At 66.5% G+C, this 110,693-nt stretch carries 113 protein-coding genes, 1 tRNA gene and 1 pseudogene (2 of these 115 running past the window's edge); 62 read left to right on the forward strand and 53 right to left on the reverse strand.

Translation table 11 applies throughout. The annotated features are described in order from the left end of the window. The 3 genes from glpB to NATOC_RS12710 form a co-directional block, all read left to right on the forward strand. Positions 1-1,180, forward strand: the 3' portion of a protein-coding gene (glpB, locus tag NATOC_RS12700; RefSeq protein WP_015321848.1) for a glycerol-3-phosphate dehydrogenase subunit GlpB. Its footprint begins 104 nt before the window's first position; the window shows 1,180 of its 1,284 coding nt (coding positions 105-1,284); its start codon lies off the left edge, out of view; it ends in the stop codon at positions 1,178-1,180. An 82-nt stretch (positions 1,181-1,262) separates the two neighbouring features. Further along, on the forward strand, positions 1,263-2,624 hold the full coding sequence (locus NATOC_RS12705; protein ID WP_015321849.1) for an anaerobic glycerol-3-phosphate dehydrogenase subunit C: 1,362 nt from the start codon (positions 1,263-1,265) through the stop codon (positions 2,622-2,624). Further along, positions 2,624-3,784 (forward strand): Cdc6/Cdc18 family protein, encoded by a 1,161-nt coding sequence (locus NATOC_RS12710; RefSeq protein ID WP_015321850.1) that lies wholly within the window; start codon positions 2,624-2,626, stop codon positions 3,782-3,784. Before NATOC_RS12705 ends, NATOC_RS12710 begins: the two co-directional genes overlap by 1 nt. A 59-nt stretch (positions 3,785-3,843) precedes the next feature. Here the strand turns inward: NATOC_RS12710 and NATOC_RS12715 are convergent, their stop codons facing one another. Next, positions 3,844-6,798, reverse strand: coding sequence for an oligosaccharyl transferase, archaeosortase A system-associated (locus tag NATOC_RS12715; RefSeq protein WP_015321851.1), 2,955 nt, complete (start codon positions 6,796-6,798; stop codon positions 3,844-3,846). Positions 6,799-6,943: 145 nt separating this feature from the next. Here NATOC_RS12715 and aglG point away from each other — a divergent pair, with 145 nt between their 5' ends. Next, positions 6,944-7,903 carry a glucosyl-dolichyl phosphate glucuronosyltransferase gene (gene aglG, locus NATOC_RS12720; protein ID WP_015321852.1) on the forward strand — a complete coding sequence of 320 codons (960 nt, stop codon included), beginning with the start codon at positions 6,944-6,946 and terminating at the stop codon, positions 7,901-7,903. Between the two features lie 862 nt (positions 7,904-8,765). Next, positions 8,766-9,590, forward strand: a complete 825-nt coding sequence (locus NATOC_RS12725; RefSeq protein WP_015321853.1) for an IS5/IS1182 family transposase — start codon at positions 8,766-8,768, stop codon at positions 9,588-9,590. A 38-nt stretch (positions 9,591-9,628) separates the two neighbouring features. On the opposite strand, the gene NATOC_RS12730 is transcribed toward NATOC_RS12725, so the two are convergent. After that, positions 9,629-10,906: an IS4 family transposase gene (locus NATOC_RS12730; protein WP_049888927.1), complete on the reverse strand. Its 1,278-nt coding sequence runs from the start codon at positions 10,904-10,906 to the stop codon at positions 9,629-9,631. A gap of 315 nt (positions 10,907-11,221) precedes the next feature. Here NATOC_RS12730 and NATOC_RS12735 point away from each other — a divergent pair, with 315 nt between their 5' ends. After that, positions 11,222-12,373 (forward strand): hypothetical protein, encoded by a 1,152-nt coding sequence (locus NATOC_RS12735; protein WP_015321855.1) that lies wholly within the window; start codon positions 11,222-11,224, stop codon positions 12,371-12,373. 336 nt (positions 12,374-12,709) lie between these two features. On the opposite strand, the gene NATOC_RS12740 is transcribed toward NATOC_RS12735, so the two are convergent. Beyond that, positions 12,710-13,312 (reverse strand): hypothetical protein, encoded by a 603-nt coding sequence (locus NATOC_RS12740; RefSeq protein WP_015321856.1) that lies wholly within the window; start codon positions 13,310-13,312, stop codon positions 12,710-12,712. A gap of 128 nt (positions 13,313-13,440) precedes the next feature. On the opposite strand from NATOC_RS12740, the gene NATOC_RS12745 reads away from it, so the two are divergent. Further along, the gene (locus tag NATOC_RS12745; protein ID WP_015321857.1) at positions 13,441-13,878 is read left to right on the forward strand and encodes a helix-turn-helix domain-containing protein; all 438 of its coding nucleotides are present in this window, start codon (positions 13,441-13,443) and stop codon (positions 13,876-13,878) included. Positions 13,879-13,960: 82 nt separating this feature from the next. Here NATOC_RS12745 and NATOC_RS12750 read toward each other — a convergent pair whose 3' ends face one another. Next, positions 13,961-14,266 (reverse strand): hypothetical protein, encoded by a 306-nt coding sequence (locus NATOC_RS12750; protein WP_015321858.1) that lies wholly within the window; start codon positions 14,264-14,266, stop codon positions 13,961-13,963. Between the two features lie 152 nt (positions 14,267-14,418). On the opposite strand from NATOC_RS12750, the gene NATOC_RS12755 reads away from it, so the two are divergent. Then, positions 14,419-15,576 (forward strand): MFS transporter, encoded by a 1,158-nt coding sequence (locus NATOC_RS12755; RefSeq protein ID WP_015321859.1) that lies wholly within the window; start codon positions 14,419-14,421, stop codon positions 15,574-15,576. A 73-nt stretch (positions 15,577-15,649) separates the two neighbouring features. Here NATOC_RS12755 and NATOC_RS12760 read toward each other — a convergent pair whose 3' ends face one another. Continuing rightward, the gene (locus tag NATOC_RS12760; RefSeq protein ID WP_015321860.1) at positions 15,650-16,138 is read right to left on the reverse strand and encodes a hypothetical protein; all 489 of its coding nucleotides are present in this window, start codon (positions 16,136-16,138) and stop codon (positions 15,650-15,652) included. A 99-nt stretch (positions 16,139-16,237) separates the two neighbouring features. Then, positions 16,238-17,131, reverse strand: a complete 894-nt coding sequence (locus tag NATOC_RS12765; protein WP_015321861.1) for a glycosyltransferase — start codon at positions 17,129-17,131, stop codon at positions 16,238-16,240. Between the two features lie 58 nt (positions 17,132-17,189). On the opposite strand from NATOC_RS12765, the gene NATOC_RS12770 reads away from it, so the two are divergent. Next, positions 17,190-18,179 (forward strand): glycosyltransferase family 2 protein, encoded by a 990-nt coding sequence (locus NATOC_RS12770; protein ID WP_245549642.1) that lies wholly within the window; start codon positions 17,190-17,192, stop codon positions 18,177-18,179. Here the strand turns inward: NATOC_RS12770 and NATOC_RS12775 are convergent. From NATOC_RS12775 to NATOC_RS12785, 3 genes are all read right to left on the reverse strand, one after another. Further along, positions 18,122-18,853, reverse strand: coding sequence for a hypothetical protein (locus NATOC_RS12775; RefSeq protein WP_015321863.1), 732 nt, complete (start codon positions 18,851-18,853; stop codon positions 18,122-18,124). The genes NATOC_RS12770 and NATOC_RS12775 overlap by 58 nt on opposite strands. A 24-nt stretch (positions 18,854-18,877) precedes the next feature. Next, positions 18,878-19,741, reverse strand: a complete 864-nt coding sequence (locus tag NATOC_RS12780) for a hypothetical protein (protein WP_015321864.1) — start codon at positions 19,739-19,741, stop codon at positions 18,878-18,880. A gap of 109 nt (positions 19,742-19,850) precedes the next feature. After that, positions 19,851-21,122: an RNA-guided endonuclease InsQ/TnpB family protein gene (locus tag NATOC_RS12785; protein ID WP_015321865.1), complete on the reverse strand. Its 1,272-nt coding sequence runs from the start codon at positions 21,120-21,122 to the stop codon at positions 19,851-19,853. Between the two features lie 333 nt (positions 21,123-21,455). On the opposite strand from NATOC_RS12785, the gene NATOC_RS12790 reads away from it, so the two are divergent. The 3 genes from NATOC_RS12790 (at position 21,456) to aglJ (ending at position 25,659) form a co-directional block, all read left to right on the forward strand. Continuing rightward, positions 21,456-22,280, forward strand: coding sequence for a hypothetical protein (locus tag NATOC_RS12790; RefSeq protein WP_174299199.1), 825 nt, complete (start codon positions 21,456-21,458; stop codon positions 22,278-22,280). Positions 22,281-23,205: 925 nt separating this feature from the next. Beyond that, complete coding sequence (locus tag NATOC_RS12795; RefSeq protein ID WP_015321867.1) at positions 23,206-24,591, forward strand: AAA family ATPase; 1,386 nt, start codon at positions 23,206-23,208, stop codon at positions 24,589-24,591. Positions 24,592-24,654: 63 nt separating this feature from the next. Beyond that, positions 24,655-25,659: an S-layer glycoprotein N-glycosyltransferase AglJ gene (gene aglJ, locus NATOC_RS12800; protein ID WP_015321868.1), complete on the forward strand. Its 1,005-nt coding sequence runs from the start codon at positions 24,655-24,657 to the stop codon at positions 25,657-25,659. Here aglJ and NATOC_RS12805 read toward each other — a convergent pair. Continuing rightward, positions 25,656-25,985, reverse strand: a complete 330-nt coding sequence (locus NATOC_RS12805; protein WP_015321869.1) for a DUF5789 family protein — start codon at positions 25,983-25,985, stop codon at positions 25,656-25,658. The two genes, aglJ and NATOC_RS12805, sit on opposite strands and share 4 nt — an antisense overlap. Positions 25,986-26,185: 200 nt before the next feature. Here NATOC_RS12805 and NATOC_RS12810 point away from each other — a divergent pair, with 200 nt between their 5' ends. Continuing rightward, positions 26,186-26,395 carry a ribbon-helix-helix domain-containing protein gene (locus NATOC_RS12810; protein ID WP_015321870.1) on the forward strand — a complete coding sequence of 70 codons (210 nt, stop codon included), beginning with the start codon at positions 26,186-26,188 and terminating at the stop codon, positions 26,393-26,395. A 2-nt stretch (positions 26,396-26,397) separates the two neighbouring features. Here the strand turns inward: NATOC_RS12810 and NATOC_RS12815 are convergent, their stop codons facing one another. After that, positions 26,398-26,826: a hypothetical protein gene (locus tag NATOC_RS12815; RefSeq protein WP_015321871.1), complete on the reverse strand. Its 429-nt coding sequence runs from the start codon at positions 26,824-26,826 to the stop codon at positions 26,398-26,400. A gap of 46 nt (positions 26,827-26,872) precedes the next feature. Next, entirely contained in the window at positions 26,873-27,556 is a 684-nt protein-coding gene (locus NATOC_RS12820; protein WP_015321872.1) for a hypothetical protein, read from the reverse strand. A gap of 169 nt (positions 27,557-27,725) precedes the next feature. Between NATOC_RS12820 and NATOC_RS12825 the strand changes: the two genes are divergently transcribed. From NATOC_RS12825 to NATOC_RS12835, 3 genes are all read left to right on the forward strand, one after another. Then, positions 27,726-28,430 (forward strand): VOC family protein, encoded by a 705-nt coding sequence (locus tag NATOC_RS12825; protein ID WP_015321873.1) that lies wholly within the window; start codon positions 27,726-27,728, stop codon positions 28,428-28,430. A gap of 34 nt (positions 28,431-28,464) precedes the next feature. Next, positions 28,465-28,755: a HalOD1 output domain-containing protein gene (locus NATOC_RS12830; RefSeq protein WP_015321874.1), complete on the forward strand. Its 291-nt coding sequence runs from the start codon at positions 28,465-28,467 to the stop codon at positions 28,753-28,755. A 76-nt stretch (positions 28,756-28,831) separates the two neighbouring features. After that, positions 28,832-30,025, forward strand: coding sequence for a threonine synthase (locus NATOC_RS12835; protein ID WP_015321875.1), 1,194 nt, complete (start codon positions 28,832-28,834; stop codon positions 30,023-30,025). 27 nt (positions 30,026-30,052) lie between these two features. Here the strand turns inward: NATOC_RS12835 and NATOC_RS12840 are convergent, their stop codons facing one another. After that, on the reverse strand, positions 30,053-32,674 hold the full coding sequence (locus NATOC_RS12840) for a PAS domain S-box protein (protein ID WP_015321876.1): 2,622 nt from the start codon (positions 32,672-32,674) through the stop codon (positions 30,053-30,055). Between the two features lie 147 nt (positions 32,675-32,821). Here NATOC_RS12840 and NATOC_RS12845 point away from each other — a divergent pair, with 147 nt between their 5' ends. Beyond that, on the forward strand, positions 32,822-33,520 hold the full coding sequence (locus NATOC_RS12845; RefSeq protein ID WP_015321877.1) for a phosphoglycerol geranylgeranyltransferase: 699 nt from the start codon (positions 32,822-32,824) through the stop codon (positions 33,518-33,520). A 7-nt stretch (positions 33,521-33,527) separates the two neighbouring features. On the opposite strand, the gene NATOC_RS12850 is transcribed toward NATOC_RS12845, so the two are convergent. Further along, complete coding sequence (locus NATOC_RS12850; RefSeq protein ID WP_015321878.1) at positions 33,528-34,208, reverse strand: DUF4336 domain-containing protein; 681 nt, start codon at positions 34,206-34,208, stop codon at positions 33,528-33,530. Positions 34,209-34,323: 115 nt separating this feature from the next. Here NATOC_RS12850 and NATOC_RS12855 point away from each other — a divergent pair, with 115 nt between their 5' ends. After that, positions 34,324-34,770 (forward strand): hypothetical protein, encoded by a 447-nt coding sequence (locus NATOC_RS12855; RefSeq protein ID WP_015321879.1) that lies wholly within the window; start codon positions 34,324-34,326, stop codon positions 34,768-34,770. Positions 34,771-34,819: 49 nt separating this feature from the next. On the opposite strand, the gene NATOC_RS12860 is transcribed toward NATOC_RS12855, so the two are convergent. After that, a complete protein-coding gene (locus NATOC_RS12860; protein WP_015321880.1) occupies positions 34,820-35,611 on the reverse strand; it encodes an SIR2 family NAD-dependent protein deacylase in 792 nt (263 codons plus the stop codon). A gap of 99 nt (positions 35,612-35,710) precedes the next feature. On the opposite strand from NATOC_RS12860, the gene NATOC_RS12865 reads away from it, so the two are divergent. Together NATOC_RS12865 and aspS are read left to right on the forward strand one after the other, a co-directional pair. Then, on the forward strand, positions 35,711-37,060 hold the full coding sequence (locus NATOC_RS12865) for a cytochrome P450 (RefSeq protein ID WP_015321881.1): 1,350 nt from the start codon (positions 35,711-35,713) through the stop codon (positions 37,058-37,060). A 144-nt stretch (positions 37,061-37,204) separates the two neighbouring features. Further along, on the forward strand, positions 37,205-38,509 hold the full coding sequence (gene aspS, locus NATOC_RS12870; protein WP_015321882.1) for an aspartate--tRNA(Asn) ligase: 1,305 nt from the start codon (positions 37,205-37,207) through the stop codon (positions 38,507-38,509). Between the two features lie 254 nt (positions 38,510-38,763). On the opposite strand, the gene NATOC_RS12875 is transcribed toward aspS, so the two are convergent. Next, a complete protein-coding gene (locus tag NATOC_RS12875) occupies positions 38,764-40,404 on the reverse strand; it encodes a potassium channel family protein (protein WP_015321883.1) in 1,641 nt (546 codons plus the stop codon). Positions 40,405-40,591: 187 nt separating this feature from the next. Here NATOC_RS12875 and NATOC_RS12880 point away from each other — a divergent pair, with 187 nt between their 5' ends. The 3 genes and pseudogenes from NATOC_RS12880 (at position 40,592) to NATOC_RS12890 (ending at position 42,515) form a co-directional block, all read left to right on the forward strand. Beyond that, on the forward strand, positions 40,592-41,335 hold the full coding sequence (locus NATOC_RS12880; RefSeq protein WP_015321884.1) for an Lrp/AsnC family transcriptional regulator: 744 nt from the start codon (positions 40,592-40,594) through the stop codon (positions 41,333-41,335). A gap of 3 nt (positions 41,336-41,338) precedes the next feature. Beyond that, a pseudogene (locus NATOC_RS12885) lies at positions 41,339-41,812 on the forward strand (potassium transporter TrkG); the annotation flags it as partial. Positions 41,813-42,083: 271 nt separating this feature from the next. Then, the gene (locus tag NATOC_RS12890) at positions 42,084-42,515 is read left to right on the forward strand and encodes a universal stress protein (RefSeq protein ID WP_015321886.1); all 432 of its coding nucleotides are present in this window, start codon (positions 42,084-42,086) and stop codon (positions 42,513-42,515) included. A 33-nt stretch (positions 42,516-42,548) separates the two neighbouring features. On the opposite strand, the gene NATOC_RS12895 is transcribed toward NATOC_RS12890, so the two are convergent. The 3 genes from NATOC_RS12895 to NATOC_RS12905 all read right to left on the reverse strand — a co-directional run bounded on the left by NATOC_RS12895 (position 42,549) and on the right by NATOC_RS12905 (position 47,668). Then, positions 42,549-44,228 carry a cation:proton antiporter domain-containing protein gene (locus NATOC_RS12895; protein WP_015321887.1) on the reverse strand — a complete coding sequence of 560 codons (1,680 nt, stop codon included), beginning with the start codon at positions 44,226-44,228 and terminating at the stop codon, positions 42,549-42,551. Then, on the reverse strand, positions 44,225-45,973 hold the full coding sequence (locus NATOC_RS12900; protein ID WP_015321888.1) for a cation:proton antiporter: 1,749 nt from the start codon (positions 45,971-45,973) through the stop codon (positions 44,225-44,227). The genes NATOC_RS12895 and NATOC_RS12900 overlap by 4 nt, the downstream gene beginning before the upstream one ends. 192 nt (positions 45,974-46,165) lie before the next feature. Then, positions 46,166-47,668, reverse strand: a complete 1,503-nt coding sequence (locus NATOC_RS12905) for a beta propeller repeat protein (protein ID WP_015321889.1) — start codon at positions 47,666-47,668, stop codon at positions 46,166-46,168. 195 nt (positions 47,669-47,863) lie between these two features. Between NATOC_RS12905 and NATOC_RS12910 the strand changes: the two genes are divergently transcribed. Together NATOC_RS12910 and NATOC_RS12915 are read left to right on the forward strand one after the other, a co-directional pair. After that, entirely contained in the window at positions 47,864-48,691 is an 828-nt protein-coding gene (locus NATOC_RS12910; RefSeq protein ID WP_015321890.1) for a pantoate kinase, read from the forward strand. A gap of 50 nt (positions 48,692-48,741) precedes the next feature. Further along, a complete protein-coding gene (locus NATOC_RS12915) occupies positions 48,742-49,521 on the forward strand; it encodes a 4-phosphopantoate--beta-alanine ligase (protein WP_015321891.1) in 780 nt (259 codons plus the stop codon). Here NATOC_RS12915 and NATOC_RS12920 read toward each other — a convergent pair. Then, positions 49,518-50,180: a hypothetical protein gene (locus tag NATOC_RS12920; RefSeq protein ID WP_015321892.1), complete on the reverse strand. Its 663-nt coding sequence runs from the start codon at positions 50,178-50,180 to the stop codon at positions 49,518-49,520. The two genes, NATOC_RS12915 and NATOC_RS12920, sit on opposite strands and share 4 nt — an antisense overlap. Before the next feature lie 139 nt (positions 50,181-50,319). Between NATOC_RS12920 and NATOC_RS12925 the strand changes: the two genes are divergently transcribed. Next, positions 50,320-50,598, forward strand: coding sequence for a HalOD1 output domain-containing protein (locus tag NATOC_RS12925; protein ID WP_015321893.1), 279 nt, complete (start codon positions 50,320-50,322; stop codon positions 50,596-50,598). Positions 50,599-50,662: 64 nt separating this feature from the next. Further along, a complete protein-coding gene (locus NATOC_RS12930; RefSeq protein ID WP_015321894.1) occupies positions 50,663-51,643 on the forward strand; it encodes a tyrosine--tRNA ligase in 981 nt (326 codons plus the stop codon). Positions 51,644-51,714: 71 nt separating this feature from the next. On the opposite strand, the gene NATOC_RS22380 is transcribed toward NATOC_RS12930, so the two are convergent. Further along, complete coding sequence (locus tag NATOC_RS22380) at positions 51,715-51,885, reverse strand: hypothetical protein (RefSeq protein ID WP_015321895.1); 171 nt, start codon at positions 51,883-51,885, stop codon at positions 51,715-51,717. 136 nt (positions 51,886-52,021) lie between these two features. On the opposite strand from NATOC_RS22380, the gene NATOC_RS12935 reads away from it, so the two are divergent. After that, positions 52,022-52,960, forward strand: coding sequence for a biotin--[acetyl-CoA-carboxylase] ligase (locus NATOC_RS12935; RefSeq protein ID WP_015321896.1), 939 nt, complete (start codon positions 52,022-52,024; stop codon positions 52,958-52,960). Here NATOC_RS12935 and NATOC_RS12940 read toward each other — a convergent pair. Together NATOC_RS12940 and NATOC_RS12945 are read right to left on the reverse strand one after the other, a co-directional pair. Next, positions 52,957-53,460, reverse strand: coding sequence for a universal stress protein (locus NATOC_RS12940; RefSeq protein WP_015321897.1), 504 nt, complete (start codon positions 53,458-53,460; stop codon positions 52,957-52,959). The two genes, NATOC_RS12935 and NATOC_RS12940, sit on opposite strands and share 4 nt — an antisense overlap. A 184-nt stretch (positions 53,461-53,644) precedes the next feature. Continuing rightward, positions 53,645-55,351 (reverse strand): tRNA uridine(34) 5-carboxymethylaminomethyl modification radical SAM/GNAT enzyme Elp3, encoded by a 1,707-nt coding sequence (locus tag NATOC_RS12945; protein WP_015321898.1) that lies wholly within the window; start codon positions 55,349-55,351, stop codon positions 53,645-53,647. 102 nt (positions 55,352-55,453) lie between these two features. Between NATOC_RS12945 and NATOC_RS12950 the strand changes: the two genes are divergently transcribed. Further along, positions 55,454-55,891 carry a hypothetical protein gene (locus NATOC_RS12950; RefSeq protein WP_015321899.1) on the forward strand — a complete coding sequence of 146 codons (438 nt, stop codon included), beginning with the start codon at positions 55,454-55,456 and terminating at the stop codon, positions 55,889-55,891. An 86-nt stretch (positions 55,892-55,977) separates the two neighbouring features. Here NATOC_RS12950 and NATOC_RS12955 read toward each other — a convergent pair whose 3' ends face one another. From NATOC_RS12955 to NATOC_RS12970, 4 genes are all read right to left on the reverse strand, one after another. Further along, the gene (locus tag NATOC_RS12955) at positions 55,978-56,490 is read right to left on the reverse strand and encodes a DUF411 domain-containing protein (protein ID WP_015321900.1); all 513 of its coding nucleotides are present in this window, start codon (positions 56,488-56,490) and stop codon (positions 55,978-55,980) included. Between the two features lie 38 nt (positions 56,491-56,528). Next, positions 56,529-56,960: an SHOCT domain-containing protein gene (locus tag NATOC_RS12960; RefSeq protein WP_015321901.1), complete on the reverse strand. Its 432-nt coding sequence runs from the start codon at positions 56,958-56,960 to the stop codon at positions 56,529-56,531. An 84-nt stretch (positions 56,961-57,044) separates the two neighbouring features. Further along, positions 57,045-59,168 carry a DHH family phosphoesterase gene (locus tag NATOC_RS12965; RefSeq protein ID WP_015321902.1) on the reverse strand — a complete coding sequence of 708 codons (2,124 nt, stop codon included), beginning with the start codon at positions 59,166-59,168 and terminating at the stop codon, positions 57,045-57,047. Positions 59,169-59,269: 101 nt separating this feature from the next. After that, entirely contained in the window at positions 59,270-59,533 is a 264-nt protein-coding gene (locus tag NATOC_RS12970; protein WP_015321903.1) for a hypothetical protein, read from the reverse strand. A gap of 187 nt (positions 59,534-59,720) precedes the next feature. On the opposite strand from NATOC_RS12970, the gene NATOC_RS12975 reads away from it, so the two are divergent. From NATOC_RS12975 to NATOC_RS12995, 5 genes are all read left to right on the forward strand, one after another. Beyond that, a complete protein-coding gene (locus tag NATOC_RS12975; protein ID WP_015321904.1) occupies positions 59,721-60,449 on the forward strand; it encodes a metal-dependent hydrolase in 729 nt (242 codons plus the stop codon). A gap of 124 nt (positions 60,450-60,573) precedes the next feature. After that, on the forward strand, positions 60,574-60,969 hold the full coding sequence (locus NATOC_RS12980) for an OsmC family protein (RefSeq protein WP_015321905.1): 396 nt from the start codon (positions 60,574-60,576) through the stop codon (positions 60,967-60,969). Positions 60,970-61,011: 42 nt separating this feature from the next. Continuing rightward, a complete protein-coding gene (locus NATOC_RS12985; RefSeq protein ID WP_015321906.1) occupies positions 61,012-62,061 on the forward strand; it encodes a ComEC/Rec2 family competence protein in 1,050 nt (349 codons plus the stop codon). A 378-nt stretch (positions 62,062-62,439) separates the two neighbouring features. Next, complete coding sequence (locus tag NATOC_RS12990) at positions 62,440-62,940, forward strand: gamma carbonic anhydrase family protein (RefSeq protein ID WP_015321907.1); 501 nt, start codon at positions 62,440-62,442, stop codon at positions 62,938-62,940. 69 nt (positions 62,941-63,009) lie between these two features. Beyond that, complete coding sequence (locus tag NATOC_RS12995; protein WP_015321908.1) at positions 63,010-63,471, forward strand: DUF5799 family protein; 462 nt, start codon at positions 63,010-63,012, stop codon at positions 63,469-63,471. A gap of 5 nt (positions 63,472-63,476) precedes the next feature. Here NATOC_RS12995 and NATOC_RS22385 read toward each other — a convergent pair whose 3' ends face one another. Further along, a complete protein-coding gene (locus tag NATOC_RS22385) occupies positions 63,477-63,617 on the reverse strand; it encodes a DUF7557 family protein (RefSeq protein WP_015321909.1) in 141 nt (46 codons plus the stop codon). A gap of 107 nt (positions 63,618-63,724) precedes the next feature. On the opposite strand from NATOC_RS22385, the gene NATOC_RS13000 reads away from it, so the two are divergent. The 5 genes from NATOC_RS13000 to NATOC_RS13020 all read left to right on the forward strand — a co-directional run bounded on the left by NATOC_RS13000 (position 63,725) and on the right by NATOC_RS13020 (position 66,565). Next, entirely contained in the window at positions 63,725-64,015 is a 291-nt protein-coding gene (locus NATOC_RS13000) for a DUF7545 family protein (protein WP_015321910.1), read from the forward strand. Between the two features lie 173 nt (positions 64,016-64,188). After that, a complete protein-coding gene (locus NATOC_RS13005; RefSeq protein ID WP_015321911.1) occupies positions 64,189-64,776 on the forward strand; it encodes a biotin transporter BioY in 588 nt (195 codons plus the stop codon). A gap of 4 nt (positions 64,777-64,780) precedes the next feature. Further along, positions 64,781-65,515 carry an energy-coupling factor ABC transporter ATP-binding protein gene (locus NATOC_RS13010; protein ID WP_015321912.1) on the forward strand — a complete coding sequence of 245 codons (735 nt, stop codon included), beginning with the start codon at positions 64,781-64,783 and terminating at the stop codon, positions 65,513-65,515. Then, on the forward strand, positions 65,509-66,213 hold the full coding sequence (locus NATOC_RS13015; RefSeq protein WP_015321913.1) for an energy-coupling factor transporter transmembrane component T family protein: 705 nt from the start codon (positions 65,509-65,511) through the stop codon (positions 66,211-66,213). Before NATOC_RS13010 ends, NATOC_RS13015 begins: the two co-directional genes overlap by 7 nt. A 76-nt stretch (positions 66,214-66,289) precedes the next feature. Further along, a complete protein-coding gene (locus NATOC_RS13020; protein ID WP_015321914.1) occupies positions 66,290-66,565 on the forward strand; it encodes a hypothetical protein in 276 nt (91 codons plus the stop codon). A 99-nt stretch (positions 66,566-66,664) separates the two neighbouring features. On the opposite strand, the gene NATOC_RS13025 is transcribed toward NATOC_RS13020, so the two are convergent. From NATOC_RS13025 to NATOC_RS13035, 3 genes are all read right to left on the reverse strand, one after another. Then, entirely contained in the window at positions 66,665-67,639 is a 975-nt protein-coding gene (locus NATOC_RS13025) for a polysaccharide deacetylase family protein (RefSeq protein ID WP_015321915.1), read from the reverse strand. A 222-nt stretch (positions 67,640-67,861) separates the two neighbouring features. Further along, positions 67,862-67,935, reverse strand: a tRNA-Thr gene (locus tag NATOC_RS13030). Positions 67,936-68,043: 108 nt separating this feature from the next. Beyond that, the gene (locus tag NATOC_RS13035) at positions 68,044-69,072 is read right to left on the reverse strand and encodes a class I SAM-dependent methyltransferase (protein ID WP_015321916.1); all 1,029 of its coding nucleotides are present in this window, start codon (positions 69,070-69,072) and stop codon (positions 68,044-68,046) included. 91 nt (positions 69,073-69,163) lie between these two features. Between NATOC_RS13035 and dph5 the strand changes: the two genes are divergently transcribed. Both dph5 and NATOC_RS13045 read left to right on the forward strand, forming a co-directional pair. Further along, the gene (gene dph5, locus NATOC_RS13040) at positions 69,164-69,937 is read left to right on the forward strand and encodes a diphthine synthase (protein ID WP_015321917.1); all 774 of its coding nucleotides are present in this window, start codon (positions 69,164-69,166) and stop codon (positions 69,935-69,937) included. Between the two features lie 125 nt (positions 69,938-70,062). Then, complete coding sequence (locus tag NATOC_RS13045; protein ID WP_015321918.1) at positions 70,063-71,952, forward strand: polysaccharide deacetylase family protein; 1,890 nt, start codon at positions 70,063-70,065, stop codon at positions 71,950-71,952. A gap of 51 nt (positions 71,953-72,003) precedes the next feature. Here the strand turns inward: NATOC_RS13045 and NATOC_RS13050 are convergent, their stop codons facing one another. The 10 genes from NATOC_RS13050 to NATOC_RS13095 all read right to left on the reverse strand — a co-directional run bounded on the left by NATOC_RS13050 (position 72,004) and on the right by NATOC_RS13095 (position 84,021). Next, positions 72,004-72,984, reverse strand: coding sequence for an isocitrate/isopropylmalate dehydrogenase family protein (locus NATOC_RS13050; RefSeq protein ID WP_015321919.1), 981 nt, complete (start codon positions 72,982-72,984; stop codon positions 72,004-72,006). Between the two features lie 82 nt (positions 72,985-73,066). Further along, positions 73,067-75,319 carry a S8 family serine peptidase gene (locus tag NATOC_RS13055; RefSeq protein ID WP_015321920.1) on the reverse strand — a complete coding sequence of 751 codons (2,253 nt, stop codon included), beginning with the start codon at positions 75,317-75,319 and terminating at the stop codon, positions 73,067-73,069. A 117-nt stretch (positions 75,320-75,436) separates the two neighbouring features. Next, positions 75,437-76,219 carry a 3-isopropylmalate dehydratase small subunit gene (gene leuD, locus NATOC_RS13060; protein WP_015321921.1) on the reverse strand — a complete coding sequence of 261 codons (783 nt, stop codon included), beginning with the start codon at positions 76,217-76,219 and terminating at the stop codon, positions 75,437-75,439. Further along, a complete protein-coding gene (gene leuC, locus NATOC_RS13065; RefSeq protein ID WP_015321922.1) occupies positions 76,216-77,643 on the reverse strand; it encodes a 3-isopropylmalate dehydratase large subunit in 1,428 nt (475 codons plus the stop codon). Before leuC ends, leuD begins: the two co-directional genes overlap by 4 nt. Next, positions 77,640-77,930 (reverse strand): hypothetical protein, encoded by a 291-nt coding sequence (locus NATOC_RS13070; RefSeq protein ID WP_015321923.1) that lies wholly within the window; start codon positions 77,928-77,930, stop codon positions 77,640-77,642. Before NATOC_RS13070 ends, leuC begins: the two co-directional genes overlap by 4 nt. Position 77,931: 1 nt before the next feature. Beyond that, positions 77,932-78,984: a ketol-acid reductoisomerase gene (gene ilvC / locus NATOC_RS13075; RefSeq protein ID WP_015321924.1), complete on the reverse strand. Its 1,053-nt coding sequence runs from the start codon at positions 78,982-78,984 to the stop codon at positions 77,932-77,934. Beyond that, entirely contained in the window at positions 78,977-79,645 is a 669-nt protein-coding gene (ilvN, locus tag NATOC_RS13080; protein WP_015321925.1) for an acetolactate synthase small subunit, read from the reverse strand. The genes ilvC and ilvN overlap by 8 nt, the downstream gene beginning before the upstream one ends. Beyond that, positions 79,642-81,465 (reverse strand): biosynthetic-type acetolactate synthase large subunit, encoded by a 1,824-nt coding sequence (gene ilvB, locus NATOC_RS13085; protein WP_015321926.1) that lies wholly within the window; start codon positions 81,463-81,465, stop codon positions 79,642-79,644. The genes ilvN and ilvB overlap by 4 nt, the downstream gene beginning before the upstream one ends. Before the next feature lie 326 nt (positions 81,466-81,791). Next, positions 81,792-83,030: a homocitrate synthase/isopropylmalate synthase family protein gene (locus NATOC_RS13090; protein ID WP_174299209.1), complete on the reverse strand. Its 1,239-nt coding sequence runs from the start codon at positions 83,028-83,030 to the stop codon at positions 81,792-81,794. Between the two features lie 397 nt (positions 83,031-83,427). After that, positions 83,428-84,021 (reverse strand): winged helix-turn-helix transcriptional regulator, encoded by a 594-nt coding sequence (locus NATOC_RS13095; protein ID WP_015321928.1) that lies wholly within the window; start codon positions 84,019-84,021, stop codon positions 83,428-83,430. A gap of 126 nt (positions 84,022-84,147) precedes the next feature. Here NATOC_RS13095 and NATOC_RS13100 point away from each other — a divergent pair, with 126 nt between their 5' ends. Then, entirely contained in the window at positions 84,148-84,603 is a 456-nt protein-coding gene (locus tag NATOC_RS13100; protein WP_015321929.1) for a ferritin-like domain-containing protein, read from the forward strand. 110 nt (positions 84,604-84,713) lie between these two features. Further along, the gene (locus NATOC_RS13105) at positions 84,714-85,004 is read left to right on the forward strand and encodes a DUF5779 family protein (RefSeq protein ID WP_015321930.1); all 291 of its coding nucleotides are present in this window, start codon (positions 84,714-84,716) and stop codon (positions 85,002-85,004) included. A gap of 150 nt (positions 85,005-85,154) precedes the next feature. Here NATOC_RS13105 and NATOC_RS13110 read toward each other — a convergent pair whose 3' ends face one another. After that, positions 85,155-85,331 (reverse strand): 50S ribosomal protein L37e, encoded by a 177-nt coding sequence (locus NATOC_RS13110; RefSeq protein ID WP_006108486.1) that lies wholly within the window; start codon positions 85,329-85,331, stop codon positions 85,155-85,157. Continuing rightward, positions 85,328-85,555 (reverse strand): LSM domain-containing protein, encoded by a 228-nt coding sequence (locus NATOC_RS13115; RefSeq protein ID WP_015321931.1) that lies wholly within the window; start codon positions 85,553-85,555, stop codon positions 85,328-85,330. The genes NATOC_RS13110 and NATOC_RS13115 overlap by 4 nt, the downstream gene beginning before the upstream one ends. Before the next feature lie 124 nt (positions 85,556-85,679). Between NATOC_RS13115 and NATOC_RS13120 the strand changes: the two genes are divergently transcribed. Continuing rightward, complete coding sequence (locus NATOC_RS13120; RefSeq protein ID WP_015321932.1) at positions 85,680-85,985, forward strand: hypothetical protein; 306 nt, start codon at positions 85,680-85,682, stop codon at positions 85,983-85,985. A 43-nt stretch (positions 85,986-86,028) separates the two neighbouring features. Then, positions 86,029-86,985, forward strand: a complete 957-nt coding sequence (locus NATOC_RS13125) for a zinc-dependent metalloprotease (RefSeq protein WP_015321933.1) — start codon at positions 86,029-86,031, stop codon at positions 86,983-86,985. A 50-nt stretch (positions 86,986-87,035) separates the two neighbouring features. Here NATOC_RS13125 and NATOC_RS13130 read toward each other — a convergent pair whose 3' ends face one another. From NATOC_RS13130 to NATOC_RS13140, 3 genes are all read right to left on the reverse strand, one after another. Next, positions 87,036-87,257, reverse strand: coding sequence for a hypothetical protein (locus tag NATOC_RS13130; RefSeq protein WP_015321934.1), 222 nt, complete (start codon positions 87,255-87,257; stop codon positions 87,036-87,038). Further along, a complete protein-coding gene (locus tag NATOC_RS13135; protein ID WP_015321935.1) occupies positions 87,254-87,679 on the reverse strand; it encodes a nuclear transport factor 2 family protein in 426 nt (141 codons plus the stop codon). Before NATOC_RS13135 ends, NATOC_RS13130 begins: the two co-directional genes overlap by 4 nt. A gap of 74 nt (positions 87,680-87,753) precedes the next feature. Then, positions 87,754-88,305, reverse strand: a complete 552-nt coding sequence (locus NATOC_RS13140; RefSeq protein ID WP_015321936.1) for a hypothetical protein — start codon at positions 88,303-88,305, stop codon at positions 87,754-87,756. Positions 88,306-88,417: 112 nt separating this feature from the next. Between NATOC_RS13140 and NATOC_RS13145 the strand changes: the two genes are divergently transcribed. Continuing rightward, positions 88,418-88,663 (forward strand): hypothetical protein, encoded by a 246-nt coding sequence (locus tag NATOC_RS13145; RefSeq protein ID WP_015321937.1) that lies wholly within the window; start codon positions 88,418-88,420, stop codon positions 88,661-88,663. A gap of 57 nt (positions 88,664-88,720) precedes the next feature. Next, the gene (locus NATOC_RS13150) at positions 88,721-89,026 is read left to right on the forward strand and encodes a hypothetical protein (protein ID WP_015321938.1); all 306 of its coding nucleotides are present in this window, start codon (positions 88,721-88,723) and stop codon (positions 89,024-89,026) included. A 47-nt stretch (positions 89,027-89,073) separates the two neighbouring features. Here the strand turns inward: NATOC_RS13150 and NATOC_RS13155 are convergent, their stop codons facing one another. Next, positions 89,074-89,580, reverse strand: coding sequence for an SPW repeat domain-containing protein (locus NATOC_RS13155; protein WP_015321939.1), 507 nt, complete (start codon positions 89,578-89,580; stop codon positions 89,074-89,076). A gap of 164 nt (positions 89,581-89,744) precedes the next feature. Between NATOC_RS13155 and NATOC_RS13160 the strand changes: the two genes are divergently transcribed. From NATOC_RS13160 to NATOC_RS13180, 5 genes are all read left to right on the forward strand, one after another. Continuing rightward, on the forward strand, positions 89,745-92,474 hold the full coding sequence (locus NATOC_RS13160; RefSeq protein WP_049888769.1) for an AAA domain-containing protein: 2,730 nt from the start codon (positions 89,745-89,747) through the stop codon (positions 92,472-92,474). 64 nt (positions 92,475-92,538) lie between these two features. Then, a complete protein-coding gene (locus tag NATOC_RS13165; protein ID WP_015321941.1) occupies positions 92,539-93,378 on the forward strand; it encodes a phosphatase PAP2 family protein in 840 nt (279 codons plus the stop codon). A gap of 48 nt (positions 93,379-93,426) precedes the next feature. Further along, positions 93,427-93,651 (forward strand): hypothetical protein, encoded by a 225-nt coding sequence (locus NATOC_RS13170; protein WP_015321942.1) that lies wholly within the window; start codon positions 93,427-93,429, stop codon positions 93,649-93,651. 69 nt (positions 93,652-93,720) lie between these two features. Further along, positions 93,721-94,992 carry a lactate racemase domain-containing protein gene (locus tag NATOC_RS13175; protein WP_015321943.1) on the forward strand — a complete coding sequence of 424 codons (1,272 nt, stop codon included), beginning with the start codon at positions 93,721-93,723 and terminating at the stop codon, positions 94,990-94,992. Positions 94,993-95,071: 79 nt separating this feature from the next. Further along, complete coding sequence (locus NATOC_RS13180; RefSeq protein ID WP_015321944.1) at positions 95,072-96,214, forward strand: ion channel; 1,143 nt, start codon at positions 95,072-95,074, stop codon at positions 96,212-96,214. On the opposite strand, the gene NATOC_RS13185 is transcribed toward NATOC_RS13180, so the two are convergent. Both NATOC_RS13185 and NATOC_RS13190 read right to left on the reverse strand, forming a co-directional pair. Beyond that, positions 96,181-97,179: an AIR synthase family protein gene (locus tag NATOC_RS13185; RefSeq protein ID WP_015321945.1), complete on the reverse strand. Its 999-nt coding sequence runs from the start codon at positions 97,177-97,179 to the stop codon at positions 96,181-96,183. The two genes, NATOC_RS13180 and NATOC_RS13185, sit on opposite strands and share 34 nt — an antisense overlap. 86 nt (positions 97,180-97,265) lie before the next feature. After that, positions 97,266-97,661 carry an arsenate-mycothiol transferase ArsC gene (locus tag NATOC_RS13190; RefSeq protein ID WP_015321946.1) on the reverse strand — a complete coding sequence of 132 codons (396 nt, stop codon included), beginning with the start codon at positions 97,659-97,661 and terminating at the stop codon, positions 97,266-97,268. A gap of 97 nt (positions 97,662-97,758) precedes the next feature. Here NATOC_RS13190 and NATOC_RS13195 point away from each other — a divergent pair, with 97 nt between their 5' ends. The 3 genes from NATOC_RS13195 to NATOC_RS13205 all read left to right on the forward strand — a co-directional run bounded on the left by NATOC_RS13195 (position 97,759) and on the right by NATOC_RS13205 (position 99,499). After that, on the forward strand, positions 97,759-98,754 hold the full coding sequence (locus NATOC_RS13195) for an arsenic resistance protein (protein ID WP_015321947.1): 996 nt from the start codon (positions 97,759-97,761) through the stop codon (positions 98,752-98,754). 75 nt (positions 98,755-98,829) lie between these two features. After that, complete coding sequence (locus NATOC_RS13200) at positions 98,830-99,111, forward strand: antitoxin VapB family protein (protein ID WP_015321948.1); 282 nt, start codon at positions 98,830-98,832, stop codon at positions 99,109-99,111. Continuing rightward, a complete protein-coding gene (locus NATOC_RS13205; RefSeq protein WP_015321949.1) occupies positions 99,098-99,499 on the forward strand; it encodes a type II toxin-antitoxin system VapC family toxin in 402 nt (133 codons plus the stop codon). The genes NATOC_RS13200 and NATOC_RS13205 overlap by 14 nt, the downstream gene beginning before the upstream one ends. A 51-nt stretch (positions 99,500-99,550) precedes the next feature. On the opposite strand, the gene NATOC_RS13210 is transcribed toward NATOC_RS13205, so the two are convergent. Then, positions 99,551-100,555, reverse strand: a complete 1,005-nt coding sequence (locus NATOC_RS13210) for a TIGR04024 family LLM class F420-dependent oxidoreductase (protein WP_015321950.1) — start codon at positions 100,553-100,555, stop codon at positions 99,551-99,553. Beyond that, positions 100,552-101,328 (reverse strand): SDR family NAD(P)-dependent oxidoreductase, encoded by a 777-nt coding sequence (locus NATOC_RS13215; protein ID WP_015321951.1) that lies wholly within the window; start codon positions 101,326-101,328, stop codon positions 100,552-100,554. Before NATOC_RS13215 ends, NATOC_RS13210 begins: the two co-directional genes overlap by 4 nt. A 162-nt stretch (positions 101,329-101,490) precedes the next feature. Between NATOC_RS13215 and NATOC_RS13220 the strand changes: the two genes are divergently transcribed. Continuing rightward, on the forward strand, positions 101,491-102,195 hold the full coding sequence (locus NATOC_RS13220; RefSeq protein ID WP_015321952.1) for an HAD family hydrolase: 705 nt from the start codon (positions 101,491-101,493) through the stop codon (positions 102,193-102,195). A gap of 192 nt (positions 102,196-102,387) precedes the next feature. Continuing rightward, a complete protein-coding gene (locus NATOC_RS13225) occupies positions 102,388-103,503 on the forward strand; it encodes a GNAT family N-acetyltransferase (protein ID WP_015321953.1) in 1,116 nt (371 codons plus the stop codon). 3 nt (positions 103,504-103,506) lie between these two features. Here NATOC_RS13225 and NATOC_RS13230 read toward each other — a convergent pair whose 3' ends face one another. Next, positions 103,507-104,721, reverse strand: a complete 1,215-nt coding sequence (locus tag NATOC_RS13230) for an acyl-CoA dehydrogenase family protein (protein ID WP_015321954.1) — start codon at positions 104,719-104,721, stop codon at positions 103,507-103,509. 160 nt (positions 104,722-104,881) lie between these two features. On the opposite strand from NATOC_RS13230, the gene NATOC_RS13235 reads away from it, so the two are divergent. The 4 genes from NATOC_RS13235 to NATOC_RS13250 all read left to right on the forward strand — a co-directional run bounded on the left by NATOC_RS13235 (position 104,882) and on the right by NATOC_RS13250 (position 108,979). Continuing rightward, on the forward strand, positions 104,882-105,994 hold the full coding sequence (locus NATOC_RS13235; protein ID WP_015321955.1) for a phosphotransferase family protein: 1,113 nt from the start codon (positions 104,882-104,884) through the stop codon (positions 105,992-105,994). Further along, positions 105,994-106,446: a MaoC family dehydratase gene (locus tag NATOC_RS13240; protein WP_015321956.1), complete on the forward strand. Its 453-nt coding sequence runs from the start codon at positions 105,994-105,996 to the stop codon at positions 106,444-106,446. Before NATOC_RS13235 ends, NATOC_RS13240 begins: the two co-directional genes overlap by 1 nt. 117 nt (positions 106,447-106,563) lie before the next feature. Continuing rightward, on the forward strand, positions 106,564-108,525 hold the full coding sequence (locus NATOC_RS13245) for a 3-hydroxyacyl-CoA dehydrogenase/enoyl-CoA hydratase family protein (RefSeq protein ID WP_015321957.1): 1,962 nt from the start codon (positions 106,564-106,566) through the stop codon (positions 108,523-108,525). Between the two features lies 1 nt (position 108,526). Then, on the forward strand, positions 108,527-108,979 hold the full coding sequence (locus NATOC_RS13250; protein WP_015321958.1) for a MaoC/PaaZ C-terminal domain-containing protein: 453 nt from the start codon (positions 108,527-108,529) through the stop codon (positions 108,977-108,979). Positions 108,980-109,028: 49 nt separating this feature from the next. Here the strand turns inward: NATOC_RS13250 and NATOC_RS13255 are convergent, their stop codons facing one another. Then, a complete protein-coding gene (locus NATOC_RS13255; RefSeq protein ID WP_015321959.1) occupies positions 109,029-109,460 on the reverse strand; it encodes a hypothetical protein in 432 nt (143 codons plus the stop codon). 178 nt (positions 109,461-109,638) lie between these two features. On the opposite strand from NATOC_RS13255, the gene NATOC_RS13260 reads away from it, so the two are divergent. Continuing rightward, positions 109,639-110,693: the 5' portion of a polysaccharide deacetylase family protein gene (locus NATOC_RS13260; protein ID WP_015321960.1), read on the forward strand. The gene runs 319 nt beyond the window's last position; the window shows 1,055 of its 1,374 coding nt (coding positions 1-1,055); its start codon is at positions 109,639-109,641; the stop codon falls past the right edge of the window.

Genomic DNA, 110,693 nt, shown 5'->3' on the forward strand with positions numbered 1-110,693 from the left:
CAAACAGAGCACGCTCCGGAACGCCAGCGGGCTGATCGACGTGCTTGGGTACACCCACGAGGGCGAGGGTCCGATCGTCGATCCCTTCGAGCGCCTCGCGGAGCTCCCGACGGGCCATCCCTACGAACGGGTCGGCACCGAGGCGGTCAGGGAAGCGCTTGCGTTCTTCGACGAGGTCGCCGGCGACGCCTATACCGGCGACCACACCGACGCGAACGCCCTGGTGCCGACCCACGGTGGCACCGTCAAACCCACGGCCCGATACCCGGTCTCGACGGCCGACGGACTCGCGAGCGACCCACGGGACACGCTGCTGGTCGGCTTCGAGACGCTGACCGACTTTGACGCGCCGCTGGCGGCCTCCCACCTCGAGGCGGCCGGCGCGCCGTTCTCGGCTCGCGGTATCACGCTGCAGTTCCCCGGCATCGTCCGGGACGACGCGAAACTCACGCGGTACGCCCACCTGCTCGACCACGAGGAGCGCGTCGAGACGGCCGCAGGCGAACAGTCCGCTCGCGAGGCGCTCGCTTTGGCCGTTGAGGCCCACCTCGAGGACGAGACCCGCGTCGGCTTCCCCGCACTGCTGGGCGACGAGTTCGCCGCGGAGGTCCGTGCGGATCTCGCGGACTCGCTGGGCGCCGACGTCTTCGAGGTGCCGATGGGGCCGCCCAGCCTCCCGGGGATGCGCCTCGAGGACGTGCTGTACGAGGCCCTCGAGGACGCCGGCGTGCGTGTCGCCTCCGGCGTCCCGGTGGTCGACTACGAGACCGATGGCGACGCCGTCGACCACGTGCTGGTCGACCGCCACGGTCAGGAGATCCCCCACGAGGCGAGCCAGTACGTCCTCGCGACGGGCGGGCTCGTCGGTAAGGGCGTCCGCAGCGAACGCGAGCGCGTGTTCGAGCCGATCTTTGACTGTTTCGTTCCCCACGCCGACGACCGCTACGACTGGTTCGTCGACGACGTCTTCGGCGAGCAGCCCTACGCCCGGTTCGGCGTCGTTCCCGACCGGGAGTTGCGGCCCCTCGACGCCGACGAGGAACCCGAGTTTTCGAATCTCCGGGCGGCTGGAGCGGTGCTTGGCGGGTACGACTACGCGGCCGAGAAATCCGGTGCTGGCGTCTCGCTGGCGACGGGGTACGTCGCTGGCGGTCGGGCCGGGACGGAGGCGAGCAGATGACTGTAAGGACGGTACCGACGAGAGCGACTGACACGGACTCGAGCGAACCGAACGAGCGAGCGCGATCTATTCAGGTGATTCGATGAGTGACGCAGAGCAGCCGATGGACGATCACGTACCGGGCGAGGAAGAGGGGTTCGAGCCGATCGAGGTGTTCCCCGAGGCCGAGGAGATGGACCTCCGGCCAGGGGCGGACAACTGTTACAAGTGCTCGACCTGCGACACGAGCTGTCCCGTCGCCGAGGTCGACGACGAGTTCCCCGGGCCGAAGTTCCAGGGCCCCGAGCAGTGGCGGCTCAAGCGCCAGGAGGACCACGACATCGACGACTCGGTGATGAAGTGTTCGAACTGTATGCGCTGTGACAGCGCCTGTCCCTCCGAGGTCCCCCTCTCCCAGATGCACAACACGGCTCGGGCCGAGTACGTCGAGCAAAACATGAGCAAGCTCTCCCGGGAGTACTGGCGCAACCGGATGCTCGCGAACTACCGGAAGCTGGCCCCGCTGGCGGCGACGTTCCCGCGGACCGCGAACTTCGTGACCGGACTGTCGGTGACGAAGTGGCTGGGCGAGAAGGTGATGGGGATCGCGGGCGAGCGCGACCTCCCCGAGTTCGCGACCCAGACGTTCCGGGAGTGGTGGACCGAACGCGGCGGCAACGAGACCTCACGGGAGCGAGCACGGGCGGCCCGGGCCGAGCGCGGCGAGGACGTCGAGAACCCTCACAAGCGCATCGCGTACTTCCACGGCTGTTACTCGAACTACAACACGCCGGAGGTCGCGAAGGCACTCGTCCGGGTGTACGAACACCTCGGCTACGAGATCATGGTTCCAGAGCAGGCCTGTTCGGGGACGCCGATGTTCGCCAACGGGATGCTCGAGGACGCCCGCCGGGACGCCGAGACGAACGTCCGCGAGCTGGCCGACGCGATCGAGAACGGCGCCGACATCGTCGCCTCCTGTAGCTCGTGTTCGATGTCGATCCGCCAGGAGTACCCCGAGCTGTTCGACTTCGAGGGGACCGAGGAGGTCGCCGCCAACACCTGGGACGCTGTCGAGTACCTGCGGGTCCACGAGGACCTGAAAACGGAGCTCGAGGGAACCTCGGTCGACGCGAGCTTCGCCTACCACGCGCCGTGTCACGCCCGCAACCAGGGGCTGGCCGGCCAGACCGTCGAGGTTCTGGGGGTGATCGACGGGATCGACGTCGAGGACGTCGGCGACTCCTGTTCGGGGATCTCGGGCACCTACGGCTGGAAGGAGGAGAACTACGACACCTCGATGAAGATCGGCGAGGAGATGTTCGAACACATGGAGTCGGCGGAGGCGACGACCGGGCTCACCGAGTGTCCGACCTGTTCGATGCAGATGGGCCACGGCACCGGGTACGAGATCACCCACACGCTGGAGGTGCTCGAGGCCGCGCTCGTCGGCACGGAACGATAATGAACCTCGCGGAGCGCATCGCACGGCGGCGATCCGCACACCGGACGAGCGGGATCGTCGTCAACCGCAACCACCTCAGCCCGGTCGTCCATCGCTCGGAGCCGGTCGGGCGGGGGCCCATCCTCGAGCAGCTGCTGGACGCGCTCGAGCCGGTGTTCGACGACGAACTCCCTGAGTCCGCGGCGGTTGTCGGCTCCGCCGGCTCCGGTACGTCGGCGATCGTGACGGCGCTGTTCGACGCGCTGAACGAACGCCTCGGCGAATCCACGCGGACGATCGGGACGACGACCAGAGCCGGCAGCTCCGGCACCGTGACCTGGTTCGTCTACGTCGACGCGCGCCGGGTCGGGAGCCCCTTTTCGTTCTACCGGACCGTCCTCTCGATGATCTCGTCGGAATCGGTTCCCGAGAGCGGCGTCGGCACCGACGACCTGCGGGAACGGCTCCAGTCCCGGCTCTCGCGGCCCGACCGACGGGCCGTCGTCGCGATCGACCACCACGACGAGCCCGAGACGCTCGGCTACGACCGCGTTCGGGAGCTGCTCGACCCGGTCGACGACGGCGTCGCGACGGTCGCCGTCGGCCAGACCGAACCCGCTGACTGGACGGGGACGACGGTGACGGTGCCGGCCTACCGTCACCACGAGCTCGCCGACGTCGTCACCGACCGCACCTCGACGGGGCTGACGGCGGGGACGCTCGATCACGATACCGTCCGGGAGATCGCGATCTGGGCGGACGGCAACGCTCACGACGCGCTCGCGGCGGTGTTTGCCGCAGCGGTGGCCGCCGTCGGGGACGACGCCGACCGGATCGAACGGACCCACCTCGAGACAGCGATGGACGACGTCCCCGACCGCGGCGTCCACGTCGATCGGGCGCTCTCGCTGTCGGAGACCCGCCAGCGGGTGCTGTGCAACCTGATTGACGTGGACGCCGCCGACCGCCCGATCCGGGAGGTCGCGACCGAGATCGCAGATCGATCGGAGCTAACCGCCGGAACGGTCAAGCGGTTCCTCTACGAGCTCGCCGAACGGGGCGTCATCGAACGGGTGCCGCTGGAGACCAACGGGAGCGGGCGCCGACCGAGTACGGTCGTCCCCCGGTTTCCGACGATCGCGTTCCGAGCGCTGGCCGCAACTGACGACGAGTCGTCGTAGACCGACTCGTCAGTCGGGAGCGGATTTTTCGGAACTCGAGTGAGAGAAAACCGTCGGATTCAGTCCGCGAGCCCGGCGGCCGGGGCGAGCGAGGACGCAGTATCGTCGGCGCCAGCGTCGTCTGCGCCTGCTTCGGCGTCCGCGTCGTTCGCTGCAGCGTCGTCAGCGTCCTCGTCGGCGGTTTCGGTGTCCGCTTCGGCAGCGTCCGCGTCGTCGCCGTCCGTTTCGTCCTCGGTCGCGCCGTCGTTCTCCGCGTCCTCGAGCTCCGTCTCCTCGAGCTCGACCTCGACGGTCTCGCCGTCGACGACCGCGCTCTCGGGAACCTCGAGGTCGCCCTCCTGGGGCGTCTCGCCCTCGACGGTTACGGTGTAGTCGTCGACGGCCTCGACGGCGCTTTCGGTGTAGCCGTCCTCGACGTCGAGCTCGTCGTCGGTCGCGTACGGCACCGTCAGCTCGAACTCCCCGTCAGCATCGACTTCGGTCTCTTGTTCGTACGTGAAGCTGCCGCGGTCGGTGCCGGAGTCGAGCTCCAGTTCGGCGGTCACGACGTCGCCCTCGTCGGCGTCGGCGTCGGCGGTGCCGACGATCGTCGCGCCTGCGACGCGCTCGTAGGTCTTGACTCCCGCCGTCTCGCGATCGTCGATGTACTCGACGTCGACGTCGGGGCTCTGCTCGAACTGCGAGAGCTGGACCTCCGCCTGCTGGAGTGGCTGGTTGAACGCGACCTGGTGCTGGCCGGTCTCGTCGGTGAGCACCTCGTCGGTCTCGGGATCGATCAGTGCGTAGCTGACGAACCCGGCGGTGCGCTCGTCGTTCTCGTGGACGAGCCGGTAGTGGTCCATCCCCGTTGCGTCGTCGAAGTAGAGGTCGGCGACCATCGTCTCCTCGTAGGGAACCTTGAGGCGGTCGTCGACGTCCTCGCGATCGATCGACTCGCCGGGCTCGACGTCTGGCGTGACGTAGTGGTCGTAGTCGGGCCCCGACCAGGCGGTCATCGCGCTGAACTTCCCGCCCGCCATCTGGTCGTCGATCATCACGTACCGCAGCTGTTCGTCGGCGTCGTCCTCGATCGCGGTCTCGAGTTCCTCGAGCGGACGCACGTTGTCGTCGTCGTCCAGCGGGTCCTCGCCGGCCGCGATCGCCTCGAGGATCAGCTCGGCCTCCCGCTCGGACTCGGCGGTGAGATACGCCGAGGCGGTCTCGGCGTTCTGCTGGAACGGGTTCGAGTGGGGAATCCGCTCGGCCTGGGTCGTGATCAGGTGGCCGTAGTCCCACCACGACATGACGCCATAGGCCCCCGCAGGGTAGTCGAAGTCCCCGTCCTCGGGGTAGTCGTAGCTGCCGTAGTACTCGAGCTCATCGGCGTAGTCGGCGCCACCGTAGTTACCGGGTTCGGGCGTGTTCGCCTCGAGCCAGTGGGTCGACTCCTCCCAGACCATCGCGTCGGGGTGTGGCCCAGTCGCCTCGCCGCGCTCGACCGCCGTATCGCCGTCGGCGGCGACGACGGGAAGCAGCGGCGCGAACAGGAGGACGACGACGACGAACAGAATGATGATCTGGTAGGTCTCGATCCCGCGGAGCGCTTGCGTGCCTCGCTGGAGGTCGAGGTCGAACAGCCGCAGCACGTCGGCGACGAAGGCGGCGTTGACGACCGCGACTGCGAGGACGAGATAGTACGAGAAGCGGATCTGGGTCGCGGACATGCTGAGCAGGAACAGCGACCAGACCAGGATCAGCGTGTACTCCGCACGGTGCTCGCGGCCGAGCAGCGGACGGGCGGCCAGCAGCACCAGTCCGGCGAGCATCGTGTAGAAGGCGGTACCGAACTCGTCGAAGACGTGTGCCGTGAAGTCCTCAGGAGGCTGGGCCTCCTGGATGGTCAGCGTCCCCGCGTCGGGATCGAGCGGGATGATCCGACCGGTGAGGTTGCCGACGAGCGTGTCGTAGAACTCGGGCAGCACCAGCCACATGACCGCGAACGTACCGACGATGAGCGCGGCGATCGCGCCCGGGTAGAGCCGGCGATCGATCCCGCGGGCGTTCCACTGGCGGGCGAACCAGGCCATGAACAGACAGCCGACGGCGACCAGCGCCGCGGTTCCCGGCTGGAGGTAGCCAAAGCTCGTGACGCTCGTGCCGGGCTCCTCGATCAGCAGGGCCGTTGCGACCGCAGTCACGCCCAGGGAGACGGCGCCGACGAACGCGACGTGGTCGGGGGAGATCCCGCGGACGTAGTCGAGACAGAGCTGGATCGCGAAGAAGACGCCGAAGATCCCGATCAGAACGACGCCGGGGGGCCAGACCCAGATGTACAGCGCGAGCGCGACGCCCGCAAGGACACTGTAGAGCGTTGGCTCCCGGAGCGGGGCCCAGTTACGGTCGGCGGCAAGTTCGTAGATCGGCTGCTCGCGCTCGGCGACCCGCAGCGCGACCGCCATCCCGAGGACGGCGAGCGCCATGAACAGCACCTCGGCGACGTGGTGTTGAAGCTGGCCCGCAGTGGTCCGAACGAGGAACTGGCCAGGCGCAAGCGCCAGCAACACGACGGCGACGAGTCCACCGACGGTTCCGCCCAGCCGCCGACCCAGGTAGAAGACGGGGATCGCGACCAGCGCCGCCATCGCCGGCACCGCGAACAAGGAGACGGTGTAGAGAGTGCTCGACGACGGATCGCCGAGGCCGACGATCATCGCGGCGGTGACGATCAGCTGGTCGAACAGGGTTCCGAACTGGCCGACGTAGTTCCCCGTCGGGAACCCAGTCCAGACCTCGTAGGGCATCGTCTGGGGGTAGTTCTCGGCGGTCCACTGGATCGTGCGCCAGTGGTACCAGGAGTCGATCCCCGCGAGCGCAGGGGTGCCGTCCTCGGTGAGGAACGCCTCGTAGGACTGGGTCCTGACCCAGAACATAAACAGCATCACGGCCCCGACGACGGGGACGTGGTACCACTCCGCCCACGAGCCGAGGACGGACGACTCCGTCCGCTCCTCGGCGCGCTCGGTCTCCGTACTCATTAGGTGCCACGAGAGTGATGTGCCGAATAAGCTTTCCCATACCGTTCGGATTATTTTACTGTCATTGTTGATGGATTGTTCTCTCGGAACGCGGAGGCCGATCGACGACAAAGTTTATTCCGTCCAGATCGAAACCGGGCGTCCGATGAAGGTCTCCGCCGTCGTCTGCACGTACGCGATGGAGCGCTACGACGTCTTTTCGGAGTGTGTCGACAGCGTCCTCGGCCAGACCTACAACCCGCTCGAGGTCGTCGTCGTCGTCGACGGTAACGAGGCCGTCTTCGAGCGCGTTCGTGAGGAGTACGGTGACCACGAGGACGTCGTCCTTCACTGTAACGACGAGAACCGGGGGATCTCCTACAGCCGGACGCGAGGGGCCGAGATCGCGAGCGGCGAGGTCGTCGCCTTTATCGACGACGACGCGGTCGCCGAACCCGACTGGATCGCGGAGCTGGCCCGCGTCTACGAGGAGACCGACGCGATCGCCGTCGGTGGCCACGCGAAACCCGACTGGGTGACCGAGAAGCCCGACTTCTTCCCCGCGGAGTTCTACTGGCTCGTCGGCTGTGACGAACGGGGAATGGGCGAGCACATGGCGGAGCTGCGCAACACCTACGGCTCGAACATCTCCTTTCGCCGGGACGTCTTCCTCGCGGTCGGCGGCTACGACGAGAACACGGGTCGGAAGGGCGACCGCCACATCCAGGCCCACGAGGCCCCGGTCTGTATCCGGATGGCAAACAGGTACGGCAAGGGCGTGATCTACAACACCGACGCCGTCGTCCACCACAAGCTGTTCGAGTACCGCGGCGAGTTCCGGTGGCTCGTCTTTCGCTCGTTCTGGCAAGGGTACTCCAAGCGGATCATGGACCTCCTGTTGCCCGAGGCCGCGGGCGACAAGAACGAGTATCTGAAGCAGTTACTGCTGGAGTTCGTCCCCTCGCGGCTCCGGGAGCTCGCCCGCGACCCCTCGAGCGCGAAAGTCAAGCAGCTCGTCTCCATTTTCGTTTTCACGGCTGCTGTCGGCTTCGGTTATCTTTACGGGTTCCTGCAGTCGGACGACGTCCTCGTCAGCGAGGACGCCGACGGGACGTCGGCCGCCTGAGAGAAGTTCGGAACGGATCGACGTTCCCTATCATCAGCCAAATTCGGCATTCGATTCGTAGGGCGTGCGCACCTAACGCCGTCTCTTCCGGAAAATTCTTTGAGATGTTTGTTCGCACTACCTATACAGCCCTTGGTGTCTGCAGGGCTGTCTCAGCGAATCAACCACTCGCCGAATGGTTCTTCCGGTATTTTCCCCAAATAATCTGGTTCTAATACTCGTGGGCTTGTTCCACTACGTTACAGAAGAGCGACGGCAGATGTAGTCTATCGACTCCGACAACTCAAGCATCATGTCCATGAACTCAAGGATACCGTGCCCTCGACCGGCGAAGCATCCGTGCGTTTGGTGGAGCTAATGTATTCGATTGCGTTGTTGCCTTCCTCCCAAACTCAAGCGTCCCGTGACGTGTGCTCCAAGCCTGTACGGTGTAGCTCACCGTTCACGTGTGATTTCAGAAACATCTAGTTAGTCAGATGAAAGGTGGTTGAGACCGATAGCAACGACTGTGATTAGTACACCCACCCAGATTAAGATGTAGGCGGGTCCCTCGGGGGTAGGGCCAATTTCCCGGAGTATCAGATCGATTCCAGCGACTATCGAAATTTGAAAGCCGAGTATCCCGAGTAATGTTTCGTCCATATATGAATTACACAACCTCTTCATTAATATGTTCTTATAATATGTGTGATGCCAAAGAGAATATTTCGAGTCCATTGTTGAGGTTTTCCACCTTGTTGTATCCTTCCTATGGGTCAAAATACATTCTTGAGAGCATACCGAAACTGCTCTATTGAAAACGGACGACAGCGGCGAGGCTAGGCTGTGCTTGGTAACAAGCTGAAGCCGAGGAAAGGAGATTATGGCGATCAACCTCCTCGACTTCGCTCAAAACTGTCGACGCCTGGCTAAACAAGCGTTTGGGTCACACGCGGGGAAACCTGCCTCCGGCGGGCTTCCCCGCTGGGTCCATGTCGTCGTGCACTGCTTACGAGTCGAAGAAGGCTGGACGTTTCCGGAAGTCATCGATCGGCTCCGCCTCATGCCAGGGATCTGCGAGCTACTGGATTTGTTACCGGAAACTCTGCCCGATCCAACGACGTTCTGGCATTCGTTCGATCGATACGCGATGCGCGTCTGGCGGGCGTTGCTGCGCGTCTCCGCGCAGCAACACCCGAATTCTGGGCGCGTCGCTCTCGACAGCACGTTCTTCGAACGGGGACACGCCTCACACTACTACCTCAAACGCACCGATCGTACGATCCAGACGCTCAAAGTGACGACATTGACGGATACGGAGTCGTTGGCAGTGCTCGACGTCCACTGTTCGGCCAAATGGCGTCACGACACGATACTTGGCCGGAAGCTTGTCCGTCGAAATGCGGACGAGCTGGTCTCTGTGGCGGCTGATAAGGCGTTTCATAATTGGCCGATACGCTACGAATACATGGCTGAGAGCATCGAGCCACTTCTCTTGCGAAGTGGCTCGACGCTCGGCCCAGTTCTTCACAATACGTTGACCAGATCGAATGGATACACGCAACGGTGGATGGCTGAAACGTCGTACTCCTCGACAAAGCGGTCGTTGGGGTCTGAGCTACGCTCACTCGGTTGGTACAGACAGTTCCGTGAGATCGTCCTCATGTTTGCTGTTCACAACATCGAAAATCTCAGTGAAACGCTCTAATTCCAGTGCCGTATGGCGTTTTCAATAGAGCACTTTAGCTAAGCCTCAGCTGCCGGTTTGATGGCGGTAGCGAGTTGTTCCTGGAGAACCGGCCGTTGTTTGTGGATCTTCTGTGCGTCGGCGATCAGCCGATCAAGCAGTGGCGGTGGAGAATACCCAAGGTAGCCACTCAACCGGTAGAGAATGAGCTGGGCGTGCGACCGGAAGGTCGCCGCCCAGCGTTCCGGCGGAAACACGAGATCATCATCTGCGTGTTCGATGACCAGACTAAGCAACTCACGGCTCACAACCAAGGACAACAGCGCTGCGTACAGCAGAATCTCTACGACGTGCTTCTTCGTTGTATCGAACTCATCCAGTCTGTACTGCGTCTTCAGCTCCCGAAACAGCAGTTCTACTTCCCACCGGCACCGGTAGATCGTCGCTAGGTCCTCCGGCAGGAACTCTTCGCGCGAGAGATTCGTGATGTACAAATGGTAGTCGTCGGCGTCCTCGTTGCGGACGCCGACGACGCGGAACCGTTTCGTATCACGTGACTGCGTGCCCGCGTACTCTCTCCGGTCAAACTCGATCTCAACTTCGACGTCAATGTACTTGCGACAGAGATCGTCCACGACGTCGAAAATTTTCTTCCCCTCCAAGGGAATGGCGCGGCCGCGCCATTCCCGAAATTCGTCGGTTACAACCGGGTTAGAGCTGCGTTTCAGTCGACTCACGAAGTAGCCGTCGTTCTCGTCGATCAACGCGAACCGCCGGTACTTGAAATAGGTCAGATCGAAGATCGCTAGCCGACCTTCGAGCCACGATCCTGTCTCGAACTGCGTGCTGTCGTGTCTTTTCTCATCTGTGACGCTGAACCGGTCGATCGTCTGCTCAGTGACGTTGTGGAGCAGGTGGAGCCGTGCTTCAGCCTGCTCCTCACGGCGACCTTCGTACTCCTCAGAAAGCAACTCATGGAGCCGGAGAACCGTTCCATCTGCGATCATCACGTCTCTGAATCGGTTGAACTCCTCTGAGACGGTGTGAGGGACAGCAACCTCGTCGAGCCCGTACTCGACGAGGTCGCGGAGGTACTCTGTGAGAGTCGGCGTCAATCGCTGATAGAAGCCTCCTGCGGACAATGTCTTGTCTGCAGTCGAGTTGTAGCTCCGTCTGAAGCTGGCGAGCGTTCGGCTTCGCCGGCGGCGCAAGCCGAACGCAAATGACCAGACGAGCGGTGGAATCTGCAGCTTCCGATCGCGCTCGACCACGCCGACGGCATCGGCGTGGTCTTCGAGCGCTTCAGATGGAAGGAAGTTAGTGAGATGGCGTTCCACTTCCTGTGAGGAGGGGTTAGAGTGCACATCTTCCGCCTCCTCATTCCTTCCGAAAAGTAACTCCGATAAGCCGCCGCTGTCGTGCGGTTTTGCGCCTAACTAAAGACGGATGCTTCCATCAGCTACTGGAGATGTTGAGAGGGCCGTGCTGAATCTACAGCGGGGATGTGGCCCCCTCCGGAAGTCGATTGCCACAGGACAGGAGCCGTTCAGTACAGCGCGTCAATATGTAAACGCGGTTGGCTTGTGCAACCCCTCCAATTATAGACGAGATTCAATCGGCGGAAACTGCTCGCATCGGGAACGGCTCTTGGAGTGGCTGGACTGTTTGGGTCACTGTCAACGGCCGCGGACGAACACGGCGAAGAAGCGGAGACGCAGGACGTTGAAGTTGAGTACGAGTATCGGCTCGAAGGGGAGGGAGATGATGAACAGCTCGAAGAACGACTCGAACTATCCTCGGGTGAGTACCATTACAGCGGGGACGAGGATGAGCCGCAGAACTGCTACGTTACGTTCAGTGCCGAAAACGTGAGCGACGATGAAATCAGGGTTGACTTTTGGGCTACCGTGGATGACCATAGTACGTGGGACACGCAGAGCCTACTCGACCCGGGCGAGTCCGGCGGTGCAAGGCTGGAGTCACTCAATCCCGATAACTGTCCCACCGATCCGGATCAGGTTACGATCACTGCGCGATCCCCGTACATCGGGGACCCACACGAACCTCCCGAAGACGACGAAGGCGAAGACGGGGACGTTGAGTTCGAATATACGTATACAGTTGAGCAAGGAGATGACGAACAGCTCGAAGAACGACTCGAACTGTCCTCGGGTGAGTTCGACTCTTGCACCGTCGAAGCGGATGTTGAAAACCTAAGTGATGATGAAGGAATCAGCTTCTACCGCTATGCTGTCGTAGATGGGAACCCGACGCACGAAAGTCAAACTTCACTTGATCCCGGTGAATCAGACTCCATAAGTATGGAGATAAATCAGGGTGTAGCGGATGAGTGTCCCGATGATCCGGATCAAGCAACGGTTCATACATGGGTGGCCAGCATCGGAGAATCAGACGAACCCCCCGAGGACGACGAGGAGCCCGAAGACGAAGAGGAAGCTGACGACGATGAACCCAAGGACAAAGACGATCTCGACCTCTCGGTGTCCGCACCCGATTCGATCCCGTACGAAGAAACGGCCGACCCGAGCGAGGACGCCGCCGACTTCTGCATCACGGTGACGAACCGCGGCGACGAAACGGTCTCGGTCGACGGTCAGTTCGAAATCGGCCCCATCGACGAACCGCTCCCGCTCGATCTAGAACCCGGCGAGACTGAGACCACCTATTACGGCGTCATGAGTCGAGACCTCGGTCCCGGCGATCACGAGTGGACGGTCACCGCGAACGGCGAAACCGAAACCGAAACCGGAACGCTAACCGTGACCGACGACGAGGAGTGCTGATCGGCTTCAGACGCCGAATAGCGGGGATGGTATAAAACAAACGAACCCCGTGCTGAACGCATCTTCTGTCTTCTCTATCCAGCAGGATTTTCCTGGCAGCTATCGGCGGACTCGATTGCTGCTCTGATACCTACATGGCCTGTTCCTAACACAAGTTTCAGATGAAATTCTGGATAACGAAACCACGTTGCTATCTACTGGGGAATTTGAACGGGTTGTACGGAGAGAGTTCGCCAGCTATAGTAGTCACTGAAAGTCAGTGCACACTCGATCGCACGACCGCTGTGCGATCGGTGTGCAAACGGTTTCAGTTGTGACTATAATGTGACCCATCACTCACGTGATTTCGCCTACGGCGTCCGATAGATCGTCCTCGTCGTGCCAGTCGAGAACACGGTCTTCAGCCGCCTCTTCGAGAGCAGCCAAGTGGGATGCAGCCATTCCGTTATCGTACTTCTCGCGCGTTCGCTTCTCGCTCTCGTAGCTCCGTTTGAGCAACCAGAGAATGTCCCTCACGTGCATCTGGTGGTGGTACAGGTAGCCCAGTTCCCACACGTGCCCGCCATCGAAGTCCTCGAGAACCCCGACGATATGGGACGCCATCGCCGAGAGAACATCGAAGGCCGGTGCCCATAACTCGATCTCGTCGCTAGTGAAGCCGAAGTCCTCGAGACGGAACGCTGACGCCTCTCTGCGAGCGTCCAACTGCCGACAGACCTGCAACCGTCTCGATCCAGGTCCCTCCTCCCCACCGCGTCCGACGATCAAATACCTGCGCTCGGCTCGCTTGATTGCATCGAACTGGTCACTCCCATGCAATTTATTTTTTAACTGTGCGTGCTGGTGAGGAGTGAGCTGGAGCCGTTCCTCATCGACGATCTCGTTTGGGTCGATACCGTCGATGTACCCCGGTTCGTCAGCGTCCGAATCACCCGTCATACTGGCTGATGGATGATTTTCGGAATCAGTATACGTATAGGTTGTGGGACAATTTTGGGAAACAATTGAGGTAACAGTTGAGTCTATCGACCGAGTGTTTATGTCCGAGGGACACATTACTGTCCCATATGCGCCCGGACGCAACGCAGCCTGGTGGTGCAAGTGGGCCGGAACGAGAGACGGATGAATTCAACACGTGGTTGGCCCTGCAGAAAGCCACCGACGAGCAGCGTGCGAATCTGCTCGCCGATATCGTCGGTCATCCCAGAGAAGCTCCGAGTGTAAGAGAACTCGACTACATGAACCCCCCTCTAGAGGAAGACGCGATTCGCCGTCATCTCCGTATCCTGCAGGCCGCGGGCGTGCTCGAGGAGTTGGTCGTCGAGCCCGGCGAACGCGTCCGTGGCTACCCGTACAAGTTTTATACGCTCACCGACGATGCCCGTGACCTGTTCGACCGAAACGACCTGTTTCCGAGGGAGGCGTGGCAGCGACAGTACGATCGCGTCCGGAAAACGGCCGAGATTCGAGAGATCGAGGCGATGCCACGTCCGGGCGACGACTGATCGTCCGTTTCACCGACAGCGAACCCCAGGCGAACGGCCGTTTTACGGGCAACCCAGATACAAAACGTACCAACGAACGCCGTCATCCGGCGTCGCGCACCCGATCACTCGTTCTGACCTGGATCTCGAGCTTGTTCGTTCCCCTGATCCAGTCGACGTACCCCTGCAGGCGGTCGGCCGATTGCAGCGCTTCGATCGTGTCGTACGCCTCGCGGAGCTCCTCGTTCGTAAACAGGGCGTGAATCTGTTTGTGACAGGGGCGACACAGCATCACCGTCGGGCTCGTGGCCCGTTCCTCCGGCCGGAGGTGGTGTTCCTGGACGACCTGGGGATCGTCGATCCGCTCGTCGGGGACGACTCGTCGACAGAGCGCACACGTCGTCGGCATCGACCTGGATAGGGGTTCGTCGAGCAAAACGCCTCGGGTCGCCCCCACAGGCTTGCGCTCGAACGGGTCCGGAGGCTCCCTCGAGTCTCTCGCCTCGAGCGATCTCGCGCCGACTTCGGAACGTTTGAGACGACCCGTTAGAAACACCGACCGTGACTCGCGCCCGACTGTTCGCCTCGCTTTGCGGACTCGTCTTCCTGGTCAACCTCGCCAGGATCGTCTTCGCGCCGCTGCTTGACGTCTTCATCGCCGAGTTCGGGATCGGCGAGGCGACCGCCGGCCTCATCGTGACCCTCGCCTGGATCGGCAGCGCCTCGCCGCGGCTTCCGACCGGGTGGATCCTCACGAAGGTCCCTCGCCACTACGTCGTCCTCGTGTCGGGGCTTGTCCTCGCGGGCTCCTCGGCGCTCGCCGCGACCGCGACGACGGTCGAGCACCTCATGGTCGGGGCCTTCCTCATGGGGATCGCCTCCGGGATCTACTTCGTCTCGGCGAACCCGCTGTTGAGCGAGCTCTACCCGACCCGCATCGGTCGGATCATCGGCATCCACGGCGCGGCCAGCCAGGTCGCCGCGGTGATCGCCGCACCGTTCGTCGCGCTCACGCTGCTGGTCGACTGGCGGCTCTCGCTGTGGGCGATCGCGGTCGGCGCGGCGGCGATCACGATCTACACGTGGTTCGCGGCGAGAGACGCCGAACTCCCGACCGCTGGGGAAGCCGATCGGGACTTCGTCGCCGGCGCGCTCTCGGAGTGGAAGCTGATCGTGACCGCGCTGGCGATCGTCGGCGCGGCGTCGTTCGTCTGGCAGGGACTGTTCAACTTCTACGAGCTGTACATGCAGTCGAAGGGGCTCTCGGACTGGATGGCAGGGATGATGCTGACGATCATCTTCGCCGCGGGCGTCCCCGCCTTCTTCTTCGGGGGCGACCTGGCCGACAGGTTCCCCCACGTCCCGTACCTGCTCGGAATCGTCGGCGCGTTCGCCGGCAGCCTCTTCGTGCTGACGCGGGTGGAGGGGCTGCTCGGACTGATCGTCCTCTCGACCGTCATCGGGCTCGTCATCCACGCTCTCTTCCCCGCGATCGACACCTACCTCCTCGATACGCTACCGGACTCGACGCGGGGCAGCGCCTACGCCGTCTTCAGCTCCTCGTGGATGCTGATGCAGGCGCTTGGCTCGTCGGCCGTCGGCTCGCTCGTCGAGGCCGGGTTCGCGTACGACACCGTATTCGCCAGCGGCGCACTCGTGCTTGGCGCGACGGTCGTCGTCCTGATCGTCCTCGAGCGGGCGGGGCTGTTGCCCGGATAGCGCTGCACGGCACCGCGGTCGGGCGAGCCGAAGTGACGCCCCGACGGGTCGGACACGGCGTCGGCTCGCGTACTCAGTCGCCCCCGCCGTACCGGACGTCGACCCAGGCTACCGCTTCGGTCTCCGGATCGGCGAGCGGGACCTCGTCGACGAGGCTCGTGCGGACACACTCCTCCCAGGCCTCGACGGCGGTCTCGTGGTACTCCGCGATGGTCGCCTCGTCGACCTCCTCGCCGCGGTCGCTGCGGGCGATCGAACGCGACTCCGCTCGCGATGGGGCCGGGATCAGGGTGTGCTCCGGGTCGTACTCGCCGCGGACGTCGACGAACGCCGCCGGACCGAGATCGACCGTAGTGGGATCCGCGTCCGAGCGGTCCGCTCCGGTCATGGCGACCGACGGGATCGCCGTCATCCTCGCCTCGAACGGCGACGAGACGCGAAGGACGCCGCGCTCGTCGTCGCCGGCGTCGCGGTCGCGTTTGAACGCGTCGATAACGTCTTCGGGGTCGACGACGAGGGTCTCGATTCGTTCGACCGTCGATCGGGGCTCGGCGGTTGTCATCTATCACGAGACGCGTTCCGAAGCGAGTTATAGGCGTGGGTTGGCACAGTTCCCGTCGCCGAGGACGCGGCCCGGACGTCTCGCCCCGAGCGCCGACGGTCAGTCCTCGAGGTCGGGGATCCCGCCCGACCCGCTCGTGCGGTCGCCCGCGAGGTACTCTCGGTAGTAGCCGACGCCGCGAACGCCGGTGAGCGCGGTCTCGAGGACGCGAAAGGCGCGTCGCTCTCGGGCGTCGAGGTCTGGGTCTGGCTGTTTGACGCCGGAGGGACGGGGCGGAACGCCGGGTCGGCCGTACCGGGCGGGGTGGTACCGCTGGAGCTGGCAGAGCCCCCGGCCGATGCGGAGGTCCTTCCGGACGAGCGCGCCGAGCGTGTCCCGGACGGGGTGAAACATCGTGACCTCGGGCGCGAAATGGAGGTCGTACCCCGCCTCGGCGACCCGGTTGCCGAACTCCTTGTCACCCCCGGAGGTGAGCCGATGATCGAAGAGCCCGACATCGGCGAAGACCTCGCGGCGAACGAACAGACAGCAGGTCGGCGCGAAGCGCTGGTGTTCGAGGTAGTGACCGACCGGAAACCCGGAGTGGTGGTCGTAGCGGGCCGCGAGCGAGGGATCGTCGGGAAGCGTGAGCTCGACGGCACAGCCCATGTAGTCGGCCTCCGCGACCCGGAAGGCGTCGAGGGAGTCCTCGAGCCACCCCTCGGATACGGTCATGTCCGCGTCGATGAACGCGAGGACGTCGCCGTCGCTGTGTCGCACGCCGGCATTACGGGCGGCGTAGGAGGACTGGATTCCGTCCTCGCACAGGACGGTGCCGCCGAGTCGGTCCGGAACGTAGCGCTTGGCGCGCTCGCGGGTGCCGTCGGTCGAGCCGTTGTCGACGACCGTGTGCTCCCAGTCGACGCTCGTCGAGAGGGTCGCGAGCGAGTCGACCGTCTCGCGGAGCCCCGGGAAGTCGTCGTAGACGGGCGTGATGATCGAGACGGTCGTCATCGGGTTCGTTTAGCAGTACGTCCTGGCGATCAAAAGGGCTTTCATCTCGGGGCCGCGAGTGGGGGCAACGCAGATGGCCGCGGTCAGCATCGTTATTCCGACGTACAACCGCGCCTCGGTCGTCGGCCGGGCGATCGACAGCGCGCTCGCACAGACCTGCGACGACCTCGAGGTGATCGTGGTCGACGACGGTTCGACCGACGGAACCGCCGCGGTTCTGGAGTCGTACGGCGACGACCGGCTGGTGGTCCTCGAGACGGGCGCGAACAGCGGGGCGAACGCGGCCCGAAACCGCGGGATCGAACGCGCGAGCGGCGAGTTCGTCTCCTTTCTGGACTCGGACGACGAGCTGGCGCCGACCCACCTCGAGCGCGTCCTCGAGGCGTTCCGAACGGGATCGGACCGCGTCGGCGGCGTCTACACCTCCTACCGGAAGCGACGGGACGGAGAGGTCTACGACCTGATCCGCGCCCGGAACCGGGTGACGCTCGCCGATCTCGGCCGGGGAAACCCGATCGGGAGCTTCTCGGCGACGACGTTCCGGGCGGACGTCTTCGACGCTGTCGGCCCCCTCGACGAGGAGCTGCCCGCAGTACAGGACTACGAGTTCTACCTCCGCGTGCTCGCGTCGTCGGCGTTCGACGAGATCCGCGGCGTACCCGAGGTCCTCCTCGATCGACACACCGACGGCGAGCGGATCGGAACCGACCCCCGACGGAAGGTCGCGGGGTACCGCCGGGTCCTCGAGCGCCACGGCGAGCACGTCGATCGGCGACGACGGGCCGAGTTCGCGGCCAACGTCGCGATCATCTACGCGGAGAACGGCCAGCGGAAGCCGGCGGCCGCCTACCTCAAGGGCGCGCTGGCGATCGATCCCGGGAACGTTCGCTACCACTGCTACTACTGGGCGGCGAGTATCAGCTGCGGAGCGTTGCTGGCCGTCCTCGGCGCGAAGAGCCGGCTCGCGGTGGTGGCGAACCGACTCGAGGGCTACCGCTTCAGGTTCTCGGGTCGTGACCGCTCGCCCGGAAAGAGCAGTTTCCGGTGACGGACCGTGATCAGCACGGGCACCGACTCCAGTTCGAGCAGTTTCGCGATCGCGAGCCTGTGGCGGCCGTTCTCGTGCCACCGGAGCTCGCCGTTTCGTCCCGCGTAGACGACGATCTCGTTTAACGGGTGGCCGCCGAGCTCGCGCTGGGTGCTGTACCCCTCGGTCGCGATCGTCTCGTACAGCGCGTCGAACCGCTCGAGCTTGTTCAACAGCTTCCGCTCGCTCCAGTCAGACGCCGGCGAACGGCGGTGGCGCTCGACGAACGCCGTCTCGGCCCAGGGGACGTCCTCGCGGAAGTGTTGCTCGAACAGCCGGTACTCGGAGAGGTCGGTAAACGGCACGGCCGACAGATCCCACTCGCCGCCACGAACGGCGCCGATCCCGTCCCGCCCCTGTGTCGGAACGTTGGGCCGTTCGAAGTGGGAGTCGTCGGTCTCGTCGGGGACCAGCTCGGCGACGACGTACTCGATGTCGGCGGGATCAACCCACGTGAGCTGCAGCGGGTCGGCGTCGACGTGGCGGTTCCGGAGCTCGAGTTCGCGGGTTCGGATCGCCCCGTACGCGGCGGTCCGCTCGAGGCGCCATCGGAGGTGGGCGATCGCCTCGTCGGCGACGGCGCCCGCGCCGTCGCGCCGCCAGGTTTCTTTCACTCGCTCGAGGAGATATGACATACCGGAAGTTCCGAGCAGCGCCAGTTAATCGTACTGGGTTGATCGGGTCGGCTCCCGCCAACCCTCGGGGACGATGGTCCGAAGATCCGGGTGGTTGAGGTGAGATCGGGCCCGGTCGCTCAGCTCGTCGGGACTCGAGGTGGCACGGAGCTCGTCTCTGATCGCCTGCCAGTCGGCGTGTCTGACCCGCACTGTGACCGGGATCTCGTCGACCTCGAGGAGCTTCGCGATCGCGAGCCGATGAAAGCCGGCCCCCTTCTTGACCAGCTCGCCGTCGCGGTAGACGTTGACGCCGACCTCCTGGACGGCCGGGTGGACCGCGTCGGTGTTCGCGTCGCGGGGGTCGGCGTCCTCGCTCGCGAGCAGCTCCCGCTGGGAGCGATACCCGTCCTCGGCGACCGTCTCGTAGAGCGCGTCGATCTCCCGAAAGTACACCTCGAGCTCGGCCTCGGTCGAACACCGCCAGTACGGATCGCCTCGCTCGAGACGGTCACGGTACTCGGCGTACAGCTCGGTCTCCCCCCAGTCGGCCCCCTCGAGAAATCGGGCCTCGAGCGAGCGGTAGACCGTCGTCTCCTCGAACCGTCCCTCTGGCTCGTCCCAGTCGCCGTCGAGGACGCGACCGAGCCGCCAGGGGTCATCGCTCCCGTGGTAGTACTCGATCTCGTCGGGATCGACCCGGATCGGCCGGGCCGGGTTCGCGTCGCTCATCCTCGACAACAGCCGACTGCGGACCTCGAACGCGAACTCGAGCGCCCACACCGGCAGCCACTGGACGAGCTCCCGGCGCCAGACGAGCGTCGTCCAGCCGAACCTGATCGAGCGCCACAGCAGCGACGAGAGACCGTCCTCGCGGAGTATCCGGCGAGACCTGCGTATGAGATTCACGGTATCCGGTTTCCTCGCATATTAGTAATAGCGTCCTCACGTTAAATCAGTGGATCCGACGTCAACCGCCTCGGGGTCAAGCCCCGAGGCTTGTCAGTGGACTCCCGTTCTATCCGCGCAAGGCGGAAGGCGTGTACTCGCCGTTCACGTTCAACGTCCCTGACTCGAGGGCCAGTTGACTGGTGGCCCATCCACCGCGAGACTTCTGCCCGCGATGGATATACCCGCAGTATCGTTTCGCAATGTTCTTCGCCGCGTTGTAATCCGCGTTCACCTCATACCCACAGTCCTGACACGCGAACTCTTTGTCGTCGCGGTTGTCCTCGTGGGTAAACCCACAGTGCGAACACCGCTGACTCGTGTACGCAGGATTCACCGTATCCACGAACAACGCCGTGGATTCAACCTTGTACTCCACGAGTTCCACGAACTTCGCATACGTCCACTGCTGGAACTTCGACTCGTTCGCAATGTTCTCGCGGATGTGGTCAAGGTTTTCAAAAATAATGCCGTCTACATCCGTGGCTTGGGCTTCCGCAATGAGGTCGTTGGCGCGGTTGTGGAGCCAGTCCAGCGACCAATCCGAGAACCGACTGCCGATGGACTGAATCGTGAGGTGAGCGGACCGTGTACCCGTCTGTTGCAGGCGGGCACGGCGTTTCTCGTACTGGTCGCGTTTGTGGGTGAGGTAGTCCGCACTGCCGATGAACTTTCCCGTGGAGGTGACGGCGAACGCGCCAGTCACGTTCAGGTCAACACCGAGAACCACTCCGTTCTCGGCACCATCATCGTCGTGACTGGCTTCTTGGCGTTCCGTTCTGTCAACCGTGTAGTCGGGGTTCTTCAGCGTGACGTGCAGGTAGAACGTGTCATCCTGCTCGTCATACTGGAGCGTGGCGCTCGACGCATCCCAGTCGTCACTCTCGTAATACCTGCCGAACGGCGTGTCTTCGCGTTCGTCCTCGGGTGGGAGGACGTACTCAGTGGTGACTCTGCCGTTCGGCGTGGACAGCGTGGCGTGATCATCGTTGAACGACGCAGACCGTTTGTCGTAGACGACGCTCCACGAGTCAAACTCTGGTTGACTCGTCTGTTCGCCTTGCTGCAGTTTTTCGACGCCTGCATCGACGGCTTCGATGGCGCGGCGGATGCCTTTCTGGACGAGGTTGGCGGTGAGGTCGGTTTCCTCACGCAACTCGTCGTACAGGGAATTTTCGGCTTTGCTCTTGCTGGTGACACAGTAGTCGTCGTAGCGCCACGCCCACTCGCTGGTGCGGTTGGCGCAGTGCAGGAATTGGCTTTTGGTTTGATGGAGGTCGCCACGACGCTCTTCGGACACGTCGAGCTTGATTGGAATAGTGCGTCGTGGCGCGTCGTCCATCTATGGTTCACATTTACAATTGTTGTCTAATAAAAATTTACGTGTGGGGAGGGGAGTCGGCCCTGTCAGCGAGCGTGGTGGGTTTCATCGAGTGTCGGCTTCCTCCCCGACCTCAAGGATCGGGGCATCCGCCTCGTACTGCCTGTGAACGCTGTCATTGCGGAGCTGTTCGTGACGGGATCAGTCGTCGTCGACTCGCAGAGTCGGGCCGTAGCAACGGGAGCGACTGATGAGTTCGGTCTCGGATACCAGTTGCTCGGATTTGCAGTTCTGACCGGTATCTGGCGAAAGATCCGGATGCTCTATCAGTTCGGGGGAGTTCGGTGCGTCCTCGTGGAAACGTACAGCTACCTGGTCGACAACGCGTTCGGCTACTGGTGGGCGATCCGTCACCGGGACGCGAGCGAGGAACCACGCGAGTCGGACTGTCCGACGATCGTCGAGATCGATCCCGACGACCTCCGCTACCAGTCGTCGTTTCGAAAGGCTCACTTTCCGACCAAGGACGGAGATACGACGCACTCGCCCGTCCACGACGAGCCGATCGTCGGCGTCCTCGGGGGTCGCTGGGACCGGTTCCGGACCGAGTGGTCGGAGACGCGGATTCACCGGTCGCTCGAGGCACGGTTCGCCGGCGGAAAATCCTGGACGGAGACGGCCAAGTACCAGTACGCGGTCTGCAAGATCGAGAACGGGCTCGAGGACTGGCGGTCGTCGTCGATCGACGACCTCGGGCAGCGGTGTGCCGACCTCGAAGCGCTGTACGAGTCGATGGCCGATGAGGGGTACGTCCCACAGACCGAACTGCTCGAGCGCGAGGACGCCGGCGAGCAACTGAAGACCGAAACGGCCGCGATGAAGCCGATCCACGGCACCGACTACCCACACGAGGCGCGCGTCGGGATCGGTCGGAACGGCGAGCTGATCCGGTTTGGCGCCGGCAAACACCGCCTCTCGATCGCGAAGCTGCTGGACCTCGACTCCGTGCCCGTCGTTGTGGTCGTTCGCCACGAACGGTGGGCGGCGATCCGCGAGTGCTTCGCGACGGCGGACTCGCTCGAGGACGTCCCCGAACGCTACCGCGAGTTCACAGACCATCCCGACGTTCGGTCGCTCGACGAACGGGAGCCGGCCCCCGGGATCGAGGCGAACCGATAGGGCCTCGCCGGGGACGTCCTCGTCGTCTCGACGGACCGATCGGAGTCGACCACTGGGACCGAACACCCCCACACCGGATTTCAGATGAAATCGATCGAACGAGGGGTGGGGGAGAGGGTGGTGGCCTCGGCGGTCGAATGAGACCAAACCGGCGCATAAACGAATTAGATGGACTTAGAGAGATTCTCGATGGTGCTGTACCTCTTACTGCTACGTTACTTTCTGAACTCTATTATATATCTTACTCTAGCAGTAATCTAGTAGTAGTAGTGTAGTGAGAGAATCCATCTTCAGGCTCCTGCAGGCACGAAGTGATATACCGCTGCCTTTCTCCTGGTATCTTTATATTAGACGCTGGCTGCCTGGCGTGAGAACGCAACCCACGACGCGTTCGGCTCGCTCGCGATCGATCCGATTCGCTCACGAGCGGGTCAGTTCGCTCACAGGGTACGTCGCGAAACCGATCACCCGCCGTCCTCGGTTTGCGGGCCGACACCGGGTTTCAGATGAAATCGATCTTTCAGACCCTGACGAACTCGATATCTATGGCCTGAGGTTCTTCTCCCGAATCGTTCCGCCCGGTTTGCAACTACCTACCTCTCTCGCTTCCGTCCGGTTTAGGACTGTTCGACCGCCCGGATCCGACCTCCTCCTCGCAGCGCTCGTCTCCCACCCTCCTCCCGTTTCGGGCATTTCATCTGAAATCCGGTGTGGGTGTGGTGGAGGTGGTGCCCTGCTCTCGCCCATTTCATCTGAAATCCGGTGTGGGTGGGGACGAACCGCGCTCACGCATTTCATCTGAAATCCGGTGTGAGAGTCGCACCCAGTGTGCCGACGGCCCATCTCCAGCGGTCGGGACCACTCCCCGGTTACCCACCACTCGTGGAGGGAAAGACCTAAGGAAAATTCATCTGAAAGACGGTGTATGCCTTTGCACGCGGAGGGGACGGGGACGCTCGGCGAGTACGCCGCCGAGCACGGCGCGGTCGCCCACTCTCGCTCCAAGTCTCGCGACGATCCGCTCTCGGTGTTAGACGAAGAAGACCGGATCTTCGCGAACGAGGACCTGCTGCGGATCGACCACGTCCCCGACCAGAACAAGATCGTCGGCCGGAACAACCAGATCGAGACCGTCGCCCGACGGCTCAAGCCGACGATCACCGGCGGAACGGGCAAGGGGACGTTGCTGCTCGGGAAGTCGGGCTCCGGAAAGACGCTGGTCACCCGCTACGTCAGCCGCGAGGTCGTCGGCCGCGGCCGGGAGAACGACGTCCGGATCGGGCGGGCGGTGATCGACTGCGCCCAGCGTCGCTCGGAGGTCCAGACCGTGATTCACCTCGCAAAGAGCCTGAACGAACCCGAGAAGACCGGGATCACGATCCCCCACTCCGGGATCGCAACGGGGGCGTACTACGATCGGCTTTGGTCGGTCATCGACGAACTGTACGACGCGATCATCGTGGTCTTAGACGAGATCGACCGCCTCGCACCCCCTGACGACGTCGAGAACGTCCCGCCCGAGGAGGCCGACGACAGCAAACTCCTCATGCAACTCTCACGGGCGGGCGAGGAGAACGACGTCGACGCGAGCATCACCGTCATCGGAATCAGCAACGACCTGAAGTACGGCGATCGGCTCGACACCCGCGTCGAGAGCTCCTTTTCGCCCGACGAGATCGTCTTCCCGGCCTACGACGCCAACCAGCTCGGTGACATCCTCGAGCGGCGCCGCGACGCCTACCGCGAGGACGTCCTGACCGACGACGTCATCCCACTGTGTTCGGCGTTTTCCGCCCAGGAACACGGCGACGCGCGCCGGGCGATCGACCTCTTCCGGCTCGCCGGCGAGGTCGCAAGGGACAACGACGCCGCCCAGGTCACGGAGAATCACGTCCGGGTCGCGAACGACGACGCCGAGGTGACCCGGATCCAGGATCTCATTCGGGGCTGTCCCACGCAGGCGAAGATCGCGATCGCGGCGCTTGCGACCATGGACGAGTTCTCCGACCGCTCGGCGTTCAAGGCCACCGAGATGTATCGGGTCTACCGCGCGTTCGCCGAGGCGATCGACGCCAACGTCCTCGGAAAGAAACGCATCACCGACCAGCTGCGGGAGTACGAGACGCTGAAGATCATCACTATGACCCGAACCAGCGACGGCTACCGCGAGGGGACCTACCTCCAGCTATCGCTGCTCGACGATTCGAGTCTCCTGCTCCAGACGATCGGACTCGACGAACGCTGTGCGAACATTCCGATCGACGGACGGATGCGCCAACGGATCCGTTCGATCGTCGGATCGTCGCACTGACGGACTATTTTGAGACAAGAATGACCGATATATTTTTCATAGACTGGAAGAAAAACTCTGGCAATGGAGCATGACGGGGTCCGCGCGGAGACGCTCGAGCGGGAGGGCGTCCTGTCGATGAGCGAGCGCACGCGCGATATTGCGGCCGAGGACGTCTGCGTGCTCATCCCGACGTTAAACGAGGCGGCGACGATCGGTGACGTCATCGACGGCTTCCGCGAGCAGGGCTATTTCAACGTAGTCGTCGTCGACGGCGACTCCGACGACGAGACCCGGGAGATCGCCCGCGAGCACGGAGCACAGGTGTTCACACAGGCGGGTAACGGGAAGGGACAGGCCGTTCGAGAGACCCTCGAGTACGTCTCCGTTCCGTACGTGTTGATGGTCGACGGCGACGGCACCTACGATCCGGCCGACGCCGACCGCATGCTGGAGCCCCTCTCCCGTGGGTACGAACACGTCATCGGGAACCGCTTCGCGGAGATGGACGATGACGCGATGGCTGCCCTGAACGGGTTCGGGAACCGGCTAATCAACCGCTCGTTCCGGCTGATCCACGGTGCGGCCTACGAGGACATCCTCTCGGGGTACCGGGCGTTTACGACCGACTCGTTCGAGCGGCTCTCGCTCGATTCCGACGGGTTCACGATCGAGACCGAACTCGCCGTCGAGTGTGTGAAACACGGGATCGACACGACCGTCGTTCCGATCAGCTACAGCGCCCGTCCCGAGGACTCGGAGACGAACCTCCACCCGCTGAAAGACGGCGGAACGATCGTGCTGGCGCTGTACTCGCTGGCGAAGACGAACAACCCGCTGTTTTACTTCGGGAGTCTCGGTGCGGCGAGTATCGCCTCCGGCGGCGTCGTCGCGTCGTACGTCCTCTGGCAGTGGATCCAGTACCAGCAGGGCCACGAGATCCTGGCGGTCGTCTCGGCGGCGGCTATTCTGCTCGGGGTACAGCTGCTCATGTTCGGCGTGCTCTCGGATATGCTCGTGACGCTGCATCGCGAACAGCGCCGACGGCTCGAGCAGATCACACGCGAAGAACGCAGACGCGACGACTAGAACGGAAGCATCGACCGGACCTGCTGGACGACGCCGTTCGAGTGCTGGCGGCGGTACTCCTCGAAGGGCTCGTGGAGCGCGTTCAGAAGCTGCTGGCGCGAGTCGAACTGCTCCTGGCTCGTCTCCGCGAGTATCTCTCCGAGAGGGACGTCGTTTCCGTGGACGTCGTACGGGATCCGCTCGTGGCCGAGCTCGGCGTTGACGTCGTCTTTGGTCGCCGGAAACGTAAGCTCGGACTCTCGGAGGCGAGCGTCGAGGGCGGCGATGCCGAAATCGACGCTCTCCGGTTCGTCGTCGTCGTCGTTCGATGGTGGCCGGACTCCCATACGCGGTACGTAGTACGCCACATATCAAAACCGCTGCGGAGACGCTCGCCGAATCGCTCCGTGGTCTCGTCCGCGTGCCGATCCTCGACGAGCATACCGGAGGGCTGTGACGAGCCGCGGTCACCGTCCTCGACGGACTCCGGTGTTGCTTCCCCCGCCGGCGGCGATACGTCTTTGGGGCCCGCGCCGGAGTATTCGATATGGCCGAGTACACGACGGTTTCGATCCCGAAAGATCTGGCCGACCGCGTCGACGAGACGATCGAGGGGACGAGCTTCCAGAGCACCAGCGACCTGGTTCGGTTCCTGCTGCGCAGTATCGTCATCCAGCACCAGCGACAGGGCGAACTGACGGAGGCCGAGTTCGAGGAGATCACCGAACAGCTCCGCGGGCTGGGCTACCTCGAGTAGCGTTACTCCCGATCGCGGAGCGATCCCTCCGGCGCGCGGGCCTCGAGGATCTCGAGGGGCTGGCGTTCGCCGAAGCGATCGAAGGCGCCGAACGACGCCTCGTCGATCTCCCAGGGCGGGACCGCGACGAAGATCACTTCCGCGAGATCGTCGCGTTTGGTCACCTCCAGCTCCCTGACGGGGTGGGAGACGAACTGCCCCTGAGCCTGTCGAGCGGGCGTCGAGAGGTCGACGCCGAACACCGAGTTGACCGCGTTCCCGGGATCAGGGAGGAAAAAGTCCGTGAAGACCGGCGTCTCGGGGGGAAGCCCCGTGTCGCCGTCGAGCTCTCCTGCAGGCGTCACCGAGACGCCGGTTCGAACCCGGTCCGGATCGGCGTCGCTGGCCAGCTCGAGCAACACCTCGACCAGGGCGCGGGTAGCGTAGACCACGTTACCAGTACGCACGCCCGATAGTTAGCTGTATGCCCTGGCAGTACTAGAACGGCAACAGCTTTCGGCCCGCCTTGGCGTACAACAGCGGCGCCCGAGTTCGCGACCGAGAGAGGGCCGTTTCGAGGGCCGTCGTCGCGTCGGTCATGACACCACGGCCGTGGCCGACCAGCACTCGATCGGGGGCGAGGTCGTCCAGGGCGTCCCGGGGCGGTATCGCCCGCCGCATCGGGTGGACGCCGAGGCGCTCGCCCCCGGCGAGAAAGTAGTCGGCGGTGCCGACGGATTCGGGAACGACCAGCGTCCCGCCGTCGGGGTCGTAGAGCGCGACCTCCTGCCAGAACCGGCTATCGACGACCGTTCGAGCCGTGACCCCCGTATCGGCGAGCTCGTCGCCGAACCGAACGACTGGCGCCTCGAGCTCCTCGGAGACCCCATCGAAAAAGGCGGGGAGGTAGACCGGGACGTCGTGGCGGTCGGCGACGTCCGCGGCGTCGCGTTTGTGCCGATCGAGCGCGACGACGACGCCCCGAACCTCGCCCAGCTCCGCGAACAGATCGTCGATTCCGGGTGCGTCGACGGGGTCGATCACCCAGAGCTCGCCGTCCAACTCGAGGACGTGGCTGGCCCGCTGCATCTCCTCGTCGGGGTGGGCGATCCAGCCGACGCCGCCGTCGAACCGGTCGATCTCGGCGAACTCGGTCGCGCGCTCGTCGACGCGAAATGGCATACCCGAGGGTACGATCGCTCCGCTCATAAACCTGGACGAACCCGCCGATTCCGCCGGTTCGACGCCGCGCTCGCCGACGGGTCGACTCTCGGACAGCCGACCCGTCGCGCTCACGTCGCTACCCACCTACGGCGACGCTTCTATGCTCTCGCCCCGAGTATGAGCACCCATGCTCACCGGCCTCTCCCGGCTCGCGCTCGAGGTCAAGTACCTCGAGCCCGCACGGCAGTTCTACGCCGAGACGCTGTCGCTTCCCGTCCGCGAGGACGGCGCCGACGAGTGCGTCCTCGCCGCGGGCGAGACCGGCCTCGTGCTCCGGCGTCCCGAGTCGGTACCCCGCGGCGGGCTTCACACCCACTACGCGCTCTCGATCCCCGCCGCGGAGTACGACGAGTGGTGGGACCGATTGAGCGCCGACTACGACCTCGAGGAGGCCCGGTTCGGCCCCTCGCGATCGCTGTACCTCTACGACCCCGACGGCAACTGCGTCGAGCTCGGCCAGCGCGACGTCGCTGGACCGGGGATCGACGGGCTCTTCGAGGTCGTTCTCGAGGTCGAGTCGATCGACCGCGCCCGGGAGTTCTACGAGGCGCTCGGCTTCCGAACCGTCGACGTCGGCGACGACCGCAAGCGGGTTCGGCTGGACGGCCCGATGGCCCTCGAGCTGTGGGAGCCCCACCTCGGGATCGCCGACGGCCGCGGCGGCGTCCACGTCGACCTCGGGTTTGAAACCGAGGACCCGGCTGCGGTCCGCGAGGCGATCGGCGACCGCGTCGACCGGGTCGAGCGCGAGACCGACGACGAGCTCGTGGTCCGGGACCCCGACTGTCACTGGCTGACGTTCCGCCGGTCCGGGCCTGCAGCTGAACGGTGAAGTTCCTTCGTTCCGGTCGTCGGAGCACTCGAGTATGCCCGATCGACCACGAGGCGAGGACGGCGACGTCGTCTACCGAACGTTCGACGTCGACGAGGCGGATCCGAACGTGAGCGTCGCCCGGACCGTCGCCGAGCTCGAGGACGTCGATACCAACGACCTGCCGCCGCTGTACGACTGCATCGACCACGTCCTCGAACACATCTTCTCCGATCCACCCGCCCCTGCTGCGGAGACCGAGATCACCTTCTCCTACGAGGGGTACCGGATCACCGTCGAGCAGGACGGCAGCGCCGTCTTCAGAAAGCAAGGGAAACGGGAGTAGCGTCCCCGATTCGGCCGCGGCCGATCGCTTGCCGTCCGATGAACAACCCTTAGTCGAGGGCCGCGAACACTCCCGTATGGAGACGACAGCCGCCTTCACCGGCCTCGAGTGCGTCGACTGCGGCGCGACCGCCGACGCCGACGCGGAGAGCCATCGGTGTCCGGACTGCGGAGGGATCCTCGATCCGAGCTACGACTACGACGCCGTCGACCTCGACCACGACGTCCTCGGCGCGCGGCCGTTCGACTCGCTGTGGCGCTACGAGGAGCTGCTCCCGTTTTCCCGAGAGTCGGCCGTAACGATGGACGAGGGGGCGACGCCGCTGGTCGAATGTCCGACTCTGGCCGACGAGCTTGGGGTCGGCCGACTGCTGATCAAAGACGAGGGACGGAACCCGACGGGGACGTTCAAGGACCGAGGACAGACCGTTGCCGTGACGGCTGCCGACGGGCACGGCGCGAGCGAGGTGGCGCTGGCCTCGGCGGGCAACGCGGGCCAGGCCGCCGCAGCGTACGCCGGACGGGCGGGGATGGAGTCCCACGTTTACGTCCCTTCCCGATCGGGCTTTACGAACAAGGCGATGATCAACGTCCACGGCGGCGACATGAACGTCGTCGGCGGACGGATCGGCGAGGCCGTCGCGGCCTTCGAGGAAGGCCTTGCGGAGCACGACGACTGGTACTCTCTCCAGACGTTCGCCACACCCTACCGCCACGAGGGGAAGAAGACGATGTTCTACGAGATCGCCGAACAGCTCGAGTGGGAGAGCCCCGACGTGATCTCGTATCCCACGGGTGGCGGGGTCGGACTCGTCGGAATGTACAAGGCCGCCCGCGAGTTCGAGCGCCTCGGCCTGACCGACGCGGTGCCGTCCTTTTACGCCGCCCAGGCGTCGGGCTGTGCGCCGATCGTCGACGCCTTCGAGGACGGGCGGGACGTCCACGAGCCGGTCGAACACCCGGACACGATCTGCGGCGGCATCGAGATCCCCGACCCCGGCGCGAGCCCGTGGATCCTCGAGGCGATCCGCGAGAGCGACGGGGGCGCCGTCGCGACCGACGATCCCGAAATCCTCGAGGCCGCTATCGCGGTGGCCAAGCGGGAGGGCCTCGAGATGGCGCCGACCTGTGCCGCGGCGGTCAGCGGCCTCTTCGAACTCGCCGATCGGGGCGCCTTCGACGGCGACGAGACGGTCGTCGCGGTCAACACCGGGACGGGGAACAAGGAGGCCGACGTCCTTCGCAGCCACCTGATGAGCAAGGGCGTCTGAACGCCTGCCGGCACCGTTCTGGGACCCTCACGTCTCGTCGACGGCGGGCAACGTAAAGGTAAACGTCGACCCCTTCCCGGGCTCGGAGTCGGCCCACATCTCCCCGCCGTGGCGCTCGACGATCCGTCGACACAGCGCCAGCCCGATCCCCGAGCCCGCGTACTCCTCGTGGGTGTGCAGGCGGTGGAACACCTCGAAGATGCGCTCGGTCTCCTCGGGATCGATTCCGATCCCCTCGTCGTGGACCGAGATCCGCCACTGCGCCCCGTGGCGTTCGCTCGAAACCCGCACCTCCGGCGTGCCCTCCCGGGAGTAGGTGAACGCGTTCGAGAGAACGTTCCGGAACAGCTGCCGGAGCTGTTGACGATCGCCTTCGACGCGGGGCAGCGGCTCCGCGTCGATCTCGGCGCCGCTCTCTTTGATTCGACCGCGAAGTTCGCTGCAGGCGTCGTCGAGGACGTCCCCGAGGTCGACGGGCTCGAGGGGTTCGCCCGCGGTCTCGATCCGGGAGTACGCCAGCAGGCCGTCGATCATCTCGCGCATCCGGTCGGCGCCGTCGACGGCGTACGCGAGGAACTCCTCGCCGTCCTCGTCGAGCCGATCGCCGTAGCGCTGGTCGATCAGCCGGAGGTAGCTCGAGACCATCCGCAGGGGCTCCTGGAGGTCGTGGCTGGCGGCGTAGGCGAACTGCTCGAGCCGTTCGTTGGAGGTCTCGAGTTTCTCGATGGTCTCCTCGAGCTTGCGCTGGTACTCGCGGCGCTCGGTGACGTCGGTCTGGGTCACCACGCCGCGGCTGATCTCGCCTCGTTCGTTCCTGACGGGCATCCCGTGGCTCATGACGATCCGACGGTCGCCGTCGGCCGTCTCGATCTCGTGAACGTCGGGATCGGTAACCTCCTCGCCCTCGAGGACGCGGGCGAGGGTCCACTCCTCGGGTTCGATCGGCTCGCCGGTGTCGGCCCACCAGCCGTCGTAACGGTCGTACTCCGCGACCGACTCGGCGTCGAAGACGTCGCCACCCCACAGCTCCCGGGCAGTCTCGTTCGCCTCGATGAGCCGGCCGTCGGCGTCGGCGACGACGACTCCGACCGGCAGCAGCTCGAACAGCGTCTCGAGCTGGCGCTTGTGGGTCGCGAGCTGGCGCTCGGCGCGCTTGCGGTCGGTGATGTCGGCGACTGCTCCGGGAAACGTCAGCGGCGTTCCGTCGTCGTCACACTCGACGTGGCCGCGGGCGACGATCCAGCGCAACTCGCCGTCGGCGTCGCGGACGCGGTACTCCTCCTCGTACTCCCCGCAGCTCTCGAGGGCCGCCTCGATGCTCCGTTCGACGCGGTCGCGGTCCGCCGGGTGGATCGAGGAAACGAACCGCTCGAGGGAGACGCCCTCGCGAGCGTCCTCGGGATCGACGCCGAACGTCTTGGCGAAGGCGGCGCCGGCGACGAACCGATCCTCCTGGACGTGCCACTCCCAGGTGCCGACCGCGCCGGCTTCCGTCGCGGCCTCGAGCTGGGCGTTCGCGTCCCGGAGGGTGCGCTCGCGTTCTTTCTGTCCAGTGATATCCTGGGCCATCGTCAGCCCGGCAGCCACGTTCCCGTCGTCGTCGGTGATCGGCGCCACGCGGACGAGCCACGTTCGGCCCGCCTGCTCGAATTCGGTCCGTCGTTCCGCTCCCTCGAGCGCCCGCTGGTAGACGGGACCGAGCGTCGACGCGACCGATTCCTCCCAGACCTCCCGGTAGTGAGTTCCCTCGAGGTCGTCCGGCTCGACGGGGAGCCGATCGAACCCCCGTCCCGCGGCCAGTGTGTACTCGCCGTCGTGATCGAACAGGGCGACGATCCCGTTCGGGAACTGCTCGGCGAGGCTGCGGTACCGACGTTCGGATGCCGCCAGTTTGCGCTCGCGCTCGACCTGTTCGGTGACGTCCCGGAAGTACACCGACAGCCCCGCCTCGGTCGGGTAGACGTCCATCTGGGCCCAGATGCCAAGCGCCTCGGAGTAGCGCTCGAACGAGAGCGGTTTCTTCGTCGCCATCACGGTCCGGAACCGCTCCTCGAGATGGGAGTCGACGAGCTCCGGAAACGCCTCCCAGATCGACGACCCGAACAGTTCGTCGTCGGTCCGACCGAGCAGCTCGGCGGCACGGTCGTTGACGTACGTGAACCGCCAGTCCGAATCGAGGGCGTAGAAGGCGTCCGACACCCGTTCGAACACCGCGTCGAGCTCTGCCGAGAGCTGATCGACCTGCCGTTCGAGCCGCCGATCACGGCTCGAGCCGCCGTCGTCGAACGCGGCGTCGGTCGGGAGCCGAACGATACAGACCGCGCCGCGATCCTCACCGTCCTCGACCAGCGTCTCGAGGCGAACGGCACAGTCGACGGTTCGTCCGTCGGTCGTCTCGATCGCGGTCGGCCGTTCCGAGTCGTCTCCCCACTCACGGACGTCCTCGCCGTCGGCGAACAGCGCGGACGCGGAAGTCTCGAGCAGACGGCCCCGCGAGTAGCCGGTGATCTCGAGGACGTCGTCGGTGACCGCGACGATCCGATCCGCGGCGTCGAGCTGGATGACGCCACCGTCGAGGGCGTCGGCGACCGCCCGAAGTCGCTGTCGTTTGAGGGTCGCGTCCTCGGTCGATTCGACCCGATCGCTCATACGGTGGTCACCGTCCCCCAGGGAGAAAACAACCGCGATGCCAGACATGCGCTTTCGGTCCGCGAACGGCTTCCTCGACCAGTTGTCGGATCGCCGTCTCGTGGCCGTTTCGTAGCGTTTTTGCTGGTTGTCGGGAAACGGGGCGGTATGACTGCGCCCTGGACCGATTGGAACCACGTCCTCAAGCTCGACCCCGACAAGGAACTCCCCGAGGGGGTCACGTTCGGCGACCTCTGTGCGACCGGGACCGACGCGATCGAGATCGGGGGGACGATGGGGATGACCGAGGAGAACATGACGGCGGTGATCGAGGCCTGCGCCGAGCACGACGTTCCGCTCTACCAGGAGCCAGCCAACCCCAGCGTCGTCGTCGAGAACGACGCCCTCGACGGCTATCTCATCCCGACGGTGTTCAACGCCGGCTCGCCGTTCTGGATCACCGAGGCCCACAAGGAGTGGGTCCGGATCGGCGATATCGACTGGGAGCGGACGACGACCGAGGCCTACATCGTGATGAACCCCGAGGCCGACGTGGCGACGCTGACCGAAGCCGACTGCGACCTTGGAGCCGACGACGTCGAGGCCTACGCGAAAGTCGCCGAGCGGATGTTCGGCCAGGAGATCGTCTACCTCGAGTACTCCGGAACCCTCGGCGAGGAGTCGATCGTTGAGGCCGCCGGCGAGGGCGTCGAGGACGCGACGCTGTTCTACGGCGGCGGGATCCACGACTACGACTCCGCGTACGCGATGGCCCAGTACGCCGACGTGATCGTCGTCGGCGACCTTGCTCACGACGAGGGCGTCGACGCGCTCCGGGAGACCGTCGGGGCGGCCAACGACGCCTGATCGGCGGCTAGAGTATCCAGTCGAACCCCTCCGCCACGGCCCGTTTGCCGCCCGACTCGACGATCGCTCCGTGACCCGGGATCACCCGGTCGAACTCCCAGGCGAGGACGTCCCGGATCGATCGCCGGAATGTCGCCTCGTTGGCGATCGTGAGCCGAAACTCGATGGGCGGTCCGATCCGCCCGTAGACGCACAGGAGTCGCGCGACGAGCCGCGTCTGCAGCGGGCTGCGCTCGTCGATATGGAAGCCGACGTCGCCGAGGATCACCGTTTCGCTCGGGCGGTGGTAGAACGCGAGCTCGGTGAGCCAGCGGTGGCCCGTGATCGCGACCTGATCGATATCGGCGCTCCAGCGGGGGTCGGGCACGTCGCCGAGCGTTCCGTCGAACCGCAGATCGGGTCGGCGGGCCGCGAGCCCGGGCGCGGCGAGCAACTCGGCGTCGGGGTAGGCCTCGCGGTACTGTTCCATGTACAGGTGGCCGTGGAGCTTGCTCGCGGGCGCGACGAACCGGACGTCGCCGAGCTCGTCGAGGGCCGCCCGCAGCTCCGCCGTGAGCTCGGCGGGCGACTGGACGAACAGCCCGCCCGTCGAGAGTTCGATAACCGTCATGATGCGGCCGAGTTCCATGCCGAGAAACGCCAGCGGCTCCTCGTCGGTCCACAGCCGATCGTCCCGTTCGGTGAGCATCCGGGACGGCTACGACGGACGCCGTCATCAAACTCGGCCCCTCCGGCCCGATCGTTCCGACAGCTGATATCAAACAGCCGATAGGTTCTTGATCGAATCCGTTCAAGACCGACGCATGGAGGAACGATCCGACGCCGTCCGCTTCGGGATCGCCTTCGCGTTCGGCCTGCTCGTCCCCGCTGGACTAGCTGCGCTGCCCGCAGGCGGCGTCCCCGACGCGCTGGCGCCGCTGCTCTCGCTTGGCTGGTTCGTGGCGATTGGGATCGGCGCGGCGGCGCTGGGAAGCGTCCTCGGGCTGCCGACCGACGCCGTGGTGGGCGGGGGCGTCCTCGGATCGCTCGTCGGCTTCCGGGCGTTCGCGGCCCTGGTCGGCTGGAGCTTCGTCATGTTCGCGGTCGCGCCCCTCGCGATCCTGGCGCTGGTAGCGGGCGCGTGGCTCTCCTACGAGCGGGCCCGTCGGCGCGGCGACGCCACGGAGCCGACCTACGGGAGCTGGCGAGGGGTGTTCGCTGCGATCGCGTTCTGTCTGCTCGCGGTGTCGCTGCTGGTACTCGTCGCCTGACCGCTCGCGGCGCGGCCCGCGACGACGGCGGTTTCGACCGACCGACGGGCTACCCCTCGATCAGCTCCCGCAGCCGCGGTAACGCCTCGGCGACGTCCTCGCGGTGGACGACGGCAGCTGCCTCGTCACAGGACGTCGACTCGAGGTTGACGATACCGAGGGTCGCCCCGCTCGAGGACGCCTGCCGCGGCAGGGACGCTGCGGGCTCGACGGCCAGCGAGGATCCGATCGCCAGGAAGGCGTCGCTCTCGCGGGCCAGGGACCGGGCGCGCTGGATGACGGCGCCCGGCAGCTGTTCGCCGAAGAGGACGACGTCGGGTTTGAAGACGCCGCCGCAGCCACAGGTCGGCGGGAGCTCGCCGTCGGCGGCCCGCTCGAAGATCGGGTCGGCCTCGCGACGGCGTCCGCAGTCCGTACACCTGACACGACGCGCGTTGCCGTGGAGCTCGAGGACCGACTCCGCGGCCTCGACGCTCGGCTCGTCGACGTCGGCGTCCCGGACCACTGCGGCCGCGTCGGCGTGGAGCCCATCAGTGTTCTGGGTGCAGATCGCCTCGAGGTGGCCGTCCCGCTCGAGCGCGGCCAGGGCCTCGTGGCCCGCATTGGGCTCGTAGTCGCCGCCGAACATGGCCTCCTGGAGCTCGAGGCGATCCGCCCAGAACCCCTCAGGATCGCTCCGGAAGCGACCGTAGGTGAACTGTCCCTCGTCGAAGCGGTCCCAGACGCCGTCCTCGCCGCGGAAGGTCGGTATTCCCGACGGCGCCGAGATACCGGCGCCCGTGAGCGCGGCCGCGGTGTCGGCGTTCCGGATCGCCTCGGCGAGCGTCTCGATGTCGTCCATATAGGAGGAAGGGAGCGGATCGACAAAAGCGAGACGGGGCAGGGGTGACGAGTATCGGATACAAAGATAGGGGCCTTCGGCCCATCGGTCGAACTACTGATGCGAAACGACAGTTCCGCGACCGCCGACGGTCGTCCACCCGGCCCCGACGGTCTCCCCCTCGTCGGGAACCAGCTCGCCTTCCTCCGCGATCCGTACGGCTTCATGACCGAGAACGCCCGCGAGTACGGCGACATCGCCTACTGGGAGGACCCGATGGGTCCGGTTTACCAGCTCAACCACCCCGACTACATCGAGCAGGTGCTGGTCGGGAACAACCAGCACTACGTCAAGGGTGACCAGTTCCAGCACGTCCTCAGACCGATCACCGGAAACGGTATCCTCAACAGCGAGGGCGCGGTCTGGCGGCGGAACCGACACCTCATCCAGCCGGCGTTCAACCCCGACCGGATCGAGGAGTACGCCGGAATGATGGCCGCGTTCACCGAGGACGCGCTCGAGTCGTGGGCCGACGGGCAGACCCGACACTTCCACGAAGACATGATGGAGCTCACGCTGCGGATCGTTGCCCGGGCGCTGTTCGGGATCGACGTCGACGACCACGTCGACACGATCGGCGAGGCCCTCGAGGAGTTCATGCTCGCGAGCGAGAGCCTCTCGCACCTCGTCCTTCCCTCGGGGGTGCCGACGCCCTCTCGACGGCGGATCCGTCGCGCGCGCGAGAAGCTCGACGGCGTCATTTATCCGATGATCGAGGAACGACGGTCGAACCCGACCGAGCGGGACGTCATCTCGAAGCTGCTCGAGGTCACCGACGAGCGGGGGAACGGCCTCTCCGACGAGCAGATCCGCGACGAGGTCACGACGCTGCTGCTCGCGGGCCACGAGACGACCGCCCTGTCACTGACGTTTACCGCCCACCTGCTCGCGCGGAACCCGGCCGTCGAGGAGCGCCTCGTAGAGGAACTCGAAACCGAACTCGGCGGCGAGACGCCGACGATGGCCGACCTCCCGGATCTCACGTACACCGAGCGGGTGGTCACGGAGTCGATGCGGCTCTACCCGCCGGTTCCGGGAATCGTCCGCGAACCGGTCAAGCCCGACATCATCGGCGGCTACGAGATCCAGCCTGGGGCGACCGTTCAGATGCACCAGTGGGTCGTCCACCGCGACCCGCGCTGGTACGACGATCCGCTCGCCTTCCGTCCCGAGCGCTGGACCGACGAGATGGAGGCCGATCTACCGAAGCTGGCGTACTTCCCGTTCGCCGCGGGGCCCCGGCGGTGTATCGGCGATCGCTTCGCCACCCTCGAGGCCCGGCTCGTCCTCGCGACGATCTACCAGAACTACCACCTCGAACTCGTCCCCGGGACCGAGCAGCTGGACCTCATGGCGACGATCACCGCCCGTCCGAAACACGAGATCCCGATGACCGTCCGCGAGCGGTAGGGCGATCCCGATTCCGGAGCCCCGACTCTCGAACCCGTCGCTGCAACGCGGCCGACGATCGGATCGGAAGCGCGGTACTGACCGTACCCGAACCGCCGATCCGGAACGATTGCGCTTAAGTTCCGGCGACCGGAATCGGGTGGTATGCAGGACAGAACCTACACTGCCGACGCCGAGCCGGGCTCGGACGCGACGGTCGCCGGCTGGGTCCACGAGATCCGCGATCTCGGCGGGATCGCCTTCCTGATTCTCCGGGATACGACCGGAAAGATCCAGATCAAGTTCGAGAAAGACGAGATGGACGACGAGCTCGTCGAGACCGGGCTGGACGTCTCCCGCGAGAGCGTCGTGAAGGTATCCGGCGCCGTCGAGGAGGAACCCCGCGCGCCGACCGGCGTCGAGGTCACGCCGGAGTCGCTCGAGGTGCTGGCTCCCGCCGACCCCGAGCTGCCGCTTGACCCCTCGGGGAAGGTCGACGCCGACCTCTCGACGCGGCTGGACAACCGCACGCTCGACCTTCGGAAGGACGAGGTCCAGGCGATCTTCGAGATCCGTTCGGAGATCCTGCGTGCGGCCCGCGAGGCGTTCCGCGAGTTCCGCTGTACGGAGATCACGACGCCGAAGATCGTCGCCACCGGGACCGAGGGCGGCACCGAGCTGTTCCCGATCACGTACTTCGGCGAGGAGGCCTTCATGAACCAGTCCCCGCAGCTGTTCAAGCAGCTGATCGCGGGCTCGAACGTCGAGCGTGTCTTCGAGATCGGCCCGATCTTCCGCGCCGAGGAACACAACACGCCCCGCCACTTAAACGAGGCGACCTCGATCGACTTCGAGGGCGCGTTCTGTGACGAACACGACGCGATGGACGTCGCCGAGGGCGTCGTCACGGCTGCCTACGAGGCCGTCGCCGAGAACTGCAGCGAGGAGCTCGAGGCGCTCGGTCTCGAGGAGTCCTTCGAGGTGCCCGACGGCGAGTTCCCGCGGCTCAGCTACGAGGAGGCCATCGAGCGCATCAACGCGACCGGCGAGCTCGACGAGCAGCTCGTCTGGGGCGACGACCTGCCGACCGAGGGCGAGAAGGCCCTGGGCGACGACGTCGGCGGCCACTACTTCATCACCGACTGGCCAAGCGAGATCAAGCCGTTCTACATCCAGGACCACGACGACGACGAGGGGCTCTCGACGGGCTTCGACCTGATGCACCCGCGCATGGAGCTGGTCTCGGGCGGCCAGCGTGAACACCGCTACGAGCAGCTCATCGAAGGGTTCGAACAGCAGGGCCTCGATCCCGAGCAGTTCGACTACTACACGAAGATGTTCAAGTACGGGATGCCGCCCCACGCCGGCTTCGGGCTTGGCGGCGAGCGCCTGATCATGACGATCCTGGGTCTCGAGAACATTCGGGAGGCTGTGCTGTTCCCGCGAGACCGGCAGCGACTCTCGCCGTAGGCGAGGTCGCCGTTCGTCGATCGGGAACTCGTCGGGCGAGCAGTGCGAGTCCGACGGTGTTCCCGCGAGATCGCCAACGTCTGAGCCCATAAGGGCGAAGACTTGGCGAGCCGATGACTGGCTGAAGTACGATCTCGAGCAGAGGGAACTTCGATTTCGAGCCTCGATCACTCCCGGTCTCGTACCCGTGGTGAACCCGCTCGGAACGCTCTCACAGACGATTGTTCCACCGGCGTGGGGCTCGCGGAGGCCGGTCAGTGAGCGACCCGGTCCGGAGTGACGGTCTCTTCGAACCGTTCGATGGCGTCCTCGCTTCCGCCGGCGATGAGGATATCGTCCTCTTGAACGACGAAATCGGCGGTGAGATCGGTTCGAAGCTCGCCGTCCCGCTCGACGCCGATCACGGTACAGCCCGTTCGGGCGCGCAGATCCGCGTCGCTGAGACTCATCCCGACGAGCGACGGCGCCGCCGAGCGGACGAACTCGAACTGGACCTGCGGCGTGACGATCTCGACTTCCTCGATCAGGTGTGAGGCCAGGATCTCGCCCGTCACCGTCGGCAGGGAGAGAACGTAGTCGGCGCCCGCGTTGTACAGCTTCCAGACGGTGTCCGGGTCGTCCGCGCGGGCGATGATCTCGACGTCGGGATCGATCTCCCTGATGACCAGCGTCGCGTAGATCGTGGTCGTATCGTCGTCTAACGCGAGGACGATGGTCTCGGCGTCCTCGACGTCGACGTTCTCGTAGGTGTCCGGATCGGTCGCGTCGCCGACGACGTCGACGCCCTCCCGCTCCACGTGGTCGACGACGGTAGTGTCGATGTCCGCGTCCCGCAGCGTCTCGGTCACCGACCAGCCGACCGTACCGTACCCGCAGACGACGACGCGGGACGGGTGGTGGTGGGTCGGGATCGATCTGGCGGTGACGTCCTTGAACCCGCCGTGGCCGCCCGCGACGAGGAGGATGGTGTTCTCCTCGAGGACGGTGTCGGGATCGGGGGAGATAACGAACTTGCCGCCGAGCCAGACGCCGACGATCGTGATCCCCTTCCGATCGAAGATTTCGGCTTCCCTGATCGTGCGGCCGGCGAGGTCGCTGCCCTCCTCGATCAGCAGCTCGGTGATCTCGTAGTCGTTCTCGACCTCGATCACGCTCCGAAGTTTCTCGGCGAAGGAGATCGTCGCCCGCATGCCGAACGCCTCGCCGAGCTGCTGGCGGGCCAGCACGACCTCGTCGGCGCCGGAGTACTCGTGGTACGTCGCCGTCTTGTAGTCTCGGACGACGCTGATGATCCGCATCTCGGGGTCGATCCGGAGCGCCGACAGGATGATCGTCGGGTTCGCCTCGTCGTCGACGTCCGCGACGAGACCGCGCGCCTCCGCGGCGTTGGCGTCCCGAAGCGTCTGGATCTCCTCCGGATCCCCGTGAACGGCGTTGATACCTCGATCCGCGAGCTCCGAGACCAGCTCCGGGTCGGGGTCGACGAAGAGGTAGGGGATCCCGACCTCGTCGAGCTCCTTTCGCAACACGTCGTCGAGCGCCGAGTGACCGCAGATGATCACGTGATCGGTCAGATCGCTGGTCGTCGGCGGTCCCGACTCGAGGGCCTGTCGAAGCAGCGGGATCGCGAACAGCGGCAGTCCAAGAAAGACGAGCAGGACGCCGGTGAGATTCATCCCGATCACAAGAAGGTTCAACACCGCGCTCTCCCACGGCGCGTGGCCGCCGAATCCGGCGGTCGTGAGCGACTCGATGACGACCTGTACGGCCTTGTAAAAGGGAATTTCACGACCCTCGAAGGTCAGCATCGCCCACTGATACACCGTCGCGTAGACGACGATGATCGCGGCGACCGTCAGAAGCGCGTATCCGATTCGGCGTCGCCAGTCCTCCATCGGGTTCTAGTATCAAACCGCCGTTAATAGTCCTTCCGTAACTCTCCTCAAATATTATCAGCATCCCCAAAATATTGGAGATATATTTACGGATTCAGTATCGACCGGTGTCGGAGACCGTATCGATCGCTAAAGACGGCGGCGACCGAAAGTGAGGAACCGTCCCGTCCCGTCGGTTCTCCCAGATATGGGCATTCGTCTCGACGACGTTAACAAGCGGATCATCCACGCGCTGATGCAGGACGCACGGAACACCTCCGCCCCGATGATCGCCGAGGACGTGGGCGTCTCCCCTGCGACGATTCGAAACCGGATCGATCAGCTGGAGAACGCGGGCGTTATCCGGGGTTATCACGCGAACGTCGACTTCGAAGCGGCGGACGAGATGCTGACGACGCTGTATACGGCGACGGCTTCGGTCGAGGAGCGACCGCGACTTGCCCAGCAGGCGCGGACGATCACCGGCGTCGTCAACGTCCGCGAGTTCATGGCAGGCGAGGAGAACCTCCACGTCCTCGCGGTCGGGCCGGACGTCGAGGCGCTGAACGACGTCGCCCGCGAGCTGACGAAACTCGGCCTCGAGATCGACGACGAGAAGCTCGTCCGGACCGAACAGTTTCAGGCCTACCACGCCTTCGGTCCTGCTGAAACCCACCAGCAGTTCTCGGACTACATCAGCCTCGCGGGCGGGAACGAGGTCGTCGAGATCACCGTCGACGACGACGCGCCGATCGTCGGCAAGTCCTTAGAGCAGGCCGACGGCGAGGGACTGCTCGAAGACGACACGCTCGTGGTCTCGATCGAGCGCACCGACGATGTCCTGACGCCGACGGGCGGCACCGAGGTTCGTGCCGGCGACATCCTGACGGTCCTCTCTCGCAGCGACTTCGATACGTCGATGCTTCGGGCGTTCCAATCCGACGACGGGTAAGATATCCTCCTGATCGCGATGTTCGTCGGCGGTTCGACCGGGTCGACCGGCGGCGGGATCAAGGTCCTTCGATGGCTGATCATCTTCAAGTCGCTCCGGCGAGAGGTGTTCACGACGATCCATCCGGAAGCGGTTCGGCCAGTACGGATGAACGGACAGGTCCTCAACGAGGACGCGATCCGCGGGATCTACGCGTTCACGCTGCTGTACCTCGTCATCTTCTTCGTCGGCGTCGGTCTGTTCGCGGCCGACGCTGCCCGCGTCGGCTTCGAGATCGGGCTGCTCGACCTGTTGAGCGCCTCGATCGCGACGCTCGGAAACATCGGTCCGGGGCTCGGCCCGGTCACCGGGCCGATGGGCGGCTACGTCGACTTTCCCACCAGCTCGAAGCTGCTGATGATCCTCTACATGTGGATCGGACGGCTCGAGATCTTCCCCGTCCTCGTGCTCCTGACTAAGGCCTACTGGCGGAGCTGAACGGAGCGTCGAGGACTCGACTCATGTTCCGGCATCGGTAACAGGATTAATAGTGATGTATGCGTAACGTAGAAATGGGATGGGGGTACTCGACGCATTACGCAAGAGTGGCGGCAGGACCGAGCTGTACGAGTGCCGAAACTGCGGCTTGGAGCTCGCCGACGACGGCAAGGAGTGCCCCCACTGCGGCTCGGAGGAGATTGCGCACTACGTATTTTGAGGGTGAGCGTCTCGGGAGAACGTTCTTGTACCGAGTTCTCGAAGTCGTCACATGGGTCTTTTTCAGCATCTCCTCGTTCCAATCGCGACCGAATCGGACGTGCGGACGACGTGTGCCGCGCTCGAACCGTACCTCGAGGACCTAGAGCGCGTTACGGTCGTCCACGTTATCGAGAAGGCTGGCGGCGCACCCGATAAGGCGCCCCTCGAGAAGCGCCGCGAGGACGCAGCGGAGTTTCTCGCGACCGCGGAGACGATGCTCGGCGAGTTCGTCGCCGTCGACACGCGGACGGTTTTCGCGACCGACGTCGTTCCAGCGTTCTTCGCGGCGGCCGACGAGGCGGGCGCGGACGCGATCGCGTTTCGGGCCCGCGGCGGCAGCCGGATCAGGCGTATCCTCGCCGGCGACATCACGACGAACCTCGTTACCGATCCCGAACTTCCGGTAATTTCCCTGCCGAACCCCGAAACGAACGCCAGGTAGCGACCGAGCGAGGGGACGACGGATCAGTGGACGTTACCGGAGCCGTTCGACGTCGCTCGGGCCGTACTCGACGGCGCGCTCGAGCCGCTCCTCGCCGTGGTCTCTGAGGTCCTCCAGGGAGGTGTCGCCGATCAGCACCGACTCGATCTGCTCGGCGAGCTGCTCGGCGGCCAACTCGTCCGGGATAGCCACGAAGAGCGCTCCCTGCTCGAGCAGCTCCGAGCCCGATTCGACGTCAACGGCACGAACGATGACGTCGGCGTCGATATCGAGCGCGAGGATCTGTTCGGCCCACGACTCTCGGGCGACGGTGCCGACGATTAGCGTCGCTTCGTCGACGTTCGCGACGGTCCAGGCCGATTCGGTCATGACGTCGCCGAGGACGTAGTTCTCGCAGTGCTCTCTGGCCGCGTCCTCGCGATGGGGGTCGCTCTCGATGACGACGTAGGGCTGGTCGACCCGTTCGCAGGCTTCGACGACCTGTTGGCCCTCGCGGTCGTACTCGGTGATGATGACGTGGTTTCGGATGTCGTCGCTGACCTGGCTCTGCTCCCGCACCCGCTCGAGGCCCGTCTCGAATACGCCGCGGTCGACGAGCCGCTGGAACCCCGTCTCGGCGTACCGGCTCGTGAGCGTCGAGCCGAGCATCGTGATGATCGCTGCGAGGACGATCGCGTCGAACAGCTCCGGGACGAGCACGCCGGCGGCGAGCGCTTCGATCGCGATGATGAGCGCGAACTCGCTGATCTGATCAAGGTTGTAGCCGGCCAGCGTCGCTGTTCGCGAGTCGTACGACCGCCAGCGAAGCACCAGATAGGTGACCAGCGGGTTGAGGACGAAGACGGCGACCACCAGCAGAGCGCCGACGCCGAGCGTCTCGAGCGTCGGGATCGAGACGAGCGCGCCGAGCGTGATGAAGAAGATCGGCGTGAAGAAGTCCTCGAGGTAGCCGATCGCGTCGACCATCTCGACGTCGTGGGGGTACTCGGATGCGACCGCGAGTCCGGCCGCGAAGGCGCCGACGACGATCGAGACGCCGGCCAGTTCCGAGATCGCGATGAAGCCGATGATCAGCGAGACCCCGGTGAGCATGAGAATCTCGACGTCGCTCTCGGCAGCCATCACGAACCGCTCGAACAGGAAGTGACGGAACGCCAGGGCACCGGCGATCATGGCGATCCCGGCGCCAAGCGGGGCGAGGCTGCTGTCGGTGTAGACGAACGCCGACAGCAACAGGACCGCGACGATCGCGACCACGTCCTCGACGAAGTGGATCGACTCGGCCATCCGCTCCTGTAGGCTGCGGAGCCTGACTCGCCGCTCGAGCAGGCTCAGCGCCACCAGCGACGAACTGAGCGTCGCGGCGAGCGTGAAATACAGTGCGTTGAGCCCGTCGAACCCGAGTCCGAGTCCGACCCCAAACATGATGAATCCGGTCACGAGGAGCTGCAGGATCGAGACGATAAGGCTATCCCGTCGCAGCTGTTTCCCCTCGAGGGGTTCGAGTTCGACGGCGAACGCGAACACGAGGAAGGCGATCCCCCACTGGGCGAGATCGAGGAGCTGTCCCTCGTCGACGACGAGGCCGATACCGACACCCGCAATGAGATAGAAGGGGACGGCCGGCAACGAGAGGCGGGTCGCGGTAATTAGCAGAACCGCCGCGACGACGAAGATTAGCGTAAGCGCCGCGATGAACTCGAGCTCGCTCATTCGCCGTCACCTCCGCTGACGTCAGCGGCGGTTCCGGCGCCCTCTCGGGGCGGTTCGGGCGGAACGGTTCCCCGTTCGCGGATCCGGTCCATCGACTCCCGGACCGACTCTCGGAACCGATCCCGGTCCTCGGCGAACGTCTCGATGTATTCGCCGAGCAGTTCACCGGCCATCACCTCCTTGAGCGCGACGTAGTCGGCGCCCAGCTCGTAGAGATCTTCTGCCTCGTTGACATGCTCCGCGGCGGCGACGACGAATGTATCCTCGGCCGTCTCCTCAACGAGTTGTCTGTTCACTGAAGGAGGACGAGCCATCGAGAGGACGAACGCAGCGTGCTCGAGGTCGACCTGCTCGCGGATCTCGCCGTGTCGGATGTCGCCGTAGCGGAAGTCGACGTCCCTCGACTCCAGCTCGTCGACGTTATCGACCGAACGGTCGACGACGATTACGTCCTCGAACGCCTCCCGTACCACCGGCAGCGTCTCGCGAACGACCGGGTCGTAGCCGACCACCACCGCGTGATCCTCAGTGATCGAGAGCGAGGCGTCGCGCTGGTCCTCATCCTCGAAGCGCTCGAGGTAGGGCGCGGCCTGCTCGTAGATCCAATCGTTGTAGATGATGATGTACGTCGATATCGTCATCGTGACCAGCGCCATCACACTGAGATACCCCAGAATCGGCTCGTCGACGAGTCCTTCCGTGACCGCGAGCGCACCGACGACGAGCGAGAACTCACTGACCTGAACCATGTTGATGCTTCCGAGGAACGACGTCTCCGGCGCGAAGTTTTCGCGGTTGATGAGGTAGAACATGATGAGGAAGTTGCCGACCATCAGCACGGCCGAGGCGACGAGCGCCTCCTGCCAGTACGCGAGCAGGTAGTCAGCCTCGAGCTGGAGCCCGATGCTCGTGAAGAAGACCACGAGAAAGAAGTCGGTCACCGGTCGCATTCGCTCCTTGAGCTCGGTGCTGTAGGGAAGCTGTGCGAGACTGAGGCCGGCGATGAACGCCCCAACCTCGACCGAGAGTTCGAGAGCCTCTGCGACGAAAATAAAGAGGAACGCCCACGCTAGTCCGACGACGAACAGGACGTTCCGGTCGCTCGCGACCGACTCGAGCAGTGTCGGCAACACGTACTGGTAGGCGACGTAGGAGGCGGCCCCCATCGCCGCCATCAGTCCGAGGATCCAGGCGACGTCGAAGAGGATCTCACCAGCCGTCCCCTCGAGCCCCGCGCCGACCAGCGCGAGGACGATCACGAGGTAGATGTCCTGGACGATGAGGACGCCGATGTCGATCCGTCCCGGGAGGCTCTTCAGATCTCCCTTCTCGTCGAGCAGCTTGACGATGATCGGCGTCGCGCCGAAGACGGTCGCGAGCGCGATGATGAACACGTCCATCCCGCGGAAGCCGAGCAGGAACGCGATCCCGAACGCGGCGGCGGTCTGGAGGATCGTCTGTCCGATCGCGATGTTGACGATCGGCCTGAGGATACCTTTGATCCGCTCGAATCGCATCTCGATCCCGAGCACGAAAAGCAGGAAGCCGAGTCCGAGTTCGGCCATCACTTCGATGAGCTGTTCTTCGGTCACGACGCCGAGCAATACGGGACCGAGAACGATCCCGGTCAGGATGTATGCGACGAGCGTCGGCTGTCCGGTCCGTCGGGCGGCGTAGCTCAGCACCGTCGCTGCGACGATGACGATGGCGAAGTCGGCCGCGAGTGCAATTCCTCCGAGTGGCATCTTATCTCGTTTCGTAGCGACAACGACGTTGCGCGCCGGGGATCGACGCGCCGGCGGCATCGGGACCGAGCGGACCGCCACTGGCGTTCTCGAGGCGCCGTTCTCGGCAGTTTCGTGTGTTCGTTGTTCCTGACGACGCCGTCCTCCAGATCGAGGACCCGCTCGCATCGACGGCGACGGCACGAGCCGCGATCACCGCCGCTCGATCACTGTCCCCTCGCCGCCGACGGCGACGCCCAGGCCGTCGCCGAGCGCGATCGCCTCCAGTCCTGCGGGCGCGTCGACGTCGGCTCGCTCCCAGCCGGCCGTCGGGTCGTCGCGCTCGTGGATCGCTCCCCCCGCGGTACACACCGCGAGTCGCTCTCCCGCCCGGACGATCCCCCCCAGCGCGTCCTCGCAGACTCGCTCGGGAGTCCACCGCGAGCCGTCGTAGCGGTGGACGACGCCGCCGTCGGTACAGAGGTGACAGGTCCCGCTTTCGCCCTCGCCCGCGGCGATCCCGGCGGGGGTGCCGTCCGCGTCCTCGATCCCGATCCGCTCGAAGCTCCGACCGCCGTCCTCGGTCGCGAAGACGCCGTCGTTCGTGTCACAGCAGAAGCCGTCCTCGCCACCGAGGACGACGTCACTCAGGCTCGAGCCGCTTCCCGGCGTCGCGGGCTCGTCCCAGCTGCAGTCGCCGTCGCGGTATCGGCCGCGCAACACCTCGCCGGAGCCGTTGATCGCCAGAATCGTCTCCTCGTTCGCACCGCCCGCGACGGCGATTCCGGCCAAGTTATCGGTTCGATCGTCGGGCGCCGAGTAGTCGGTGTGGCGGCCCGAGGCGAGGTCGAGTCGGCCGACTGCGCCGCCGTCGCCGGCGACCCAGGCGGCCCCGCCGTCGTCGGTTACGTCGACCCCCGACAGGGTCTGGCCCTGAGCTGCCGGGCCGTCCTCGAGGACGACGGTCCACTCCTCGCCATCCCGCGTGACGACGACGCCGTCCTCGCCGACGGCGACGGCGCTCGAGTCTGCGACCGCGGCGTCGAGCAGTGCCGCGTCGGTGGGCGCGTCCGCGTGTCGCCACTCGGGTTCGGTCTCCGGCTCGTCAGCGTCGTGCGGTTCGGACGCCGGTGTGGCGTCCTCGGTCGCTGGTTCGGCCTCGCCATCGCCAGCCGGCTCGTCTCCTTTGGCACCCGACGCAGCTGTATCCGTCGACTCGGTCGACGGTTCGGCGCCGGCTGTCGGCTCGCTCGAGGGGGCCGACTTCGACTCCGCCTCGGGTTCGGGCTCTGGTTCTGGTTCTGGTTCTGGTTCTGGTTCGCGGTCGGCCGTCGACGTCTCCTCGAGCGACTCCCGTCCGTCCCGACCCGAGGACTCGGCTCGCGATTCCGGCTCTGCCGGCGGCGGACCGAGGGAGTCGGCTCCCGACTCCGGAGCGGACCGTGTCTCGGGGTCGCCTCGCTCGTCGTCCGAATCCGCGAGCGCCGCGTCGGTCGGCGACATCGAGCTCCCGGTCGTGTCGTCGCCTCGCCGCGAGATGTAGAGGACGATCGGCGGAACGATATAACAGGCAAGCGCAAGGAGGACGAATCCACGGTGGACGAACGTGAGCAGCCCGAACGCAGTCAGCCCGGCCGTCGCGACGGCGTGCATCCACGTCTTCGTGTACTGCTGGAAGAACGCGCCGAAACCGCTGGGTCCCGTGTTTGCCGCCATCGCTCAGTTCCACCCGTCCTCGAGGATCGAGCTCTCGTCGTCGCTGCCGGCTACGGAGTCGACGGACCGCGACGAGGACTGTTCGCTCATCGCGCGTTCCTTGATGCTCCGAACGGAAAAGGCGGGAGCATGAACCGGCCAGAGATCGTCTTCGAACCTGCAACGTTATACCGGGCCAGCGGTAATCGAAGGGTGATGCGAGAGGAGGCGACGGCGTTCGTCCCGGGTCACGTAACCGGGTTCTTCAGTGCGCATCCGGACGACGACCCAACGAAGGCCGGCTCACGGGGGGCAGGGCTGACGCTGACCGACGGCGTCGAGGTAACGGTCGAACCGGCGGCCGAGCGGACGGTCGTCCTCGACGGCGAACCGATCGCGATCGACCCGGTAGTCGACGTCCTCGAGGCGCTCGAGGCGCCGGCCCGGGTCGAAGCCGTCTCGGAGCTCCCGCTGGGGGCCGGCTTCGGCGTCTCGGGAGCGATGGCGCTTGGCACGGCGTTCGCGGCGAACCGGGTCTTCGAGCGACACCGTTCGCGAAACGAGCTGGTCGCGATCGCCCACGCAGCGGAGGTGCGGGCCGGCACCGGGCTGGGCGACGTCGTCGCCCAGGCCCAGGGTGGGATCCCGATCCGGCTCGAACCCGGCGGGCCGGCGGTCAACGAACTCGACGCAGTCCCCGCCCGGAGCCGCGTCGAGTACGTCCCGTTCGGCGAGCTGTCGACGGCCGACGTCCTCGCGGGCGAGACCGCACAGCTCTCGCGGGCCGGCGAGGCGGCGCTGTCGCGGATCGTCGAGGAGCCCACGCTCGAGGCGTTCATGGACGCCTCCGAGCGGTTCGCACGCGACGCCGAGCTGTTGACGCCGCCCCTCGAGGCGGCGATCGAGGACGTAACGGCCGTCGACGGACAGGCGTCGATGGCGATGCTCGGCGAGACGGTCTTCGCGCTCGGGACCGGGCTGTCCGACGCGGGCTACGAGCCGTCGGTGTGTACGACCCATCCTGCCGGCGCGGTGCTGAAGTAACGATCGCGGGTATCGGTCGGCTTTTCATTGACGGTCGCGAGCTATCGTTCGTGACCGATTACGACACCGTCTCCGCCGACGTCGACGACGAGGAGGAGATTCCGGAGGACCACCCCAGATACCAGGACCTGCTCACCCGCCACCGGATCGAGCAGGGCGTCGAGAAGGGGATCACCCACCTACAGGGGATGCACGCCGAGGGACGGGGTAGCGCCTTCGACTACCTGCTCGGCGAGGAGACGATCCCCAGCGCCGACGAGGCCGAACGGGCCGCCGCAGCCCACCTGCTGCTCGCCGAGCGACCGGTGCTGTCGATCAACGGCAACGTCGCGGCGCTCGTTCCCGGAGAGATGGTCGAGCTCGCCGACACCGTCGACGCCGATCTCGAGGTCAACCTCTTCAACCGCACGCCCGAGCGGATCGAAGCGATCGCCGATCACCTGCGGGCACACGGCGCCGAGGACGTGAAGGGACTCGAGGCCGACGCCCGGATCCCGAACCTCGACCACCAGCGCGCGAAGGTCGACGCCGACGGCATCCACGCGGCCGACGTCGTGGTCGTCCCGCTCGAGGACGGCGACCGTGCGGAGGCCCTCGAAGCGATGGGTAAGACCGAGATCGTGATCGACCTCAACCCGCTCTCGCGGTCGCCCCAGGTCGCGGAGGTCCCGATCGTCGACAACATCATCCGCGCGGTGCCGAACGTCACCGCCCACGCCCGGACACTGGCCGACGCTGACGAGTCGGAGCTGCGCGGGATCGTCGAGGGGTTCGACCGGGAGGAAGCGCTCCGAGCGGCCGAGGAACGGATCCGTAGCGGCGAGCTCTAGAACTCGTCGGTGATACGGGGCGAGACAGCCGTGCGACCGTTCTCTCGGTCGATGATGTGACCGTCGTCGTCGGGGTCGACCAGGGGGACTCGGGACGTGACCGACGCCGAAAGCTCCTTGACCCGGTAGTACGACAGCGCGAAGTACTCACTGGCCCGGCGGCTGACCGAGTCATCGATCTCGTAGCGGATGTCGCAGTCCTCGCCCCGTAGCGTCTCGCCGTCGTCGTCGACGAGCCAGCGCTGGGTCAGTTCGACGCCTTTCTCGGCGTCGTACCCCCGCGCCACGTAGTGTTTGTAGGGGTGGCGGATCCAGGAACATTCCCAGTGGGCGTAGACGTCGACACCGTCGGGACCGTCGAGATCGTGGAGGACGACGTGAAGCTGGGGTGACGCGAGCGGCGAGGGTCGCCAGACCCACGATCCCTCGGCGGTGTTGCCGTCCATCCGGACCTTCACTGCGGAGATCGGGTTGCGCGAGAAGCCGAGATCGGACAGCAACGACTCGATCTCCTCCTCCGAGCAGTGCGCGGTGAGCGCGTACTCGTCGGCGGTGGTGTGGGTAACGGCGTAGCCGCCGAACGTCCCCCGGAGGAGGTAGTGGATCTGTGGGTAGATCGTTCGGCGCGCGGCGTTGACGGCGTCCTCTCGAAAGCCCATACGACCGATGGATGCCCCGATACGGACAAGTATCTTCGGCAGGCAATGGCCGCGGTTCGCGAATCGACGGCCGGCGGGCGTGTATGCACACGCCGGTAGAACCGTTACGAAGGTACCCGTCGGTAGTCCGCACACTCAGATGAACGCGACAGATAACGGAGACGTCATCACCAGACGAACACTCAACACCGATCGAGAGGAGCCGACAGCCCAGATTCCCGAGATCGTCGCCGAGTTCGAGGGTCGGGATCCCACCGATCTGCCGCCGGTGTACTACAGCGTCGACGAGTTGCTCTCGAGTCTCTTCTCGTCGCCCCCGCGAGCGAGCGCCGACGCCGCGGTCGAGTTTACCTACCAGGAGTACCGGTTCCGGGTTCGCCAGGACGGGACGACGACGGTAACTCGCGCCGAGGGCTGATCGGCCGCGTCGCAACCGCGGGTCGGTTACTATAAAACCGTTCGCCGGGTGCGATGAGATAGAGATGGACGCCTACGAGTTGATCACGCGAAACGCCGACGAGGTCGTAACCGACGAGGAGGTGCGCGAACTCGCGGAGGATCCCGCGGGCAAGCGCGTCTACGTCGGCTACGAACCCTCCGGCGTGCTCCACCTGGGACACCTGTTGACGGCCAACAAGCTGATCGACCTCCAGAACGCCGGGATGGAGGTCGTCGTACTGCTCGCGGACGTCCACGCCTACCTCAACGGGAAGGGCAGCTTCGAGGAGATCCGCGAGACCGCAGAACAGATGCAGGCACAGTTTACCGCCTACGGCCTCGAGGAGGAAAACACCGAGTTCGTCTACGGTTCGGAGTTCCAGCTCGACGAGGAGTACACCCTCGACCTCCACGAGCTCGAGCTCTCGACGACGATGAACCGCGCCCAGCGCGCGATGGCCGAGCTACAGAGCGGGGAGACCGCGAAGGTCAGTCACCTCGTCTACCCGCTAATGCAGGCCCTGGACATCGAGTACCTCGATCTGGATCTGGCCGTCGGCGGCTTGGACCAGCGCAAGGTCCACATGCTCGCCCGCGAGGAGCTTCCCGAACTGGAGTACGAGGCCCGTCCCTGTCTGCACACGCCGATCGTCGCTGACCTCACCAGTGGCGAAGGGAAGATGTCCTCGAGCGAGGGCGTCACGATCTCGATGGAGGACTCGACAGAAGACATCGAGGAGAAGGTCAACTCGGCCTTTTGCCCGCCCACGCGCGATCCGGAGGGCGACCTCGAGAACCCCGTCCTCGAGCTGTTCGAGTACCACGTCTTCCCGCGCTTCGATGAGGTCATCGTCGAGCGCCCCGAGAAGTACGGCGGGGATCTGACCTACGAGGAGTACGAGACTCTCGCCGCGGACCTCGAGTCCGGCGAGCTCCACCCCGCCGACGCGAAGGGCACCCTCGCGAGCTACCTCGACGAGCTGATCGCGCCGGGCCGCGAGAAGCTTCGCGAACTGCGAAGCTGAGACCCAGCGGTGCTGGATCCTCGGTTCAGCAGACGCCGAGCGGAACAGCCGTCGCGACGATCCCGCTCGGGTCAGAACTCGACCGCACCGATCCACGGCTCGTCGCCGCAGTACTGACACTCGAAGCTCGTTTCGTACTCCTCGCAAGGCTCGTGGACCCCGCGCCCACACGTCTCACAGGTCGTGATCTCGCTCTCGTCGGGCCGCGTGCCGCAGGTCGTACAGCGCGTACCGATTTTCATGTGTCGTGCTAACTCACCTCATGTATTCGACGCTCCGAGAGCGGGCCACAAAAACCTCCGGATCGGACGGACGAGCGACCGGTCAGGACGGGAGCCGATCCAGCCGATTCAAGTGCGATCGCCGCCCACCTCCGGTATGAACGAGACGCGGCGAGCGATCCTCGAGGCGATCGGCGACGGCCCCGTATCGGGCCCCGAGATCGCCGAGGAACTCGACATCTCGCGGGCGGCCGTCTGGAAGCAGATCGACGCGCTGCGCGAGGCCGGCTTCGAGATCGAGGGCGGGACGTCGGGGTACGAACTGACCGCTGTCACCGCCTACAACGGCCCCGCGGTCGAGTACGGGCTCGAGGCACCCTTTTCGATCGAGTACCACGACGCGATCGGCAGCACCAACGACCGCGCCCGGGAGCTGGCAACTGACGGAGCCAGCGACGTCGGCGTCCTCGCCGACGAACAGACCGGCGGCCGAGGACGGCTCGAGCGTGCGTGGACGGCTCCCTCGGGCGGGGTCTGGCTGAGCCTCGTCACCCGCCCGTCGGTCGCCCCGGCCCGGGCGCCGCTGTACACGCTCGCGGCCTCGGTCGCGACCGCGCGGGCGGCCCGGGAGGCCGGCGTCGATGCCCGGATCAAGTGGCCCAACGACGTCGTCGTTCCCGTCGGCGACGACGGGGGATACCGCAAGCTGGCGGGGATTCTCACGGAGATGGAGGGCGAAACTGACCGGATCGCGTGGCTCGTCGTCGGGATCGGGGTCAACGCCAACGTCGACGCCGACGCCCTCCCGCCGGAGGCGACCTCGATCCGCGCCGAGGCGGGCGACGTCGACCGGCGCGCGTTCGTCCAGCGACTGCTCGAGGAGTTCGACCGCTTCCGGACCGATCTCGAGGACGTCGTTCCGGCCTGGCGCGAGCTGGCGCTGACGCTTGGCCAGCGCGTCCGGGTCGAGCGCCCAACCGACGAACTCGTCGGCGAGGCCGTCGACGTCACCGAGAGCGGGGCGCTGGTCGTCGAGACCGATGACGGCCGGGAGACGGTCTCGGCCGGCGACTGCGAGCACCTGCGGCCGCGCTAGACGTCGGAGGGTTCGGGGGTCTCGCCCTCCGCGGTCTCGGGCTGGCGCTCGGTGTCGGCGTCCGTCCCGTCCTCGCCGAGTCGAACCGTCAGCACGGGTATCGGCGACTGTCTGACGACCCGTTCGGCGACGCTGCCCAGAAGCAGTCGGTCGATCCCGCCGCGGCCGTGGGTGCCCATGACCACGAGATCGCAGCTATCGGGGGTCGCCTCGCGGACGATCACCTGGCTCGGCGACCCCTCGTGGATCTCCGTCTCGACCTCGACGTCCGGGGGAGCGAGCTCTTCGACTCGCGCGAGTGCACCCTGTCCCTCCGAGCGAAGCGCCTCGCCGATCCCTTCCCAGGCGGTCTCCATCGGCAGCCCACCGTAGCTGGCGACGTTGGCGACGTAGATCGCCCTGACCGTCGCGTCGTGAGTGCGCGCGAGCTCGAAGGCGTACTCGAGCGCGCGCTCGCCCTCCGGCGAGCCGTCGGTCGGGACCAGAATGCAGTCGTACATCTGTTACCACGTGGCATAATACGTCGTCGGTAATAACGTTGTGGTAGTATCGAGCGATTCCCACACGAATACTGACAGGCCGCTCGCGAGACGGGTCAGTCGGCCCGAGCAGGCGACGGACGAGGACGCAGCTCGGGAACGAACCTGCGAACGAGCAAAAACGGTACCGACGCGGACGGAGAACTCAGAGTCGCTTGCTCACGTAGGGGCCGTCCTGGTGGTAGCCCAGCTTGTTCCGGTAGTACTCCCGCGCGCCGATCCCGGAGATGACGCTGATCTTGTCGTAGCCGGCGTCGGCCGCGAGTTCCTCGGCGCGCTCCATCAGCCGGCGGCCGTACCCCTTGTGCTGGTGCTGTCCGGTTTCGCCCTCGTCGCCCATGGCGACCTCGCTTCCGTAAACGTGCAGTTCGCGGACGAGGGCGGCGTTCTCGAGCTCCGGCCGGAGTCGATCGCCGTTCGCGGCGGCTGCCGCGGTGCGGTCCGCGGGTCCGTCGCCGTGAGGGAATCGGAGTCGACAGAACCCGACCAGGAGATCCTTCTCGAAGTCCTCGAACGAGATGAACTGCTCCGTCCCGCCGCAGGCGTCGTAGCTCATTACGTCGAGCTCGACGTCCTCGGGCTCCTCGTCGTGGTGGCCGGCCTCCCGACAGCGGATACAGTCACAGGACCAGCCGTGCTCGTCCATCCGCTTCCGGGCGAGCTGTCGCAGGTTCGACTTCCAGACGCCGGCGTCGATGAAGTCCGCGGGGATGTCTCGCTGGACCCGCTGGAGGCGCGTGTAGCAGGGAATCATGTCTTTGATCTCGGCGACCAGCTCCGCGGCCTCCTCGTTGTCGAGCGGGTCGAACTCCCCCTTGTGCCACCAGTCGTAGGTCGCGGTCCCCCGAACGATCAGGGTCGGGTAGATCTTTAGGTAGTCGGGCTTCCACTGTTCCTGCTCGAACAGCCGGCGGAAGTCCTCGAGACACATCTCCTTGCTCATCCCCGGCTGGCCCGGCATCATGTGGAAACCGACCTTGAACCCCGCGTTCCGGAGCCGGCGGTTGGCGTCGATCGACGCCTGGGCGCCGTGGCCGCGGTGCATCTCGCGGTTGATCCGCTCGTAGGTCGTCTGGACGCCGACCTCGACTTTCGTCCCGCCCAGCTCGAGCATCCGATCGATCTGCTCGGGGTCACACCAGTCGGGCTTGGTCTCGAAGGTCGTCCCGATGTTCCTGATCTCGTTCGTCTCGTTTTCCGCGATGACGTCCTCGAGGTACTTGAACTCGTACTCCTCGGGATCCTCCGCGAAGCTGACGCCCTCGGCAGGTTCGGGCTCCTTGTCGACGTCGTAGTCGTTCATCGCCTCCAGGGCGCGTTTGACGAACCACTCCTGGTAGTCGTGACTGCGGGCGGTCATCGTCCCGCCCATCAGGATCAGCTCGACCTTGTCGACCGGGTGACCGATCTCCCGGAGCTGTTCGAGCCGCAGGGTCACCTGGCCGTAGGGGTCGTAGTCGTTCTGGACGCCCCGCGCCGCCGCGGGCTCCTCGCCCGTGTAGCTCTGGGAGCTCGAGAACTCCGAGTCGGGGCCGCCGGGACAGTAGAGACACTTCCCGTGGGGACACCGCTCGGGCGAGGTCATGATCGCGACCGGGGAGACGCCCGAGGCGGTCCGGACCGGTTTGCGCTGGAGCACCGCCTCCAGATCCTCGCGGTACTCCTGGGGCGCGTGATCAAGCAGCTCGGAGTTTTTCGGCACCTTCGGCGCCGAGTGTTCCGAACACGCCTCGAGTTTGGCCTTTTCGACCTCGTCGCGGTCGATCTCGCCGTCGAGGATCCGCTCGACGAGCGTCTCGCAAACCTTCTCGAACGCGTCGGTTTCGGTCGGTTCGGGCGTCTCGGTACTCACTATACGGAGTTGGTCCCGGAGCGTGAATAAGCGTGTCGGACTCGCTACTCTTCCGCTCGGGAGCAGTACGGCTTTGACCGCTCGCCCGCAACGGTAGCCTGAATGCGCGAGATCGAGCTCTCGTACACCGTCGAGCCGCCGGCCGAGCAACTCCGTGAGCGACTGACGCCGCGTTCGATCCTCGAGTACGCGGACGTCTACGAGGTTCGAGCCTGCGAGCCGACCGACGACGGGGCCGAAGCCACGGTCGCGATCGACGGATCCGAGATGACGGTGCAGTTTTCGGCGCTCGAGGACGGGTACGAGTACCGCTTCGTCGACGGCGAGATGTTCGCGGAACGCTACTCGCGGCTCACCGTCGAGGACGGCGAGGAGACACGCGTCACGGCGACGGCCCGGTACACGTTCGACTCGATCTGGTCGTTCGTCCTCGATCGACTCGGCGCGAAAACGGTGCGCCGGGAGCTCGAACTGACGATCACGAACCTGCTCGAGGACGTCAAGCGGGCCGAAGCGAACGACCCACCCCGGGAGGAGTGAGCGGCTCAGACGGCCGCCGTCCCCGCGTCCCGGCGGGTCCGCGTTCGGGGTGTAGCCGTGTCGGAACTGACGAACGGCGACCCGCCTCAGACCTCGACGTACTCGAAGACGGCTCCCGATTTCTCGAACGCGGCGATCGACAGCGGTCCGTCGCCGGGCGGCCCCATCCCCGGAGAGTGCTGGGGCATCCCCGGCGCCGCGATGCCGAGAACGTCCGGTTCGTCCGCGAACAGTTCCTCGACGGCCTCGAGGGGGACGTGTCCCTCCACGAGGTAGTCGCCGAACTCGATCGTGTGGCAGCTCCAGGCGTCCTCGGGAACCGACAGCTCGCGTTTGACACCCTCGAGGTCGTCGGTCTCGTTGACCTCGACGTCGAACCCGTGGTCGTCGAGGTAGTCGACGTACGCCTCGCAGCAGCCACAGTCGGGGTCGTGGTGCTGGACGACGTGCTCGACCGGGAGCGAGCCCGACCACGTCCACTCGTCGCTCCCGTCGGCCGACTCCCCACCGTCCACCTCTGAGTCGCCGAAACAGCCGGCGAGCCCGCCGACCGCGAGCGCCGCACCCGTCGAACACAGCCACCGTCGTGAGATACCCATGTGCGCCGCTAGCGAGCGCGCTCTCATATATCGTCCGCTCAGTCCCGCGTCTCGAACTCGAGGTCCTCGGATCGCTCGTTTTGCCGTTCGCGTCGCCAGCGGTCGGCGTCCTCGAGGGTCTCGGTTTCGAGCAGGCGATCGAGCTTGCGCTCGAACTGCTCGTCGGTCAGCTCGCCCGCGGCGTAGCGATCGCGAAGCCGTTCGAGGGCGTCGGTGGCCGACGGCTCCTCGTCGTCCGGCTCCTCGAGGGTCTCGGGGTCGATCTCGTCTTCCGTCCACCACTCCCGGACGTCGTCCTCGTCGCCAAACAGCAACGCGACCATCGGCACGACGACGATATACCCGAAGAGCAGCGCCGCGAGCCACCACCCCTGGCCGGTGAACATCGCGGCGAGCCAGATCCCGGTCACGAGTGTCGCCGTCACCTCCGTGGCGTTCTCGCGGAGCCGCGTCCTCGGGTCGGTGCCCATACGCTACGTGTGATAGCGACTGCCAAATGCGTTTCTGACCGGCGGCGCCGCTGATCGAGTCGCGGACAGCGGAGAAGGACGCGATTAGGCGAGCGTCTCGGCGAGGGCCTCGAGCGCGGCCTCGTGAACGGCGTCGCGTTCGCCGGGCAGGAACTCGATGTGGCCGTCCCGGCCACCGACGACCGTGACGCCGCCGTTCGGAACGCGCTCGGCGACCGCGTGTCCGAGGTCGCGGACGTCGATCCGCTCGGTCGTGCGGACGTGGAGTTCGTCCTCGCCGATACCGAGCGTCGCGGCGGACTCCTCGCGCTCGCGGCGGTGGAGCGCGTCAAGCAGCAGGATCGTCGTCGGGAAGTCGTAGCGGTGGGTGAACGCGTCGGTGTCGAGCACCGTCACGGTCAGCCCGTCGACCTCCCGAGTCGTACGGTTCTCGCGGGCGGTCTCGAGTTCCGTCTCGAGCTTGTCGCGGAACTGCTCGGAGACGTGGGCCGCGAGATCGGCGTTGCCGTCGAACAGCAGGTCGGCGATGAGCTCTCGTTTGTCCTTGTAGCTCTGGTAGAACGCTTCCAGCGCGACGGCCTCGCGTCGCTCGGAGACGTCGGTTTCGTCGTATCCGGCCTCGGTCGCGAGTTCGAGGTAGGTCTCTGGAGCCCCCTCCCAGTAGCTGACCGCCGGCAGGTGCTCGAGGTCGTCGCGGACGTCGTCGTTGACGTGGGCGGCGACGTTCGCGGCGAGGGCGGTCGAGGTCAGGTCGGCGACGTCGGCGCCGGCGAGCGAGGGCGCGACGGCGGCGGTCACCGCGTCGACGATCTCCTCGTCAGCGCGGCTGTCGTCGACGACCAGCGCCTCGGCGCCGTACAGTGAGAGCAGCTCGTAGCCGTCGGCGGACTCGACGGTCGAGCCGGCACCGACCAGCACGACCAGCGGCAGCTGCTCGTCGTGTCGGTCGCGGGCCTCGAGCATCGAGGTGACGTCGTCGGTCGCGGCGTCCATGTCGTACACCCGACCCTCGAGCGGTCGGCGCTCGAAGTAGTGGTACTCGGCGTCCTCGCGGGTGTGTTTCTCGCGGATCAGCGGCAACGCGGCGCGCTCGATGGCGGCGCCGGCGACGTAGCCGTCGGCGGTCGCGGCGTGGCGAACGACGACGGGACGGGCCTCCATGATCGCACGCCGGATCGCCGTCGCGGCGTCGCCGATCTCGTCCTCGACGACCGCGACCGCGTCGTGGTCGGCGAGCGGAGCGACGTCGGCGGGACGGGCCTCGCGCTCGATCGCGCTCTCGAGGCGGTCGACGACGGTCTCGCGGGCCTCGTCCTCGAGGACGTCGAGCGTCTCGGTCTCGACCTGCAGATCGCCGTGGTGGCGCTCGATCTCGCCCTCGAGGGCGACGACGTCCTCGACCTCGACGTCGGGGTAGGCCCGGACGCCGGCCTCCTCGAAGGCCGCACATTCGACGGTGCCGGTCTCGTCGCGCAGCTCGAAGACCGTCGGTCCGGAGGTCTGGCGGACGCCGGTGATCTCGCCCTCGAGACGGACGACGCTTCCGACCTGGTTGCCGATCGCGTCGACCGTCGTTCGCTTGAGCGCGGGCTCGGACTCGGGCTCGGCGTCGGCGGCGTCGTCGGTCGCCGGCGTCGAGACCGTCGATGACTCGGCCGCGACGGAACCGCTCTCGGCGGCGACCGTCTCGGCGCCGCCCGTCGACGGGCTCGCCTCGTCGCTCGGACCGGTGTCGTCGGCGCTCGCGCTGGGCTGGGAGTCGTGTTCGGGTTCGGGTTCCGGTTCGGACTCGGGCTCGGACGCTGCGTCGGCCTCGTCAGCCTCGTCGTCCTCGGGGAGGAACTCGTCGTCGGCCGTCTCGATCAGGTGGCCGCGGAACTCGCGTTCGCGCTGGCGGATCGACCAGCCCAGATCGACGTTCCCGTTGTCCCGAACGTCGAGCACCTGGACGAACACCCCGTCCCCGGGCTCCCAGTCGAGACTCTCGAGTCGCTTGTCCAGTTCGCTTCTGTGCAACAGACCGGTGACGTGGTCGCCGATGTCGACGAACACGCCGAAATCGGCGTAGCCGTCGACGGTTCCCCGGTAGTAGCGACCGGGTGTGAGCTGCGAGGGTTCGGTGCCGCGGAACTCGAAGACCGCGTCCTCCTGATGACTCTCGCAGATCTCGCCGTCGACAGACGTACCGCAGATGATACAGTTACCCATCTACACGAACCAAGCAGTTTCGCCCTAAAACGGTTGTCGGAATGCGTTCGCGGCGGTACCGTGCAATCCGCGCCCGGAACTACCCTGTGATCGACCGTCGTTTACTCGAAGACGGGGGAATCATCCTCAAGGGCCTCGACATCCTCGACGATCTTGCGGACGTCCTCGGGGAACAGCGACACCTGGACCTCGTTGCCGTCGTCGTCCTCGAAGACGAGTTTGACTCGTTTGTCGCCGAACTCGCGGGCCTTGGCGTCCTCGACGTCGAACAGCTTGACGGTCGCGGACTTGTTCTTCGGACCGACGTTTTTGATCGATCCCTCGTTCAGTTCGACCATGAACTCCTCGAGCGAAAGCGAGAGCATACCCGTCGTATGAGGTCCGGACAAAAAACGCCACGGCATCGGCTCGCGGGTTGCCGGCTCGTCGGCTCGGACGGATTGCTGTACGTCAGTCCCGGCTCCCACCAAAACCGCTCGTCGCGCCGGGAGCGTCCCGAGAGAGTTCATGCGGTCACTTTTAAGACGATCTCCGACCAACCGTTGGCCTGCTATGGAACTCACCTGGCACGGTCACTCGACGTGGCACGTCACCGTCGGCGACACCGACCTGCTGATCGACCCGTTCTTCGACAACCCGAAGACGGAGCTCGAGCCGTCGGACGTCGACGAACCGGACTACGTACTGCTCACGCACGGCCACGCCGACCACATCGCCGACGCGGGCGAGTTCAGCGACGCGACGCTGGTCGCGACTCCCGAGCTCGTCTCCTACTGCGAGGAGGAGTTCGGGTTCGAGGACGCCGTCGGCGGGATGGGGATGAACCTCGGTGGGACCGTCGAGTGTGACGACGCGTTCGTCACGATGGTCCGGGCCGACCACACCAACGGGATCATGACCGAGTACGACGTCGACGCGGGGATGCCCGCCGGCTTCGTGATCTCGGATACGAAACCGACCCAGGTCAGCGACGAGGAGTCGACGACGTTCTACCACGCGGGCGACACCTCGCTGATGACCGAGATGCGCGAGGTCGTCGGTCCCTACCTCGAGCCCGACGCCGCCGCGGTGCCGATGGGCGACCACTTCACGATGGGGCCCTGGCAGGCCGCCGTCGCCGTCGACTGGCTCGACGTCGACCACGCGTTCCCCCAGCACTACGACACGTTCCCGCCGATCGAGCAGGATCCCGAGCAGTTCGAGAGCGAGGTCGCGGGGACCGGCAGCGACGCCGAGGTCCACGTCCTCGAGGCCGACGAGCCGTTCGAGCTCGAGGCCTGATCCGAGCCGGAATCGCGACGTTCTGAGCCGTCCGAGCGCGCGCTCCGCGTTCCGGTTCTCGAACCGGACGATGTTGACCGCGAGAACAACGTTTACGGCTCCCGCTGTGGTTGTCCCGACTGCGATGTCGAAACAAGTTACCACCGTCTCCGAGGAGGGGTTCAGCGCGACGAACGAGATCGGCGAGTTCGAGACGACGATCGACGCCGAGGGCGAGGACGCGCCGGACACCCTCGAGAGCCTGCTGGCGGCGTATGCTTCCTGTTACGTGCCAGCGCTTCGCGTCGGGGGCCAGCAGCGCGACGCCGGCGACCTCGGTCGGATCGAGATCGAGTCGACGGGCGAGCTCAACGACGACGACAAGCTCGAGTCGGTCTACTTCGACATCCGCGTCGAGGCCGACGTCGACGACGACACCGGCCAGGAGGTCATCGACCGGGCGTTCGAGCTCTGTAAGGTTCACGACGCGCTGAAATCGGAGCTCCACGCCGACACCGACTTCGAGGGCGGCGCCTTCTAGAACCGAGAACTACTTTTTCACTGACCGCTGGGAACGTATATAGTGACGGGCCGGTTCGATTCTCGCGCGCGACAGACGTTGCTCGTCGTCGCCGTGGTCGCCGTCCTCCTGCTGGGGGGCTGTATCGGCGACGACGGTGCGGACGGGGAAGAGGAAGCGACCGAGCCCGACGCGCCGACCGGGGAGCTCGAGATCCACCATCTCGACGTCGGCCAGGCCGACGCGACTCTCCTCGTGGCGCCGTCGGGTGAGACGATCCTGATCGACACCGGCGACTGGCGTGACGACAGCGAGGACGTCATCGACTACCTCGAGGAGCGGGGCGTCGATCGGATCGACCACCTCGTGGCGACCCACGCCCACGCCGATCACATCGGCGGTCACGCCGCGGTCATCGACCACTTCGAGACACACCGGGACGGCGTCGGCGCGGCCTACGACTCGGGGGTCGTCCACACGAGCGCGACCTACGAACGCTACCTCGAAGCCGTCGAGAGCCACGAGGTCACGCTGTTTCAGGTCGCCGAGGGCGACGAGCTCCCGCTCGAGGACGACGCCGTCGGCGCGACGGTGCTGAACCCGCCCGCCGGCGAGTCGGGCGACGACCTCCACTACAACAGTGTCACCCTCTCGGTGGAGTTCGGCGAGTTCACGTATCTGACGACCGGCGACGCCGAACGGGACGCCGAGCGGCGGCTGGTCGAGGACCGGGGCGAGGAGCTCGGAGCCGACGTCTATCAGGCCGGCCACCACGGCTCGTCGACGTCCTCGACCGAGCCGTTTCTCGATGCCGTCGAGCCGCGGGTCGCGGTGATCTCGAGCGCCGAGGACTCCCAGTACGGCCATCCCCACGACGACGTCCTCGAGTCGTTCGCCGACCGCGGCGTCGAAACCTACTGGACGGGCGTTCACGGCCACGTCGTCGTAACGACCGACGGGGAGGAGGCGAGTGTCGAGGCCGAGCGCGAGGCGACGACGGATCCGGCGGAGCTGCGCGAGCACGAACCCGACGCCGAGGCGGCCGCGGTGGGCCCGTCGGTCGGGAGCGTCACGGACCGGGCGCTCGTCGGCGTTCCCGCGAGCGCGCCGTGAGTTACGGTGATCGACGCTCGCGTCGCTGTTCGAAGCGAGCGGAAAGGGAAGGAAGCCGCAGAACGGAAGCGGGGTCTGACCCCCCCTGATCACGGTGACTGTCTTGGGGTGAACGGAAGCGGGGTCGAACCCTCCACGTCGAAGGTGGGGTCTTCGGGGAACGGAAGCGGGGTAGACTTCCTGACTCGAAGATGGGGCCTTCGATGCACGGCAGCGGGCTACGGATACATTGGGGTATGTCCGTCCACTGCCTACTTCTGGATAGGAGGGTTACTGCATTAGTGCTACTGCCAACACACGTTGGTATTTATACGACAGCGGTGTCGAACGGACCGAGCGGACGGTAGATTCAAGCGTCGATCACGAGAGGTAGCCGCCATGCTTCGCTCGTTCGAAGGGACGGAACCGCAGGTCGCCGACTCGGCCCGTGTCGACGAAAGCGCGGTCGTCATCGGTGACGTCGTCGTCGAGGACGACGCCAGCGTCTGGCCGAACGTCACCCTCCGTGGCGATCACGGACGGATCGTCGTCGGCGAGGGCGCGAACGTCCAGGACAACGCCGTCCTCCACGAGGACGCCGAGCTCGAACCTTACGCCACCGTCGGCCACAGCGCGATCGTCCACGACGCAACCGTCGGGGAGCGCGCGCTGGTCGGGATGAACGCCGTCGTCCTCGACGGCGCCCGGATCGGCGAGGGCAGTGTCGTCGCAGCCGGCAGCGTCGTCACGGAGGGAACGGTAGTCGAACCCGCGACGCTGGTCGCGGGCGCGCCCGCCGAACCGAAAGCCGAGGTCGACGACCCACAGCTCGAGGCGACGGCCGATCGGTACGTCGAGCTCGCTCGTCGCCACGCCGAGGGGTCGGAACGGCTCGACTAACTCGATACCGCGAGAACCGACGGGTCGCCGAGGGAAACGCTGATACGCGCACCCGCGCAATCGACGGCCATGAGTGACACCTCGTGGACGGATCGGATCGTCGGCGAACGGATGACCGTCGATCAGGAGTTCTCACAGCGCGTCCAGGACTCGCGGTTCTCGAGCCAGCAGTGGAGCCTGATCATGACGGCTACGGAGTTCGAGATCGAGGACGCCGACGATCCCGAGCAGGCCCGGATCGTCGCCAACACCGAGAAGGTCGACCAGATCATCCCCGAACTCGAGAACGTCGACCAGCAGATGGGCGCGATGGGCGGCCAGGGTGGGGGCGGTGGCGCCTCGAGCTCCTCGGGCGGCGTCCTCGATTCGATCCTCGGAGCACTCGGGCTCGGGGAGGACGGCGGCGACGACCGAGCGGAGAAGCTCCGGGCGGCCGAACAGCTCACCCAGGAGTACGCCGAACAGCTCCAGACCCAACTCGAGTCGAAGGGACGCTGGGAGTCGGTCCGACAGGCCGCAGCCGACGGCTGAGGTCCTCAGCCCGCGTAAAAGAGCGTGTACTCGCTTGCCTCGTCGATGCTGATCCGCTCCGTGACGAGCTCGTCGTAGGACGCGTCCTCGATGCGCAATCCGTCCAGCCGTTCGATCGTCACCTCCTCGAGTTCGACGGTAGGCATACTCCCAGGTTCGTCGCCGAGGAGCAAAAGCGCCGCGGGAGTCGATACCACACTACATATCTCGACGAGCCACAGCACCTTTAGGTGCGCCCCCCTTCCGTCGGGGTATGACCGACGACGTCGACACGACCACGATCACGATTTCGACCGACGACGACGCGACTGACGAGATCACGCTGCCGTCCGGACTCGTCGACCTGCTCGCCGAGGGCGGACAGGACTCCGCCGAGACCATCGGCGACATCACCCTCCTCTCGTTTGCCAGCCGGGCCCACCACATCGTCCACCACGGCGAGGGGACGGATCCGGAGCTCGAGGCCCAGGAGGAGCGGATCATGGAACTGTTCGAGGAGCGGTTCGGACAGACCTTCGCCGAAGCGACCGGCCACCAGCACTAACGGCCAGCACCGCTCCTTCTCGCGGCTCCGACGCGCTTCGACGCTCGAGAACGGCACAGTCCCGACCGACGCGCTCCGCCGCTCGCGTCCGCGACGATTCGACCCGTAGCGTCCCGCCCGTCGACGCCCCGTAAACCGAAGTTTTAATCACGGTTTACGGAGAGTCGCGACGTATGGCAACCAAACGAAGCGACGTCGACCTCGTCGACGCCGACGTCGTCGGCGCGTTCGCCCGTGCGGCGCTGCTGGCGACGCTACTGGGGGCGGTGGCACCGATCGCGATCCCGATCCCGTTCTCACCGGCACCGATCACGCTGCAGGTCCTGTTCGTCTTCCTGGCGGGGCTGTTGCTCGGCCCCGTCTGGGGCCCAGCCTCGATACTGCTGTACCTCGTCGCCGGCGGGATCGGACTTCCGGTGTTCGCCGGGATGAACGGCGGACTCGGCGTCCTCGTCGGGGACTCGGCCGGCTACCTCTGGTCGTACCCCCTGGCCGCGGCCCTGATCGGGCTAATCGTCCACCGCGGTACCGACCTGCGCGATCCCGCTGCGGTCTCGACGCCCGTCGTCGTCGCCGCGCTCGTCGCCGCGACGGCCCTGATCTACGCGATGGGCGTCGGCTACATGGCGTGGCTGCTCGAACTCGAGCTCTGGGAGGCGGTTACCGTCGGCGCCCTGCCGTTTATTCCCGGCGAGGTGCTGAAGATCGTCGCCGCGGTCGCGATCGTCGAGAGCGGACGGATCGACACGCTCGACGCCTGATCACATGATCGAGTTCCAGTCCGTCTCCTTTGGCTTCGAGGACGTCCCGATCCTCGAGGACGTCTCCCGCTCGATCCCCGATGGACAGTTCGTCGTCCTCGCGGGCGCCAACGGGAGCGGGAAGACGACACTGCTGCGACACTGCAACGGTCTCCTGACCCCCGACGAGGGGTCGGTGACGGTCGACGGCGTCGACGTCGCCACGGATCCGATCGCCGCGCGCACGAGCGTCGGGATGGTGTTTCAACACCCTCGCGACCAGTTCGTCGCCGCGACCGTCGGCGACGACGTCGCGTTCGGCCCGGAGAACCTCGGCCTCGAGCGTGGCGAGATCGACCGTCGCGTCGAGAACGCGCTCGAGGCGGTGAACCTGCGCGGACGTGCCGACGACCGCATCGAGACGCTCTCGGGGGGCGAGCAGTCCCGCGTCGCCATCGCGGGTGCGCTCGCGATGGAACCCACTCACCTGGTGCTCGACGAACCCTTTACCGGACTGGACGAGCCCGCGCGCCGATCCGTCCTCGATCGGCTCGAGGCGCTGGCCGCCGACGGAACCGGCGTATTGCTCGCGACTCACGACCTCCGGGACGTGCTGGGGCTTGCCGACCGCGTCCTCGCGATGGCCGACGGCCGGATCGTCGTCGACGATCCGCCCGAACGCGCCGTCGACTCCCTCGAGGGGTATCCGGTTCGAGTGCCCCGAACACGAACCCGGGAACGGGCCGATAGCCGATGCTGACCTACGAACCCGGTGACACGGTCCTCCACGTCCTCGATCCCAGGGCCAAGCTCGCGATCCAGATCGGGTTCGCGGCGACCGCCCTCGCACACACGACGCCGCGGGCGCTGGCCGGACTCACCGCGTTCACGCTCGCCACCCTCGTCCTCGGGCGGGTGCGACCGCTTCGAACGCTGTACGCCTACCGGTTCGCGCTGGTGATCCTCGCGGTCGGCCCCCTCGTCGCGGCTGCGACGCTCGGTCCACCGTGGATCGACCTCGAGGCAGGGCTGGTCACCGCGCTGGCGAGCTACCGGGTGTTGCTCATCCTGCTCGTCAGTGCCGTCTACGTCCGGACCACGCCGGTCCGGGACTCGCGGGCGGCGATCCAGCGGACGGTTCCGGGAAAGCCCGGCCAGCTGCTCGGCGTCGGCGTTGCGCTCGTGTTCCGCTTCCTGCCCGTCGTGCGATCGGATCTGCGGACGATCCGGGAGGCGATGGCCGCGCGGCTCGGTACCGAACGGAGCGCCCGCGAGCGTGCGACGACGATCGGGATGAACGGGCTCTCACGGACGTTTCGCCGAGCTGACCGGCTCGCGCTCGCACTGCGGGCCAGATGTTTCTCGTGGAATCCGACGCTACCCGAGCTCGCGTTCTCGCGGCGAGACGTTCCCGCGCTGGGGATCGCCCTCGTGCTGGCGCTGACGGCGTTTCTGTGAACCGATCGAACGCCACCTGACGGAGTATTGGGTGGGCCGGAATCATTAACCCGTCTCGGAGCGATGGAGTAGGTGAATGGAGCTGCGCCCCGGTGACATGGTTCGCGTCCGTTCCGAACAGCTTCCCGACGCAATTAGACGAGAGCTCGACCCCGACTCCGGAAGCGCCGTCGGGCGAGTCCTCGAGACCAGCGACGTCTCACTGGTCGACCTCGAGTGGTCCGTCGACTACGCGAGCGGGGCCGTGATGGACGGCGTGCTCCCGAAGCGCCGCAGCGACCTGTGCTGTCTCCCGTCCGACGCCCTCGAGAAGATTACCCAGGAGGAGTACGCGGCGCAGCGAACCCGCTGAGCGACGCAGCGTTCGAGCGGTCCATCCGGATCTCGTCGCGCTATCGGTCCCGTTTTCGCGACCGTTGCCTCCGTCCGACTGCCGAGAGCGTTCGGCAGCTCATCCGATCCGGGGGCCGAGAGCCTCCAGCGCCTCCTCGATCGTGACGATCGCGAGATCGCGTTCAAGCGCCGCCTCGATGGTGTACCGGATGCGGTCCTCGGTGAGGGTATCGTACTGGGAGTGGCCGCCGACGATCGCGAGGACGTCTTCCGCCGCCGCGGTTTGCATGAACGCGTCGATCTCGTCCTCGTCCGCCCTGTCGGTCTCGATGTATCGCCGTCGCATCGCCGTCGGATCCTGGCCGGGGAGCTCGTTGTGACCGCCACCGTAACGGTGGTTCGCGACCGCCCCGTAGTGCTCCCGAACGATCTCCTCGGCGACGCCGTGGTACCGACCGTACGGGTAGACGAACCCCGTCACGTCGAACCCCCACGACTCGAGTCGCTCGTCGGTCTTCTCGAGGCGATCCCGGATGAACGCCGCGGGGTGTCGGACGACTCCGGACGAGTCGACCGTTCCGTCGAGGGGTTCTTCGAGTTCGATGTAGTCGCCACCCGAATCGGTGCCCTGTCCGGCGACGGTCGCCGAAACCCGGTTTTCCTCGTCGAAGATCGCGAGCGGATCCTCCGCGATATCGCCGTGGCGGTGGACGTCCACGTAGACCCGCTCGTCGCCCTCCGCGGCCGTCTGGTTGAGATTGACGTAGCCGAGTGCACGGTGGCGGTACGTATGCGAGAGGACGCCCCAGCCGTCCTCGTCCATCTCGGCGAGCTGATCGGGATCGAGGAAGTCCGTGTCGTCCTCCATCCAGCCGGGACAGGCCGCGACGCAGCCGGGCACGTCGTACTCCTGGTGAACCTGGTACGTGAGCGTGTAGTCTTCGATCGGGCTGTCGTCGTACGTGAAGACGACCAGTCCCTCACTGCCCAGGATTGCGTTGTGATCGTCCGTTCGTCGGACACCGCCGTACGACGTGGCGATCCCCCCGACAGCGCCAGTGGCCGCCATCGCCAGAACGTTTCGTCGGTGCATGCAGTCCCTCTCGTCGGTTACGTTTGAGGGACTGTCACTTCAGTGGTTCTTTCCGGCTCTCGTCTCCGTTCGTCCTCCGGTCACGTCGACGTTCGTTCTCGGGTTCACGTCCTCGGAAAAACGGTCGCGGTGAGCACGGGAACGCTGCGCGCTTCGCTTCCCGTCGTCCCGTCCGGAACGTCCTCTCGGCCCGTCCTCGCGTACCGTTCGTCGCAGAAAGTAAGCCGGTGGAGGGATTTGAACCCTCGACCTAATCCTTACGAAGGATTCGCTCTGCCAGTCTGAGCTACACCGGCACTGGCACGTTCTCGAGTGCGTTTATTCGTAGGGGCGATAGCCGGCATAAGGATTGCGAATCGTCGCGGTCGTGGCACTACGTCACGGACCGAGGACGTCGGTCTAGCTCAGCGCTCGAGTCGCACGTCCAGACAGACGTTCAGCTCGTGGGGGGCGTACGAGCGGACCGTGTGTCGGGTCTCGACGGTCACCTCGTACTCGGGTTCGGCCGCCTCGCGGATCGCGCGCTCGCCGGGACCGAACGGGTCGTCCTCGTGCTGGATATCGTAGTAGTGAAGCGTACAGTCCTCGCCCGCGATCGTCACCGCCGACGCGAGGAATTCGTCGGCGCTATGGGGAAGGTTCATCACCAGGCGGTCGGCCCAGTCCTCGTACTCGGACGCGACCTCGCGGACGTCGTCGCGGATCGCGGTCACCCGGTCGGCGACGTCGTTTCGTCGCGCGTTCTCGCGGAGATACTCGACCGCGGTCTCGTTGACGTCGACGCCGACGCAGTCGGCACCGCGTTTCGCGAAGGGAATCACGAACGGGCCGACGCCCGCGAACATGTCGAACGCCCGCTCCGCCGACGCTCCCGGACCCTGTCTCGCGCGTTCCGAGGAGCGTGACTCCTCGCTTCTGACCTGCTCGGCGACCCGGTGGCGCTCGGTCGCGAGCCGCGGTGAGAAGTACACCTCGGCGAGGTCCAGCGCGAACTCGCAGCCGTACTCGCGGTGGACGACCTCAGTGCCCGCCCCCGCCAGCAGCTCCCAGTCCCGAACCCGCGTCTCGCCTTTGACCTTCGAGGCCTTGTTCAGCACCGTCTCGACCGGGAGATCCGACTCGAGGATCGCTTCCGCGATCGCTCGCGCGCGGTCGGGGTCGTCCTCGTCGAGCAGGGCGGCCCGACCGAGGCGCTCGTAGGACGGCTCGAACTCGAGCAGCTCGGCGGGGGTCGTCTGGGTCCGGCGCTCGTCGACGGCCCGCTCGACGAGGACGTACTCGTCGGGCACCCCGTCGGGATCGGTCACTGGAACGTAGAGCCAGCCGTCCGCGACGGTGATCTCGTAGTCATCGTCGATGAGGTCCGCCTCGGCGAGGGTCGCTCGCGTTCGCTCTCCGTCCTCGCGCTCGACGCGGACACACGGCACCTCCATGCCGTCCACTCGCCGCCCGCGGCTCCTAACGCTGACGCTTCCCGCCGCCGGACTCGAAAGGTTATAACGGCCGCTCGCGCTACCGGCGGCTATGCTCACCTTCATCGGGCTCGGACTCTACGACGAGCGCTCGATCACCGTCGAGGGCCGCGAGGCGCTGCGGGCGGCCGACCGCGCCTACGCCGAGTTCTACACCAGCAAGCTGCTCGGAACGACCGTCGAGGAGCTCGAGGACGCACATGACGTCTCGATCGAGGTCCGGGATCGGGCGGGCGTCGAACAGGAGCCCGACGACGTGCTCACGGCCGCAGAGAGTGAAGACGTCGCCTTCCTGACCGCGGGCGACACGATGATCTCGACGACCCACGTTGACCTCCGGCTGCGGGCCCACGACCGTGGGATCGAGACGCGGGTGATCCACGGCATCACCGCCCAGACGGCCGCCAGTTCGCTGACGGGGCTGCAGAACTACCGGTTCGGGAAGGCGACGACGCTGCCGTTTCCCTACGCCCACGGCGCCGACGGCCTGCCTGCGAGCGTCACGAAGACGATCGACGCGAACCGGGCAGACGGGCTCCACACCGTGGTTTATCTGGATATTAAGGCTGAACGAGACGAGTACATGAGCGCCGACGTCGGCGCCGAACTCCTCGCCGAGGTCTATCCCGACCTCGTCGGCGTCGTCGTCGCGCGCGCTGGAAGTCCGGACCCCCTCGTCGCCGCGGGGACGATGTCCGAGCTCGCCGAGCGGTCGTTCGGCGATCCGTTACACCTGCTGGTCGTCCCCGGCGAGTGTCACCTCCTTGAGGCCGACGCGCTCGTCGAGCTGGCCGACGCCGACAGGGACGTCCTCGATATCGTCTAGCGTCGGTCGGTATTAGCGACCGGATAAACGACTCCGGAGCGGTCGGTCTCGGGGACGGTCTCCGCTGGAGGAACCTTTAGTACCTCTATTAACAAGTATGTCTATGCGGAAAATCACGATCACACATGGATAACGGTAGCAACACCGGATACGGGTCGTCCAGGCGGCGGCTGCTGGCCGCCGTCGGTGCAACGTCGGCGACGCTCGCCGGCTGTACGGACGTCCTTTCCGACGAGGAAAACGGCGACGATGGGAACGGCGACGGCTCCGAGAACGGTGGGAACGGAGACGAAAACGGCGACGACGGTGGGGACGGCGGAGGCGAGACGCTATGGCCCGCGATCGACGACGGGGAGCTGCTGGCGGACTTCGAGGAGGAGCCGAGTCGACGCTCCGGCGAACTCTCGATGTCGTCCGAGGACCCGCGGCGCGGATCGCAGGCCGCCGTCGTCGAGGACGAGGACGGCGAGGAGGCCGGCCTCACCGTCTACTTCTCGGAGGCGATCGATCTCACCGAGAGCGACGTTTCGTTCGCCGCGAAGCCGGAGTCGGCCAACCGGATCGTCGTCGAGTTCGTCGCCCCGGGACGGGAGAGCCGACTCACGACTGTCCGCACAGTTCCAGACGAGTTTACCGGCTGGTTCCGGCTCGACTGCGGCTACGAGCACAAACCGTCCGACGAGCCCGACCTGACGAACGTCACCGCGATCAACATCCTCGCGACCAACGACGGGCGGCCGATCAAGATGGCCGTCGACGACCTGCGCAAGGTCGACTCCGTCGACAACGGGAAGGCGATCCTCCTGTTCCACGGCGGCTACGAGTCCCAGTACGAGATCGCCGCGGAGATGCTCGAGGAGCGTGGCTGGTCGGCCGCGGTCCCGCTCGCGCCCGAGGCGATCGGCGAGAGCGGTCGGATGGACGCCACGCAGCTCCAGGAGCTGCAGGACCGAGGCTGGGACATCTGTTCGAACCCGACGACGACGACGGCGCTCTCGGACTCGCCACAGGACCGACAGCGGACCGTCCTCGAGAACGCGAAAGACATGCTCGAACAACAGGGGTTCGAGGACGGCGCGCGCCACCTGCTCGTCCCCGGCGATCGGATGAGCGAGGAGACCTACGAGGTCGTCAGAGAGCTCCACGAGACGGCGTTCCTGTTCGGCTCCTGCCCGAGCACGATGCCGCCGACGGAGCGACACATGATCCCCCACGTCTGGGGGCCCTCGCTTCATGAGGGCGTGCGCCGGCACATCAACCTCGCCGACCAGTACAACCAGCTCACCGTGTTGCGCATGCAACGGATCGTCGACACGGACGAGCCGGAGGGAGGCGAGATGAGCCTCGACGAGTTCGAACACCTCCTCAACCACATCGAACACCGCGGTCTCGACGTGATCACGCCCTCCGACCTCGTCGACGACGAGTACGAGCGCGAAACCGACGACGACGTGAGCGACGACCGCCCCGAAGGGACGATCCTCGAGGCGGGTCACTCCTACGAGTTCGAGGGTGACGACTCGACGACGGAGACAGTCCAACTCGACGAAGGGGTCGCCGTCGCGAGCTTCTCTCACGATGGCGACGACGAGTTCGTCGTCGAACTCGACGGGGAAGAGCTTACGACGACTGCAGGCCAGACCGCCGGCGAATCGATCCTCCCAGTCGACGGCGGCAGCTACCAGCTGGAGATCGGAGCCGACGGCGACTGGCTCGTCGACCTCTCCCAGCCGGAGATCCACGGCGAGGACCTCGAGGAGCTTCCGATCGAGCGCTCCGGTAACGGCTCTTCGTTCGTCGGTCCGCTCTGGGCACCCGACGACGTCTCGCTCTCGCCGACTCACGACGGGGACGGCGAGTTCGTCGTCACCGGTTACGACGCCGACGGGGGGTACGAACAGCTCGTCGACCAGACGGGGTCGTTCGACAGCTCGCGATCCTATGCGGCGGGCGGAACGGTCTGGATCGACATCGAAGCCGACGGCGAGTGGACGCTCAGCGCCGACTCGGCCTGACCCGTTTCGTCGGCTCGGAGCGTAGACGTCTTTTCGGAAAAGCGACGACGGTTACAGCCGTTCGATGATCGCGTTCGTCACGTCCGCCGTCTCTGCGTCGCCACCGAGGTCGCCCGTTCGCGGGCCGTCTTCGAGGGTCGTCTCGACGGCGGTACGGACCGACGCCGCCTCGTCGTCGTACTCGAGATACTCGAGCAACATCGCGGCCGAGAGGATCGCCGCGGCCGGGTTCGCGACGCCGTCGCCGGCGATGTCGGGGGCGGTGCCGTGGACGGGTTCGAACAGCGCCCGATCGGGGCCGACGTTCGCGGAGGGGAGCAGCCCGAGCCCGCCGACCAGCCCCGCGGCGAGATCCGAGAGGACGTCCCCGGCGAGGTTCGGACAGACGACGACGTCGAACTGCGTCGGGTCGAGACAGACCCGGGTCGCGAACGCGTCCATCAACACCTCGTCGGTCGCGACGCCGTTCTCGTCGGCGACCTCGGCGACAGTCTCGCGGAAGAGCCCGTCGGTCTCGCGCATCACGTTGGCCTTGTGAGCGATCGTGAACCCGTCGTGGTCGCCGTCCTGGACGTACTCGCAGGCGAACTCCGCGAGCCGCCGGGAGGCCGTCTCCGTCGTCACGCGGGTGAGAGTCGCGACGTCATCGGTGAGCCGGTCCTCGTGGCCTGCGTAGACGCCCTCGGTGTTCTCCCGGAGGAAGACCAGGTCCGTCTCGGGGCGGACGGCGTCGACGCCCGGATACGCGGTTGCGGGACGGACGTTGACGAACGAGTCGACCGCCTCCCGAAGCGGCAGGATGACGTCTGCGGCCGTCTCGCCGGCCGCGCCGAACAGCGTCGCGTCGGCCGACGCGGCGAGGTCGTAGGTGTCCTCGGGAAGCGGCTCGCCGGTCTCCTCGGCGACCGCGTCGCCGGCTTCGGCCTCGGTGAACTCGAAGTCGATGTCGAGGGCGTCCAGTACGTCGACCGCTGCGGGTGTGACCTCCTGCCCGATTCCGTCACCGGGCACGACGGCGATCTCGTGAGTCATGAGGAACTCTCGCTGGCCGGGGAAAAAGAGGGTATCGAATACCACGAGAACTGCCCGTCTGCGGAGCGAACTCGCGGGCGGTTCAGGAGCGGACGAGCCGAGCTGCGCCGACCGCGACGAGGACGCCGATCGCGGCGAGAACGAGGGGGTTCGGTGCCCCCGGACCGCGCTCGGCGGGCGCGACGGTCACGGACGCGGTGGCTCCATCCCCGATCGAGCCCGTCTCGGCAGTCGTTCGCTCGAGCCCCGCCCCCGAGGCCGCGACCGCGTACGACTCGCCTGCGCCTGGAACTGTGACCGCAAGTGTGCCGTCCGCGGCCGTTCGCTCTGACGGTTCGAACGTCGCGCCGGCCCGCTCGATCTCGACGGTGGCGTCCTCGACGGGCGTCCCGTCCGCGTTCTCGACGGCGATCTCGAGGGTCGCGTCGCCCTCCAGCGCGATCGGTTCGGCGATCGTCGAGTCCGAGACGTCGATCGTCCGCTCGCGGTCGTCGTACCCGGGCGCGTTCGCCTCGAGGACGTACTCCTCGTCCACGGGAACGCCGTCGATCCGGTAGTCGCCGTCGTCGGTTCGCTCGGCCGGGTACGTCCCGGTCGCTCCCGTCACAGCCACCGTCCCGTCCTCGATCGCCGTGTCGAACCGCTCGTTCGTGAGTGTGACGTCGATGGTTCCGCTGCCGGCGAGCGAGAGATCGGCCGTAACCGAATCGTCCGCGCGTACCGACGCCGTCGCGGACGTCCGCTCGTAGCCGGCGCGCTCGGCGACGAGCTCGTACTCCCGGTCGGCTTCGAGCCCCCCGAGTTCGAACTCGCCGTCGGCGTCGGTCGTCGTCTCGCGGCTGTCGCCGTCGGCGGTAGCGGTGACGGTCGCGTCCGCGATCGGTTCGCCAGTGACCTCGTCGACGGCGGTTCCCTCGACCGTCGCGTACTCCCCGGCCCGTTCGATCGCCGCCGCGACGTCGACGACCCCGTGTCCGCCGCGGTCGCCGTCGGCGTCGACCGCGGTCTCGACCAGTACGTCCTCGAGCTCCGCGGCATCGAGGGTCCGGTCGGTCGCCGACTGGACGAGCGCGGCTGCGCCGGCTGCGGCGGGGGCGGCCATGCTGGTGCCACTCTTGACCTCGTAACCGCCACCGGGGGCCGTGCTCGTGACGTCGACGCCGGGCGCGGCGAGGGTCGGAACTGTGTACGATCCGGGCCAGCGCTCGGGCGCCGCTTCCCCCCAGGTTTCGCTCGTGTCGATCGTCTCGCTGCTCGAGAACTCGGGGACGGTATTCGATCGATCGACCGCACCGACGCTGGTCGTCTCGGGGAGGTTCCCCGGCGAGGTCGACGTTTCCGCGCCCTGGTTGCCGATCGAGCTGACGACGGGGGTTCCGGCGTCGTTGGCGTTCTCGATCGCGTCGAGCAGCCCGGTGTCGTAGCCGTCGACGCCAAGGCTCAACACGACGACGTCGGCGCCGCTCTCGACGGCCCACTCGAGTCCCGCGATGATGTCGCGCTCGTAGCCGACGCAGTTCTCGCCGCTGTTGCAGTCGGTCATGACGGCGCCGTGGTAGAGGTCGACGTCGGGCGCGACGCCGATCCGGGTACCGCTCTCGTTGCCTCCGGCGACGAGCCCGGAGACGTGCGTGCCGTGATCGTCGTACGCGATCGGTTCGGGCGAAGGGGCGTCGCCGAAGTCGTTCCACTCGTCGACCTCGAGATCCGGGTGGTCGCCGTCGACGCCCGAATCGAGAACGGCGACGGACGTCCCCTCGCCTCTCGTCCCGTAGGTCTCCCAGGCGTCGGGGGCGTTCATCTGCTCGAGCCCGGTCGCGGGACCGTCGGATTCGTCGGCCTGTCCGTCGACGTCCGCGTCGGCGTCGTCGACGACCCGATCGCTCGCTCCCGAGACCGGCCGATCGGCGTCGATCGCGGTTACCCCGTCAGTGCGGGCGATCGTCTCGAGATCGATTCGGTCCGTATCGACCGTCACGAGGACGGCGGCCGTGAGCCAGAACTCCCGCTCGACGGTGACGGCGTTGCCGTCGCCGAGCGATCGGGCGAACCGCTCGTGGCTCGCCTCGGCAGCGGCCTTCCGGGCCGTGAGGTCCTCGCCAGCGTCGACGGCCGGCGAGTCGAGATGGACGAGGACGGAGACCTCCCCGTCAGCGTCCTCGAGCGCGGGGTCGATCGGCGCAGCCGCCGTTTCGGCGTCCTCGAGACCTGTCTCGGCGGTGACACCGGGCGCGCCGACCGCGACGCCCGAGAACAGCCCGAGGACCAGCACGACCGCGAGCGCCGCAGCTCCGACGCGGCCCGCGAGACGGTCGGCTACCGGACCCCGGAACATTACTGCACCATATACGTTCAATATACTAAATATGATCGGACGAAAGATATGGGGTGGCGGAAGCTATCGGTACTCGCGGCGGGAACGAACCGGGTGGTTCGCTCGAAAAGGGAGCGGCTACTCCGCTTCGGGGATCGCTTCGGATTCGACGTACGGCAGCTCGCGGGCGGTGTCCCGAACCGCGCCAGCGTTCGACTTCATCAGCGCCGTCGTGTCCCAGACGCCCTCGACTAAGGCCTTGCGCTGGGCGTCGTCGACGGTGACGTCGATCGTCTCCTCCCCGTAGGTGACCGTTTCGGCCGCGACGTCGATCTCGACGTCGCCGTCGGGGTTCTCGTCGACCCAGTCCTGGAGCGCCTCGATCGTCTCGCCATCGGCCGTGACGGTCGGAATGCCGAGCGCGAGGCAGTTGCCCGCGAAGATTTCGGCGAAGCTCTCGCCGATGATCGCGTCGATCCCCCAGCGCATCAGCGCCTGCGGGGCGTGCTCGCGCGAGGAGCCACAGCCGAAGTTCGAGTTGACCACCATCACCGACGAATCCTGGAACCGCTCCTCGTTGAACGGGTGGTCCTTCTGGTCGTCGTCCTCGTCGAACCGCTGGTCGAAGAAGGCGAACTCGCCCAGCCCGTCGAAGGTGACGACCTTCATAAATCGCGCGGGGATGATCTGGTCGGTGTCGATGTCGTTACCCCGGATCGGAAGTCCGGAGCCCGACACGTGGTTGACCTCGGGGATCTCTACGTCGTCGCCGCCGTCGGTTCGGATCTCCCGATCCTCGGCGGTGCTCGCGGGCGTTCGCCCGTCTTCTTGCGGGCTTTGCCCGCTCGAATGGTCCGCGGAGCGTTGCTCCGCGCTACTCGCTCGTTCCGAGGACTCGCTTCGCTCGTCCTCGCGGCTCATCGTGCGGTCACCTCCGCTTCCGGCAGCTCACGAACGTCGGTCACTTCGCCCGTGATCGCCGCCGCGGCGACCATCCGCGGGTTCATCAGGACGGTCCGACCGTCCTTCGACCCCTGGCGACCGACGAAGTTCCGGTTCGAGGACGAGGCGCAGGCCTCGTCGCCCTCGAGCTGGTCCTCGTTCATGCCCAGACACATCGAGCAGCCGGCGTTGCGCCACTCGAAGCCGGCCTCCTCGAAGACGTCTTTGAGCCCTTCCTCCTCGGCGGCCTCCTGGACGCGCTGGCTGCCGGGAACGACGAGCGCGCGGACGTGGGGGTGAACGTCACGACCTTCGACAATGCGGGCCGCGCGACGCAGGTCGGGCAGACGGGCGTTGGTACACGAGCCAAGGAAGGCGACGTCGATGTCGTACCCCTCCATCGTCTCGCCGGGCTCGACGCGCATGTGTTCCTGGGCGCGTCGCGCGGTGTCTTGCTTGTCCGCGGGCAGCGCCTCGGGCTCGGGAATCGAATCGGTGATACCGATCCCCTGGCCCGGGGTCGTCCCCCAGGTGACGACCGGCTCGAGCTCGTCGGCGTCGATGTGGACGACGTCGTCGTACTCGGCGTCCTCGTCGCTGCTGATCGACTCCCAGTACGGTTTGAGCTCCTCGAAGCGCTCGGGATTCTCCTGGAAGTAGTCGGTCCCCTCGAGCCACTCGTAGGTGGTCTCGTCGGGGTTGACATAGCCCGCACGGGCGCCGCCCTCGATCGACATGTTACAGATCGACATCCGACCCTCCATCCCCAGCTCCTCGATCGCGGAGCCGGCGTACTCGTAGACGTAGCCGACGCCGCCCTCGGTACCCAGTCGGCGGATGATCTCGAGGATGACGTCCTTCGCCTCGACGCCGTCGCCGAGTTCACCCTCGACTTCGATCTTTCGCACCTTCTGCTTCTCGAAGGCCAGGGTGCCCGTCGCGAGGACGTCCCGAATCTGGCTGGTGCCGATGCCGAAGGCGAGCGCGCCGAAGGCGCCGTGAGTCGAGGTGTGGGAGTCGCCACAGACGATCGTCTTCCCGGGCTGGGTCAGCCCCTGCTCCGGGCCGACGACGTGGACGATCCCCTGGTCCCCGCTGTTGGGGTCCGAGAACTCGATGCCCGCCTCGCGGACGTTCTCCTCGAGCTCGCTCATCATCTCCTCGGCGGCGTCCTCGTCATAGGGACGGGACTGATCCGCCGTCGGGATGATGTGATCGACCGTCGCGTGGGTTAGCTCGGGGTAGGCGACCTCCAGATCCCGCTCGCGGAGCATCCCGAAAGCCTGCGGACTTGTGACCTCGTGGATCAGGTGGAGACCGACGAACAGCTGGTCCTGTCCGGTCGGCAGCGTCGTCACCTTGTGGCGGTCCCAGACCTTGTCGTACAGCGTTCCCTCGCTCATACGTCCGTTGCTCCCGAATCGCGGCCGTGTTCGTTGCCACGTTCGAAGACGTCGTTCGCGTCGTCGGCGCCCTCCGGCGGCGTGTGATCGACTTGCTTCATCGTGTCGTCGTCCGACGGATCCGTCGCGGCGGGGTTCTCGTCGGTGCCGTTCCGCCGGCCGCCGTCGGCCACGACCGTTGGGCCGCGGCTGAACAGCCGGCCGACCGTCTCGCCGGTGTAGGGGTTGGTGTGGCTGACCGCGCGCATCGAGTCGTCGTCCGCTTCGGTGTCGTTCGTTCGTTTCATTCTAATCTGCTTGCAGTTTCTCTCGCTCGTCCTCGGTTTCCGCTTCCTGTTCTTCCTGCCAGGCAAACAGCGCGCGGAGGCGCTCGCCGACCTCCTCGATCTCGTGGTCCTTCTCGGCCTGGTTGAGCTGGGTGTAGACGGGTCGGTTGGCCTGGTTCTCGGCAACCCACTCGGTCGCGAACTCGCCGTTCTGGACCTCCTCGAGGACTTCCTCCATGTTCTGGCGGACCTGGTCGTCGATAACTCGCTCGCCGCGGGTGAGCCCGCCGTACTCGGCGGTGTCGGAGACCGAATCCCACATCGCGCCGAGCCCGTCCTCGTACATCAGGTCGACGATGAGCTTCATCTCGTTGAGACACTCGAAGTAGGCCATCTCCGGGCTGTAGCCCGCGTCGACCAGCGTCTCGTAGCCGACCTTGATCAGCTCGGCGATGCCGCCACAGAGGACGGCCTGCTCGCCGAAGAGGTCGGTCTCGGTCTCCTCGCGGAACGTCGTCTCGACGACGCCCGCGCGGGCGCAGCCGATCGCCTTCGAGTACGCGAGTGCGCGCTCCTTCGCGTCACCGGTCGCGTCCTGGTAGACCGCCAGCAGCCCGGGGGTCCCCTCGCCGTTCTCGTAGTTCCGGCGGACGAGGTGGCCCGGCGACTTCGGCGCGATCATCGTCACGTCGACGTCCTCGGCTGGCTGGATCTGGTTGTAGTGGATGTTGAACCCGTGGGCGAACTGCAGCGTGTCGCCGGCCTCGAGCTCGTCCTCGATCTGTTCGTAAACGTGGGGCTGGACCGTGTCCGGGACCAGCATCGAGACAATATCAGCCTGCGAGGCCGCCTCGACGGGCGTCGTGACCTCGAGTCCGTCCGCTTCCACGGCCGAGCGCGACGAGGAGTCCTCGCGGAGGCCGACGACCACATCGACGCCGCTGTCGTGGAGGTTCAGCGCGTGGGCGTGGCCCTGGCTCCCGTAGCCGAGTACGGCGACGGTTACGTCTTCGAGCTGCGATTGGTCTGCGTCCGATTCGTAGTAGATCTCGGTGGTGAATTCGTCTTCAGTCATCGTCTGCGTGGGTGTACTGCTGGGTCTGGTTCGCCTTGTCGGCGGACGATTCTGGCGGCGTCGGTGCCGCGGTGTCGGCGGTGCCACGGGCAAGCGCGGTCGTCCCGGTTCGGGCGATCTCGCGGATGCCGAACTGGGAGAACGTCTCGATCGCGGCCTCGATCTTCTGGCGGGCGCCCGTGATCTCGAAGGTCGCCGTCTCGGGGCTCGAGTCGACGGTCTTGGCGTCGTACATGTCCGCGACCGCCGCGACCTGGTCGGGTCGCTCGGCGTTGACCTTCACCAGGGCGAGCTCGCGACGCATCGCGTCGGGATCGAGCTCCCGAACTGCGATCGCCGGCAGCAGCTTCCGCAGCTGCTTTTTGATCTGGTCGATCCCCGGGTCGGGCTCTTCGACGACCAGCGTGATCCGCGCGCGGCCGTCCTCGTCCGTCGGGCCCACCGTCAGGCTCTCGATGTTGAACTGCCGTCTCGAGAACAGTCCCGAGACTTCGGCCAGCACGCCGGGCTCGTGTTCGACCAGCGCCGAGATGACGGTCCGTCGGGGCTCGCGTCGCGCCTCGACCTCGGGGTCGATGCGGATCCCCTGCTTGGTCCGTCGGCCGGCAGGCGTCGGGCGCTCCTCGGGAGCGGGTCCGTCGAGGCCCTGGTCCCGTGTCATAGTTGGTCCTCCGCCAGCGCGAACTGACCGTTGTCGCCGCCGCTTGGCACCATCGGATAGACGTTCGCCTGCGGATCGATGTGGACGTCGATCACGGAGGGACCGTCGTAGGCCAGCGCGGCGTCAATGGTGTCTGCGACCTCGTCGTAGTCGTCGATCCGGTAACCGGACGCGCCGAAGGCCTCGGCGAGCGTGTCGAACTCGGGCATCCAGCCGTAGTCCGACGCCGAATGACGGCCGTCGAAGAAGGCGTCCTGCCACTGCCGGACCATCCCGATGTACTCGTTGTTGAGCACGGCGACCGTGATATCCAGGTTCTCGCGGACGGCGACCGACAGGCCCTGCAGCGTCATCAGGAACGAGCCGTCGCCGTCGATACAGACGACCTCCTGGTCGTCGTCGGCCGCGAAGCGAGCGCCGATCGCCGCCGGCAGGCCGTACCCCATCGCACCCAGTCCGTGACTCGAGACCCAGGTTCGGGGCTCGGTGTAGGTCCAGTACTGGCAGGCCCACATCTGGTGTTGGCCGACGCCGGTGGTGACGACCGCGCGGTCGCTCGTAGCCTCGTCGAGGGCTTCGACGACGAACTGCGGTTTGATCGGTTCGTCCTCGGGGGCCTCGTAGGCCATCGAGTAGTCGGACTTCCACTGCTGGCACTGGGCACGCCACTTCGTCGCCTGTGGCGACTCGTCGACGGCCTCGGCGAGCTGTTCGACGACGGTACCGGCGTCGCCGATCAGCGGGTAGTCCGCGTGGATGTTCTTGCTGATCTCGGCGGGATCGATGTCGACGTGGATGATCTCCGCGTCGGGCGCGAACGTCTCGATGCCGCCGGTGAGCCGGTCGTCGAACCGGGTGCCGACGGCGATCATCGTATCGCAGTGGGTGATCGCCATGTTGGCGTAGCCGGTGCCGTGCATGCCGGCCATCTCCATCGAGAGCTCGTGGTCCTCGGGGAACGCGCCGATGCCCGGCATCGTCGTGACGACCGGAATCTCGTGTTCGATCGCGAACTCGCGACAGACCTCGCTAGCTTCGCCCTTGATGACGCCGCCGCCGAGTAGCATGATCGGTCGCTTGGCGTTTTCGACGCGTTCGGCTGCGGCGTCGACGAACTCGGGATCCGCTCGCTGCTGGACCTCGTAGGTGTCGGGCGTTTGCGGCTCGTCGGGTTCGCGGTCGGTCTCGGCTTTCGTGACGTCTTTGGGCAGATCGACCAGCGTCGGCCCGGGACGGCCCTCGCTGGCGAGCGCGAACGCCTCGCTGACGTCGGTGCCGACGCGATCGGGCTCGCTCGAGAAGGTGTTGGTCTTCGTGACCGGCATCGTGACGCCCGTGGTGTCGGTTTCCTGGAAGGCGTCGTTGCCGACGAACTCGGTCGGCACCTGTCCGGTCAGCGCGACGACGGGATCCGAGTCCATGTCGGCGTCGGCCAGACCGGTGACGAGGTTCGTCGCCCCCGGCCCCGAGGTCGCCAGGCAGATCCCCGGCTCCCCGGAGACGATGCCGTAGGCGTCGGCCGCGTGGGACGCCCCTTGCTCGTGGGCCATCGTCACGTGGTGGATCTCGGAGTCGTACAGCGCGTCGTAGACGGGCATGATCGCGCCGCCCTGCACGCCGAACGCGTGTTCGACTCCTGCGTTCTCGAGCGCGCGGACGACCGACTCGGCACCCGTCGTGACCGGGGTCGGTTCGGCGCCTGTCGCCGACTCGGCGTCGGCGTCCACGGTCCCGGTCGACTCCGGTGGCTCGTCCCGTGGTGTCTCTTGGTCGTCGTGCTGTTCCTCGGTTGCGGTAACCGGTGGTGCGCGTTCGCTCATCGATATCCTCCTGCCGGATTCGGGCGATACGTGCTGTTGGCTGATGTCATCTGGTGGATTGCGGGTCGCTCGGCGGTCGGTGCGACGGATACGGGCCGGGATCGAGGAAGGAGTTGGTGAGGGGCTAGTGGGCCCCTACAATACGAATGCGAGCGAGCGCGTCGCTGTCGGCGTCGCGGGTGCGAACCGATCTGCGAGCGCGATCCGTCATCACTCCACTCGTAGGGTCGGGGACTATCATAATAGTTTCGTCCCGGGCAACGCTGGCGGGAACACCATCGCGATAGCCGGGGCTCCCGGCCAGTAGCAAACGAGGGTGTCATCCCTCAGATCTGCACCTCCTCTCGCCGGCGCTCGACGCCGGCCTCCTCGGCGAACCGCTCCAGGTCATCGACCGTGATACGACGTTTCTCCGCGCCGTAGTCCTTGACGCGGCGGGTAACCGTTCGCACCTCGTCGTCGGTGGGCTCGTACCCGCGCTCCTCCAAGCGTTCGCGGACCGAGTGAGTCCCGGTGTGTTTCCCCATGACCAGTCGGCGCGTCGCGCCGACCATCTCCGGGGTCATCACGCCGGGTTCGAAGGTGTCGGAGTTCTCGATGACGCCCGCGGCGTGGATCCCGCTCTCGTGGGAGAAGGCGTTGTCGCCGACGACGGGTTTGTTCCCCGGCGTCTCGATCGAACTCTTCTCCTCGACGAGTTCCGAGAGCTCCACGATGCGGGTCGTATCGATCCCCGTATCACACTGGTAGACCGACTCGACGGCCATCACGAACTCCTCGTAGGCGGCGTTACCGGCCCGCTCGCCGATCGAGTTGACCGAGACCTGCGCCTGATCGGCGCCCGCCTCGATGCCCGACAGGGCGTTTGCGGTCGCCAGCCCGAAGTCGTCGTGAGTGTGGACGTCGACCCGTGCGTCGGTGTGTGCACAGACCTTCTCGATCATCGCCCGGAACCGGTTCGGCGTGGCGACGCCGCAGGTGTCCGGGATGTTGATCCAGTCGGTCCCTGCCTCGGAGACCGCCTCGATCACGTCGATCAGGAACCCCTCGTCCGTTCGGGTCGCGTCCATCGGCGAGAACATACAGGTCGCCCCCGCCTCCGTGATCCGTTCGACCGACTCGACGGCGCGCTGTACTACGTCCTCCCGGGTCGCGTGCATCGAGTCCTCGATCTGGACGTCGCTGGTGCTGACGAACGTATGCACCATCTCGACACCGGAATCCAGTGCGGCTTCGATGTCGTCGTCGACGACGCGGGCCAACCCGCAGGTGGTCGTCGACGTCGAGGACGCGATATCCCTGACCGCCTCGAACTCGGCCTCGGAGTTGACGGGGAAGCCGGCCTCGATGACGTGGGTCCCCATCTCGTCCAGGACGGAGGCGATCTCGCGTTTGTCGTCGTAGGAAAACGACGTGCCGGGCGACTGTTCGCCGTCCCGCAGCGTCGTATCGAAGACACGTGCTGACTCGATTTCGTCAGTGGAATCTAACGTGCCCTGGAAGAACTCGACCCCCCTGACTGGTGTCAGAGGTCGGGTTGCCTTGTGAAGACATTGTATCTGAATCCGAGGATCGACGTCGTATATAAAGCTGACGCTGCCCGCGGGACGGGAGACCGTGCCAGTCGTCCCGCCGTTCGAGACACGGGCGAAAACCGCAAGACATCAACGACCTATTACTGAACACAGATCCTATTATCATACCGCTCCCGACCCGAGCTTCCGCCGTCGTCCGCCCGACTCGACGACAAAATTCACGACTACTGGGCGGAAATTAAACTTGGATCGCTGGCGCGCGCCCCATGGTGGACAGTCGGTCAGTAACGGCGGGCAGTGACGTGCCATAATGGACGAACGAATAATAATTTCCATTCTCCTTCTGGAACGTACGTTAGTCGATCCGATACCGGAACGAAGCTACTACTCGATCGCACAGAGTACAACGTCTTGCAACCGCCCGCACTCACTCGAGGGCGTCCCGGTGGGATTCGTACCGGTTCACGTACCGCTCCTCGCAGGAGGGACAACAGAACGTCTTGATCTCGCCGTCGATCGTCGCGGTCACGCCGTCGCCCGTAACCTGTTTCCCGCAAACGACACACTCGTGGGCGAACCCGGTCGCCGCCAGCGCGGAGACCCGCGCGGACCGGTTGAGCAGCGTCACGTCGTATCCCGACAGCGAGCCGAGATCGATCTCGTCGGCGAGCCACGAGCGGACGTCGGTTCCCGAGATCGTAGCGTGAACGAGGACGCGCCCGTCGCCCCCCTCGAAAACGTGTTCGACGCCCTCGAGCTCGCCCGCAGCGGCGTAGACATCCGCGACCGCCTCGGGAGCCGGCTCGAGCTCGACGAGCATCGAGACGTCGCCGTGGAGCCGCTCGCGGTCGATGTCGATCGTGAACTCCCGGATGATCCCCTGGCTCTCGAGTCGGGAGATCCGATCGGACACCGCCGGCGGCGTCAGATCGACCCGGTCGGCGATCTCCTTGTACGGTCGCCGGGCGTCGGTCGCCAACAGCTCGAGGATCTCCAGATCCGTCTCGTCGAGCTCGCGCATGGGTGTCGGTTGGGGTGCGGGCGTCAAGAGTGTACCGCGAGCGCGGATTCGGACGGCGACGGTTCGCACTGTGTCGCGAACGCGGGGTGTGAGAACTAAACCCCAGGTGGTGGTAGGGGCGCAGCGATGTCCGAAGACGACGTTACGGACCTCCTGACGGAGGCCTACATCGACGAACTCGAGACAGTGATGAACTATCTGACCAACGCCATCGTGCTCGACGGGGTCCACGCCGAGGAGGTCAAATCGAGCCTCGCAGCCGACGTCGACGAGGAGCTCGAGCACGCGCGGCTGCTTGGCAATCGACTCAAGCAGCTCGATCGGTCCCCGCCCGGCTCGGAGGCGTTCGAGGCCGGCCAGTCGAGTCTGCAGCCCCCCGAGGACACCACCGACGTCGAGTCGGTGATCGACGGCGTCCTCGAGGCCGAGGAGGACGCCCTGGAGACGTACCGGTCGCTGCTCGAGGCCGCCGAGGACGCGAACGATCCGATCACCGAGGACGTCGCGGTGACGATCCTCGCCGACGAAGAGGCCCACCGCACCGAGTTCCGCGGGTTCAAGAAGGAGTTTCCCCGGGACTGAGTCCAACGCGGTACTGCGTTGCCGCCGACGGATCGTGGGCGGAACCAATCGACAGCGGACCGAGAGCTGTGAAGCGAACGTTTTTCTCGGCGCGCTTCGAGGCGTACCGTATGAGCGATTTCGATCTCGACCTGCGAACCGTCGAGGAACATATCGACGAGGAGTTCGAGCTCGACGGCGAAATCGTCCTCGGCGTCCTCGACGGGACGACGCCCGCCGACGACTGGCTCGAGGCGGTTTCGACGGGGAACGTCCTCGTCCTCTGTGTCGAGGGCGAGGTCAACGAGCTGGCCTCCGGCTTCGCTCGCGACGTCAAGGAGTCGGGCGGCAACCTCATTCACTTCCGCGGCTTTCTGGTCGTCACCCCGCCGGGGATCGACGTCAACACCGATCGGCTGTAGTCTGGTCTCTCGATCGGCGTCGAATCGCGTGCCTCGAGCGTCGGGGCTCGCCTTCGTCCTCGCGTGTCGTCACCGCGAACCGTCACGGTGCCCAACGGATAGCCGCGTCGCTACGAGCGAGAACGCGAAAAGCGTCAGCGCAGAGAGAACTTAGTTGTCGCCGGTCTTGGACTGCCACTCGTAGTCGCGGCGCTTGGCGGACTTGCCGAAGCCGCACGACGAGCAGACCTTCTTTTTCGTGTGGTAGGACTTCTCTCCGCAGCGACGACACTTCGTGTGGGTCGTCTTGTTCTTCTTTCCTTGGCTCGGGGTTCCTGCGCCAGTCATGGAGTGATCGAAACGACGTTATCGCCGCGTATAATCGTTGTGTCTTCGACCGGGTCCTCGTCGTCCACCTCGCGGTCGGCGGCTCTCGAGACGTCTTCGAGCACCAGGTTCATGTGCTGATCGTAGCCGGTGAGGTCGCCGACGTACTCGTCGCCGCTCTTGAGCCGCACGGTGACGCGTTCGCCGAGCGACGCCTCGAGGACGTCAAGCGGTCGTCCACTCATACAAGACACCGCCAGTGATGGACACTTAATCGTACCGGTCGCGACGCCCGTAGCCGCCCGCTCGTGGGTCTCCCTGCCACCCTCCAAGCCAAACGGCTAAGTGATCGCTCGTCGACTCCAGGATATGGGAGAGAAGAAGTTTACCCTCATCGAGCTCAATCTCCAGGGCGACCACCAGTTCGGGCCGCGAGCGATCGACGACGCGTTGCCCTTCGGGGAGAAGTACGGCGACGAGGATCTCGAGGAGGAACTCGCCGACGAGGACCTCGAGGACGCCGAGGACTCCGGCGGGAAAGGCGGTGCGATCGGCGCACTGCTCGCGCTGGCCGTCCTCGTCGCGCTTGGCGTCGCGGCCAGGAAGTACGCCGGCGACGACGAGGACGACGCGGAGTTCCCCGAGGACGAACAGCCCGACGTCGTTGTCAACTAACGCGAGCCGAACCCTTTTGCGTTCGCTGCCCGTAGATTTGGGCGTGAACCTTTATCGTAGTGCCCGCGCGGTCGCCGGTGCCTCCGGCGACAGCGTGATCGACTGGCAGTCGGCCGCCGAGGGGGCGAAGGCGGCGACCGACCCCGGCTCGCTCGACCTCGAGCCCGGCGAGCGCGAGGCCTACGCCCGCGACGTGCGCGAGGCCCGCGCCGCGGTGCGGTCGGTTTCCGGTGCCGAGTTCGACGTTCCCGACACGGTCGAGATCCAGAACCGCCACCACTGGATCGACGCCAACGTCGAGACGTTCCAGCGGGTCATGGGTGCCCTCGAAACCCCCACCGGGACCTTCCCCGGCGTCGCGCGCACGATCAACACGGGGACGATGACCGTGCTGTTGGCGTTTCTGGGACGGAACGTGCTGGGGCAGTACGATCCGCTTTTGCTCGCGGACACTCCTGACGAGGACCACGCGCTCTACTTCGTCCGACCCAACATCCACAAGGCTGCCGACACGCTCGAGGTCGACGTCGACCGGTTCCGCCGCTGGATCGCGTTCCACGAGGTGACTCACGCCGCCGAGTTCGGCGCGGCGCCGTGGCTCTCGGACCACCTCGAGGAGCGGATGCGAGATGGGGTCGCCGACCTCTCGACGGGTTCGTTCAACAAGGCGGCGTTCAAGGACCTCGACGCGGCGATGACTGTCGTCGAGGGGTACGCCGAGCTGTTGATGGACCACGCCTTCGACGGCGAGTACGAGGACCTCCGGCGCAAGCTCGACGCCCGTCGGCAGGGTCGGGGACCGCTCCAGAAGCTGTTCCGGCAGCTGCTCGGGCTCGGCCTCAAGGAACGCCAGTACGAGCGCGGGAAGAACTTCTTCGAGCACGTCGTCGCGGTGCGAGACGTCGAGACCGCTGCCCTGGTCTGGGAGCGTCCCGAGAACCTCCCGACCCACGACGAACTCGACTCGCCGGGGCTGTGGATCCGACGAATGGAGCGCTGAGGCCGCTCGCAACCGACAGTTTTCGACCTCGCCGTTCAGTTTCGGGGACGCTACTCCAGGATCCAGTGGAGATACCAGAGCAGCCCGCCTCCCGCCACCAGCCCGACGCCCATCGCCAGCCCGATCTGCGGTAGCGCGGCGCCCCCCTGGAGCGCGATCAGCCCGCAGGAGACCGCGACCAGCAGGACGAACGCGATCCCGAGGCGGGTCGAGGGAGCCGTCAGGACGCTCGTCTTCGGCGAGCGTCGGTCGGGGCCCCGGCCCCGGCTCATATTTCGTCGGCCGTGCTGACGTGCATCGTCCGGAACAGCCACGCGGGAGCGTCGTCGCTCGTATCGCCCGTTTTCGATCCCGACTCGACGGCCTCGGGACGAACCAGTGTCCCGCTCCAGCGCGTGTCGAACCGACGATCCGCCCCGGCTTCCGTGTCGGTCCAGGCCATCGTTACCTCGTCGGCGAACGTGGCGTACGCCCCGTCCTCGGCGATCGAGAGCCGATGGCTCTCGACGGACCAGTCGGTCGTCGTCTCGGTCTGGCTCTCGAGAGCGTCGGCGACGGCCTCGTAGCCGAAGGCCGCCTCGCTGATTCCGAACTTCGTCGTCGAGGCGCTCTCGAGAAAGTACGGCGGCAGGGGCTTGCCCCGCCGGAGCGCCTCGTAGTACTCGCGGACGACGGCCGCGGCTTTGTCGCTCATACCGTACGCTGTCGGCGTCAGTCGCCAAAGGCTCACCGGACGCAGTCGCAGGCGTCGCCGTCGAGCACGGCTCCTCACATAAAACCGCGATCGACCGCGTCGGTCTCGATGAGATCGTCGAGTTCGGCGTTCAACAGCTCGTCGGCCTCCTCGAACCGGTCTGCGAGGTCCTCGAGCTCGTCGGGACGGTCGTACTGGTCGTACTCCATCGGCCCGAAGGCGGGGCTCTCGATCGCCTCCATAACGTCGTCGAACAGGTCCTGGGGCCGGGTCGGCGCGTCGGAGTGGGTCTCGAGGACGGTCTCCAGTCGCTTCGAGACCGTTTCGACGTGGTCCTCGTCCTCCGGCGGGGACTGGACCGCGAAGCGCCCGCCCGAGTCGCGTTCGGGGAGAAAGGCACCGATCTCGTCGTCGAGGCTGCGGGCCACTTTCGTCCCGACGCCCCGCACCTCGAAGGGGTTTTTCGCGTACGTCTTGAGGAAGAACACTCCCGCCCGGGGATGCGCGAGGTACATGTCCTCGCCGACGCCGCCGGCCCGGTCGCCGGCGACCGCCCGCCAGTCCTCGGGGTCGACGCTGCGCTCGGTGACGTCCTCGAGCACGTCCTGCCACTCACGAATCCGCATACTGCACGCTTGTCGCGGGGACAGAATGAACGTATCGGTTGCCCCGACTTCGGCGCGGAACCGAAAGGAATACGATCGCGCTCCCGACAGCACACGCAACCGCCGAGTTCAGATGGCCACACCTCGACGCCCGTCGTTTCACGACCTGTTTCGAACCGAACCCGTCCGGAGTACGCTGCTCGCGGTCGGCCCGATCGCGCTGGCGGTCGGCCAGCTGGTAAACGGCTACGTCAACGGTCTCTCACCGATCGTGACCCTCGCCTTCGCACTCGTCATGATCGCGTTCGCCGCCGTGGCCACTGGCCACCACGCGGCGCAGTACCGTCGTCGCCGGCTCGAGGCCGACCTCGAGCGCTGAACGACGTCCTCGCCGACCGATAGTTATTCCTCGTGAGCGACGGGACCACCGAGCCGAATGATCGGGACGGGACCGACTCGAGAGATCGTCGACTGGGAACGAACCACCGAGGACGGGACGACGGTGTATGTCATCGAGTACGACGAGCCCGTTCCCGAACCCTCCCTTCGCTCGGGAACTCTGTTCGGCGCCAGCAGCGGCGGCACGGTTCCGGAAGCCGACCGTCGGATCACCCTCCCCGACGGGGAGCAGCTGCCCGCCGACGAGGTCGTCTTCGACGCGGACGGGGCCGTCCTCGAGGTCCGCCACGAGGGGTCGTCGCTGCTTCGTCGGATCCGTCGGACGCTGTTCCCCTGGTGGTAGGCGTCGTGACAGCTGCGCGCTCGGTCAGACCGACACGAGTTGGACCGCTACGGTGTCTCGGCGTCGGGTTCGGTCATGATCGACCGCGCCTCTCGGGCTTCGTAGGCGTTGTAGCCGGCCAACCCCGCGATAAGCAGGCCCGAAGCCAGTGTGCTCCAGAACCCGTTCGTCATCCCGAGTAGCGCCGGTGCGACGATCAACCAGATCCCAAGGATCGCGACCAAGGAGCCAACGCCGATCGAAAGGGGAACGTCGTTGGCGAGCCGGTAGTAGTTGTAGGTTCCCGCGACGAAGACGACCGCGCCGACGAGGACGTTGTTCCACAGTTCGGCCGCGGCGAAGTCGTACAGCAGGACCGAGAGCGCGACCCAGGCGCCGAGCGCGGCGACGATCGCGCTGATAAAGGGCGTGTGGCGCCGTCGCTCCTCGTTGGAGATCTGGGTGGACTCGTCCCGGGGGTCCCGGCCGCGGTCGTCGCGGTCGCCGGCGCCGGTGCCCGACTCGACCTCGGTTGGGGTTCGGTCCTCGGGGTCGTCACTGTTGGAGTTACTCATGGTGCTCATGGGTTCGCCTCGAGGTTCCAAAAGGGCCGCGACCGTTACAGTGAGCGAACGGGGAAGACCGGGGGTAATACGGCGTTACGTCCGGGATGGCGACGGTGATTGCGTCCGCAACCGTGACCGATACCGTTTTTGACGCCTCGGTCCTGACCATAGGCGTGGACGTACGCGGAACGGTCGCCGACGAGGTCGAGGTGCGCTCGGTGTCGACCAGCCACGGCGAGAGCGAGCTCGCCGAGGTGCCGCTGGTGCGAACTGAGGACGACGCCGCCGACCGCCCGAGCGACGACTACGAGCCGACGACGGTGACGCTGTGGAACAAGTGGACCGAGTCGGCCGAGCTGCTCGAGCCGGGGATGGAACTGCTCGTTACCGACGCGGAAATCGACGACTATGGGGCGGAGACGGGGTTCAAGACGACGGGCGACTCCTACGTCGTCGTCGAGCCGAGCTTCCTCGTCGACGTGACGTCGATCCGGAATTGGACGGAGTGTCCGCGGCTGTACTACCTGAACAAGCTCTCGGGGGTGCCGCTGAACTACCCCGTCGTGAAAGGGACCCTGGTCCACGAGGTGTTCGGCGATCTCCTCCGGGGCCGGGACCTCGAGGACGCGATCGACGCCCGGGTCGAGGAGCGAGGACTCCAGCTCGGCTTGCTCGGTGAGGATCCGGAGTCGGTCGCCGAGGACGTCCGTGAGAACGCGCAGGCGATCGAGGGGTGGCTCGAACAGGGTCGTCTCACGGAGGAAGACTCCTGGCGCTCCGAACAGCTGCTGATCAGCGAGACGTTCGGGATCCGCGGGCGGGCCGACGCGATCCGTCGGGGCGCGCCCGTCGAGCTCAAGACGGGGAAGAACCTGAAGAAAGAACCGCGCTTCAAGGACAAGGTCCAGGCCGCCTGCTACGCCCTGTTGCTCGAGGAACACGGCGGGGACGTCGACACCGGTACGCTGCTGTACACCAAGAACTCGGCGCTGGATCGCAACGAGGAGACCGGCGACCTCACCCCCGCCAAGGAGTTTTCGATGGGTAACGGGCTGTTGAAGTACGTTGTGCGGCTGCGCAACGAGATCGCCGCGGCCGAGGTCGCGGGCGACGTGCCGACGGGGTACGAGGGCAACGCCAAGTGCGAGTACTGCTTCGAGCAGGACACCTGCATGGTTGTCTCGGGGCGACTCGACCAGGAGTCGAAGGCGGGCCAGATCGGCCAGCCCCTGCCCGCCGAGGAGCGGGAGTACTTCGAGCGGTTCTCACGGGCCATCGAGGCCGAGCGCCGGGCGGTCCACCGCGAGTACGCCAAGCTCTGGGAGCAAGACGCCCGGGAGCGGGCCGACGACGACCGCGCGCTGATCGACCTCGAGTTCGTCGAGAAACGCGAGCTCGAGGCGGGTCGCTGGGAGCTTCGCGCCCGTCGAACGGGTGGCGCGACCTCCAAGCTCCGGGAGGGAGATCTCGTCCTCGCGAGCGACGGCCATCCGGTTCGGGGCCAGTCGGAGCTGGCGCGGATCGAGCGACTGGACGAGGACGAAGTCGTCCTCACCGCCGACGAGCCCGTCGCGGTCAGTCGGCTGGACGTCTACCCCTCCGAGCTGACGACCGACCGACTGCTCGTCGCGTTGCACGATCTGCTGTTGAAGGGCGACGAACGGCGCAAGGACGTGCTGTTCGACCGGGCGAACCCCGAGTTCGAAACGATCGACGAGACGTTCATCGATAACAACGACGCGCAGAACGACGCCGTCGAGATGGCCGTGGGCGCGCGCGACTGCGCGCTGATCCACGGCCCGCCCGGCACCGGAAAGACCTACACGATCGCCCGCGCCGTCCGCGCGATGGTCGACCGGGGCGAGCGGGTCCTGCTGTCGGCGTTTACCAACCGGGCGGTCGACAACGTCCTCGAGGCCGTCCTCGAGCAGCTCGACAGCGCGGGTGCGGACGACCGGATCGTCCGCGTGGGATCGGAAAGCGGCGTCCGCGAGGACATGCAGCCGTACCGCCTCGAGCGGGCCGGCGACCCCGAGACGCGACTGGCCGAACTCGAGGACGCCCAGGTCGTCGCCGCGACGACCGCGACCTGTGGCTCGCGGATCATGAAAGAGCAGTCGTTCGACGCCGCCCTGGTCGACGAGGCCGCCCAACTGACGGAGCCGGGCACGTTCGCGGCGACGAACCTCGCCGACCGGTTCGTCCTCGTGGGCGATCACGAGCAGCTCCCGCCCGTCGTCCAGGCGGAGGGTGGGACGGGAAGCGACGAGCCGCGAGCAGCCGACCTCACCGAGTCGCTGTTCGAACGGCTCGTCGACTGTCACCCCGACGCGGGCGTGATGCTCGACCGCCAGTACCGGATGAACCAGCGCATCCAGGCGTTCGCCTCGCGGGAGTTCTACGACGGGCAACTGCGCCCCGCCGAGCCCGAGGTCGCCGGACGTACCGTAGACGACCTCGAGGGCGTCTCCAGGGACGCCCTCCCCGCGACCCTGCGCGATCCCGTCGCGTTCGTCGACGTCGAGGGCGAGAGCTCCCAGTACACCGACGAGGCGGAGGCGGCCCGCGTCGCCGAGCTGATCGAGGCCTACGAGGACGCCGGCCTCGACCGGGCCGACATCGGGGTTATCGCCCCCTTCCGGGCCCAGGTGTCGACGATCTCGAGTCACGTCCCCGCGGACGTCGCCGTCGACACCGTCGACCGCTTCCAGGGCTCGAGCAAGGAGCTCATCATCGTCTCCTTTACCGCGACGGGGAGCCTCGAGGGGCCGATCTTCGAGGACTACCGCCGGATCAACGTCGCGCTCACTCGGCCGAAGCGAGCCCTGGTGCTCGTCGGCGACTCGAGGGCGCTGTCGTCCGATCCGGTGTACGGACGGATGCTCGAGTGGGCACAGACCTGACGGCCGTTGGCGACGCCGTTCCAACGGAATCCTTACTGTTCGAGGCTCGAGACGCTCACTGTGTATGCGACTCGAGGACGAAAGCGCCGCGATCCGCGAGCTGTTTCCGACGGCGTACACCGACATCGCGATCGCCGTGACCGAACTCGGCGGACAGAGCACGCTCATGCTCCTGCTCGCGACGCTGTTTTGGCTCTCGAGTCAGCGGCGAACCGCCCTCGTGATCGCGTACGCTCTCGCCGGCGTCTCTCTGCTGCTCGCGATCAAGACCGTGCTCGGGCTGCCCCGTCCGCCCGCGGAGCTCTTCCTCAAGCCGCTCGAGTCGGACACTTACGGCTTCCCGAGCGGCCACGCCTTCGCCGCCACCGTCGTCTACGGCGGGCTCGTCTCCGCGTACGACCGCACCCGCGACTTCCGGGCCGTCGCCGCAGCCGGCACGCTGATCCTGACGGTCTCGCTCTCCAGGGTCGTCCTCGGCGTCCACTACATCGGCGACGTGATCATCGGCGTCGCCATCGGGTTCGTCTTCCTCGGCGCGATGAACCGAGCGACGCGCGGCGAGCCCCAGCGCGCGTTCGCGATCGCGCTCGGCCTCTCCGTTCTGGCGATGCTCGCCGTCGGTTCGTCGAGCGAACTGCTGCTCGGCCTCGGCAGCTCGATCGGCGGTCTGTTCGCCTCGCGTCGACTCGACCGGTTACCGCCGTCTCGCTCGGCGCTCGAGGACGGCGTCCTCGTCGTCGTCGGCATCGGCTACGTGGTCGCGATCACGACCCTCGAGTCCGTCGTCTCGACGGTCGAACCGCTGCTCGTCCCGCTCTACGCCGCACTTCTTGCGGGGATCGTCCTTGCACCCGCCGCAGTCGGGCGCCTCGGGTTCGGCGCGCTCGAGCCCGGACGGCGGTAAGGGATCGGAATCGCGTAGGGTTATGTATCGCCGATCGCAAGGTCCGGTATGTCGCAGGACGTTCCGGTTCACGCTATCGACATCGTCGTCCTCATCGTGGTCTCGGTACTCGGCGGATTCCTGCTCGCAGCCTGGACGCTGCCGCCGTCGCTGGCGTTTGACTTTGCGGTTTCGGTCCTGGCTGGAACAGTCTTCATGGCGTTCTTCCTGTTTATCCCCATAATGGGTGTGCGTCTGTTCATCGAGGACGCCCGAGAGGAGAAAGCGGAGTAGCTGCGAGCCGACAGCGACTGACGACACCACGACCGTTTTTCACGCCAGCTGCCGAACCGACTGTCACACGTGAACGTTCCACTGGGATCCGGGACGATCGAGCTGCGACTCCCCGGGTGTGACGTGACGATCGCCGAGCCGTCAGGCGGCGAGCCCGTCGACGTCCGCGCGGCCGCAGAACGGGCGCTCGAGGACCCGCTCGGGCCGCCGCTGGCCGACCGTGTCGAGCCCAACGACGACGTGGCGATCGTTGTGACGGATCTCACGCGGACGGTACCCGACGACGTGTTGCTCGACGTGCTGCTCGCACGGCTCGAGCGCCTCGACGTCGCGCGCGAGCGGATCACGGTCGTCGTCGGCCTCGGCCTCCACCGACCGATGACCGACGCGGAGCTCGAGACGATGCTCGGTCGCCACGCCGACCTGGCGGTGAACCACGATCCGGCGTCGGTCGTCGAGGTCGGAACGATCGGGGCGACGGGAGCCGATCCGGACCGACCCGACGGACCCGCGAGCGACGGCGTCCCGGTCGAGATCGGCGTCCCGGTTGCCGAGGCCGATACGGTCCTCTCGACGGGCGTCGTCGAACCCCACCAGTACGCCGGGTTCAGCGGCGGCGCGAAGACTGTCGCCATCGGCGCGGGAAGCGAGTCGCTGATCCGGTACACGCACGGCCCGGCGCTGCTCGCCCGCGAGGACGTCCGTCTCGGACGCGTCGCCGGCAACCCCTTCAGGGAGGCGATCGACGCGGCGGGCGAGCGCGTCGGGATCGATTTCTCGCTCAACCTGACCCACGGTCCGGCGGGCGTCCTCGGGGTACGGGCCGGCGAGGGACGGCGAGTCGTCCGCGAGCTCGCGGCGGTGGCCCGAGACGCACTCTCAGTCCCAGTCGCCCGCGAGTACGATGCCGTCGTCTGCGGCGTCGGCGCGCCGAAGGACGCGAACCTCTATCAGGCGACCCGCGGGGCGACCTACGTGGCGCTCGGCGATCGGAACCCGCTGCGTGAGGGGGGTCGACTCGTCGTCCCCGCGGCCCTGCCAGAGGGTGCGGGCAAGGGAACCGGCGAGCGACGGTTCTATCGACGGCTTCGGGACGCCGACGATCCCGAATCGCTGTACGACGAGCTACGAACGGGGTACGAGCCCGGCGCCCAGCGGGCGTTCGTCGTCGCCCGCGTTCTCCGGGACCACGAGCTCGTCGTGACCAACAGCGAGGTCCCGGCGCTCGTCGAGGAGTGTCTGCTGGGCGCTGCGGACGACGTCGCCGACGCCGTCGATCCCGGCAGCGACGTGTTGGTCGTTCCGGACGCGCTGAACACCCTCCTGGTCGAGAGACAGTAGTCTGCGAGCGTCGTCGATTCGGCCACCCCGTCCGATCGCTCCGCGGTACGTTCACCTCCGCCGCCGTCGTACCACGCTCATGCTCGCGCGTCTCCGCAGTTACCGCCCCGGCGGTCGCGTCGCCGTTCGACTCGTCGTCGTCGTTGCCCTCGTCTCGATCGCTACCGGCGTCGTCGCCATCCTCACCGATCCCGTCTCCGAAGCGGCCGGAGCGCTCGGCGACGTTCAGGCCGCGGCCGAGTTCAGCGGCACCGTCGTCGGCTTCGCCTTGCTCGTCGCCGCCTGGGGGATGCGCCGCGGCTACCGGATCGCGTCCGTCGCCGCGGCGGCGCTCGTGTGCCTCGCGGCCGTCCACGGCGTCGTTCAGTTTCGGCTCGCCTCGATCCCGCTGGTCGTGCTCTCGCTCGGCGGACTCGCCGTCCTCGTACTCACCAGCGACCGGTTCACGCGATCGAGCGCGCTCGGACCGACCCAGCTCGGTGCGCTCGTGGCTATCGTCGGCGTCTGCTGTTACGGCACCGCCGGCGCGTACACGCTGCGCGCGCAGTTCGACGAGCTCCACACCGTCGCCGACGCGGTCTACTTCACGCTCGTCACCGCGAGCACGGTCGGCTACGGCGACATCCACCCGACGACCGCGACGGCGCGCCTGTTCGCCGTCTCGCTCGTGGTGCTCGGGCCGACGACCGTCGGCGTGGCCGTCGGGAGCCTGTTCGGGCCGGCGATCGAGACCCGGCTCTCGCGGACCGGCCGTCGGGCGACGGCGTACCGCTCGCGGGATCGGTCGCGGGACGGCGCTCGCGTCGTCGTCCTCGGCGTCGACGAGCGAACCGCTCGGTTCGTCGACAGGCTCGCCGAGCGGGCCCGCGTCACCGTCGTCACGAGCGACGAGCGCGGGGCGAAACGGCTCCTCGAGGGCGTCGAGACCGTCGAGACCGTCGACGGCGACCCGACCGAGACGCGCGTCCTCGAGCGCGCACGGCTCGAGGCGTGCGACGCGGTGCTCGTTACGGCCACCGGGGACATCGACCCCGCCGCCGCGTCCTCGGCCGCGCGGGCGGTCACGGACGCTCGGCTGGTGCTACTCGGGGGTCCGGACGCGGCCGCCGATCTCGGGGCCGACGCGATCGTCGATCCCGAGGCGGTCGTCGTCGACGCGATCGTCCGGGCGACGCGGGGGGAGGCGGATCAGTCCTCGTCGGCGGCCTCCCACAGCGGGTAGAGATCGTCCTGGACGGGTTCCGTGATCGTCTCCGAACCGAGTTCGAGCGCGAACCCGTCATCGGATTCCGTCGCCTCCTCGACGGTTCCGATCTCGGCAGCCTCGAGTCCGGCGTCCTCGAGGTCCACGAGCGCGTCCCCGACGGCGTCCTCGGGGACAGTCGCGAGCAAAGCGCCGGAGCCGAAGATTCGAAGCGGGTCGACCTCGGCCGCCCCGCACAGCGTCTCGGTCTCGGGACGGATCGGCACCGCGTCCCGATCCACCGCGAGCCGAACGTCGGCGGCGCGGGCGAGCTCCAGCAGGCCGGCCGCGACGCCCCCCTCGGTGGGATCGTGCATCGCGGTCGCGTACTTCCGAAGCACGCGCCCGTCGGGGACGACGCTGATCTCCTCGAGGAAGTCGGCCGCCCGCTCGCGGACGTCGGGGTCGACATCGAGCTCGTCGCCGAAGTCGGCCGCGAGGATGGCCGTCCCCTCGATCCCTGCGGCCTTCGTGAGGACGACGCGGTCGCCGGGTTCGGCCCCTCCCGTCGGGACGAAGGAGTCGGTCGCCCCCATCGCGGTCAGGGAGACGAGCGGGCGATCGAGCTGGTCGACGTACTCCGAGTGGCCGCCGACGATCGAGGCGCCGACCTCGCGGGCCGCCGCGTCGATATCCTCGGTGATCGCCTCCAGCGGCGATTCCGGGTCGGGCAGCAGGATGACGGTCGTCAGCCAGCGCGGGTCGGCGCCGGAGACCGCGACGTCGTTGCAGGCGACGTGGACGCCGAGGCGGCCGACCTGAGAGGCCGCAAGCGAGATCGGATCGGAGCTGACGACGAGGGTCCTATCGCCTTCCGGCCAGGCGATCGCCGCGGCGTCCTCGCCGTCGGCGGGCCCCTGGATCACCGACGGGTCGTCGGTCGCGGTCCCCGTGCGGCCGAACACGTGCTCGAGCAACTCCTCCGGCGGTACCTTTCCGGGCATACAACGAACTGGGCGGATCGGCGGTTTGTAGCTGTCGGCAGCAGTCGGTCCGCCCTCCGGAAGCCGATCTCGGGGCGCGGACCGCGTCAGGCCGTTCGCTCGAGGTCGTCGAACAGCGCCGCCACGCGGCGCTCGATCTCGTCGCGCTGCTCGCGCGTCTCGTCCGACTCGAGTGACCAGATCCGAACCTCTCCGTTCCAGTCCTCTGGCACGAACTCCGAGGCCGAACAGCCCATCGTCACGACGAATTCAGCGCCGGCCACGTCGTCCGTCGTGATCCGTCGTGGCGTTCGGCCGCTGACGTCGAGTCCCTCCTCTTCGAGGACGTCGCGGGCGTCCTCGCTGATCGACTCCTTCGGATCGGTGCCACCGGTGACGAGCTCGACGTCGAGTCCGCGTCGATCCCGCTCCCGTTCGGCGAAGGCGGTTGCCATCTGGCTGCGGCCCGCGTTTCCGACGCAGGCGAACACGATTTTCGTCATCGATCTACCTACGCTCGCGACCCCTACCAGTATTTCCCCGGCGAGCCCGTGCCGGAATCCCAACCCATACACCCTCGTTCCCCTAGGCGGACTCACTGTGGACGTCCTCGAGAAGTACCAGACTGGCTTCGTCCTCGCTGCGATCGGCGGCGGGCTCGCGCTCGGCCAGCTCGCGGGCGTTCCCGCCGTCGCCGACGCGCTCATTCTACCCTTCCTGATGGTAATGCTGTTCGGCGCGTTCGCCGGGATCCCCCTCTCGAAGCTTCGATCGGCCTTCGGCAACCGTCGGGTCGCCGGCTCGAGCCTGCTCGTAAACTTCGTCTGGAACCCGCTGTTGGCCGTCGGTCTCGGCGCGATCTTCCTCCGCGACCACCCCGCGCTGTGGGTCGGGCTGCTCATGCTCATGGTGACGCCGTGTACCGACTGGTACCTGATCTTCACCGATCTCGCCGACGGCGACGTGCCGCTGGCGACGTCGATCCTGCCGTACAACCTCGTGTTGCAGCTCGTCTTGCTTCCCGCCTACCTGTACGTCTTCGCGGGCGAACTCGTCGAGCTGCCGCTCGCGCTGTTGCTCGAAAGCGTCGCGCTCGTACTGGTCGTTCCACTCGTCCTCGCGGGGATCGCCCGCCGAGGACTCACCCGCTGGCGAGGACGGCGGTGGTTCGAGCGATCGTTCGTTCCGAAGCTCGGCCCGGTCCAGATCGTCTTCCTGACGCTCGCCATCGGCGCGATGTTTGCCTCGCAGGGCCAGGCGGTCGTCGAGAACCCCGAACTGCTCGCCCTGCTGGCCGTTCCCGTGATCGCCTTCTACGCGCTGAACCTCGCGATCGGGTTCGGGATCGGCCGCGTCCTCTCCTTTTCCTACGGCGAGCTGGTCTGTTTCAACAACACCATTCTCTCGAGGAACTCGCCGACGGCGCTCGCGATCGCGGTCGTCGCGTTCCCCCACGAGCCTCTGATACCGCTGGCGCTTGTCATCGGACCGCTGCTCGAGCTGCCGCTGCTGGGGCTGATCGCACAGATTCACACGGGAATCGCCGACCGGGACTGGTGGTCGGTGAGTGGAGACGAGCACTCCGAAGCCGGGTAGCGGCCGCTCTCGCTGGAGTCCGGTGCGTAGCGATCGACGGCAAATAGTTTGTGTACACAAGCACAAACACAACACATGGGAACGAAGACGATCGGCGTCAGAGAGGAGGTGTACGAGCGACTGAAGGCCCGGAAGCGCGAGGACGAGAGCTTTACCGATCTCGTGAACCGACTGCTGGACGAAACGACGACCGACTGGCGCGAAGAGTTCGGGACGCTCGACGAAACGGATGCGGACGAACTCGAGCAGCTGGTCGCTGACTCCCGAAAACGAGCAAGTAGCGGACTCTCGACCCGACAGGAGGAGGCGCTCGAAGCGCTATCCAACGGCGACGAGGACGACGATGAAACTGCTTGATACGACCTTTCTCATCCACTACTGGGGCGGTGTCGATGCGGTAGCGGACTACCTCGAGTCGAACGACGAGTCGGAGTTCGTGACGACCGCGCTCAACATCAAGGAGATCGCCGTTGGACGGGAACTGCAGGGCGAACTGGATCCTCACGAGATTCGCTCGACGTTCGACTGGGTGACGATACTCCCGTTCACCGCCGAACACGCGTTCGTCGCCGGGGAGCTCGAAGCCGCACTTCGTCGGGACGATGCGTTCGATCAAGACAAGATCAACTCGCTCGCGGGAGACCTCCTCATCGCCAGCGTCGCGACGGAGCGAAACGCAACCGTCGTGACACGAAATCGAGCCGACTTCGAACTGTTCGATGGCGTTTCCGTCGAGACGTACTGATCGGTGCGCTGCCGAGACTCGAACGAGCCGCTTGCGAGGACGCCGCCTCACTCACACCGGCTTCGGTGCCAGTGCGTCCATCGTCGCCTCGATCTCGCTCTCCTCGGCGCCCCGCGGGAAGCTGACCGCGACGGCGTCGATCCCGTCGACGTCCTCGAACCGCGCGAGTCGTTCGCGGGCAGTTTCGGGATCGCCGACGGCACAGAGGTCGTCGAGCAACTCGTCGGAAACGTCCTCGAGCGCGCGTTCCCGGTCGCCGTCCTGCCAGGCGTCGTGGATCGTCCCGGCCGCGTCGTACCCCTGCCGTTCGAGGGCATCCCGGTAGAAGGTGCCCATCCCGCCGACGTAGAACGCGACGTGCTGGCGGGCGAGCTCGCGGGCGCGCTCGGCGTCCGGGAGCGCACAGCAGGTGACACCGACGGTGACCGCGACGTCCTCGTGGTCGCGCTCGCCCAGTTCGGCGCCCCGCTCGAGGTCCGCGAGCCGATCCCGAACGCCGTCGGGGGTGAGCATGATCGCGTGCCAGCCGTCGGCGAACCGCCCCGCGAGCTCGACGGCCTTCGGCCCCATCCCGGTTACCTCGACGGGCGGGGCGGGGTCGGGCGCCTCGCAGCGGAGCCGAAACCCCGACAGCGAGAACTCGTCGCCGTCGTAGTCGACGGACTCGCCCGACAGCACTTGCCGGACGATATCGACGGTCTCGCGGGTGCGCCGGAGCGGGTTCCCGTACTCGAGGCCGTGCCAGTTCTCGATCACGACGGGACCGCTCGGGCCGATCCCGAGTCGAAACCGACCGTCGCTGGCCTCCTGGAGGGTCGCCGCGGTCTGGCCCAGCAGGGCGGGCGACCGGGAGTAGGCGTTGACGATGCTAGTGCCGAGATCGACCGCCTCTGTTCGCTCGGCGATCGTCGAAAGCACCGTCACCGCGTCCCGACCCCACGTCTCGGGCAGCCAGACGCAGTCGTACCCGCCGTCCTCGGCCCGTCGGGCGTAGTCGGCCAGCGAGTCGACGCTCGGCTGGGCCGCGACGGGCAGGTGGACGTCTCGGTCGGTCATATGTCGGGCGACTCCTCGATGCGCGGAACTCCCTGTGCGGTGATCGTCTCGCCGACGATGTACGAGGAGGCGGGGCTCGCGAGGAACTGCGCGAGGTCGGCGATCTCGTCGACGGTCCCCATCCGGCGCTCGACCTCGGTGCGGTCGACCTCGTCGGCCGAGATTCCCATCTGATTCTCGACGCCTTTCGTCGCGACGAAGCCGGGCGCGATGCAGTTGACCCGCACCCCTTCCGAGGCCCACTCGTAGGACAGCGTCGTCGTCAGGTTCACGACCGCGGCCTTCGCGGCGCCGTAGTGGCTCATATACGGCGAGCCCGTCTCGCCCGCGACGCTTGCCAGGTTGATCACGATCCCGCCGCCCGCTTTGAGGTGGTCGGCGGCGGCCTGCGTGCAGTGGTAGGTGCCGTGGACGTTGATGTCGACGATCGTCTTCCAGCCGTTCTCCGAGATGTCGTCGAAGTTCGCCATGAACGAGGCGCCCGCGTTGTTGACGAGGACGTCGAGCCCGCCGAACTCCTCGACGGTCGCCTCGACCAGCGCGTCGACGGCCTCGCGGTCGGTGACGTCACACTCGACGGGCAGGGCCGATCCGGGGCGGTCGCTCGCCGCGATCTCCTCGGCGACGGGATCGACGTTCTCCTGCTCACGCGAACAGATCACCACGTCGACTCCGTCGTCGGCGAACCCCTTCGCGATCGCCGCGCCGATCCCGCTCGAGGCGCCCGTAACGATCGCGACGTCCCCGTCGACGCCGAACTGGTCCGTGCTCATCGACGACCACCCGCCGCAGAATCTATTACCATTGTTAGCTACAGTACTGGATATGCAGACACTGTTAATAAATATGGGTGCGGAACGCGGCGCGGGACGGCCGAACGTCAGGACCGACGACCCCGAACCACGAGGACGACCGCCCCGTCCTCGGGAGAACCGATGACGGGGAGAGACCCCGGGAGCGATCGGGAGTGGGAGGCGGTGTTCTGGGACATCGGCGGGGTCATCCTCGATCTCGAGTCGGTTCGAACCGCCCACGCCGCCTTTATCGAGGAGTTGCTCGAGCGCCACGACGTCGACGCGATCCCCGAGGACGCCCTCGAGACCTGGCGCGCGACTGTCGGCGCCCACTTCCGCGAGCGAGAGGGGACGGAGTTCCGGGCGGCCCGCGAGGGGTACCACCGGGGCGTTGCGGCGGTCGTCGGCGAACCCGTCCCGCGCGAGGAGTGGCAGCCGCCGTTCCGGCGGGTCGCTCGGAAGACGATCGAGCCCGTTCCGGGGGCCGTCGAGGCGATCGAGGAGCTCGCCGACCGGGCGCTCCATGTCGGCGTGATCAGCGACGTCGACGACGAGGAGGGGAAGTGGATGCTCGAGCGCTTCGGCGTCCGCGCGGCGTTCGACTCGATCACGACCTCCGAGGCGGTCGGGCGAACGAAACCCGATCCCGCGATGTTCGAGACCGCCCTCGAGAAGGCGGGCGTCCCGGCCGAGCGGTCGCTGATGATCGGCGACCGCTACGACCACGACGTGAAAGGCGCCGACGATGCGGGACTTCATGGCGTCGCCTTCGGCGCCGAGGACGGCCCCGCGGTTGCCTACCGAATCGAATCGCCCCTCGAGGTCCTCGAGATCGTCGACGACTGATCGAATCGGTCACCTCGCGACAGCGGATCCGCCCGTCGTCTGTGAACTCGTAGCGTCCGAAGACGTAAACGGGACGGAGAACGTCTGTAGGGCGTATATTCTGGCGTATTCAGGGCGAAGCCCTATCCGGGCGCCGAGCGGAGTACGATCCGTCTGTCGAACGGCCCGAGCGGTCGTCGACGAGCGAACTGGATGACCATGAAAACGACCGGACGCGGAACGTCCCGGGTGACGATTCGGCGGTTCGAGCGCGGCGACCGCGACGCGTTCCTCTCGCTGTACGAGACCGTCTTCGATCGGGATCGATCGACCGACTGGTTTCGCTGGAAGTACCGGGACAATCCCTACGCCGACCACGTCCCCATCGTCGTCGCCGAGGACGACGGCGACCTCGTCGGCTGTCGGTCGCTGTTCGCCCAGGAGCTGCGCGGCGACGGCGCCGTGCGAACGGCGTTCCAGCCCTGCGATACGATGGTCCACCCCGACTACCGCAGGCGCGGCCTCTTCGACCGGATGAACGAACGAACCGTCGAGCGGTACACCGACGGCGACCCCGCGTTTTTCTTCAACTTCCCGAACGAGGCCTCGATCCGGGGCAACCGGAACCACGGCTGGCGCGAGATCGGGACGGTTCCGCTCTACTACCGGATTCAGGATCCCGTCGGCGTCCTCGGGCAGTGGCTCGACGGGACCGACGGGAACGCGACGGAGCGCCACGACGGGACGGGAGCGACGTCGCTGGCGCGTGCGGTCGCCGACGGCGTTCACCGGTCCGGCGACCGACTGCTCGCGCCTGACGTCGACCTCGAGATCGGACGGTACGAGTCGCCGCCCGCCGACGTCCTCGAGACGGTCTACCGACGGTCGATCCCCGAAGCGTTACACACGAACCGGACGGCGTCGTTCTACCGCTGGCGGCTCGCGAACCCGGACCACGAGTACGTCACCTACGTCGCGAAACGGGCCGGCGAGCCGGTCGCCGCGCTCGTCACCGCCGCGGTCGAGGACCGGCTGCGGATCGTCGAGACGCTCCCGCGAGCGATCGACTCCGAGCGGACGGCGCTCGAGCGCCTGCTCGCGGCGGTGCTCGTCGACGCAGGCGACCACCGCCTCGTCACCGCCTTCGGCGAGACGCTGCCGAGGCCGGCCCGGTACCGCTTTTACCCCGACACGCGACCACCCCTCTCGACGGCGCTGCAGCCGTCGTCGCGGACGCTGCTCGCGCGCGATCTCGACGCCGGCGCCGCGGTCGAACACAGCTCGATCGCCGACTGGACGTTCTCGCGACTCGACCTCGACACGACCTGACGATCAGCTCCGGAACCGGGTCACGGGATCGAGCTCGCTCTCGTCGACGTCCTCGAAGGCGTCGCGGGCGATCACCCGCTTGTGGACCTCGTCGGCGCCGTCGACGAGACGGAAGGCGCGGACGTTCTCGTAGAAGTCCGCCAGCGGCAGGTCCTTGCCGATCCCGTTGGCGCCACAGCACTGGATCGAGCGGTCGACGGCGTCCTGCACGACGTCAGCCGTGAATACCTTCGCCATCGAGACCGGGACGCGGGCCTCCCGCCCCGCACTGATCTCGCGGGCCGCGTGCCGAACCATCGTCCTGGCGGCGTGGAGCCGCGTCTCGGCGTCGGCGATCCCGTAACGCAGGCTCTGTTTCTCCGACAGACTGGTGCCAAACCCCTTGCGCTCGCTCGTGTACGCCTTCGCGACCTCGAGGGAGCGCTGGGCCATCCCCGAGAAGCGCATGCAGTGGGTGAGCCGCGCGGGGCCGAGCCGTTTCTGGGCGATGGCGAAGCCGGCGTTTTCCTCGCCCAGCAGGTTCTCCTCGGGAACCCGCACGCCGTCGTAGACGATCTCGGCGTGACTCGTCCCCGTCACCTCGCCGCCGACGTGGGGGATGTCCCGCTGGTATTCGACGCCGTCGGCGTCGCTTGGCACGAGGAAGATCGAACACCCCTCGTAGGGGTGAGCGTCCTGATCGGTGCGGGCCATCACCAGCAGGACGTCGGCCTCGCTACCCTGGGTGGTCCACCACTTGTGGCCGTCGATCACCCACTCGTCGCCCTCCTTCCGGGCCGTGGTCTCGATCATTTTCGGATCCGACCCGCCACCCTGCATCGGCTCGGTCATCGAGAACCCGGAGTGGATCTCGGCCTCGACCAGCGGCTCGAGCCACCGATCTTTCTGCTCGTCGGTGCCCGCCATCTCTAAGGTGTGCATGTTCCCCTCGTCGGGCGCGTCGACCCGCAGCGCCAGCGGGCCGAGCAGGCTGCGGCCTGCCTCCTCGAACGCGGGCAACACGTCCCGGAACTCGAGCCCGAGCCCGCCGTACTCCTCGCTGACCTGCGGGGCGTACAGGTCACGCTCGCGTGCCGTCTCGCGCAGTTGCTCGACCGTCTCCTCCGAGACGGGACCCTCGCCGAGGACCTCCCGCTCGGCGGGGATCACGTCCTCGTCGACGAACTCCCGAACGTCCGCGGCCAGCTCGCGCGCCCGATCGCTGTCGTGATACTCCATACCAGTATATAAACGAACATTGTAAGATAAACGTTCCGTCGTAACTGTTTTCGTTAATCAGAACGGGAGTAGTACCGTACGCGACCATGCTTCAGGCAGCCGTCCCCTCGACGCAGTCGACGAACCGAAGCGCCCCGATCGAACGACAGGGTGGCGACCCATGACCGACTCCTACTCCGACCGACTGGTCGACGAGGACGCCCTGGCGACCTACCTCGAGGACCGGCTGGGCCCGGTCGAGCGCTACGCGGTCGAGCGCCACACGGAGGGCCACTCCAACGAGACGCTGTTTCTCACCTGGGGCGACCGCGAGCTGGTGATCAGGCGACCGCCGCCCGGTGAGACGGCCGACACGGCCCACGACGTGCTCCGGGAGCACCGCGTGACGAAGGCGCTGGTCGACACCGACGTCCCGGTTCCCGAGCCCGTGCTCGCCTGCGAGGACCACGACGTCCTCGGCAGCGACTTCTACGTGATGGAGCGACTCGCGGGCGACGTCCTCCGGGACGAGGAACCCGACCGCTTCGCCGACCCCGGCTCGCGAGAGCGGATCGGTGAGGAGCTCGTGGACACGTTGGCGGCGATCCACGAGGTCGACTACGAGGCGGTCGGCCTCGGGGAGTTCGGTTACCCGCCGGGGTACACCGAGCGCCAGGTCGATCGCTGGGGCCAGCAGCTGATGTGGGCGTTCGAGACCACGGTCGAGGAACGGGAGGTGCCGGACCTCTACGAGGTCGGCGCGTGGCTCCAGGAGAACGTCCCGGAGGAACACCCCCACGCGCTCGTTCACGGCGACTACAAGCTCGATAACGTAATATACGGGCCAGCGGGACGCAACGCGTCCCGGAACGAGCGAGCGGACGACGCCCGCGAGCCCGAATCACTCCCGGAGCTCGTCGGCGTCTTCGACTGGGAGATGGCCACGCTGGGCGACCCCCGGGCCGACCTGGGCTGGATGCTGTCCTACTGGCGCGACCCCAAGGACCCCGACCCGGCCGTCCCGGAGCTGACGGCGACGTTCATGGAGCGCGAGGGGTATCCGAGCCGGCTCGAGCTAGTCGAGCGCTGGGAGAAACGGACCGGACTCGAGTTCGAGCACGAGCGGTTCTACCGCACGCTCGCGGTGTACAAGCTCGCCGCGCTCGGCGAGATGTTCTTCCGGCGCTACCTCGAGGGTAACAGCGACGACCCGATGTACCCGAAGATGGAGGAACGGGTGCCCGCGCTGGCCGCGCGTGCGGTGCGGATCATCGATGGGGAGGAACCGCTCTGATGCGATACTTCGAGGACGTCGAGGTCGGCGAGATCCGCGAGTTCGGCGAGTACGAGGTGACCGAGGACGAGATCGTCGAGTTCGCCGAGCAGTACGATCCCCAGCCGTTCCACGTCGACCCCGAGGCCGCGGCCGGCAGCATGTTCGGCGAGCTGGTCGCCTCGGGCTGGCACACCGCCGCGATGTCGATGCGGCTGCTCGTCGAGGGGCCCGACGGCGAGGACGATCGGGCCGCGATGGGATCGCCCGGCGTCGAGGAGCTGCGCTGGCACCAGCCAGTCACGCCCGGCGACACGCTCTCCGTACGGACGGAAGTTCTGGAGAAGCGGGCCTCGGAGAGCCGTTCGGATCGCGGCTACGTGACGAGTCGCCTCGAGACCCACAACGGGGACGGCGAGCTCGTCATGAGCTGGGTCGCGGACACGATCTACCGGCGGCGCGACGGCGAGTAGTTAGCGCCGTACGCGACCGAAACATTTCAGCGTAGTTCGTACACTACTACCTTTCCTCAGTTAACAGTGGTAACTTCGTTCGGTGGAGTTAAGACCGCCCCGGCCGACCACACGTTCATGCCAGACGATACCATCGACCGCGTCGCCGTCCTCGGCGCGGGAAACATGGGTCACGGAATCGCCGAAGTAGCCGCGATGGCGGGGTACAACGTCGTGCTCCGGGATATCGAGCCCGAGTACGTCGCGGACGGCTACGAGTCGATTCGCTGGAGCCTCGAGAAGCTCGCGGAGAGAGATCGCCTCGACGAGCCCGCCGACGCGGTCCTCGAGCGGATCGAGACGACGACGGATCTCGCCGACGCCGTCGCCGACGCGGAGCTCGTGATCGAGGCCGCCCCGGAGAACCTCGAGCTGAAACGCGAGCTCTTCGCCGACCTCGAGCGGTTCGCCGACGAGGACGCCCTGCTGGCGACGAACACCTCGAGCCTGCCGATCACCGACGTCGCCGCGGCCGTCGACTCGCCCGAACGCGTGCTGGGGCTGCACTTCTTCAACCCGCCGGTGAAGATGGATCTCGTCGAGGTGATCTACGGGGCGGAGACGAGCGACGAGGTCGCCGAGGCCGGCCACGACTGGGTCGAATCGATCGGCAAGACGCCGATCTACGTTCGCAAGGACGTCCGCGGCTTCGTCGTCAACACCATCGTCGGTCCGTTCGTCGGCGAACCCGCGTGGATGGTCTCCGAGGGCGACGCCGAGATCCGACAGGCCGACGCGGCGATGGTCCACGAGCGGGGGTATCCGATGGGGCCGTTCGAGCTCGCCGACCTGACGGGGATCGATGTCGGCTACCACGTCCGCAAGGAGGCCGGCGACGACGTTCCGCCGGTGATGGCCGAGAAGGTCGAAGCCGAGGAGCTCGGCAAGAAAACCGGGACGGGGTTCTACGACTACGAGGACGGTGCCGGTCCCGACTACGAACCCGACCAGGGGGAGGGGTTCGACACGCTGCAGGTCGAAGCCCGCATGATCAACCGCGCGGCCTCCCTGGTCGGCGAGGACGTCGCGACCCCCGAGGCGATCGACACCGGGGTCCGCCTCGGGCTTGGGTTCCCCGAGGGGATCTGCCGTCGCGGCGATCGGCTCGGCCTCGATCGCGTCCTCCAGAAGCTCGAGACCGAACTCGAGGCGACCGGCGACGACCGGTTCGAACCCCACCCCTACCTGCGCGAACTCGTCACCGAGAGGAAGACGGGCGAGGACGCCGGCGCGGGCTTTCACGAGTACGGCGACGGCGGGGACGACGGCCTCGACTCCTACCGCTACCTGAACGCCGCGATCGAGGACGGCGTCCTCGAGGTCGAGCTCGATCGGCCCGAGCGGATGAACGCCCTCTCGACGGCGCTGCTGGACGAGATCGACGACCTGTTCTCGACGGTCGGGACCGACGAGCTCCGGTGTGTGACGATCGAGGGAGCTGGCGATCGTGCCTTCAGCGCCGGGGCGGATATCGGCGGCTTCGACTCGCTCGAGCCGACCGACGCGATGGACGTCACGCCCGCCTTCGAGACGGTCAACGAGTTCCCGCGACCCGTGATCGCGACGGTCGACGGCTACTGTCTCGGCGCGGGCCTCGAACTCGCGCTGGCCTGTGACCTGCGGATCGCGACGAAGCGGTCCTCGTTCGGCGCCCCCGAGATCGGCCTCGGGCTGATTCCGGGCGGGGGCGGCACGCAGCGGCTCCTCCGCGTCCTCGGCGAGACGCGCGCGAAGGAGCTGGTCTTCCGGGGCAACCACATCGACGCCGAGCGGGCCGAAGCGTGGGGACTGGTCAACCGGGCCGTCGATCGCGAGGCGTTCGACGACCTCGTCGCGGCGTTCGTCGACGACCTGCGCGAGGGACCGCCGCTGGGCCTCGAGGTTGCCAAGAAGGTGCTGAACCGGGGCGAGGACGCGAGCCTCGAGGCGGCGCTGACCATGGAGAGCCAGGGTTTCGGCCTGCTGCTTGGCACCGAGGACGTCCGGGAGGGAACCGCGGCCTTCGCCGCGGACCGCGAGCCGGAGTTCGAGGGGCGGTGAGATGGCCGACGCGACCGATCGGATTCGGTTCGCGGACCTTGAGATCGGCCACGAGGTCGTCACCCACTCGCGGACGATCACCGAGGCCGACGTACGGGAGTTCGCGGGCGTCAGCGGCGACTTCAATCCGCTCCATCTGAGTGAGAGCTACACGGCCGACCTGCCGTTTGGCGAGCCGATCGCTCACGGCGCCCTGTTGTTCGCCGTGACGACGGGGCTGCTCTGGCAGTACCGCCACGAACGACCCGAGACCGTCGCGTTCTACGGCGTCGACTCGCTGCGGTTCACCGAGCCCGTCACGATGGGGACGACGGTCCACGCCGAGTCCGAACTGATCGAGAAAGAGCCTCGCGATCACCCCGTCGGTGACGGCGTCGCCCGCTACGAGACCCGCCTCGTGACGGACGGCGGGACGGTCGCGATCTCCTGTGAACTGCTGACGCTCGTGCGGTGATCGCTCCCTTCGACGCCTCGTCGGTGGACGGTCCCTCCGAGCGCGTTGCCTATTCGTCGCCCGTCTCGGAGTCGTCTCCCTCGTCGATGTCGCCGATGTCGTCTCCCTCGTCGATGTCGTCGATGTCGTCTCCCTCGTCGATGTCGTCGATCTCGTTCTCGGCCGCGTCCGCCTCGCCCTCGACCGAGGACTCGAGGTCGTCCATCTCGACGTCCGAGTCGAGTTCGTCCCGGTCGATCGCGTCGTCGAGGACGTCCGGGTCGGCGACCGCGCCCACGCCGTCGTTCGCGACCGCGTCCTCGATCGTGCCGGCGTCGATCGCCGCGTCGACGTCCTCGGATTCCGAGACGCTCCGGAGGGCCCGGCGGACGGCGACGTAGCCCGCCAGGGCGACGCCGCCGGAGGCGACGGCTCCCGGGATGCCAAAGCGTTTGTAGCCGAACGTAACGGCCTTCTTCCCGACGGTAAGTGCGCCGATCATAGCGCTTGTCGTAGCGGCGGCGGCGGGAAGAGGGCGAGGCTTTCGTGTGGAGGGACGCCGGGCCACCGATTCGAGTCGGACACGCGACGCCGACTCCCGCCTGTCGCCGCTGGAGGCCGACTCGTCAGCGAATCGGACAAAAGTATAATGATTACTGAATTTCAACCACTATTAGAATATGACGGACCGATCGAACACTCGTCGACGATTCCTCGCGCTCTCCGGAGCAACGATGGCGACCGGCCTGGCCGGCTGTTCGGACTCCGATGGGTCGGAGACCGACGATGACGGGACGAACGAGACGGACGACGAGGCCGATGACCCGCCGGCGGACGACACCGAAGACGAGGACGACGACGAACCAGACGAGGAGGAGGCCGACGCCGACGAGTACGGCCCGCCGGAGCTCGCGCTCGAGACCGAGTACGACAGCCGCGAGGAGTTCGGCCAGCCCGGGGAAGGGTTCGACGACTTCGAGGACGCCGACGAGTGGGCGGTCGTGCAAGGGTCCGCGGAGCCCGACGAGGAGTTCGCGTTCGAGGGATCACAGAGCCTTCGACTCGCCGCCGAAGACGGCGAGGACGTCATCGTCGAACGGGAGATCGAGCCGACGGACCTGTCCGATCGCGAGCTCTCGCTTGCGGTGCGGACGACTACGCCCGGCAACGTGGCGATCGATATCCGCCTCGAGGACGCCTACGGGGGTGCGACCCACCACCAGCTCCGGGCGGTCTCCTACGGCAGCGACGACGTCGGCTGGTTCCGGACGAACCCGGGCGCGTTCGAGGAGGGGACGACGCCGCTCGAGCGCGACGCAGTCGAACGGATCCAGCTGCTCGTCTACAACACCGACGACGCCGAGGTGTGGGTCGACGACCTCCGGATCCACGACAAACCCGAGAGCGGGTACGTCGTCCTCTGCTGGGACGACGGGACGCCGGACTTCTACGAGCGGGCCAGCCCGCTCCACGACGAGTACGACGTCAACGCCGTCCAGTCCGCCGTTCGGCAGTGGACCCAGGGCTCACGGGACGACGTTCTGACCCTCGACCAGCTGCAGGAACGCCAGGAGGCTGGCGACCAGATCATCGCTCACGGGAGCCACGTCTTCCTCGAGGACCTCGAGGAGGACCAGCTCAGGGAGTCCCTCGAACGCGACAAGCAGTGGGCCGTCGACAACGAGCTCCAGGGCGGCCACTACATCACCTACCCGCACAACAGCTTCGATCAAAC

It is taken from the genome of Natronococcus occultus SP4, from assembly GCF_000328685.1.
Lineage (GTDB): Archaea > Halobacteriota > Halobacteria > Halobacteriales > Natrialbaceae > Natronococcus > Natronococcus occultus.

Bases quoted from the DNA above. Each gene is read 5' to 3' on its own strand.
- NATOC_RS12705 (WP_015321849.1), top strand. From the start codon at position 1,263: ATGAGTGACGCAGAGCAGCCGATGGACGATCACGTACCGGGCGAGGAA.
- NATOC_RS12710 (WP_015321850.1), top strand. From the start codon at position 2,624: ATGAACCTCGCGGAGCGCATCGCACGGCGGCGATCCGCACACCGGACG.
- NATOC_RS12715 (WP_015321851.1), bottom strand. From the start codon at position 6,798: ATGAGTACGGAGACCGAGCGCGCCGAGGAGCGGACGGAGTCGTCCGTC.
- aglG (WP_015321852.1), top strand. From the start codon at position 6,944: ATGAAGGTCTCCGCCGTCGTCTGCACGTACGCGATGGAGCGCTACGAC.
- NATOC_RS12725 (WP_015321853.1), top strand. From the start codon at position 8,766: ATGGCGATCAACCTCCTCGACTTCGCTCAAAACTGTCGACGCCTGGCT.
- NATOC_RS12740 (WP_015321856.1), bottom strand. From the start codon at position 13,312: ATGACGGGTGATTCGGACGCTGACGAACCGGGGTACATCGACGGTATC.
- NATOC_RS12745 (WP_015321857.1), top strand. From the start codon at position 13,441: ATGCGCCCGGACGCAACGCAGCCTGGTGGTGCAAGTGGGCCGGAACGA.
- NATOC_RS12750 (WP_015321858.1), bottom strand. From the start codon at position 14,266: ATGCCGACGACGTGTGCGCTCTGTCGACGAGTCGTCCCCGACGAGCGG.
- NATOC_RS12760 (WP_015321860.1), bottom strand. From the start codon at position 16,138: ATGACAACCGCCGAGCCCCGATCGACGGTCGAACGAATCGAGACCCTC.
- NATOC_RS12765 (WP_015321861.1), bottom strand. From the start codon at position 17,131: ATGACGACCGTCTCGATCATCACGCCCGTCTACGACGACTTCCCGGGG.
- NATOC_RS12775 (WP_015321863.1), bottom strand. From the start codon at position 18,853: ATGTCATATCTCCTCGAGCGAGTGAAAGAAACCTGGCGGCGCGACGGC.
- NATOC_RS12785 (WP_015321865.1), bottom strand. From the start codon at position 21,122: ATGGACGACGCGCCACGACGCACTATTCCAATCAAGCTCGACGTGTCC.
- NATOC_RS12795 (WP_015321867.1), top strand. From the start codon at position 23,206: ATGCCTTTGCACGCGGAGGGGACGGGGACGCTCGGCGAGTACGCCGCC.
- aglJ (WP_015321868.1), top strand. From the start codon at position 24,655: ATGGAGCATGACGGGGTCCGCGCGGAGACGCTCGAGCGGGAGGGCGTC.
- NATOC_RS12805 (WP_015321869.1), bottom strand. From the start codon at position 25,985: ATGGGAGTCCGGCCACCATCGAACGACGACGACGACGAACCGGAGAGC.
- NATOC_RS12810 (WP_015321870.1), top strand. From the start codon at position 26,186: ATGGCCGAGTACACGACGGTTTCGATCCCGAAAGATCTGGCCGACCGC.
- NATOC_RS12820 (WP_015321872.1), bottom strand. From the start codon at position 27,556: ATGCCATTTCGCGTCGACGAGCGCGCGACCGAGTTCGCCGAGATCGAC.
- NATOC_RS12825 (WP_015321873.1), top strand. From the start codon at position 27,726: ATGCTCACCGGCCTCTCCCGGCTCGCGCTCGAGGTCAAGTACCTCGAG.
- NATOC_RS12830 (WP_015321874.1), top strand. From the start codon at position 28,465: ATGCCCGATCGACCACGAGGCGAGGACGGCGACGTCGTCTACCGAACG.
- NATOC_RS12835 (WP_015321875.1), top strand. From the start codon at position 28,832: ATGGAGACGACAGCCGCCTTCACCGGCCTCGAGTGCGTCGACTGCGGC.
- NATOC_RS12840 (WP_015321876.1), bottom strand. From the start codon at position 32,674: ATGAGCGATCGGGTCGAATCGACCGAGGACGCGACCCTCAAACGACAG.
- NATOC_RS12845 (WP_015321877.1), top strand. From the start codon at position 32,822: ATGACTGCGCCCTGGACCGATTGGAACCACGTCCTCAAGCTCGACCCC.
- NATOC_RS12850 (WP_015321878.1), bottom strand. From the start codon at position 34,208: ATGCTCACCGAACGGGACGATCGGCTGTGGACCGACGAGGAGCCGCTG.
- NATOC_RS12855 (WP_015321879.1), top strand. From the start codon at position 34,324: ATGGAGGAACGATCCGACGCCGTCCGCTTCGGGATCGCCTTCGCGTTC.
- NATOC_RS12860 (WP_015321880.1), bottom strand. From the start codon at position 35,611: ATGGACGACATCGAGACGCTCGCCGAGGCGATCCGGAACGCCGACACC.
- NATOC_RS12865 (WP_015321881.1), top strand. From the start codon at position 35,711: ATGCGAAACGACAGTTCCGCGACCGCCGACGGTCGTCCACCCGGCCCC.
- aspS (WP_015321882.1), top strand. From the start codon at position 37,205: ATGCAGGACAGAACCTACACTGCCGACGCCGAGCCGGGCTCGGACGCG.
- NATOC_RS12875 (WP_015321883.1), bottom strand. From the start codon at position 40,404: ATGGAGGACTGGCGACGCCGAATCGGATACGCGCTTCTGACGGTCGCC.
- NATOC_RS12880 (WP_015321884.1), top strand. From the start codon at position 40,592: ATGGGCATTCGTCTCGACGACGTTAACAAGCGGATCATCCACGCGCTG.
- NATOC_RS12890 (WP_015321886.1), top strand. From the start codon at position 42,084: ATGGGTCTTTTTCAGCATCTCCTCGTTCCAATCGCGACCGAATCGGAC.
- NATOC_RS12895 (WP_015321887.1), bottom strand. From the start codon at position 44,228: ATGAGCGAGCTCGAGTTCATCGCGGCGCTTACGCTAATCTTCGTCGTC.
- NATOC_RS12900 (WP_015321888.1), bottom strand. From the start codon at position 45,973: ATGCCACTCGGAGGAATTGCACTCGCGGCCGACTTCGCCATCGTCATC.
- NATOC_RS12905 (WP_015321889.1), bottom strand. From the start codon at position 47,668: ATGGCGGCAAACACGGGACCCAGCGGTTTCGGCGCGTTCTTCCAGCAG.
- NATOC_RS12910 (WP_015321890.1), top strand. From the start codon at position 47,864: ATGCGAGAGGAGGCGACGGCGTTCGTCCCGGGTCACGTAACCGGGTTC.
- NATOC_RS12920 (WP_015321892.1), bottom strand. From the start codon at position 50,180: ATGGGCTTTCGAGAGGACGCCGTCAACGCCGCGCGCCGAACGATCTAC.
- NATOC_RS12925 (WP_015321893.1), top strand. From the start codon at position 50,320: ATGAACGCGACAGATAACGGAGACGTCATCACCAGACGAACACTCAAC.
- NATOC_RS12930 (WP_015321894.1), top strand. From the start codon at position 50,663: ATGGACGCCTACGAGTTGATCACGCGAAACGCCGACGAGGTCGTAACC.
- NATOC_RS22380 (WP_015321895.1), bottom strand. From the start codon at position 51,885: ATGAAAATCGGTACGCGCTGTACGACCTGCGGCACGCGGCCCGACGAG.
- NATOC_RS12935 (WP_015321896.1), top strand. From the start codon at position 52,022: ATGAACGAGACGCGGCGAGCGATCCTCGAGGCGATCGGCGACGGCCCC.
- NATOC_RS12940 (WP_015321897.1), bottom strand. From the start codon at position 53,460: ATGTACGACTGCATTCTGGTCCCGACCGACGGCTCGCCGGAGGGCGAG.
- NATOC_RS12950 (WP_015321899.1), top strand. From the start codon at position 55,454: ATGCGCGAGATCGAGCTCTCGTACACCGTCGAGCCGCCGGCCGAGCAA.
- NATOC_RS12955 (WP_015321900.1), bottom strand. From the start codon at position 56,490: ATGGGTATCTCACGACGGTGGCTGTGTTCGACGGGTGCGGCGCTCGCG.
- NATOC_RS12960 (WP_015321901.1), bottom strand. From the start codon at position 56,960: ATGGGCACCGACCCGAGGACGCGGCTCCGCGAGAACGCCACGGAGGTG.
- NATOC_RS12965 (WP_015321902.1), bottom strand. From the start codon at position 59,168: ATGGGTAACTGTATCATCTGCGGTACGTCTGTCGACGGCGAGATCTGC.
- NATOC_RS12970 (WP_015321903.1), bottom strand. From the start codon at position 59,533: ATGCTCTCGCTTTCGCTCGAGGAGTTCATGGTCGAACTGAACGAGGGA.
- NATOC_RS12975 (WP_015321904.1), top strand. From the start codon at position 59,721: ATGGAACTCACCTGGCACGGTCACTCGACGTGGCACGTCACCGTCGGC.
- NATOC_RS12980 (WP_015321905.1), top strand. From the start codon at position 60,574: ATGTCGAAACAAGTTACCACCGTCTCCGAGGAGGGGTTCAGCGCGACG.
- NATOC_RS12990 (WP_015321907.1), top strand. From the start codon at position 62,440: ATGCTTCGCTCGTTCGAAGGGACGGAACCGCAGGTCGCCGACTCGGCC.
- NATOC_RS12995 (WP_015321908.1), top strand. From the start codon at position 63,010: ATGAGTGACACCTCGTGGACGGATCGGATCGTCGGCGAACGGATGACC.
- NATOC_RS22385 (WP_015321909.1), bottom strand. From the start codon at position 63,617: ATGCCTACCGTCGAACTCGAGGAGGTGACGATCGAACGGCTGGACGGA.
- NATOC_RS13000 (WP_015321910.1), top strand. From the start codon at position 63,725: ATGACCGACGACGTCGACACGACCACGATCACGATTTCGACCGACGAC.
- NATOC_RS13005 (WP_015321911.1), top strand. From the start codon at position 64,189: ATGGCAACCAAACGAAGCGACGTCGACCTCGTCGACGCCGACGTCGTC.
- NATOC_RS13010 (WP_015321912.1), top strand. From the start codon at position 64,781: ATGATCGAGTTCCAGTCCGTCTCCTTTGGCTTCGAGGACGTCCCGATC.
- NATOC_RS13015 (WP_015321913.1), top strand. From the start codon at position 65,509: ATGCTGACCTACGAACCCGGTGACACGGTCCTCCACGTCCTCGATCCC.
- NATOC_RS13020 (WP_015321914.1), top strand. From the start codon at position 66,290: ATGGAGCTGCGCCCCGGTGACATGGTTCGCGTCCGTTCCGAACAGCTT.
- NATOC_RS13025 (WP_015321915.1), bottom strand. From the start codon at position 67,639: ATGCACCGACGAAACGTTCTGGCGATGGCGGCCACTGGCGCTGTCGGG.
- NATOC_RS13035 (WP_015321916.1), bottom strand. From the start codon at position 69,072: ATGGAGGTGCCGTGTGTCCGCGTCGAGCGCGAGGACGGAGAGCGAACG.
- dph5 (WP_015321917.1), top strand. From the start codon at position 69,164: ATGCTCACCTTCATCGGGCTCGGACTCTACGACGAGCGCTCGATCACC.
- NATOC_RS13045 (WP_015321918.1), top strand. From the start codon at position 70,063: ATGGATAACGGTAGCAACACCGGATACGGGTCGTCCAGGCGGCGGCTG.
- NATOC_RS13050 (WP_015321919.1), bottom strand. From the start codon at position 72,984: ATGACTCACGAGATCGCCGTCGTGCCCGGTGACGGAATCGGGCAGGAG.
- NATOC_RS13055 (WP_015321920.1), bottom strand. From the start codon at position 75,319: ATGTTCCGGGGTCCGGTAGCCGACCGTCTCGCGGGCCGCGTCGGAGCT.
- leuD (WP_015321921.1), bottom strand. From the start codon at position 76,219: ATGAGCCGCGAGGACGAGCGAAGCGAGTCCTCGGAACGAGCGAGTAGC.
- leuC (WP_015321922.1), bottom strand. From the start codon at position 77,643: ATGAGCGAGGGAACGCTGTACGACAAGGTCTGGGACCGCCACAAGGTG.
- NATOC_RS13070 (WP_015321923.1), bottom strand. From the start codon at position 77,930: ATGAAACGAACGAACGACACCGAAGCGGACGACGACTCGATGCGCGCG.
- ilvC (WP_015321924.1), bottom strand. From the start codon at position 78,984: ATGACTGAAGACGAATTCACCACCGAGATCTACTACGAATCGGACGCA.
- ilvN (WP_015321925.1), bottom strand. From the start codon at position 79,645: ATGACACGGGACCAGGGCCTCGACGGACCCGCTCCCGAGGAGCGCCCG.
- ilvB (WP_015321926.1), bottom strand. From the start codon at position 81,465: ATGAGCGAACGCGCACCACCGGTTACCGCAACCGAGGAACAGCACGAC.
- NATOC_RS13095 (WP_015321928.1), bottom strand. From the start codon at position 84,021: ATGCGCGAGCTCGACGAGACGGATCTGGAGATCCTCGAGCTGTTGGCG.
- NATOC_RS13100 (WP_015321929.1), top strand. From the start codon at position 84,148: ATGTCCGAAGACGACGTTACGGACCTCCTGACGGAGGCCTACATCGAC.
- NATOC_RS13105 (WP_015321930.1), top strand. From the start codon at position 84,714: ATGAGCGATTTCGATCTCGACCTGCGAACCGTCGAGGAACATATCGAC.
- NATOC_RS13110 (WP_006108486.1), bottom strand. From the start codon at position 85,331: ATGACTGGCGCAGGAACCCCGAGCCAAGGAAAGAAGAACAAGACGACC.
- NATOC_RS13115 (WP_015321931.1), bottom strand. From the start codon at position 85,555: ATGAGTGGACGACCGCTTGACGTCCTCGAGGCGTCGCTCGGCGAACGC.
- NATOC_RS13120 (WP_015321932.1), top strand. From the start codon at position 85,680: ATGGGAGAGAAGAAGTTTACCCTCATCGAGCTCAATCTCCAGGGCGAC.
- NATOC_RS13130 (WP_015321934.1), bottom strand. From the start codon at position 87,257: ATGAGCCGGGGCCGGGGCCCCGACCGACGCTCGCCGAAGACGAGCGTC.
- NATOC_RS13135 (WP_015321935.1), bottom strand. From the start codon at position 87,679: ATGAGCGACAAAGCCGCGGCCGTCGTCCGCGAGTACTACGAGGCGCTC.
- NATOC_RS13140 (WP_015321936.1), bottom strand. From the start codon at position 88,305: ATGCGGATTCGTGAGTGGCAGGACGTGCTCGAGGACGTCACCGAGCGC.
- NATOC_RS13145 (WP_015321937.1), top strand. From the start codon at position 88,418: ATGGCCACACCTCGACGCCCGTCGTTTCACGACCTGTTTCGAACCGAA.
- NATOC_RS13150 (WP_015321938.1), top strand. From the start codon at position 88,721: ATGATCGGGACGGGACCGACTCGAGAGATCGTCGACTGGGAACGAACC.
- NATOC_RS13155 (WP_015321939.1), bottom strand. From the start codon at position 89,580: ATGAGTAACTCCAACAGTGACGACCCCGAGGACCGAACCCCAACCGAG.
- NATOC_RS13165 (WP_015321941.1), top strand. From the start codon at position 92,539: ATGCGACTCGAGGACGAAAGCGCCGCGATCCGCGAGCTGTTTCCGACG.
- NATOC_RS13170 (WP_015321942.1), top strand. From the start codon at position 93,427: ATGTCGCAGGACGTTCCGGTTCACGCTATCGACATCGTCGTCCTCATC.
- NATOC_RS13180 (WP_015321944.1), top strand. From the start codon at position 95,072: ATGCTCGCGCGTCTCCGCAGTTACCGCCCCGGCGGTCGCGTCGCCGTT.
- NATOC_RS13185 (WP_015321945.1), bottom strand. From the start codon at position 97,179: ATGCCCGGAAAGGTACCGCCGGAGGAGTTGCTCGAGCACGTGTTCGGC.
- NATOC_RS13190 (WP_015321946.1), bottom strand. From the start codon at position 97,661: ATGACGAAAATCGTGTTCGCCTGCGTCGGAAACGCGGGCCGCAGCCAG.
- NATOC_RS13200 (WP_015321948.1), top strand. From the start codon at position 98,830: ATGGGAACGAAGACGATCGGCGTCAGAGAGGAGGTGTACGAGCGACTG.
- NATOC_RS13205 (WP_015321949.1), top strand. From the start codon at position 99,098: ATGAAACTGCTTGATACGACCTTTCTCATCCACTACTGGGGCGGTGTC.
- NATOC_RS13210 (WP_015321950.1), bottom strand. From the start codon at position 100,555: ATGACCGACCGAGACGTCCACCTGCCCGTCGCGGCCCAGCCGAGCGTC.
- NATOC_RS13215 (WP_015321951.1), bottom strand. From the start codon at position 101,328: ATGAGCACGGACCAGTTCGGCGTCGACGGGGACGTCGCGATCGTTACG.
- NATOC_RS13220 (WP_015321952.1), top strand. From the start codon at position 101,491: ATGACGGGGAGAGACCCCGGGAGCGATCGGGAGTGGGAGGCGGTGTTC.
- NATOC_RS13225 (WP_015321953.1), top strand. From the start codon at position 102,388: ATGACCATGAAAACGACCGGACGCGGAACGTCCCGGGTGACGATTCGG.
- NATOC_RS13230 (WP_015321954.1), bottom strand. From the start codon at position 104,721: ATGGAGTATCACGACAGCGATCGGGCGCGCGAGCTGGCCGCGGACGTT.
- NATOC_RS13235 (WP_015321955.1), top strand. From the start codon at position 104,882: ATGACCGACTCCTACTCCGACCGACTGGTCGACGAGGACGCCCTGGCG.
- NATOC_RS13240 (WP_015321956.1), top strand. From the start codon at position 105,994: ATGCGATACTTCGAGGACGTCGAGGTCGGCGAGATCCGCGAGTTCGGC.
- NATOC_RS13245 (WP_015321957.1), top strand. From the start codon at position 106,564: ATGCCAGACGATACCATCGACCGCGTCGCCGTCCTCGGCGCGGGAAAC.
- NATOC_RS13250 (WP_015321958.1), top strand. From the start codon at position 108,527: ATGGCCGACGCGACCGATCGGATTCGGTTCGCGGACCTTGAGATCGGC.
- NATOC_RS13255 (WP_015321959.1), bottom strand. From the start codon at position 109,460: ATGATCGGCGCACTTACCGTCGGGAAGAAGGCCGTTACGTTCGGCTAC.